The sequence below is a fragment of the Simiaoa sp. genome (assembly GCF_051972595.1).
Taxonomy (GTDB): Bacteria; Bacillota; Clostridia; order Lachnospirales; family Lachnospiraceae; genus Acetatifactor; species Acetatifactor hominis.
Genome location: NZ_JBOKRY010000009.1, coordinates 1 through 104,179 on the forward strand (window position 1 = coordinate 1; position 104,179 = coordinate 104,179).

92 protein-coding genes, 1 tRNA gene, 1 pseudogene, 1 riboswitch and 1 other annotated feature are annotated in these 104,179 nt (G+C 46.9%); of the genes and pseudogenes, 78 read left to right on the forward strand and 16 right to left on the reverse strand.

The window, feature by feature from the left end:
• Nucleotides 1-123: 123 nt before the first annotated feature.
• Nucleotides 124-1,962, reverse strand: a complete 1,839-nt coding sequence (gene typA / locus ACTRDR_RS05110) for a translational GTPase TypA (RefSeq protein ID WP_440526384.1) — start codon at nucleotides 1,960-1,962, stop codon at nucleotides 124-126.
• Nucleotides 1,963-2,248: 286 nt separating this feature from the next.
• Here typA and ACTRDR_RS05115 point away from each other — a divergent pair, with 286 nt between their 5' ends.
• From ACTRDR_RS05115 to ACTRDR_RS05135, 5 genes are all read left to right on the forward strand, one after another.
• Nucleotides 2,249-2,896: a single-stranded DNA-binding protein gene (locus ACTRDR_RS05115; RefSeq protein WP_022153846.1), complete on the forward strand. Its 648-nt coding sequence runs from the start codon at nucleotides 2,249-2,251 to the stop codon at nucleotides 2,894-2,896.
• A gap of 109 nt (nucleotides 2,897-3,005) precedes the next feature.
• Nucleotides 3,006-3,503 (forward strand): cob(I)yrinic acid a,c-diamide adenosyltransferase, encoded by a 498-nt coding sequence (locus ACTRDR_RS05120; RefSeq protein ID WP_440526385.1) that lies wholly within the window; start codon nucleotides 3,006-3,008, stop codon nucleotides 3,501-3,503.
• Nucleotides 3,504-3,539: 36 nt separating this feature from the next.
• Nucleotides 3,540-3,716: riboswitch (Lysine riboswitch) on the forward strand.
• A 59-nt stretch (nucleotides 3,717-3,775) separates the two neighbouring features.
• On the forward strand, nucleotides 3,776-4,660 hold the full coding sequence (dapA, locus tag ACTRDR_RS05125; RefSeq protein WP_440526386.1) for a 4-hydroxy-tetrahydrodipicolinate synthase: 885 nt from the start codon (nucleotides 3,776-3,778) through the stop codon (nucleotides 4,658-4,660).
• A 105-nt stretch (nucleotides 4,661-4,765) separates the two neighbouring features.
• Nucleotides 4,766-5,530: a 4-hydroxy-tetrahydrodipicolinate reductase gene (gene dapB, locus ACTRDR_RS05130; RefSeq protein WP_440526387.1), complete on the forward strand. Its 765-nt coding sequence runs from the start codon at nucleotides 4,766-4,768 to the stop codon at nucleotides 5,528-5,530.
• A 230-nt stretch (nucleotides 5,531-5,760) separates the two neighbouring features.
• A complete protein-coding gene (locus tag ACTRDR_RS05135; protein WP_440526388.1) occupies nucleotides 5,761-7,713 on the forward strand; it encodes a fructose-1,6-bisphosphatase in 1,953 nt (650 codons plus the stop codon).
• A 1-nt stretch (nucleotide 7,714) separates the two neighbouring features.
• Here the strand turns inward: ACTRDR_RS05135 and ACTRDR_RS05140 are convergent, their stop codons facing one another.
• On the reverse strand, nucleotides 7,715-8,107 hold the full coding sequence (locus ACTRDR_RS05140; protein ID WP_440526389.1) for a hypothetical protein: 393 nt from the start codon (nucleotides 8,105-8,107) through the stop codon (nucleotides 7,715-7,717).
• A 129-nt stretch (nucleotides 8,108-8,236) separates the two neighbouring features.
• Between ACTRDR_RS05140 and hisA the strand changes: the two genes are divergently transcribed.
• Entirely contained in the window at nucleotides 8,237-9,016 is a 780-nt protein-coding gene (hisA, locus tag ACTRDR_RS05145; protein WP_440526390.1) for a phosphoribosylformimino-5-aminoimidazole carboxamide ribotide isomerase, read from the forward strand.
• A gap of 83 nt (nucleotides 9,017-9,099) precedes the next feature.
• On the opposite strand, the gene ACTRDR_RS05150 is transcribed toward hisA, so the two are convergent.
• Nucleotides 9,100-9,300 (reverse strand): cold shock domain-containing protein, encoded by a 201-nt coding sequence (locus ACTRDR_RS05150; RefSeq protein ID WP_176863797.1) that lies wholly within the window; start codon nucleotides 9,298-9,300, stop codon nucleotides 9,100-9,102.
• A 263-nt stretch (nucleotides 9,301-9,563) separates the two neighbouring features.
• Here ACTRDR_RS05150 and ACTRDR_RS05155 point away from each other — a divergent pair, with 263 nt between their 5' ends.
• Complete coding sequence (locus ACTRDR_RS05155; protein WP_440526391.1) at nucleotides 9,564-10,289, forward strand: peptidoglycan DD-metalloendopeptidase family protein; 726 nt, start codon at nucleotides 9,564-9,566, stop codon at nucleotides 10,287-10,289.
• 22 nt (nucleotides 10,290-10,311) lie between these two features.
• The gene (locus tag ACTRDR_RS05160; RefSeq protein WP_440526392.1) at nucleotides 10,312-10,788 is read left to right on the forward strand and encodes a bactofilin family protein; all 477 of its coding nucleotides are present in this window, start codon (nucleotides 10,312-10,314) and stop codon (nucleotides 10,786-10,788) included.
• A 55-nt stretch (nucleotides 10,789-10,843) separates the two neighbouring features.
• On the opposite strand, the gene ACTRDR_RS05165 is transcribed toward ACTRDR_RS05160, so the two are convergent.
• Entirely contained in the window at nucleotides 10,844-11,143 is a 300-nt protein-coding gene (locus tag ACTRDR_RS05165; protein WP_440526393.1) for a YerC/YecD family TrpR-related protein, read from the reverse strand.
• A 498-nt stretch (nucleotides 11,144-11,641) separates the two neighbouring features.
• Between ACTRDR_RS05165 and ACTRDR_RS05170 the strand changes: the two genes are divergently transcribed.
• From ACTRDR_RS05170 to ACTRDR_RS05185, 4 genes are all read left to right on the forward strand, one after another.
• Entirely contained in the window at nucleotides 11,642-12,286 is a 645-nt protein-coding gene (locus ACTRDR_RS05170) for a DUF1836 domain-containing protein (protein WP_440526394.1), read from the forward strand.
• 5 nt (nucleotides 12,287-12,291) lie between these two features.
• A complete protein-coding gene (locus tag ACTRDR_RS05175) occupies nucleotides 12,292-13,050 on the forward strand; it encodes a phosphatase (protein ID WP_440526395.1) in 759 nt (252 codons plus the stop codon).
• A 78-nt stretch (nucleotides 13,051-13,128) separates the two neighbouring features.
• Nucleotides 13,129-13,548, forward strand: a complete 420-nt coding sequence (locus ACTRDR_RS05180; RefSeq protein ID WP_022154912.1) for an HIT family protein — start codon at nucleotides 13,129-13,131, stop codon at nucleotides 13,546-13,548.
• Between the two features lie 269 nt (nucleotides 13,549-13,817).
• Nucleotides 13,818-14,831, forward strand: a complete 1,014-nt coding sequence (locus tag ACTRDR_RS05185) for an ABC transporter substrate-binding protein (RefSeq protein WP_440526396.1) — start codon at nucleotides 13,818-13,820, stop codon at nucleotides 14,829-14,831.
• A gap of 47 nt (nucleotides 14,832-14,878) precedes the next feature.
• Here the strand turns inward: ACTRDR_RS05185 and ACTRDR_RS05190 are convergent, their stop codons facing one another.
• Entirely contained in the window at nucleotides 14,879-15,376 is a 498-nt protein-coding gene (locus ACTRDR_RS05190; RefSeq protein ID WP_440526397.1) for a helix-turn-helix domain-containing protein, read from the reverse strand.
• Nucleotides 15,377-15,568: 192 nt separating this feature from the next.
• Here ACTRDR_RS05190 and ACTRDR_RS05195 point away from each other — a divergent pair, with 192 nt between their 5' ends.
• The 7 genes from ACTRDR_RS05195 (at nucleotide 15,569) to ACTRDR_RS05225 (ending at nucleotide 25,382) form a co-directional block, all read left to right on the forward strand.
• A complete protein-coding gene (locus tag ACTRDR_RS05195) occupies nucleotides 15,569-16,924 on the forward strand; it encodes an SPFH domain-containing protein (RefSeq protein WP_440526398.1) in 1,356 nt (451 codons plus the stop codon).
• A gap of 103 nt (nucleotides 16,925-17,027) precedes the next feature.
• Entirely contained in the window at nucleotides 17,028-17,789 is a 762-nt protein-coding gene (locus ACTRDR_RS05200; protein ID WP_440526399.1) for a hypothetical protein, read from the forward strand.
• A 19-nt stretch (nucleotides 17,790-17,808) separates the two neighbouring features.
• Nucleotides 17,809-20,643, forward strand: a complete 2,835-nt coding sequence (locus ACTRDR_RS05205; protein WP_440526400.1) for a bifunctional diguanylate cyclase/phosphodiesterase — start codon at nucleotides 17,809-17,811, stop codon at nucleotides 20,641-20,643.
• A 6-nt stretch (nucleotides 20,644-20,649) separates the two neighbouring features.
• Nucleotides 20,650-23,034: an ATP-dependent helicase gene (locus tag ACTRDR_RS05210; protein WP_440526401.1), complete on the forward strand. Its 2,385-nt coding sequence runs from the start codon at nucleotides 20,650-20,652 to the stop codon at nucleotides 23,032-23,034.
• 95 nt (nucleotides 23,035-23,129) lie between these two features.
• Complete coding sequence (locus tag ACTRDR_RS05215; RefSeq protein WP_440526402.1) at nucleotides 23,130-23,429, forward strand: DUF4366 domain-containing protein; 300 nt, start codon at nucleotides 23,130-23,132, stop codon at nucleotides 23,427-23,429.
• 3 nt (nucleotides 23,430-23,432) lie between these two features.
• Nucleotides 23,433-25,145, forward strand: coding sequence for a 23S rRNA (uracil(1939)-C(5))-methyltransferase RlmD (gene rlmD, locus ACTRDR_RS05220; protein ID WP_440526403.1), 1,713 nt, complete (start codon nucleotides 23,433-23,435; stop codon nucleotides 25,143-25,145).
• A 24-nt stretch (nucleotides 25,146-25,169) separates the two neighbouring features.
• Nucleotides 25,170-25,382, forward strand: coding sequence for a DUF6061 family protein (locus ACTRDR_RS05225; RefSeq protein WP_330595997.1), 213 nt, complete (start codon nucleotides 25,170-25,172; stop codon nucleotides 25,380-25,382).
• Between the two features lie 83 nt (nucleotides 25,383-25,465).
• Here ACTRDR_RS05225 and ACTRDR_RS05230 read toward each other — a convergent pair whose 3' ends face one another.
• The 7 genes from ACTRDR_RS05230 to ACTRDR_RS05260 form a co-directional block, all read right to left on the reverse strand.
• Complete coding sequence (locus ACTRDR_RS05230) at nucleotides 25,466-28,108, reverse strand: ABC transporter permease (RefSeq protein WP_440526404.1); 2,643 nt, start codon at nucleotides 28,106-28,108, stop codon at nucleotides 25,466-25,468.
• A gap of 15 nt (nucleotides 28,109-28,123) precedes the next feature.
• Nucleotides 28,124-28,795: an ABC transporter ATP-binding protein gene (locus ACTRDR_RS05235; RefSeq protein ID WP_006858253.1), complete on the reverse strand. Its 672-nt coding sequence runs from the start codon at nucleotides 28,793-28,795 to the stop codon at nucleotides 28,124-28,126.
• Nucleotides 28,796-28,930: 135 nt separating this feature from the next.
• Nucleotides 28,931-29,830: a sensor histidine kinase gene (locus tag ACTRDR_RS05240; RefSeq protein WP_440526405.1), complete on the reverse strand. Its 900-nt coding sequence runs from the start codon at nucleotides 29,828-29,830 to the stop codon at nucleotides 28,931-28,933.
• Nucleotides 29,823-30,500, reverse strand: a complete 678-nt coding sequence (locus tag ACTRDR_RS05245) for a response regulator transcription factor (protein ID WP_440525958.1) — start codon at nucleotides 30,498-30,500, stop codon at nucleotides 29,823-29,825. Before ACTRDR_RS05245 ends, ACTRDR_RS05240 begins: the two co-directional genes overlap by 8 nt.
• Nucleotides 30,501-30,516: 16 nt before the next feature.
• A complete protein-coding gene (locus ACTRDR_RS05250; RefSeq protein WP_440526406.1) occupies nucleotides 30,517-31,689 on the reverse strand; it encodes a hypothetical protein in 1,173 nt (390 codons plus the stop codon).
• 34 nt (nucleotides 31,690-31,723) lie between these two features.
• The gene (locus ACTRDR_RS05255; protein ID WP_055058962.1) at nucleotides 31,724-32,350 is read right to left on the reverse strand and encodes an alpha/beta fold hydrolase; all 627 of its coding nucleotides are present in this window, start codon (nucleotides 32,348-32,350) and stop codon (nucleotides 31,724-31,726) included.
• A gap of 12 nt (nucleotides 32,351-32,362) precedes the next feature.
• Entirely contained in the window at nucleotides 32,363-33,466 is a 1,104-nt protein-coding gene (locus ACTRDR_RS05260) for a DUF6076 domain-containing protein (protein WP_440526407.1), read from the reverse strand.
• Nucleotides 33,467-33,687: 221 nt separating this feature from the next.
• Here ACTRDR_RS05260 and ACTRDR_RS05265 point away from each other — a divergent pair, with 221 nt between their 5' ends.
• The 9 genes from ACTRDR_RS05265 (at nucleotide 33,688) to ACTRDR_RS05305 (ending at nucleotide 41,988) form a co-directional block, all read left to right on the forward strand.
• Entirely contained in the window at nucleotides 33,688-34,308 is a 621-nt protein-coding gene (locus ACTRDR_RS05265) for a CHC2 zinc finger domain-containing protein (protein ID WP_440526408.1), read from the forward strand.
• A complete protein-coding gene (locus ACTRDR_RS05270) occupies nucleotides 34,283-35,674 on the forward strand; it encodes a phage/plasmid primase, P4 family (protein WP_158439176.1) in 1,392 nt (463 codons plus the stop codon). The genes ACTRDR_RS05265 and ACTRDR_RS05270 overlap by 26 nt, the downstream gene beginning before the upstream one ends.
• Before the next feature lie 378 nt (nucleotides 35,675-36,052).
• Nucleotides 36,053-37,342, forward strand: coding sequence for a plasmid recombination protein (locus ACTRDR_RS05275; RefSeq protein WP_440526409.1), 1,290 nt, complete (start codon nucleotides 36,053-36,055; stop codon nucleotides 37,340-37,342).
• 15 nt (nucleotides 37,343-37,357) lie between these two features.
• Nucleotides 37,358-37,543, forward strand: a complete 186-nt coding sequence (locus tag ACTRDR_RS05280) for a hypothetical protein (protein ID WP_021683581.1) — start codon at nucleotides 37,358-37,360, stop codon at nucleotides 37,541-37,543.
• 89 nt (nucleotides 37,544-37,632) lie between these two features.
• On the forward strand, nucleotides 37,633-37,863 hold the full coding sequence (locus ACTRDR_RS05285) for a helix-turn-helix domain-containing protein (RefSeq protein ID WP_015540908.1): 231 nt from the start codon (nucleotides 37,633-37,635) through the stop codon (nucleotides 37,861-37,863).
• Nucleotides 37,844-39,517 carry a recombinase family protein gene (locus ACTRDR_RS05290; RefSeq protein WP_440526453.1) on the forward strand — a complete coding sequence of 558 codons (1,674 nt, stop codon included), beginning with the start codon at nucleotides 37,844-37,846 and terminating at the stop codon, nucleotides 39,515-39,517. Before ACTRDR_RS05285 ends, ACTRDR_RS05290 begins: the two co-directional genes overlap by 20 nt.
• A gap of 148 nt (nucleotides 39,518-39,665) precedes the next feature.
• The gene (locus ACTRDR_RS05295; RefSeq protein WP_412432467.1) at nucleotides 39,666-39,944 is read left to right on the forward strand and encodes a helix-turn-helix domain-containing protein; all 279 of its coding nucleotides are present in this window, start codon (nucleotides 39,666-39,668) and stop codon (nucleotides 39,942-39,944) included.
• Nucleotides 39,945-40,066: 122 nt separating this feature from the next.
• Nucleotides 40,067-41,017: an ORF6N domain-containing protein gene (locus tag ACTRDR_RS05300; RefSeq protein ID WP_440526410.1), complete on the forward strand. Its 951-nt coding sequence runs from the start codon at nucleotides 40,067-40,069 to the stop codon at nucleotides 41,015-41,017.
• A gap of 131 nt (nucleotides 41,018-41,148) precedes the next feature.
• A complete protein-coding gene (locus ACTRDR_RS05305) occupies nucleotides 41,149-41,988 on the forward strand; it encodes a PepSY domain-containing protein (RefSeq protein ID WP_440526411.1) in 840 nt (279 codons plus the stop codon).
• 125 nt (nucleotides 41,989-42,113) lie between these two features.
• Here ACTRDR_RS05305 and ACTRDR_RS05310 read toward each other — a convergent pair whose 3' ends face one another.
• Nucleotides 42,114-42,320 carry a hypothetical protein gene (locus tag ACTRDR_RS05310; protein WP_022154930.1) on the reverse strand — a complete coding sequence of 69 codons (207 nt, stop codon included), beginning with the start codon at nucleotides 42,318-42,320 and terminating at the stop codon, nucleotides 42,114-42,116.
• A 247-nt stretch (nucleotides 42,321-42,567) separates the two neighbouring features.
• On the opposite strand from ACTRDR_RS05310, the gene ACTRDR_RS05315 reads away from it, so the two are divergent.
• The 6 genes from ACTRDR_RS05315 (at nucleotide 42,568) to ACTRDR_RS05340 (ending at nucleotide 50,465) form a co-directional block, all read left to right on the forward strand.
• Nucleotides 42,568-43,461: a mechanosensitive ion channel family protein gene (locus tag ACTRDR_RS05315; RefSeq protein ID WP_440526412.1), complete on the forward strand. Its 894-nt coding sequence runs from the start codon at nucleotides 42,568-42,570 to the stop codon at nucleotides 43,459-43,461.
• Nucleotides 43,462-43,488: 27 nt separating this feature from the next.
• Nucleotides 43,489-44,565 carry an InlB B-repeat-containing protein gene (locus tag ACTRDR_RS05320; protein WP_440526413.1) on the forward strand — a complete coding sequence of 359 codons (1,077 nt, stop codon included), beginning with the start codon at nucleotides 43,489-43,491 and terminating at the stop codon, nucleotides 44,563-44,565.
• 69 nt (nucleotides 44,566-44,634) lie between these two features.
• Nucleotides 44,635-45,744: a hypothetical protein gene (locus tag ACTRDR_RS05325; protein WP_440526414.1), complete on the forward strand. Its 1,110-nt coding sequence runs from the start codon at nucleotides 44,635-44,637 to the stop codon at nucleotides 45,742-45,744.
• Nucleotides 45,744-46,775, forward strand: a complete 1,032-nt coding sequence (locus ACTRDR_RS05330) for a PIN domain-containing protein (RefSeq protein ID WP_440526415.1) — start codon at nucleotides 45,744-45,746, stop codon at nucleotides 46,773-46,775. The genes ACTRDR_RS05325 and ACTRDR_RS05330 overlap by 1 nt, the downstream gene beginning before the upstream one ends.
• 80 nt (nucleotides 46,776-46,855) lie before the next feature.
• Nucleotides 46,856-47,124, forward strand: a binding site (T-box leader).
• A 105-nt stretch (nucleotides 47,125-47,229) separates the two neighbouring features.
• Nucleotides 47,230-48,921 carry a carbon starvation CstA family protein gene (locus ACTRDR_RS05335; protein ID WP_440526416.1) on the forward strand — a complete coding sequence of 564 codons (1,692 nt, stop codon included), beginning with the start codon at nucleotides 47,230-47,232 and terminating at the stop codon, nucleotides 48,919-48,921.
• Nucleotides 48,922-49,118: 197 nt separating this feature from the next.
• Nucleotides 49,119-50,465 (forward strand): MATE family efflux transporter, encoded by a 1,347-nt coding sequence (locus ACTRDR_RS05340; RefSeq protein WP_440526417.1) that lies wholly within the window; start codon nucleotides 49,119-49,121, stop codon nucleotides 50,463-50,465.
• Nucleotides 50,466-50,520: 55 nt separating this feature from the next.
• Here the strand turns inward: ACTRDR_RS05340 and ACTRDR_RS05345 are convergent, their stop codons facing one another.
• Nucleotides 50,521-51,093: an ECF transporter S component gene (locus tag ACTRDR_RS05345; protein WP_440526418.1), complete on the reverse strand. Its 573-nt coding sequence runs from the start codon at nucleotides 51,091-51,093 to the stop codon at nucleotides 50,521-50,523.
• 259 nt (nucleotides 51,094-51,352) lie between these two features.
• Between ACTRDR_RS05345 and ACTRDR_RS05350 the strand changes: the two genes are divergently transcribed.
• The 12 genes and pseudogenes from ACTRDR_RS05350 to gdhA all read left to right on the forward strand — a co-directional run bounded on the left by ACTRDR_RS05350 (nucleotide 51,353) and on the right by gdhA (nucleotide 60,058).
• Complete coding sequence (locus tag ACTRDR_RS05350) at nucleotides 51,353-51,757, forward strand: DUF3842 family protein (protein ID WP_440526419.1); 405 nt, start codon at nucleotides 51,353-51,355, stop codon at nucleotides 51,755-51,757.
• A complete protein-coding gene (locus ACTRDR_RS05355; RefSeq protein ID WP_440526420.1) occupies nucleotides 51,735-52,310 on the forward strand; it encodes a uridine kinase family protein in 576 nt (191 codons plus the stop codon). The genes ACTRDR_RS05350 and ACTRDR_RS05355 overlap by 23 nt, the downstream gene beginning before the upstream one ends.
• A gap of 40 nt (nucleotides 52,311-52,350) precedes the next feature.
• On the forward strand, nucleotides 52,351-52,860 hold the full coding sequence (locus ACTRDR_RS05360; RefSeq protein ID WP_440526421.1) for a YqeG family HAD IIIA-type phosphatase: 510 nt from the start codon (nucleotides 52,351-52,353) through the stop codon (nucleotides 52,858-52,860).
• 1 nt (nucleotide 52,861) lies between these two features.
• Nucleotides 52,862-53,749: a shikimate dehydrogenase gene (aroE, locus tag ACTRDR_RS05365; RefSeq protein ID WP_440526422.1), complete on the forward strand. Its 888-nt coding sequence runs from the start codon at nucleotides 52,862-52,864 to the stop codon at nucleotides 53,747-53,749.
• Between the two features lie 91 nt (nucleotides 53,750-53,840).
• A pseudogene (locus ACTRDR_RS05370) lies at nucleotides 53,841-54,197 on the forward strand (shikimate kinase); the annotation flags it as partial.
• Between the two features lie 111 nt (nucleotides 54,198-54,308).
• Nucleotides 54,309-54,737 carry a type II 3-dehydroquinate dehydratase gene (aroQ, locus tag ACTRDR_RS05375; protein ID WP_440526454.1) on the forward strand — a complete coding sequence of 143 codons (429 nt, stop codon included), beginning with the start codon at nucleotides 54,309-54,311 and terminating at the stop codon, nucleotides 54,735-54,737.
• Between the two features lie 89 nt (nucleotides 54,738-54,826).
• Nucleotides 54,827-55,384: an elongation factor P gene (gene efp, locus ACTRDR_RS05380; RefSeq protein WP_176863417.1), complete on the forward strand. Its 558-nt coding sequence runs from the start codon at nucleotides 54,827-54,829 to the stop codon at nucleotides 55,382-55,384.
• Nucleotides 55,385-55,549: 165 nt separating this feature from the next.
• Complete coding sequence (locus tag ACTRDR_RS05385) at nucleotides 55,550-56,455, forward strand: DUF5688 family protein (RefSeq protein WP_440526423.1); 906 nt, start codon at nucleotides 55,550-55,552, stop codon at nucleotides 56,453-56,455.
• Nucleotides 56,456-56,524: 69 nt separating this feature from the next.
• Nucleotides 56,525-56,596: transfer RNA gene (locus ACTRDR_RS05390), tRNA-Arg, on the forward strand.
• Nucleotides 56,597-56,718: 122 nt separating this feature from the next.
• A complete protein-coding gene (locus ACTRDR_RS05395; RefSeq protein ID WP_176863413.1) occupies nucleotides 56,719-57,936 on the forward strand; it encodes an SH3 domain-containing protein in 1,218 nt (405 codons plus the stop codon).
• 126 nt (nucleotides 57,937-58,062) lie between these two features.
• A complete protein-coding gene (locus tag ACTRDR_RS05400; protein WP_176863411.1) occupies nucleotides 58,063-58,497 on the forward strand; it encodes a hypothetical protein in 435 nt (144 codons plus the stop codon).
• A 214-nt stretch (nucleotides 58,498-58,711) separates the two neighbouring features.
• The gene (gene gdhA, locus ACTRDR_RS05405; RefSeq protein ID WP_440526424.1) at nucleotides 58,712-60,058 is read left to right on the forward strand and encodes an NADP-specific glutamate dehydrogenase; all 1,347 of its coding nucleotides are present in this window, start codon (nucleotides 58,712-58,714) and stop codon (nucleotides 60,056-60,058) included.
• A gap of 154 nt (nucleotides 60,059-60,212) precedes the next feature.
• Here gdhA and ACTRDR_RS05410 read toward each other — a convergent pair whose 3' ends face one another.
• Nucleotides 60,213-62,882 carry a transglycosylase domain-containing protein gene (locus ACTRDR_RS05410; RefSeq protein WP_440526425.1) on the reverse strand — a complete coding sequence of 890 codons (2,670 nt, stop codon included), beginning with the start codon at nucleotides 62,880-62,882 and terminating at the stop codon, nucleotides 60,213-60,215.
• A gap of 343 nt (nucleotides 62,883-63,225) precedes the next feature.
• On the opposite strand from ACTRDR_RS05410, the gene ACTRDR_RS05415 reads away from it, so the two are divergent.
• The 5 genes from ACTRDR_RS05415 to ACTRDR_RS05435 all read left to right on the forward strand — a co-directional run bounded on the left by ACTRDR_RS05415 (nucleotide 63,226) and on the right by ACTRDR_RS05435 (nucleotide 69,298).
• Nucleotides 63,226-63,873 carry a YigZ family protein gene (locus ACTRDR_RS05415; protein ID WP_440526426.1) on the forward strand — a complete coding sequence of 216 codons (648 nt, stop codon included), beginning with the start codon at nucleotides 63,226-63,228 and terminating at the stop codon, nucleotides 63,871-63,873.
• A gap of 154 nt (nucleotides 63,874-64,027) precedes the next feature.
• Nucleotides 64,028-65,377: a magnesium transporter gene (gene mgtE, locus ACTRDR_RS05420; RefSeq protein WP_176863404.1), complete on the forward strand. Its 1,350-nt coding sequence runs from the start codon at nucleotides 64,028-64,030 to the stop codon at nucleotides 65,375-65,377.
• 270 nt (nucleotides 65,378-65,647) lie between these two features.
• Nucleotides 65,648-66,316, forward strand: coding sequence for a hypothetical protein (locus ACTRDR_RS05425; protein WP_440526427.1), 669 nt, complete (start codon nucleotides 65,648-65,650; stop codon nucleotides 66,314-66,316).
• Nucleotides 66,317-66,551: 235 nt separating this feature from the next.
• Nucleotides 66,552-67,517 (forward strand): hypothetical protein, encoded by a 966-nt coding sequence (locus tag ACTRDR_RS05430; protein WP_176863400.1) that lies wholly within the window; start codon nucleotides 66,552-66,554, stop codon nucleotides 67,515-67,517.
• A gap of 122 nt (nucleotides 67,518-67,639) precedes the next feature.
• Nucleotides 67,640-69,298: an ABC transporter substrate binding protein gene (locus tag ACTRDR_RS05435; RefSeq protein ID WP_440526428.1), complete on the forward strand. Its 1,659-nt coding sequence runs from the start codon at nucleotides 67,640-67,642 to the stop codon at nucleotides 69,296-69,298.
• A gap of 26 nt (nucleotides 69,299-69,324) precedes the next feature.
• On the opposite strand, the gene lepB is transcribed toward ACTRDR_RS05435, so the two are convergent.
• Nucleotides 69,325-69,696, reverse strand: coding sequence for a signal peptidase I (gene lepB, locus ACTRDR_RS05440; protein WP_440526429.1), 372 nt, complete (start codon nucleotides 69,694-69,696; stop codon nucleotides 69,325-69,327).
• Nucleotides 69,697-69,802: 106 nt separating this feature from the next.
• Here lepB and ACTRDR_RS05445 point away from each other — a divergent pair, with 106 nt between their 5' ends.
• The 27 genes from ACTRDR_RS05445 to ACTRDR_RS05575 all read left to right on the forward strand — a co-directional run bounded on the left by ACTRDR_RS05445 (nucleotide 69,803) and on the right by ACTRDR_RS05575 (nucleotide 104,024).
• Complete coding sequence (locus ACTRDR_RS05445; RefSeq protein ID WP_440526430.1) at nucleotides 69,803-70,423, forward strand: flavodoxin family protein; 621 nt, start codon at nucleotides 69,803-69,805, stop codon at nucleotides 70,421-70,423.
• A gap of 38 nt (nucleotides 70,424-70,461) precedes the next feature.
• Complete coding sequence (locus ACTRDR_RS05450) at nucleotides 70,462-71,025, forward strand: RNase H family protein (RefSeq protein ID WP_440526431.1); 564 nt, start codon at nucleotides 70,462-70,464, stop codon at nucleotides 71,023-71,025.
• Entirely contained in the window at nucleotides 71,012-71,725 is a 714-nt protein-coding gene (locus ACTRDR_RS05455) for a pseudouridine synthase (protein WP_440526432.1), read from the forward strand. The genes ACTRDR_RS05450 and ACTRDR_RS05455 overlap by 14 nt, the downstream gene beginning before the upstream one ends.
• Before the next feature lie 24 nt (nucleotides 71,726-71,749).
• On the forward strand, nucleotides 71,750-73,723 hold the full coding sequence (gene ligA, locus ACTRDR_RS05460) for an NAD-dependent DNA ligase LigA (RefSeq protein WP_440526433.1): 1,974 nt from the start codon (nucleotides 71,750-71,752) through the stop codon (nucleotides 73,721-73,723).
• 21 nt (nucleotides 73,724-73,744) lie between these two features.
• Nucleotides 73,745-74,662 (forward strand): homoserine O-acetyltransferase MetA, encoded by a 918-nt coding sequence (gene metA / locus ACTRDR_RS05465; RefSeq protein WP_176863381.1) that lies wholly within the window; start codon nucleotides 73,745-73,747, stop codon nucleotides 74,660-74,662.
• A 155-nt stretch (nucleotides 74,663-74,817) separates the two neighbouring features.
• Nucleotides 74,818-76,416: a flotillin family protein gene (locus ACTRDR_RS05470; protein WP_440526434.1), complete on the forward strand. Its 1,599-nt coding sequence runs from the start codon at nucleotides 74,818-74,820 to the stop codon at nucleotides 76,414-76,416.
• Between the two features lie 157 nt (nucleotides 76,417-76,573).
• The gene (locus tag ACTRDR_RS05475; protein ID WP_176863376.1) at nucleotides 76,574-76,801 is read left to right on the forward strand and encodes a transcriptional regulator; all 228 of its coding nucleotides are present in this window, start codon (nucleotides 76,574-76,576) and stop codon (nucleotides 76,799-76,801) included.
• Between the two features lie 51 nt (nucleotides 76,802-76,852).
• Nucleotides 76,853-77,866, forward strand: coding sequence for an ORF6N domain-containing protein (locus tag ACTRDR_RS05480; protein ID WP_440526435.1), 1,014 nt, complete (start codon nucleotides 76,853-76,855; stop codon nucleotides 77,864-77,866).
• Between the two features lie 32 nt (nucleotides 77,867-77,898).
• Nucleotides 77,899-78,888, forward strand: coding sequence for a glycosyl hydrolase (locus ACTRDR_RS05485; RefSeq protein ID WP_440526436.1), 990 nt, complete (start codon nucleotides 77,899-77,901; stop codon nucleotides 78,886-78,888).
• A gap of 210 nt (nucleotides 78,889-79,098) precedes the next feature.
• Nucleotides 79,099-79,578: a type III toxin-antitoxin system TenpIN family toxin gene (tenpIN, locus tag ACTRDR_RS05490; RefSeq protein ID WP_440526437.1), complete on the forward strand. Its 480-nt coding sequence runs from the start codon at nucleotides 79,099-79,101 to the stop codon at nucleotides 79,576-79,578.
• Between the two features lie 160 nt (nucleotides 79,579-79,738).
• Nucleotides 79,739-81,430: a GspE/PulE family protein gene (locus tag ACTRDR_RS05495; RefSeq protein ID WP_440526438.1), complete on the forward strand. Its 1,692-nt coding sequence runs from the start codon at nucleotides 79,739-79,741 to the stop codon at nucleotides 81,428-81,430.
• 143 nt (nucleotides 81,431-81,573) lie between these two features.
• The gene (locus tag ACTRDR_RS05500; RefSeq protein WP_440526439.1) at nucleotides 81,574-82,788 is read left to right on the forward strand and encodes a type II secretion system F family protein; all 1,215 of its coding nucleotides are present in this window, start codon (nucleotides 81,574-81,576) and stop codon (nucleotides 82,786-82,788) included.
• Nucleotides 82,789-82,892: 104 nt separating this feature from the next.
• Nucleotides 82,893-83,333 carry a type II secretion system protein gene (locus tag ACTRDR_RS05505; protein WP_249325207.1) on the forward strand — a complete coding sequence of 147 codons (441 nt, stop codon included), beginning with the start codon at nucleotides 82,893-82,895 and terminating at the stop codon, nucleotides 83,331-83,333.
• Nucleotides 83,334-83,352: 19 nt separating this feature from the next.
• Nucleotides 83,353-84,108 carry a prepilin peptidase gene (locus tag ACTRDR_RS05510; protein ID WP_440526440.1) on the forward strand — a complete coding sequence of 252 codons (756 nt, stop codon included), beginning with the start codon at nucleotides 83,353-83,355 and terminating at the stop codon, nucleotides 84,106-84,108.
• Nucleotides 84,109-84,206: 98 nt separating this feature from the next.
• Entirely contained in the window at nucleotides 84,207-85,907 is a 1,701-nt protein-coding gene (gene pilM, locus ACTRDR_RS05515) for a pilus assembly protein PilM (RefSeq protein WP_440526441.1), read from the forward strand.
• A 14-nt stretch (nucleotides 85,908-85,921) separates the two neighbouring features.
• The gene (locus tag ACTRDR_RS05520; RefSeq protein ID WP_440526442.1) at nucleotides 85,922-86,695 is read left to right on the forward strand and encodes a hypothetical protein; all 774 of its coding nucleotides are present in this window, start codon (nucleotides 85,922-85,924) and stop codon (nucleotides 86,693-86,695) included.
• Nucleotides 86,696-86,722: 27 nt separating this feature from the next.
• On the forward strand, nucleotides 86,723-88,024 hold the full coding sequence (locus ACTRDR_RS05525; RefSeq protein WP_440526443.1) for a type IV pilus modification PilV family protein: 1,302 nt from the start codon (nucleotides 86,723-86,725) through the stop codon (nucleotides 88,022-88,024).
• 30 nt (nucleotides 88,025-88,054) lie between these two features.
• Nucleotides 88,055-90,499 carry a hypothetical protein gene (locus ACTRDR_RS05530; protein WP_440526444.1) on the forward strand — a complete coding sequence of 815 codons (2,445 nt, stop codon included), beginning with the start codon at nucleotides 88,055-88,057 and terminating at the stop codon, nucleotides 90,497-90,499.
• On the forward strand, nucleotides 90,477-91,037 hold the full coding sequence (locus tag ACTRDR_RS05535; RefSeq protein ID WP_249325200.1) for a pilus assembly FimT family protein: 561 nt from the start codon (nucleotides 90,477-90,479) through the stop codon (nucleotides 91,035-91,037). The genes ACTRDR_RS05530 and ACTRDR_RS05535 overlap by 23 nt, the downstream gene beginning before the upstream one ends.
• Nucleotides 91,038-91,048: 11 nt before the next feature.
• Nucleotides 91,049-93,505: a PulJ/GspJ family protein gene (locus ACTRDR_RS05540; RefSeq protein ID WP_440526445.1), complete on the forward strand. Its 2,457-nt coding sequence runs from the start codon at nucleotides 91,049-91,051 to the stop codon at nucleotides 93,503-93,505.
• Between the two features lies 1 nt (nucleotide 93,506).
• On the forward strand, nucleotides 93,507-98,876 hold the full coding sequence (locus ACTRDR_RS05545; RefSeq protein ID WP_440526446.1) for a DUF5057 domain-containing protein: 5,370 nt from the start codon (nucleotides 93,507-93,509) through the stop codon (nucleotides 98,874-98,876).
• 303 nt (nucleotides 98,877-99,179) lie between these two features.
• Nucleotides 99,180-99,617: a hypothetical protein gene (locus tag ACTRDR_RS05550; protein ID WP_440526447.1), complete on the forward strand. Its 438-nt coding sequence runs from the start codon at nucleotides 99,180-99,182 to the stop codon at nucleotides 99,615-99,617.
• Between the two features lie 23 nt (nucleotides 99,618-99,640).
• Nucleotides 99,641-99,907: a hypothetical protein gene (locus ACTRDR_RS05555; protein ID WP_440526448.1), complete on the forward strand. Its 267-nt coding sequence runs from the start codon at nucleotides 99,641-99,643 to the stop codon at nucleotides 99,905-99,907.
• Nucleotides 99,908-99,952: 45 nt separating this feature from the next.
• A complete protein-coding gene (locus tag ACTRDR_RS05560) occupies nucleotides 99,953-100,225 on the forward strand; it encodes a hypothetical protein (protein WP_440526449.1) in 273 nt (90 codons plus the stop codon).
• Nucleotides 100,226-100,555: 330 nt separating this feature from the next.
• A complete protein-coding gene (locus ACTRDR_RS05565; protein ID WP_440526450.1) occupies nucleotides 100,556-101,695 on the forward strand; it encodes a trans-sulfuration enzyme family protein in 1,140 nt (379 codons plus the stop codon).
• Between the two features lie 126 nt (nucleotides 101,696-101,821).
• Nucleotides 101,822-103,081: a MalY/PatB family protein gene (locus ACTRDR_RS05570; protein WP_440526451.1), complete on the forward strand. Its 1,260-nt coding sequence runs from the start codon at nucleotides 101,822-101,824 to the stop codon at nucleotides 103,079-103,081.
• A 703-nt stretch (nucleotides 103,082-103,784) separates the two neighbouring features.
• Complete coding sequence (locus tag ACTRDR_RS05575; protein ID WP_440526452.1) at nucleotides 103,785-104,024, forward strand: hypothetical protein; 240 nt, start codon at nucleotides 103,785-103,787, stop codon at nucleotides 104,022-104,024.
• The last annotated feature ends 155 nt before the right edge of the window (nucleotides 104,025-104,179 follow it).

Consider the following 104,179-nt stretch of genomic DNA (forward strand, 5'->3'; position numbering starts at 1 on the left):
TGTGAGCAAGCTCCCAGATCGCTGTTTCTGTTTTGACTTTGCATGGCTCGTAACTTTCAAGTTAAAAAACCACCTTCACATACTGTCTGCAGTACATGAAGGTGGTTGTATTTATAGATCTTTTTAAGCATTTCGATTGATCATGGCACGTTTTCTCAGGGTCGGATCCAGGATCTTCTTACGGATACGAAGGTTCGTAGGAGTTACCTCCAACAGCTCGTCGGTATCGATGAAGTCCAGAGCCTGCTCCAGAGACAGGATTCTGGGAGGCGTCAGACGCAGGGCTTCGTCGGCACTGGAGGAACGGGTATTGGTCAGCTGCTTTTTCTTGCAGACATTGATCTCGATGTCCTCGTTGCGTCCGGTCTGACCGATGACCATACCGGAGTATACCTTTTCACCGGGCCCGATGAAGAGAGTACCACGCTCCTGGGCATTGTACAGACCGTAGGTGATAGCTTCGCCGGCCTCGAATGCGATCAGGGAACCCATCTTACGATACTGGATGTCTCCCTTGTAAGGACCGTAATCATCAAATACGGTGTTCAAGATACCGTTACCCTTGGTATCGGTCATGAACTCGCCACGGTAACCGATCAGTCCTCTTGCGGGGATGGAGAACTCCAGACGGGTGTAAGTGCCGCCGGAGATGGAACCCATGTTACGAAGCTCACCTTTTCTTTGACCCAGCTTCTCGATGACAGCACCGGCAAACTCGTTGGGAACATCGATATAAGCTAATTCCATAGGCTCTAATTTCTTGCCATTCTCATCGGTATGATACAGAACCTCAGCCTTACTTACAGCAAATTCAAAGCCTTCACGACGCATATTCTCGATCAGCACGGACAGATGCAGCTCGCCACGACCGGATACCTTGAAACGGTCAGGGGAATCTGTCTCTTCCACACGTAAGGATACATCGGTATTTAACTCACGGAACAGTCTGTCACGCAGGTGACGGCTGGTAACGAACTTACCTTCCTGACCTGCCAGAGGAGAATCATTTACCATAAACTGCATGGCGATGGTGGGCTCACTGATCTTCTGGAAAGGAATGGGTACTACATTTTCCGGAGAGCAGATGGTGTCGCCGATGTGAAGCTCGCTGATACCGGAGATGGCAACGATGGAACCGATGCCGGCTTCTTTTACCTCTACTTTATTCAGACCGTCGAACTCATACAGCTTGCTGACCTTGGTCTTGATGATCTTGTCAGGGTTGTGGTGGTTACAGATGACCACATCCTGATTTACACGGATGGTACCGTTGTCAACCTTACCGACACCGATACGGCCTACATATTCATTATAATCGATGGTACTGATCAGTACCTGGGTAGCTGCATCGGGATCACCTTCGGGAGCAGGAATGTAGTTGATAATGGTCTCGAACAGAGGCTCCATATCGGTACCCATCTCATCAGCATCCAGGGAAGCAATACCTGCCTTGGCGGAAGCGTACACGAAAGGACAGTCTAACTGGGAATCGTCCGCATCCAGCTCTAAGAACAGCTCCAGTACTTCGTCTACGACTTCATCGGGTCTTGCTTCGGGGCGGTCGATCTTGTTGATACATACGATAACGGGAAGCTTTAATTCCAGTGCCTTACGAAGTACGAATTTGGTCTGGGGCATAGCACCCTCGAAAGCATCCACTACCAGGATAACACCGTTTACCATCTTCAGGACACGTTCTACCTCGCCGCCGAAGTCTGCATGACCCGGGGTGTCGATGATGTTGATCTTGGTACCCTTATACATAACAGCAGTGTTCTTGGACAGAATGGTGATACCACGCTCGCGCTCGATATCGTTGGAGTCCATGACACGCTCAGCAACTTCCTGATTTTCACGGAATACACCGCTTTGTTTTAACAGCTCATCCACCAGAGTGGTTTTACCGTGGTCTACGTGAGCAATGATTGCAACGTTTCTGACATCTTCTCTTTTTTGTCTCATAAAAATCCTTGCCTTTCTAAAAATGCGTGCAACTGATTTAACCTTTTTTCAAACTGTTTCAGTATAGCACTTATCATTTCCGGACGCAAGAAAAAACCGTGTAAAATCAACGTTTTTGTTGGTTTTCCATATGAAAAAGTATGGAAAAGAAATCCCTTTTGTGCGGTATTTGCATTTTTATGCGATGGGTTTTAGTACTCAAACGATAAAAAATAGAGTATAAATAGTAGTGCAATACATAAGGATTGTTGTAGAAGAGTCAGAAGATGTAGAAGGGAGAACAAAAATGACAGATAAGGTTATTGAAAACAATCAGGTAACGGTGATGGGGGAAGTGGTAAGCGATTTTTCCTACAGCCATGAGATCTACGGGGAAGGATTCTACATGGTGGATTTAAGGTGTACGAGACTGAGCGACAGCTTCGACATCATACCGGTGATGGTCTCGGAGAGACTTTTAGATGTGACAGCAAGCTATATCGGAATGCTTTTGTGCGTTAACGGGCAGTTCCGGTCCTATAACCGTCATGAGGAGCGTAAGAACAGACTGGTGCTGTCTGTGTTTGCCAGAGAGGTGAAATTTATTGAGGAGATGGAAGAAAGTTCCAAGACGAACCAGATCTATCTCGATGGATATATATGTAAGGAGCCGGTATACCGCAAGACACCGTTAGGAAGGGAGATCGCAGACCTGCTGCTTGCCGTGAACCGCCCTTACGGCAAGTCTGATTACATTCCCTGCATCTGCTGGGGACGTAATGCGCGCTATGCAGAACATTTCAAAGTGGGAGAGCGCTGCGCTATCTGGGGACGGATCCAAAGCCGTGAATATATGAAGAAACTGGATGAAGAAAATGTGGAGAAACGTGTCGCATTCGAAGTGTCCGTCAGCAAACTGGAGCTGCTGGAGGAAGCCCGGGAATCCATAGTCTGACGACAAAAGATTGCAAAAATTTACAATATATGGTATAAAGGAATGCATAGGCAACTAGCAACTGCGGACAGCTACCTGCCGCAAGCGCAGATAGACCATGAGGTGTGTAATGGCAGAAGGATGCATCTATATTTATACCGGCGATGGCAGAGGCAAATCACCGGCAGCAATCGGAAGAGCAGTACAGGCAGCAGTAGAGGGGAAGAGAGTCGTTATTATTCAGTTCCTGAAGGGAAAGGGACTGGAAGATTCGGATTTCCTGCGCAGGATGGAACCGGAGATCAAATTGTTCCGCTTCGAAAAATCGGACAGCAATTTTGCGGAATTGTCTGAGGAGAAGAAGCAGGAGGAGATCCAGAACATCCGTAACGGAATCGGCTTCGCCAAAAAGGTTCTGACCACCGGAGAATGCGATCTGCTGATCTTAGATGAAGTGCTGGGACTGGTGGAAAAGGATATCATTACAGTGGATACACTGAAGGCACTGTTGGAATGCAGAGGAGATACGGATGTGATCCTGACAGGAATCACCCTGAACGATGAAATATGCGTTCTGGCAGATGAAGTCTCCAAGATCGAGACTGTAAAATTCAAGGTCTGGGATTGACAGTCACATGGGTTAATGCTATCATAAAATTATATTTAAGAAGATAGAGGTTGCGTTTTTCAAGAGTATTTTTTCGGAGGTAACAGGTACCGTTGAGGGAAGAAGAAAGGGGAACACGCCGAAAGATAAGGTATCCTGCATATGTTATCTTGGGCATACGTTTAAGAAGCGTATGACTGTCATCTCGTAAGCAGATGGGGCGCTATCAAATAAGCTTGGATAATCAGCGCCGGCGCCATTGTGCGCTGGCGTTTTGTAAATGGAGGAAACATATGGCTATTTTTAAAGGAGCAGGCGTGGCAATTGTCACACCCATGAACGAAGATGGATCTGTCAATTATGAGAAATTCGGTGAACTGATCGAATTCCAAATTGCAAACGGCACAGATGCCATTATTGTATGCGGTACCACGGGAGAGAGTTCTACTCTGACCCATGAGGAACATTTAGATACCATCAAATATTGTGTGGAAAAAGTAGCGAAGAGAATCCCCGTAGTGGCCGGTACCGGCTCTAATTGCACTGATACCGCAGTATATCTGTCCCAGGAAGCGGAAAAATACGGCGTGGACGGCATTCTGCTGGTAAGCCCCTATTACAATAAAGCAACCCAGAAGGGATTGTACCGTCACTTTAAGACCGTTGCGGATTCCGTGAAGGTTCCCGCCATCCTGTATAACGTGCCCAGCCGTACCGGCTGCAATATCCTGCCGGAGACTGTGGTGAAGCTGTGTAAGGATGTAGAGAACATCGTAGGTGTCAAGGAAGCCAGTGGCAACATCAGTCAGATCGCACATCTGGCAGCGATCGGTCAGGGCGTCGTGGATATCTATTCCGGTAATGATGACCAGATCGTACCTATCCTGTCTCTGGGTGGTATGGGAGTTATCTCCGTGCTTTCCAATGTAGCACCTACACAGACTCACGAGATCTGCCAGAAGTTCTTCGACGGAGATGTGGCAGGCAGCCGTCAGATGCAGTTAGATGCTATGGATCTGTGCAATGCGCTGTTCTGCGAAGTGAACCCGATCCCGGTGAAGACAGCACTGAATATGATGGGAATGGGAGCCGGAGCGTTTCGTATGCCTCTGTGCGAAATGGATGAGGCAAATGCCAAGAGGCTTGAAAAAGCCCTGAAGGATTATGGTGTCCTGTAGGCTGGAAATTAAAAAGCAAGAGTGGAAGAATCCCGCCTGTGAAATTTTTATCATAGGCGGGATGTTTTTAAGTATATAAGGATATTAAGATAGGAGAGAACAAAAATGGTAAAAGTAATCATGCATGGATGTAACGGTAAAATGGGACAGGTGATCAGCGGACTGATCGCGGCAGATCCCGATATGGAACTGGTGGCGGGAATCGATGCCAGAGATGACGGACACAATCCCTATCCTGTATTTACGGATATTGAAAAATGCGATGTGGCAGCGGATTGCATCATTGATTTCTCAGCAGCCGTGGCAGTAGACAGGCTACTGGATTACTGCGTGGAGAAAAAGATCCCCTGTGTACTGTGCACCACCGGTCTGTCCGAGGCACAGCTGTCGAAAGTGGACGAAGCGGCAAAACACGTGGCTATCTTAAAATCCGCCAACATGTCCTTAGGCATCAACCTGATGTTAAAGCTGTTAAAAGAGGCCGCCGGTGTACTGGCAAATGCGGGCTTCGACATGGAGATCGTAGAGAAACACCATAATCTCAAACTAGATGCTCCCAGCGGTACCGCACTGGCACTGGCAGATTCCATCAACGAAGAATTTAATGGCGAATATGAATACGTCTACGACCGCAGTACACGCAGAGAACCGAGACCTAAAAAAGAGATCGGTATCAGTGCCGTCAGAGGCGGCACCATCGTCGGCGACCACGATGTCATCTTCGCCGGAGCGGACGAAGTCGTAACCTTCTCCCATACCGCCTACTCCAAAGCCGTCTTCGGCAAGGGCGCCATCCAGGCCGCCAAGTTCCTGGCAGGCAAACCCGCCGGCATGTACAACATGTCCAACGTGATCGATGCAGCAATGTAATATATTTTTATGGAATTTTCAATAAACCAGCAGCTTGACTGAGTGTAAGAATAAGCAGGCCGTAAGCAGACGTCGGTACCATAGCGTCCCAAGGGACGCATTGCGAGGGTACTGTCCTCGCTTATGTACCGCTACGATCTGCGACATGAGCGCATCGTACTAAAGTACGAGCGTGCCGCGTTTCTTATACTCAGGCGAAGCTGCGTAGGGGATAGAGAAAGGTGAATTTCATGAACGAAATGGAACAGAAGGTCCTAAAGACCCTCTCACACCAGTATAAAACACAAGCAGCCGCCGCCACGGAGATCATCAACCTCCAGTCCATCCTGAACCTTCCCAAAGGAACTGAACACTTCCTCACTGACATTCACGGCGAATACGAGCAGTTCAATCACGTCTTAAAGAACGGCTCCGGTTCCGTACGCCGTAAGATCGACGAAGAATTTGGCAACACCATCAGCAACAAAGATAAAAAAAGCCTGGCGACCCTCATTTATTATCCCGAGAGCAAATTAGAGATTGTGGAGCGGGAAGAAGATAACCTCGAAGACTGGTATAAAATATCCCTCCACCGCCTGGTGCAGGTCATCAAACGTGTCTCTTCCAAATACACCCGTTCCAAGGTCAGAAAAGCCCTGCCCAAAGACTTTGCCTACGTCATCGAAGAACTGATCACCGAGAAGGAAGAGATCCAGGACAAAGAGGCATACTATAATGAGATTATCCATACCATCATCCGCATCGGCAGAGCACCGCAGTTTATCATTGCCTTAAGCCACCTGATCCAGCGGCTGGTCATTGATCACCTCCATATCGTCGGAGACATCTATGACAGAGGACCCGGTCCCCATATCATCATGGATACCTTGTGTGAGTACCATTCCGTGGATGTCCAGTGGGGCAATCATGACATGGTGTGGATGGGCGCTGCGGCGGGAAGCCTGGCATGCATCGCCAACGTGATCCGCATGTCTGCCAGATACGGCAATCTCGCCACCCTGGAGGACGGCTACGGCATCAACCTGCTGCCTCTTGCCACCTTCGCACTGGAGACTTACGAAAATACCAACTGCGATGCCTTTACCATCAAGTTCAACACCGATTACAATACCAAGGATCTCGGACTGGATACCAAGATGCATAAGGCAATTGCTATTTTGCAGTTCAAGCTGGAGGGGCAGCTTGTCATGCGGCACCCCGAGTTCCATATGGAAGACCGGATGCTGTTGCACCGGATCGATTTCGAGCGGAGGATCATTACGCTAGATGGCAAAGAATATCCCATGAAGGACGTGGATCTCCCTACCGTGGATCCGGAACACCCTTACGAACTCACCGAGGAAGAAAGCAAGGTCATGCTGCGCTTGCAGCAGGTATTTATGCGCTGTGAAAAACTGCAGCGCCATGTAAAATTCCTCTTTTCCAAGGGCGGCATGTATAAGATCTATAACGGTAACCTCCTGTATCACGGCTGCGTTCCTTTAAATCCGGACGGAAGCTTCATGCAGGTGGAGATCTGCGGAAAAGAATATTGCGGGAAAGCACTGTATGACATTTTGGAGTATTATGCCAGAAGAGGTTACTATGCCAAGGATACCAAGGAACGTGCCCTGGGACAGGATATGATCTGGTACATCTGGGCGGGCCCCGGATCCCCGGTGTTCGGTAAGGCAAAGATGGCGACATTTGAGCGGTATTTCCTGGAAGATAAGAATACTCATGCAGAAGAGAAGAACAGTTACTACAAGCTGTTGGAAAATGAGGAAGTCATCGGTAAGATTCTGGAGGAATTCGGACTGGATAAGATCGATGCCCATATTGTCAACGGGCATGTGCCTGTGGAACAGATTCACGGAGAATCCCCCATCAAATGCGGAGGGAAACTTTTGATCATCGACGGCGGCTTCTCCAAGGCATACCAGAAGAAGACAGGAATCGCAGGCTATACCCTGGTATGTAATTCCAGAGGAATGCGTCTGGTAGCCCACGAGCCCTTTGAATCCACGGAAGCTGCAATCATCAAGGAATCGGATATTTTCTCGGATTCTGTGGTAGTGGAGAATTTCCCCCGCAGAAAACTGGTGGCGGATACCGATACCGGCAAGGAGATCCAGGAGAATATCTTCTATCTGGAAGAACTCCTGGAGGCTTACCGGGAAGGTACCATCATGGAAGAGGTATAATTTATCTCTGACCGTTACCTACCAGATCATTGGTGATATCGGAGACTCCGTTCGCGGCATCATCCACGATATTGCCTACTGTATCGCCGGCTTCTCCTACGGCGTTGCCGGCATTGTCCAGCATGGAATCATTTTCGGATACGGTATTACCGTTGCCATTGGTATCCCCCATGTTGTCTGTGGCAGCAGTTCCGGTCTCTGGGGTCTGTGTCACAGTGCTCTCCTGAGTGGCAGGAGAGGTGGAAGGGGAAGGAGAGGCAGCCATGCTGCCGGAGTTATTATTGTTCTTGTTATTGCCGCAGGCAGTTGCCATGCACAGGTAGACCGTGAGAATACCCAGAACCAGTAACTTTTTCCCAATGTGGGAGCTTGTGTTATTTGTCTTATTTTTCATAATGTCCTCCATTTCAAGATGACCCATTACGGGATATTTATGTCCGAACCACAGCTGGTTGGCTTGAAAGTAGTATGTGCGTATGTCAGAAAAATATACAAAAATATTTTTTGGGGAAAGAGGAAGTAAATGGAATTTCGACCCTGTATTGATATTCATAACGGAAAAGTAAAACAGATCGTCGGTGGAAGTCTTAAGGATCTCGGCGATCAGGCACAGGAAAATTTTGTATCCGGGCAGGATGCTGCTTTTTATGCCAGACTGTATCAAAAAAACAATTTAAAAGGCGGACATATCATTTTGCTGAATGCTTCGGACAGTCCTTATTATGAGGCTACGAAGAGGCAGGCACTTTCTGCTTTAAGAGCATATCCAGGCGGTCTGCAGGTAGGCGGAGGGATTACCGCGGACAATGCATCTGAGTATCTGGAAGCAGGAGCTGCGGCAGTGATCGTAACCTCTTATGTGTTCAGGGAGGGACGGATTGACTACGACAGACTTAAGAAGCTGGTTCATACCGTCGGGAGAGAGCATCTGGTGCTGGATGTCAGCTGCAAGCGCGTGGAAGAGAAGTATTTCGTAGTGACGGACCGTTGGCAGAAACTTACAGAAGAGATCGTGAATGAGGCGTTGCTTGAAAAGCTGTCAGCATATTGCGGGGAATTCCTGATCCATGCGGTGGATGTGGAAGGCAAGGCGCAGGGAATCGAACAGGAACTGGTAAAATCCATTGGCTCCTATGCCGGAAATCCCATCACCTATGCCGGTGGTGTGCATTCTATGGAAGATCTGCTTTTATTAAAAAAACTTGGGCAGAACCGGATGAATGTGACTATCGGAAGTGCCCTGGATCTGTTTGGTGGCAATATGAAATGGGAAGATGTGTTGTCGGTGTGCAGCGCATCATAAATACATTAAAAGTAAATAAAATGCCGCAGGGTTTTAAATCCCTGCGGCATTTCGATTACACATTTGATTATACAATTTTATAATTAAAGCTTGGTTACATTCACAGCCTGAGGTCCCTTTTCACCGTCTACAACGTCGAAAGAAACGGCAGCGCCTTCTTCCAGAGTCTTGTAACCATCCATGTTCAATCCGCTGTAATGTACGAAAACATCCTTGCCGGATTCATCGGAAATGAAACCATAACCCTTCTGATTGTTGAACCACTTTACTGTACCTTTGTTCATAATAGATACCTCCAAAAAATTCTTTCCTGTCATTTGCTTTCAGGTAATGTATACAACATTACATCAGCAACTGCATCATAGCACAGAGAGTAGTAAAAGTAAATAGATGATTCGTAAAAATGCACAAAAATTTATGGACAAATCATTCATAAATGCGAAGAAATGAAGAAAATCTTGGGAAAATATTACAAAAATGTTAAGAAATGATTGCTGTAAGTGCTTTCCTGTGATAAAATGAAATGATGTTTAGCGGAGGTGACTCTATGAAAAGACATAAACATAAGCGAAAACTGAATCATGTGTTGATCCTTACGTCGGATGCAGCAGATGCCAATGTAAGACAGTTCCGTGTACGTGCATGGATTGTGGAAGTAGTAGTTTTGGTGTTATGCGTGCTTATCGGCGGTGTGATCGGCTACTTTATCTACGAAGGACAGCTGTGGGAGAATGCCGGCAGACGGAGCCGTGAACAGGTCGTGGCGTTAGAGGAAGAGAATAAGACGCTGGCAGAGCAGAACAGCAAGCTGGAAGCACAGGTGACGGAGCAGGCAGAAGAAATACAAATTTTAAGTGATACGGTAAGCCAGAAGGTACAGAGCGAAAGTGAACTGTCGGCAACGTTGGAGAAGCAGAGCCTTCCCACGGAATTCCCGCTGACGGGTTCCGCATCTATGGAAGAGGTAACGGAAGGTGATCCTATGTGCATTTTCCATGCATCGGTAGGCACTACGGTGGTTGCCGCAGCAAGCGGTACGGTAATGGCAGTGAATGATGATGAGACCTATGGACACAGTGTGTGGGTGGATCATGGCAATGGCTACATTACCATCTATCGGAACAAGGGGGACGCAACAGTGGCTACCGGAGACACGGTAGTGCAGGGTACCACGTTATTTGTTATCGGTGAGGATAATGCGGATCTGGGATACCAGATGCAGAAGGACGGAAGTTATATCAATCCTATGGATATGTTGGAAATCAATGGTTGATCGCGGAAAGGTTTGGAAAAACATGTTTGGTAAAAAAAGTACAGATACAAAAATGAATACACTGATCGGTGCCGGTGCGGAGTTAAGCGGAGATTTTACGCTGGATGGCTCTGCGAGAATCGATGGTAAGATCGGCGGAAATGTAACGGTGACGGGAAACCTGATCTTAGGAGCCGGAAGCGTGGTTATGGGAGATGTACAGGCCGCATCCGTATTGATCGGAGGAGAAGTGACCGGCAATATCAACGCGCCGGAGAAGGCGGAACTGGCCGCTTCTGCAAAAGTACTTGGAGATATCGTCACCAAGGTGATCGTCATTGATGAACATGCAGTATTTCAGGGTAAGATTGATATGAATCAGACCGTTCCTGATAAAAAGGGAAAGATAAAGGCTGCTAAGACAGTCAATGCCGGACGTAAGAGTGCGAAAGCAGCGATTGCGGAAGCACTGAAGGAAGTGGCAGAGGAAGAAAAGAGAGAAAATCAAGCAGAAGAATAATTATAAAAAGACATTGACGAAGTTACTACATACGCCAATGTCTTTTTATTGGTATTTATGCTTCTGACTTTTTCTCCATCCGGTCAAATACCAGTTCGTAACCGTCGTTACCGTAATTCAGAGAACGATTTACACGGCTGATGGTAGCGGTAGAGGCTCCTGTTTTCTCAGCAATCTCCAAATAAGTCTTACCGTCCTTCAGCATGGCAGCTACTTCAAAGCGCTGGGACAGAGACAATAATTCATTGACTGTACACAGATCCTCGAAGAAACTGTAGCATTCTTCACGGGACTGCAGACATAACACTGCATCAAACAGAGAATCCACAGCATCCGTTTTGATTTTTTTATTCATGCTCGACACACCTTTCCATAGTTGTAATCCATACAACGTAACTATCTGTATTTTAGCATACTAAAGTTTTAAAGTAAAGGCGTGAAACAAAATAGTTATAAAATCTTCATAAATTCAGAGAATGAAGGAAAGGCACAAGTGTTGACATGTAGTTTTTGATACTATATAATGATGCCAGGGTCAAAAGGTCTAAACCCACATGAGCTTGCTCATAGGTGGGTGAAAGACCTTAGGACCCGCCCCGATATGAGCATAAAAGTGGGATGATAATCCCACGATATGCGAATATTGGGTAGGATTGAGGGAGTGCGTAGCACGGAGCAATCCGCAGGCATCAACGAGAGAACCGTCTGCGAAGCAGACAGCAGAGTGCGAAGCACGTGTTCTCGAGTTAATGTAACCCGGAGAACGCACAGCGAAGCAGACAGCAGAGTGCGAAGCACGCGTTCTCGAGTTAATATTACCGGAAACCACCCACGGAAAGGACCGCAGGACATTATGGCAGCGACAACAGAAGAATTACTTCAGACGATCTTACAGAGTCTGGAAAAAGTGGAATATATCAAAGCAGAAGATATTCCGAATATTGATCTGTATATGGATCAGGTGCTGACTTTCATGGATAGGAAGCTGCGTTCGGCAGTACGCCCGCAGACCGAGGACCGTGTCCTGACCAAGACCATGATCAACAATTATGCAAAAAACGATCTGCTTCCTCCTCCGGTGAAGAAGAAATATTCTAAGGAACATGTTCTGATGCTCATTTTCATCTATTACTATAAGGGCGTGATTCCCATGAATGAGATTCAGACGCTGTTGCAGCCGATCACCGATCATTATTTTCAAAATGGACAGGCGTTTGACCTGGAAAGCGTATATAAAGAAGTCGTATCTTTGGAAAAGGAACAGCTGGAGGACTTAAAAAAAGACGTAGTGGACAAATTCCGCAGAGCAGAGAATTCCTTTGCGGAGACCTCCGGAAAAGAACGAGAATTCTTACAGAAATTTGCCCTGATCTGCCTCTTAAGTTTTGATGTGTATATGAAGAAGATGATCGTGGAACAGTTGGTAGCGGAACTGGCTAACGACGCGAAAACCGGGGAGCCCGAGAAGGAAGCCCACAAGAGAAATAAAGAGAAATAGAGAATATGAAAGCATTTATGGATCTTCATACGCATACTCTGGCAGCAGGGCATGCGTATAGTACATTATTGGAGAATATAGACGCTGCACTGGCAGTCGGGATCAGATACCTGGGAATGAGTGAACATGGTCCCACCACTCCCGGAGGACCGCATGAGTTTTTTTTCAGTAATTACAAAGTGATTCCCAGAGAGTATGACAGAGAAGAGGTTAGCGGCAGAGTGGTACCGGTGACAGGAGGAAGGCTTCATCTTTTGTGTGGAGTGGAAGCTAATATCTGTGATACGGACGGAACACTGGATCTGGAGGAACGTTATCTGCAGAAGATGGATTATGCGCTTGCCAGCATTCATCCCTTTGCTTTTACTGCGGGAAGTCGTAAGGAGAATACGTTAGCTTCCGTGAGAGCTTTTCAGAATCCTTATGTGAAAATACTGGGGCATCCCGATGACGGCAGATTCCCCTTAGATTACGAGGAACTGGTGCGGGAAGCCAAGCAGGCACACGTTGCATTGGAAGTGAACAATTCTTCTCTAAATCCACGGTCGACAAGACAAGGCGGCAGGGAAAATATCATGGAACTGTTAAAGACTTGCATGAAATACGAACAGCCTGTTATAATGGGAACGGACAGCCATATGTGTTTTGCCATAGGAAAGTTTGCCGAGACCGAACAGCTGATGCGGGAACTGGATTTCCCTGCTAAGCTGGTATTGAATTACGACCCGGAGAATATTCATAAGCTGATCAACATCACAGTGTAGCTGATACCACCCGGTGTTACCGGGATAAGAATACAGCCTAAGACGGCACGCCCCGCAAGTGGGCAGATAGGAGAACAAATGAAAGACGCAAATTGTGGATATTGTATGAGAGGGGAACTGTTAGATAAGTTCGGTATTTTTATCTGTGACCTGAAGGTGAGCAGCCTGATCCTGTTCAAGGAGCAGAGCCATCCCGGCAGATGCATCGTAGCATATAAGGACCATGTCAGTGAGATCGTGGACATCAGCGAGGAAGAGCGAAGATTATTCTTCGAGGATGTGGCACATGCAGCGAAAGCCATCCATGCAGCATTCCACCCCGATAAGTTAAATTACGGAGCATACGGCGACACCGGCTGCCATCTGCATATGCATCTGTGCCCGAAGTACAAGGACGGTTTTGAGTGGGGCGGCACATTCGAGATGAACCCCGGCAAGACCTTTTTGACGGATGCAGAATATCAGGAGATGATCGACAAGATCAAGGCGAATCTGTAAATACCCGGAACATTTTCCCCAGGATTACATAGAATAGATATGTAATGATGCCAGGGTCAAAAGGTCTAAACCCACATGAGCTTGCTCATAGGTGGGTGAAAGACCTTAGGACCCGCCCCGATATGAGCATAAAAGTGGGATGATAATCCCACGATATGCGAATAGAGGGTAGGATTGTGGGAGTGCGTAGCACGGAGCAATCCGTAGGCATCAAAGTCAGGGGCTTTTGACCTTGACATCATATATAATCTCAGGGAGGATGAACAATTATGAAAACAAAGAAAGTAATGGCAACGGTATTGGCTGTTCTGCTTGCGGCAGGTGCACTTACGGGCTGCGGCAGCGCAGAACAGACGAACGGACCAAAGAAGACAAGAGTGGTGCTCAATGAAGTAGCCCACTCTATTTTTTATGCACCGATGTATGTGGCTATCGAGGAAGGATACTTTGCCGATGCCGGGATCGATCTGGAACTGGTAACGGGATTCGGCGCGGATAAGACTATGACGGCGGTGCTGACCGGTGAGGCGGACATCGGTTTCATGGGCAGTGAGAGTACGATTTATACCTATGCCGGAGGAACGAAAGACTATGTGGTGAACTTTGCCCAGCTGACCCAACGGGCAGGGAATTTCCTGGTGGCGAGAGAGCCTATCGATGACTTTTCGTGGGATATGTTAAAAGGTGCTGCAGTCTTAGGCGGTAGAGCGGGCGGTATGCCGGAGATGGTATTTGAATATATTCTGGAGAAAAATAATATGGATCCGACAACGGATCTGTCCATCGACCAGAGCATTGACTTCGGTTCCACGGCAGCAGCTTTTTCCGGCGGACAGGGAGACTTTACCATTGAGTTCGAGCCACATGCCACGTTGTTAGAGCAGAAAGGTGACGGCTATGTGGTGGCATCTTTAGGCGAGGAATCCGGTTATGTACCGTATACTTCTTTTTCTGCCAGAAAGAGCTATATAGAGAAAAATGCGGAGACAATTCAGGCATTTACCGATGCCCTGCAAAAAGGTATGGATTACGTGCAGGAGCACAGTGCGGAAGAAATCGCCAAATGTATTGCACCACAGTTTGCAGAGACCGGAAGTGATACGCTGACAGCCATCGTTGCCAGATATCAGGAGCAGGATACCTGGAAAAAAGATCTGATCTTCCACGAAGATGCCTTTGACCTGTTACAGAACATTTTAGAGGACTCTGATGTACTGAAAGAGAGAGTGCCCTATGAAAAACTGGTAACTACGGAATTTGCCGAGAAAGCGGCGGCAAAATAAGGAAAACGAAAAGAGAGTTATAAAAATAGTATAAAAAAGGAGGAGGATCAGGCATCCTCCTCCTGAATGTGTATATTTTTAATGGCCCAGAGCTTTAATGCCTTGGCATTGGTACTGATCTTCTCCAGGGAATCCAGAATATCCTGAAATGCCGGACGCTCATCTTCAGAGATCACGCCGTCTTCGGAGATAGCGATCAGGGAAGCACGAAGTGTATCGATATCTTTCAAGGATCCCAGTACTTTCAGCGCCAGCCGGTCAAAGTCTACAATGTCAACCTCTGATACACTGTTGCGTCCTAAGGGGCATTCTCTGGCACAGTAGGAGTTGCACAGCTCCGGTGTATTATATGCCTCTGCCATAGCCTTGACTTCCTCCGGATATGGGGCGATGGTATCCAGTTCGATCCTTGCCAGTCTGGTGCGGTCGATGCCTACCAGTTCAGCGGCCTTTTCCCGGCTGCTGAAGTCCGGATTTGTCTTGGCAGCTTCGCATCGTGCGAGATAGTACATATTATCAGCGGCTTTTGTAGCTTTTTTACCCATATTTCTTTTGATCCTTTTATAGTATAGTGTATTCAAACATCTCTAATATCACAGTTTAGTAGAAAAAAGACACATTGTAAAGGAAAAATGACGATATTTTACGAAAAGCAGTTGAGGGAATGTGTAAAATTTGCTAAAATATAAGAGATGTGAAAAAGAACATTTTTTCATATATAAAACGGAGGTGCGGTAATGGGTTTAATCAGAGCAGCAAAAGATGCGGTCAGCAGCATGATGGCTGACCAGTGGAGAGAGTATTTCTACTGTGATTCTCTTTCTAACGATGTATTGGTAGTAAAAGGACAGCAGCGAGTAACCAATGGACGTAACAGCAACACCAAGGGTGTGGAGAACATTATCTCTAACGGCTCCATCGTAGCAGTTAACGAAGGACAGTGTATGATCATCGTGGATCAGGGCGGAATCGTAGAGTTCTGTGCGGATGCCGGTGAGTTCGTATATGATTCTTCCACAGAACCCAGTTTGTTCTACGGCAATCTTGGCGAGAGCGTTAAGAATACTTTTTCCAATATCGGAAAACGTTTTACCTTTGGCGGTAATGCGGCGAAGGACCAGAGAATCTACTTCTTCAATATTAAGGAGATCATGAACAACCTTTTTGGTACGGCAAGCCCTATTCCGTTCCGTGTAATTGACCAGAATATCGGACTGGATCTGGATACCTCCTTACGTTGTAACGGTGAGTATTCCTTCCACCTGGTAGATCCTTTGTTATTCTATAAAAATGTATGCGGTAACGTAACAGAGTCTTATACCAGAAGCGAACTGGTAGCGAAGATGAAGGCAGAATTGTTGACCGCTCTGCAGCCTGCACTGGCTAAGATCTCCGCCCTGGGTGTTCGTCCCAGCGAAGTCCCAGCACATACCGCGGAACTGACAGAAGCTTTGAAGGAAGAACTTTCCGATCTGTGGACCAAGCTTCGTGGTATCGAGATCGTTACTATTAATATCAATTCTGCGAAGATCCCCGATGAGGATGCGAAGACAATCGCAGATCTGCAGAGAACCGCAGTACTGCGTAATACCGGAATGGCAGCAGCTACCATGACCGCTGCACAGGCAGAGGCTATGAAGATGGCAGCATCCAACACCTCTACCGGCCCCATGATGGCATTTGCCGGAATGAATATGGCAAATATGGTAGGCGGTATCAATGCCGGACAGCTGTATCAGATGGATGCACAGCAGAACAGTGGTATGCAGCAGGCACAGGCAGCACCCGCGCAGGGGCAGGCTCCTAGAATGCAGGCACCGGTACTTGGCTGGACATGTAGCTGTGGCGCTACGGATAACCGTGGTAAGTTCTGCTCTGAGTGTGGAGCACCGAAGCCTTCGGATGCAGGCTGGACCTGCAGCTGTGGTGCAGTAAATCAGGGCAAGTTCTGCTCTGAATGCGGAGCAAAGAAGCCGGAAGGAGCACCAATCTATAAATGTGATAAATGCGGCTGGGAGCCGGAAGATCCTGCACATCCTCCTAAGTTCTGTCCGGAGTGCGGCGATCCCTTTGATGACAACGACAGAGTATAATACATACTCGGCGGAATATATTTACCGGATACAGTACAGCAGATACCTTTATGATATCTGCTGTACTGAACTGTTATGAATGAAAAATGAAAGAGAAATATAAATGAACGGAAGTCTGATTGCTATTATTGTTATATTGGTATTGTGCCTGGTACTGGCAGGGATCATTTATTATGCTTATTGCAGGATCCGGGAAAAATTACGGGATACCTCCAGAATGTTATTCGGCACAGATTCCATGATCGAGGGAATGAAGCAGAGAGAAGCGGAAGTGGAGATGACCCCGAAGTCCGTATCCTCCGCGACAAATCTATATATGCCTTCTATTATGAGAGACTTTCCCGAGTTCCATTATGATGAGATGAAGAGCAGGGCGGAGAACGTGCTGACCTCTTATTTACAAAGTATTACCAGACAGAATCCGGCACTTTTGTCGGAGGGAACCAGAGAATTGAAAGAACAGCTCAGACTGCGGCTGGAGATGTTGCAGAACCAGTCACAGAGGGAGAGCTTTGAGAATATACATATTCACAGAACAGAGATACATCAGTACCGGAAGCAGAAGGGAAGACAGAGTATTGTCCTGCAGTCAGCGGTAGAATATATCCATGCGTTGAAAGAAAACGGTAAGCTTATCGGGGGCAGTGAAGAACGGAAAGAACAGGCAAAATACAATGTGGAACTGGTCTATATCCAGGATCAGGATATGGTCGAGAACCAGGAGGATGCAGGTCTGGCCCTGAATTGTCCCAATTGTGGTGCACCGCTTCCCGGATTTGGAGCAAAAAAGTGTATTTATTGTGATACACCTATTGTGGAATATAATCTGCGGATCTGGAATTTCAGCAGAGTGGAAGAAGCATAGAGAAGGCTGAGAGGGCTGTATGGACGAAAAAATAATAGGGTTAGATAAAAACAAAGATATAGACAGACGACTGGAGGAAACAACGAAGCAACTGCAGCGGGAACGGGAAAAACTGATGGCTGTGATCCGGATGTCTGGAGATCTGATCTTTGAATATGATATTGCAAAGGATCAAATGCATTATGCCGGTCCGGAAGAAGGCAGTCTGTATTGCGAAAAGATCACGGAAGGGTACACAGAGCAGCTTCTTAGGGAAGTGGACAACCGCACGGATGTAGTGGAACAGCAGCTTGCAGAAGCATTGCATAGCGGCAGCCCGGATATTTGTATTGAACTCTGCAAGACGGATGAGGAAGGCAATCCTCACTGGATGAAGGTCATCGGGCAGACTTTTTACAATGAGAAAAAAGAACCGGAACGTGTCTTGGGCAAGGTCTGTGATATTGATGCGCAGAAGAAAAAGGAAAAGGAATTACAGGAAAAATCACAAAAGGATTCACTGACCGGACTTTTGAATCATTCCACCATCAAGCAGCAGATCACACACAGACTGCAGAAAATGGAACGGGGACAGGTAGGATACCTTATTGTCCTGGATGTGGATAGCTTTAAAAAGATCAACGATACAAACGGACATCTGTTTGGTGATGCGGTATTGTGCTCTTTTGCGGATGAAATGAATAAATTGTTTCCTAAGGCGCTGAAAGGCAGGATCGGTGGAGACGAGTTCGTGTGCTATGTAGAGGATATGCCAAGAGAGGAACTGGAAGAGAAGCTTGGACAGTTGAATCACTGTATGTCTGACCGCTATGATGATGATAAAACGGGACTGCATATCTCCTGCAGCCTGGGAGCTGCGGTTACGGATGGAACAGTGACAGACTATAATCTGCTGTTCCACTGGGCAGACGCAGCCTTGTATCAGGTGAAGAGCCGGGAAAAGGGCGCTTATGATCTTCTGGAGGTCAAGGAGGGTGTGGCACTGCCCGGCCAAAGCTACCTGGACAGTGAGGAGAACAAAGAGGACGAGATCGCTCACAAGGAGGCGCAGTTCGAGAGTGCGGAAGATCTGGTGCTGTTCTGCGTGGATCTGTTGGAAAATGTTCCGAATCTGACCAGTGCCCTGAAGGTGATCAGTGAACGTACCTGCAGTTTTTTCAATATTGATGATATGATATGTGTGGAAGTAAATGAGGCAGGTCCGTCGATCCGTTATCAATGGAATCGTGAGGAAAAGAAAAATTTTGTCAAAAGATTACTGCACCCGGGAGTATTTGAATGGGACCGGATCCGGAAACGTGCAGACGAATCCGGCGCCGCAATTTACAGACAGTCTGAGACTCCGGATATCTACAAAGAAGAAGCGGAGTCTGTGATGATCGTAATGTCTACCGCTGCGAAGGGGTTAAAGGCCAGTGTTATCTTCTCGGACCGCCATACAGACAGAACCTGGGAAGAGGAGAAAAATGCCCTGTGCAAAATATCCCATCAGATATTCAACAGACTTCGTAAGCTGAAAAATGCAGAAAAAGATCAAAGGGAACTGAACCGTAAGCTGAATTATGATGCTCTGACCGGACTGCCGGTGTACAATAAGTTCGTAGACAAATTAGAAGCCTATATGGCAGCGAATGGTAAGACCGGATTATTTTTTGTGTCTTCTGATTTTTCTAATTTCCAGTATGTGAATGAGATGTATGGCTACGAGGTAGGCGACCGCATCCTGCATGATTTTGCCGTGGCATTACAGGAAAAATGTCAGGAAGGAATATTGTTCTGTCGTGTAACCTCCGATCACTTTGTTGGCGTGTTGAAGGAAGACTGCGTGGAGGATGCCAGAGAGGCGTACCTGGCGTTTACAAATTCTTTTGTGAAGAGGATCAACAGCCGGTATGATCAGTGTAATCTGGTCATTGCCACCGGTTTGTATGAGATCACGGAGAACGACTGGGCGGTATCTTCCATGATGGATAATGCCAATGAGGCCAGAAAACAATGCAAGACACAGAAGGTAGACAGTGCCGTAGAAATTTACACGGACAAGATCCGCAGAGATCTGGAGAATACCAGAGCAATCGTATCCGGAATGGTCAGTGCCTATAATAATAAAGAATTCCATGCATATCTCCAGCCCAAGGTGTCTCTTCATACCGGGAAAGTAGTGGGAGCGGAAGCACTGGTTCGCTGGATAAAAGCGGATGGAACTATGGTAATGCCCGGAAAGTTTATAGATATTTTTGAGAGAAATGGGTTTATTACCAAGGTTGATTTCGCCATTCTGGATCAGGTCATGGAATATTTGCATGATGCCCTGGCCCAGGGAGAAGAAGTGGTGCCGATCTCTGTTAACTTTTCCAGACGTCACAATGAATATGCGGATTTTGTGCCGAATATCTTAAAGCGCCTGAAAGACTATAAGGTACCCAGCGACCTGCTGGAGGTGGAAGTGACGGAGTCGGTATTTATGTCAGATCTGAATAAGCTGACCAATAATCTGGAAAACCTCAGGGACAGAGGCGTGGAGATCTCGGTTGATGATTTCGGAAGCGGATATTCTTCGCTGAATCTGTTATCCAAGGTGGCTGTGGATACGGTCAAACTGGACAAGCAGTTCCTGGATGATACCATGAACAGCGAACGGGAAGAAACCGCATTGACAATTATAAAATATCTGACTAAAATGTTAAGACATCTCGGCTTCAAAGTACTGGCAGAGGGCGTGGAGACCAGTGAACAGCTGGAGATGCTCCGGCTGGCGGATTGCGATATCGTTCAGGGATATTTTTATGCAAAACCAATGCCGATCGGGGAATTCAGAACTTTTTTACAGGAATTCAATGAAAGGGATAATTAGTAATACATGAGCATTTATGATACTTTGAATAAAGAACAAAAAGAAGCGGTGCTTCATACGGAAGGACCGCTCCTTCTGTTGGCGGGCGCCGGAAGCGGCAAGACCCGTGTCCTGACCCACAGAGTGGCATATCTGATCGATGAGCTGGGAGTGAATCCATGGAACATTCTTGCCATTACCTTTACCAATAAGGCGGCACAGGAGATGCGGGAACGTGTGGACCAGATCGCCGGTTTCGGTGCGGATCAGGTATGGGTAGCTACTTTCCATGCCACCTGTATGCGGATACTCAGAAGACATATTGACAGACTGGGATATGATACGAATTTTACGATTTATGATACAGACGATCAGAAGACCGTGATCAAGCAGGTCTGCAAACGTCTGAACATCGACACGAAGATGTATAAGGAACGGACACTGCTGTCTGAAATATCTTCTGCCAAGGACGAACTGGTGGATGTGCGGGAATTCGAGGTCAAGTCCGTAGGCGATTATCGCAAAAGTGTGACGGCAAAGGTATACAGAGAATATCAGGACACCCTCAAGAAGAGTAATGCACTGGATTTTGATGATATCATTGTGAAAACGGTGGAACTGTTCAAAAGCTGCCCAGAGGTACTCTATAACTATCAGGAGCGTTTCCGATACATTATGGTGGATGAGTACCAGGATACGAATACAGCGCAGTTTGAACTGATCCGGCTGTTGGCGGACGGCTACCGCAATCTGTGTGTCGTGGGTGATGATGACCAGTCCATTTACAAGTTCCGTGGTGCCAATATCCGCAATATTTTAGATTACGAGAAGGTATATCCGGATGCTAAAGTGATCAAGCTGGAGCAGAATTACCGTTCCACACAGAATATTCTGGATGCGGCAAACGCGGTGATCCGCAACAACAGAGGCCGTAAAGAGAAGGCACTGTGGACGGAAAAAGGAGCAGGCAGCCGAATACATTTCAGACAATTTGACAATGCTTATGAAGAGGCGGAATATATCGCAGATGATATTTCTGATAAAGTGAACAAGAATGGCGTTGCCTATGCGGATTGTGCAGTACTGTACCGTACCAATGCCCAGTCCAGACTTTTAGAAGAACGTATGGTGGTGGAAGGAATTCCCTATCATGTGGTAGGCGGTGTGAACTTCTATGCCAGACAGGAGATCCGGGACATCCTGGCGTATTTAAAGACCATTGATAACGGCAGGGATGAAGTGGCTCTGCGCAGAATCATCAATGTGCCGAAACGAAGCATCGGTGCAGCATCACTGGAAAAAGTGGCGGATTATGCACAGATGAAGGATATCACATTATTTGATGCATTGTGCGAGGCAGACCAGATCCGGGGACTGGGAAGAGCGGAAGCAAAGATCCGTGGATTCGTCAATCTGATCGAAGTGCTGCGTAGCGGATTGTCCTCCTATACACTGCCGGATCTGATCAAGTCTTTATTAGAACGGATCGATTATGCGGAATATCTGCGGGATCAGGATGAGGAATCCGCCGAGGACCGTCTCGGGAACGTGGATGAATTGATAACCAAGGCAGCGGTCTACGAGGAGACCCACGATGAGCCTTCTCTGTCGGAGTTTTTGGAAGAGATCATGCTGGTAGCGGATATTGATAATGTGGAGGACGGTGATAACAGAGTGCTTTTGATGACTCTGCACAGTGCCAAAGGTCTGGAATTCCCGGTGGTCTATCTTGCCGGCATGGAGGATGGACTATTCCCCAGCTTTATGACGATCGCGTCCGATGACCCGTTGGAGATCGAGGAAGAGAGACGACTGGCTTATGTGGGAATCACCAGAGCCAAGGAGGATCTGACACTGACCTGTGCCAGAAGCAGGATGCTTCGCGGTGAGACCCAGTACAATCCCGTGAGCCGTTTTGTGCGGGAGATCCCGAAGGAACTTATGGATAATACCCTGCCGCCCAGTAGAAGATACCGGGACGATGACCTGGAGGATTTTCAGGCGAGAAGAGCCAATGAGGCAGCCCTTCGTGCCATGGGACTGGAAGCGATTGCAGCTCCCCGGTCCGGAAATGGTTCGGGCAGCGGCTTCGGAGGCTTTGGCAATACCGGATTTGATCCAAGACCCAAGGCAACCTTGAAGCCCCGTGTTACTGCAAAAGCAGACAAACCTTATATTTCCAAGGGGATCAATGGACTCAACCAGCTGGCGGGACTGCAGAAGGGAACGGAATTCAAGGCACCGGATGCACTGGATTATACGGTAGGCGACAGAGTACGTCATATCAAATACGGTGAGGGCACGGTATTAAATATCGCAAGAGAACCCAGGGACTATAAAGTCACGGTGGAATTTGACCAGGCGGGGCAGAAGATCATGTATGCATCTTTTGCCAAGTTAAAACAGGTATAGTATTTTTCATGAAAATATGGTATCATATAAATGAATGAAAACAATTGCTTTGCATCCGAAGAAAAGCCCGGATGCCGGAAAGGCAGGTAAATAATATGAACAGAATCGAGAATCTGGTAGATCTTGACAAATTAAACGAACTGAAAGTCAGCGAACTGAAGAAGCTTAATAAGCTCCTGGGTAAAGAAGTGGAAGAGAAGAAGGAGCGCAATGTCCTGTTATGGGTACTGGCGATCATCGGTGCCGTAGCAGCTGTTGCAGCCGTAGCTTATGCCGTATATCGTTTCTTCTTTGCACAGGATTATCTGGAAGACTTCGAGGATGATTTCGAAGACGAAGCAGATGACGTGGAAGAGGATGACGACGACTTCTTCGAGGATGAAGGAGAGAACTAACCCATGAAAAAAGGACAGGTATATGAAGGAACTGTTGTAAGGGTCGATTTTCCCAACAAAGGGATCGTCTGTGTGGGAGAAGAGACTGCAGTAGTCAAGAACAGCCTGCCCGGACAGAAAGTCAAGTTCTCAGTGAATAAAGTACGCAAAGGGAAGGCGGAAGGAAGGCTTTTAGAGGTGACGGAGAAGTCACCTTTAGAAACCGGTCGGACGTGTTCCCTTTTTGGGTTGTGCGGTGGATGCACCTATCTGTCGCTTCCCTATGAGGAACAGCTGAAGGTCAAAGAAGAACAGGTAAAACGCCTGCTGGACAGCGTGTTAAACAAACAGGAAGAACCCTGGACATTTGAAGGCATCAAGGGCAGCCCGAAGGCTTATGAATACCGCAATAAGATGGAATTTTCCTTCGGAGACGAGTACAAGGACGGACCGCTGGCACTGGGCATGCATAAGAGAGGCAGCTTCTATGACATTGTGACCGTAGCGGATTGTGAGATCGTGGATGCGGATTACCGCCTGATCTTACAGACAGTGAGAGATTATTTTGCCCGGGCGAAGGTAAGCTTTTTCCACAGAATGAGCCATGAGGGTTACTTACGCCACCTGCTGGTACGTAAGGCGTCCCGCACCGGAGAGATTCTGGTGGCGCTGGTGACGACATCCCAGGATCCCTGGCGGGGAGAGACGACGGTGGAAGGCAACTTGAATGCTTTGGATGTGGATGGACTGATCGCTGGATTTAAGGATCTGTTGCTTTCTCTGGAACAGGATGGGAAGCTTTCCGGCAAATTTGCCGGAATCCTACATATCACCAATGATTCCATCGCAGATGTAGTGCAGAGTGACCACACGGAGCTGTTATACGGTCAGGAGTATTTTTATGAGGAATTGCTGGGTTTGAAATTCAAGATCTCCACATTCTCCTTTTTCCAGACCAACTCTTACAGTGCGGAGGTACTGTACCAGACGGCGAGAGATTATGTGGGCGACCTGGGCGGCAGCGACAAGACCGTGTTCGACCTATACAGCGGCACCGGCACCATCGCACAGCTCATGGCACCGGCCGCCGGGAAAGTCATCGGTGTGGAGATCGTGGAGGAAGCCGTGGAGGCAGCAAAGAAAAACGCCGCAGCCAATGGCTTGGATAACTGCGAATTCATCGCCGGAGATGTGCTAAAGGTACTGGATGAAGTGGAAGAGAAGCCGGACATGATCATTTTAGATCCCCCCAGAGATGGCATTCACCCCAAAGCACTGCCGAAGATCATTGCCTATGGTGTGGAGCATATTGTTTATATCTCCTGCAAGCCCACCAGCCTCGTGAGAGATCTGGAAGTATTCTTAGAGAATGGCTACCGCGTGGACAAAGCTGTTGCCGTGGACCAGTTCCCATGGACCGCGAATGTGGAGACGGTTGTCTTGCTTTCCAAGGGCGAGGTCGACTCGAAAAAGATTCGGGTTGAGTTCTCTTTGGAAGATATGGATATGTCCGAATTTCAGGATGGGGCAACCTATCCGCAGATCAAGGAGTATGTGTTGGAGCATACCGGGTTAAAGGTGTCCAACCTCTATATCTCACAGATTAAACGAAAATGTGGGATTGGGGTTGGTAAGAACTATAATCTGCCGAAGTCCGAGGATTCCAGACAGCCCCAGTGTCCACCGGAAAAAGAGAAAGCAATCCGAGAAGCATTCAAATATTTTGGGATGATCTAACATCCCATAGAATGGAGGTTTCTAATGGATAGATTGATTTCTTGTGAGTTCAACATGGATAATGCCTGTGTGGAACTGAAATTCTTAGATGGCAGCATGATTGTCATTGATACCATCGCCGTGGAGAATGGGGTCGCCGACAATATGTATCAGCGGTCAGAATTGGACTATCTGATCTACAATGATCCGATTGGATATGCAGACTTGATATTGAACGGTGATCCCGAAATTATCTAAAAACTGTAACTGAATGTAAACCCTTAGATTAAAACTCAGCCCTCTGCCTTTTCATTGGCAGAGGGCCGTTTTTTGCTTAACAGTTATTGAGCATCCCTTAATTGCTCTACAACGCTGCATTTCGCTGCGTTGTCATACATCATGCAAGGAATCAGCCAACCCAGCAGAAGAAATACCGGAATTGTCAGCAGGACAGGCAGAATGGTGAATCGATACTCAAAGAACCAGAACATACTGCCCAGCATTTTTCCCGCAAGAGGTCCCACCGCCAGCGACAGAATAAAGGCCGCCGCTACGGAAGACATTGCGTAAAACAACCCCTCGTAGATCAGCATGGTTTTGAGCTGCCGGTTCGTCATTCCTACAGCCTGAAGCACAGCAAATTCACGGCGGCGGGAAAGAATACCGGTCATCATGGCGTTGAAGAAATTTAAGAGTCCCACCAGCCCAATGATAGCACAGAGGATACCACCTATCAGAAGGAACATCTGCCGGAACTGAGCAAATTCAGAGCGAGCCGTGGCCTTGCTTTCATACATCAAGGGCGAAAACTCACCGGCAGTGAGCTTCGATAGATATTGCTCTGCTTCGGCCTCGTCAACTTCGTCCGCTGTGTCGAACAGGTAGAGCATCGGAATGGCTGCACCACCGCTGTCCCTCTGTGCGGTGTCCACAGACAAAACTACGTCATATCCAATACCACCATAACGATAACTCATGGAATTCGGAAGTTCTACCAAGGCGCAGACCGTGTACTCTACATCTCTGGCTCCATACAATTTTGCCTGAAAGTACTCCTCCGGTGTATCTTCGGTGAGTTCCCCGGTGCGGCTGTCGATATATTTCACATCGTCCGCATAGGTAACGGTGATCGTGTCTCCCACCTTGGGGTAGTATTCAAGATTGGGCAGATTACCGTAGTCATCTAAGGAAACCGCAATGGCAATGGCGTTATTGTCCGGCTCCAACATGGGAGAAATATCTCCGTCGAATACTTGCAGCTTGTCAAACAGACTGTTATCCAGAGCCTCGATCCTGGTATCTCCCATCACCATATTGCCCCGGTGCTCCAGACGGCTCATATGGCTGTCCAACTGCTCGGCGCTTTCGTACCTTGCATAGTCCTGCCGCAGAGCATCCTCCGTCATCCACAGGTAGGCGGGTTTTCGCACAGCATATCCCATGCCGGAAAGACTGGCCTTTGTGTTTGCTGCGATCTCCTCGATCTGTTCTGGCGTGATGAATTCATCTGCCGGGTTGTAACGGAAATAATCGGGCGTGCTGACGATAAAATCGGCGCAGGTCATGGCGGATACATACTTCTCCATGCTGAAGCCGCCCACAAAGGCACACAGCGCATTGAACAGTGTCACCGACAGTGCCAGAGACACCACCACCAGCACCGTCTTTTTCTTGTTTCGTCCCAGATTGGCAAAGGCCATCTGATGGAGCTTTGCTCCCCGGATGCTGCGCCGTTTTTTCTTGGTCTGCATCACATCCGTATATTTGGTAGCCTCCACCGGAGAGACCTTAGCTGCCATTTTTCCGGGCTTGGAACAGGACAAGAGCACCGTCAACAAGGCGAACAGCATAGAACCAAGGAAGATCACAGGCGATGTGCTGATGGTGGTGATGCCTGCATCCAACCGGGTGGAGCGCAAGACAACAGGAACCAAAACAGCGCCAATGCCGTAGCCCAGCAGCAGCCCCGCCGGAATACCGATCAGACAAAGCAGAAGTGCCTGCTGGCGAATGATGCGTTTGAGCTGCCGGGGCGTTGTGCCAATGGTTTTCAGAAGTCCGTAAAACCGGATATCCCCCGCAACAGAGATCTGGAAAATGTTATAGATGATAAGATACCCGGTAAAAATCACCAGCAGCAAAAAAACTGCTATGGCAATCACAAGTTCCGGGTCGAGCTGCGACTCCAGCTGGGATGAGGTATATCCCCAGTTGACGCCGATCCGGACGCTGCTGGGATCGGTATAGCTGTCCCATGTGTAACCAAGATCGGTATCCACCTGCTCCATCTGCCCTTGAATGTTTGTGCCGGAGGCCAGCATGACATTCAAATCGGTGCGGAAAGGCTGTAAACCTGTTTTCACTGCCTGCGCTTCGATGTCATCTGCGTAATCACGGCTGATGTTGATGTAATGAACAGGCATTAGTTCATCATAGTCCCAATAGCCCACCAGCGTAAAGGTATCTGTTACAGTAAAGGCGGTTTGATCCTTGTCCGTAATGGAATAGGAAACCGTGACCTCGGCGCCCAGCTCCGGCGTTACGCCAAGCAGCTGCAACGCTGCCGTATCCATGGCTACCTCTTTGCCGCTTTCGGGCATCCGTCCGGTAGTAGGGGTGGCATAGCTCCATTTGGTGCAGTTGGCATCCATGTAGCTGATCTCTGCCGGTATTTTGGCAAAGACCCCCTCCGCAGTGATACCGATTACCTTCCGTGCCCCCGTAGCCTTCACCTTTGGGTGGGCAGCGATGCGTTCCGCCTGCTCGGGGGAAACATCCTTAAAGGTGCCATGCGCATAGCCGCCTACCTGCCGAAACTGGTAGGTTTCATAACTGGCGTTCAGCGACAAGACAATGGTGAACATGGAAGTAAATAGCAGCGTTGTCAGCGCAATGGCAAAAATAGCGATCAGATTGCGGCGACGGTTCGCATAAAGAGATTTTAAGCTGAGCTTTCGAATACATTTTCGATTTTTGACATTCATCGTAGCCACCTCCCGTTAGTTCTGGGAGACGATCCGACCATCTTCGATACGGATAATGCGGTCTGCCATCTGCGCAATTTCTTCGTTGTGAGTGATCATTACGATTGTCTGGGCGAACTTTTGACTGGTGACTTTCAAAAGGCTCAATACATCCTGGCTGGTTTTGGAATCCAGATTGCCGGTGGGTTCATCTGCCAGAATGATAGCGGGTGCTGCCGCCAGCGCACGGGCAATGGCTACCCGCTGCTGTTGACCGCCTGAGAGCTGATTGGGCAGGGCATCCAGACGATCATCCAGCCCAAGTGTCTGTACAATCTGCTGTACGAAATCCTTATTGACCTTGCCACCGTCCAGCTCAATGGGTAGAACGATATTTTCATACACATTCAGCACCGGAACAAGATTATATGCTTGGAACACAAAGCCGATTTTCCTGCGGCGGAAGATGGTCAGCGCTTCCTCCTTCAGGGAGAAAATATCCTGTCCGTCCACCATGACCGTGCCACTTGTAGGGCGATCCAGCCCGCCCAGCATGTGCAGCAGCGTGGATTTGCCGGAGCCGGATGTGCCGACAATTGCAACAAATTCGCCCTTCTTTACACTTAAATCAACTCCATCCAACGCATGAACTGCGTTATTGCCGGAGCCATAAATCTTTTTCAGGTTTTTTGCCTGTAAAACTTCCATAAATGAGTACCTCCATGAAAAAATCTGTATGTATGAAAGGAAATGATCCTTTGATACATACAGATTATCGCATAGGAATCTTTCCACATTCTTTCCGGCGGAAAATGAAATCTAACAGTTTTGATAGAATTGTTGTTATTTCGGCAGAAATATGGAAAACGTACTTCCTTTTCCCAGAACGGAAGCAACCTTGATATAACCGCCCTCGCCGGATATGATCTGTCGGGCAAGGTATAAGCCGATGCCGACCCCTTCTTGTTTCTGCACACTATTTGAGCGGTAAAAGCGAGCAAATATCTTCGCTTGCTCATTTTCCGGGATGCCTGAACCGGTATCCGATATATCGATCCTTGCAAACATTTCATAGCTTACGGCAGAAATAGTAATGGTGCCATGCTCTGTATATTTGATGGCGTTGTCTACGATATTAGCCAGCGCTTCCGCTGTCCATTTGAAGTCGAATACAGCAAAAGCATCAGTATCTTGCAGTTGCAAAGACAATCCTTTTTCAGAAGCCTTGGCAGTATATTGTTCTACCACACTTTCAAGCAGCGGCTGCAGCGCTGCCGGCTTGGGGGAGAGTGAAATGATCCCGTTTTCCAGTCTGGAAAGCTTTACGAGAGAATCGATCAGAAATCGCAGCTTTTCCGATTGTTTGTACAGCGCCTCCACATTTGCCTTCGCCGATGCAGGCAGAGTTTCCTCCATCAAAAGCTCGCTGTATAACAGCAGGTTTGCAATCGGCGTTTTTGTCTGGTGGGAGATGTCCGCAATCAAGGACTTAATTCTGTCTTTCTCCTGTGCTACATTTCGAGAAGATGCTTCTGCTGCGGAAAGATAGTGTGCAAACTTTGTTTCCAAAGCAGACAGCCGGCTTTCATCAAAATTGGTTTCAGAAAAGGAGCCGGTCATGGCAGCGTCCAGCATCCTTTCGATTTCTTCCATCGTTTTTCTGGCCTTTCTCCGCTCCCATAATACAACAGCTATCGCCGCCAGAAAACATAGCAGTATGATCACAATACCGGTTTTATTCATCTTTGGTCACCCAGCTATAACCGATTCCATAGACGGTTTTAATGTATTTCTGTGCACCAAGCTTATCCCTCAGACGCTTGATCGTAACAGACAAAGCATTTTCATCCACATATTCTGCGCCATCTGTCCAGATCCGGTCGACAAGGTCTCCACGGGTCATGGTTCGACCACGGTTTTCAACAAGCAGACGCAGTAATTTTTGTTCTGTTTTACTCAATTCCACTTTTGAATCTCCCACATAAAAGGTCATAGCCTCAAAGTCAAAGTGAAATAGATCCATATGGAACGGCGCATTTTTATGGTTTGACGCTTGCTTTCGCAGTTGGGTATTCACCCTTGCCCGCAAAACCGAAAGAGAAAAGGGCTTGGTAATGTAATCATCAGCGCCCCTCTCCAGTCCGTCTACGATGTCCAGATCGGTGTCATTGGCAGTCAGCAGAATAACAGGAACCCCGGGCATGTTTTCCTTGACCTCCCGGAGCAGCTCAAGCCCACTGCCATCTGGCAGATTGATATCCAACAGGATCAGGGATACACCGCCGCAAAGCAATTGCTCTCTTGCCGCTTTTAGATCATGACAGGATATAATCTGACGGTCATCTGCTTTCAGTGCTTTGCAGAAGCCTTGATTCAAACCGATATCATCTTCAATAATCAATAATTGTTCCATGTATCTCACTCCCTCGTTATTCAAAGGCCACCATTATTTCCTTGGGTAATTTTTCGTTCTCACAGTTCAGAAGATAGGCGATTGCTCTGCTTGCAAATTTGTTTGTTTTCACTGTATCCCAATCGGCAAGCAAAATGACCTCTGCCTTGCCGTTCTCAAAATCTAATGATATTTCGCCCCATTCGCCGTCGCAGTCTGCCTGATATTCGTAGATTGCGGCGGCGATTTTCTTTTTTCGCTTGATCTTGGATTTCTGTTTTAGCCGGACTGCATGGATTGCGCCCTCGGCAACCAACAATCCCGTCAACTTGTCCACTGCTTTTCGGTAGGCTCGTTCTGCACCGCTGGCTGTACTGCCCTCAAACATAACCGCCAGTTCTTCAAAGGTGGGGCGGTCTTTCCATGAGCTGACACGCCCACAGGTCATGCAAATTGCTAACCGGTTTTCGAGCAAGGTCTGTTCCCGGTAATTCAGCTTCTCAAATGCCCGCTGCACCTTTTCTGCTTGTATGCCGTTCCAGAGGATATCGGTATAGTTCCAGCTATCGTCAAGGGCTACATCCTCGCCTGTTTCCTCGCCGTTCTCGTCTGTCACATAGAATGGCTGCTGATTGCGGATACCTCGCACAACTTTCAGATAGTCTTCGGCAAGAGCAAGATCACAGTTGTATTTCTTGGAAAACTCGTTGACCGCATCCTTGGTATTGTGGTACAGCCAAGCCATTGACCGCACCATTTTGTAATTAGTCAGAGAGGATACCGACCATTTTTCTTCGCCCATGCGAAAACGGAGCATAGCATCCCGGATGAACGGATAGATGTATGTAGCATACTCTGCGCCCTTGGTAAGGTCATAGTCCATCAGCTTTTGGAGCATTTGCTCCCGGCAGGAGAGCTTTATATCTATAAATCGGTCTGTGTCGTACAAATCGCCGCCATCCACACCGAGAAAGTCTTTGATGCGCTTGTTCAGCTGCGGCTCGTAGTGGTGTAGGAAGAATGAGAAATGTATCAAATTCTTTTCCTGCAAGGCAGACAGGATATATTCGTTCAGACTGCCCACCTTTGGCGGCTCAGGTTCCAGTTGGAAGATGCGCTCTGCCACATAGGGAATGATACCATCACCGTGCGGATTGACTTGGTGTTTCGGTATGTATCCGGTCATATTCCATGTAAAATCACTCAGCATAGCGCACCCCCCTTCTCATTTCTATAAGAATCCCTTAAGACATTCTTTCATAAAAAGCATGAAGTATTTCTGCCAATTCCTGCGGTGATTCAATATTAACTTCATGTCCGGCACCAATAATCGTTTTTAATTCCACGTTCTTAAGCAATTCTGCCAATTCAATAGAAGCATTTTTATTCGCAGTATCTTTCTCGCCATATAACAATAGTGTAGGGCATGATATTTTGTGCAGAGAGTTGTTAAAGTCCAACTCCATCATGGTTTCGCATAGAAGTAAGAAATCAGCTTTTCTAAATCCCATTTGTTGAAACATGGATTTAGGCATAAATCTAAAGAGAAGATTTTGAAATTTCAGAAGCTTCTTGGGCATTTTATATTGTGTGGCGATAAGCACCAAGGAGCGAACTTTTTTCGGATATTGTATAGCATAGTTCAGAGCTAATACGCCCCCAAGCGATAAACCGCACAAATCAATAGGCTCATCATATTGATTGCAGTAATCTGAAAATGCAGCATATAGATTATCATAGGTCACTTCTTTGCTATGAACTAAATCAGGAAGATTCGGACACAAGCTGTAATCAGTAGTTTGCAAAATATCTATTGTTTTTGTCCAACTGTCAGATGTTTGTCCTAATCCATGCACATATATTTGTTTCATATTGTTCCCCCACTAAATATGTATCTTAGCTTCTGCAAGCAAAGCAGCCTGTTCCATTTCTTTTTCATAAGCTCCTTTGGCATAAGCAACATCACTTTTTGCCCGGAGTTCTTTATCTTTTGCCAGTTTCTTCATGACCTCCGCAAGGTCAGCGTCCAGAGTACCACGCTTTACATAGCGATTTATGGTGTTCAGCCTCTTTTCATATATCTGGATAATCGGATGATCGTCTGCAAGCTCTCGCTGTTCTCTGCCTTTTAGATTGCCGATCTGCCGGCAAGTGCGGTGCAGCTTGTCCCCCGGTGCATAGCCGCCGCAGTATTTGGTGTGCCTTGCGTTGGTGGTCAGAAACCACTTTTCGCAGATTTTGCATTTCTTCGGTGCATGACCAACACACAGGCCCTCAAAGAGATCAGACCGGAACATCCCCACAAAGGATACATAGTGCATCCGCTTGACCAGCTTCGCAACTTTTTCGCCGGGACGGATGACCGATATATACTGAACGGAATTGTTCAGGGTAGACATCCAGGCATTGCCCTCTGTGATAGAAAACTCCGGTGGGAAATAGGTGCCGAACATTTTCGCAAAGCCCTCTGCGGTGCGGTCTGCTTCGTTTCCGTCCGATTGTTCTGCAAAATCAAGCATCGCCTTTTGGTATTCCTCAAGGGAGTAAGCCAGATGCCCGCATACAGCGGTATAGCGCTGGAGCATCACCGCATCAGCATATTTCGGAACTTCTTCGAACGGTAAAGAATTGGTTACGGCTTTTATGGCGAACTCCACATATTTCAGAGCATTGTCCGCAGTAAAGACCCTTTCTATTCGTTCCCGGTGCTTTGGTATATCCATATAGGAGAACGGCGGCGTTTTGCTGAGAATCTCTAACATTGTCAATGCAGCTTCCTTTGCCATTGGAAAGAGTGCAGAAGTATCCTGTCCGGCATTCAGCATCCCGAGCAGCAGATTGATTTTCTCGCATTGCTCGTTCATTTTTGTAATAGTATCCGCAGGAACATTCAGTGCATCACAGGCAAGCGTGCCGACAGGGAATGTTTTGCCCTCATATATGACCGTATCCTGCCAGAAGTCCAATGTCATCAATTCTTGGTTCATGCTTACCTCCTGTCCTGTTTTTTCACTTTCTTAATTGTATCATGCTAATGTAAAGAAATCTACATCTATCAATAAGTTGTCCTGTTTTTTGAAACGGAGTTGTCCTCCGATTAGCCTGTTTTTTGAGAAATCCGTCATAACCATAATAGAAGGAGCAAAGCACCTGCCAATCACTGCGGGTGCTTCGTGCTTTCCAGAATATTATGAACGGAGGTTTTTTTATGACAATCTATGGAACCATCAAAGCGGCAATCAGTGTCAAGCAAGCCGCCGAATACTATGGGCTGAAAGTCAACCGAAACGGTATGGCTTGCTGCCCGTTCCACAATGACAGGCATCCGAGCTTGAAGCTGAATGAGGACTATTTCTTCTGCTTCGGCTGTGGAGCAAAGGGAGATGTGATCGACCTTGTGGCAAGGCTGTTCAATATGAGCAGCTATGAAGCAGCGCAAAAGCTGGCTTCGGACTTCGGACTTGACCCGAAACCGCCCACTGCCGCAGCTATGGCCAAGCCAAAGCGTCCTTATATCCGTCAGTTCCGGGAGGATGAAATGCTGTGTTTCCGGGTGCTGACGGATTATCTGCATCTGCTGGAAGATTGGAAAGTGCGGTATGCACCCAAAACACCGGAGGAGGCTCTGGATGATCGTTTTGTGGAAGCCTGCCAGATGCACTGTCCTATCGAATATATGGCAAATGTGCTGACCGTGGGTGATCTGGAAGAGCGGGTGGCATTGGTGGACGAGCTGATGAAGGAGGGAAAAATTACTTTTCTGCAAGAGTACATCACACGAAAGAAAAAGGAGGTGGCGCACCATGGCGAAGAACCGGAAAACGCCTGATATGAATTTGCCTGTCTGGTTTGATGGGCAGAACATCAACGAAGCTCTGTTTTGTGAAGAATTTCTGCATGAGCGCAGAATCATCTTCGCAAACGGAGCTTTTTTTACGCCCGATGGTCGAGTGACGGACGATCTCCCACTGCGTGGGGAGATTTACGACAAGCTGAAATTCTGTGCCGTGAACAACATCCCCCGGAAGATCACCAACATTCTGGAAGTGCTGAAACTGGAAGCGCAAGTGCCTGACTTCCCACCGGAGCAGGATCGCATCCATGTGTTCAACGGTACGCTGCTATTGAACGGCACATTTACCGAGGGCAGACCGGCTATCGTGCGAAGCCGTCTGCCTGTTGTCTACAATCCCGATGCTCCTGCGCCCGTGATCTGGCTGAACTTTTTGAATGGACTGCTCCATGCGGAAGACATTCCCACCTTGCAGGAGTTTATCGGTTATTGCCTGATCCCCTCCAACAAAGGACAGCGCATGATGGTGATTAAGGGCAACGGTGGCGAGGGTAAATCCCAAATCGGTGCGGTGCTTTCGGCTATCTTTGGCACAAACATGAAGGACGGCAGCATCGGCAAGATTTCTGAAAACCGCTTTGCCCGTGCCGATCTGGAGCACATCCTGCTGTGCGTAGATGATGATATGCGGATGGAAGCTCTGCGCCAGACCAACTATGTAAAATCCATCGTGACAGCACAGGGCAAGATGGATTTGGAACGTAAAGGCAAGCAGAGTTATCAGGGCTGGATGTTCGCCCGGCTGCTGGCATTCAGTAACGGTGATCTGCAAGCCCTGTATGACCGCAGTGACGGATTTTATCGCAGACAGCTTGTGCTGACCACCAAGGAAAAGCCGGTGGACAGAGCTGACGATCCTGATCTTGCAGAGAAGATGAAAGCTGAAGCCGAGGGTATCTTCCTGTGGGCATTTGAAGGCTTGCAGCGGCTTGTTGCCAACAACTTTAAGTTTACGGAGAGTGACCGTATCCGGGAAAACCGGGAAGCGGTCAAGCGTGACAACAACAATATCTTTGATTTCATGGATTCCGAGGGATACATCCAGCGTAAAGCGGATGCGTCCATCAGTTCCAAGGATTTCTATGAAATCTACCGGATGTGGTGCGAAGAAAATTCCCTTGCACCGCTGAAAGCCCGCAGCTTCAGCGACGCCATGATTGTCAATGCTGGGAGATTCAATCTGGAGCATTGCAACAATATCACCAACTCTGCCGGACGGCGGGTTTGGGGATTCATGGGAGTGGAAGCTATTGCACGACCTCATATAAATGGGTTTTACGGAGATTCGCCGTGTACGTACGTACCGGAGGACATTCCGGAGGAATGGCGGCAGGTCGAATAAATCCCATTGCTGGTACGTATGTACGCAGCAAAAGAGCGTGAAACGCTTGTTATAGAAACAGCACACATCCTCTCGCTCGGGCTGTTTCTATGTCCACAGGCTTTTGAAAAAGTGTCTGTGGACATCGGCTGCAAGAGGAAGTTGACACAGAACAGCTTCATGCAGACGGGGCTGACCATGTGAAAAGGCGCAGACATTTTCGCCTTGGTCAGCAGAGGTCACCGCAGTGACCGCATTCCCCCTCGGGAGAGCCCTCGGAGAGCCCACGGCACTTTGCAGCCAGTATGGATGAAAGTGTCATAGTGGGTTATTACACTTTGAAAAAGTGCCTCTCCGTAGTTCTCCGCTGTCTGCAAATCTCAAAGAAAGGAAACGCCAATGGCAAGAAACGATGGAATAGACCGTACCGTAGCCAGAAATCAGGACTTGGGAAACCCGGCAGATGTGGCAAAGGTACAGGAACACAATGAGCGTGAAAAGGACAGCTACAGCAATCAGGACATCGTGCCGGAACGCACTTCTCTGAACGTCCATTTCAAAGCACCCACGGACGATTATGTAAAAATGTTTGAGCAGATGGAACAAGACGGCGTGATCTCCACCAGAGGTCTGAAACCGGATGCCGTCAAATACGGTGAGTTGGTATTTGATGTGAATTCCGCTTATTTCTACAATCATGGCGGCTATGAATTTGCGAAACAGTTTTATGCCGATGCCTACAAAGCTGCTGCGGAGATCGTAGGTGGTGAGCAGTATATCCTCTCCGCTGTGATGCACGCCGATGAGCGCAACCGAGCAATGTCCGAAGCTTTGGGCGAAGATGTGTACCACTACCACCTTCATGTGGTTTATATCCCGGTGGTGGAAAAGCAGATACTTTGGTCGAAGCGATGCAAGGATGAAGCCCTCCGGGGAACCGTTAAGGAGGTCATCACACAGGTCAGCCGCAGTAAGAAATGGGAGTCCAAGCCGGTGCTTGACGAGGACGGTAATCCAATGTTGAACGCAAGAGGAAAAAAGATTTTGAGGTCATCCTACAGTGTGTTGCAGGATGACTTTTTTCATTTCATGCGAGTTGCCGGATATACCGATCTGGAGCGTGGAGAACGTGGAAGCACCGAGGAACATCTGACGGTAACGCAGTTCAAGGTACAGGCTGAACAGCAGCGTTTAGATGCCGTGACCGGACAGGTGGCACAAGCCGAGCAGAGTTTGGAGAATGCCAAAGCTGCCACGGAGAAACAGAAAAAGAGACTGGAAGCTCTGCAAAGGGAAACCAAGACGGCAAAGACCATTGCGCTGACGGTGCAGGATATTGAAGCGATGGGCAAGAAAAATTCCATCACCGGAAATATTTCGCTCACACCAGATCAGTCCGATACGCTCAAACGCTATGCGGTCAACGGCATTATCGCCAACGCTGACAACAAGCGGCTGAAGGAGAAACTGGCTTCCGCAGAAAAGACGGTTTCCATCTGGAAGCAGCGGTATGAAGCGGTAAACGAAAAATATATGGAACTCAAACAGAAAGCCCAACCCTTTCTGGATGCACTGGAAATCGCATCCGAAAAGGTTCGGGCTTTTATCAATTCTATCCTCATCAGAGGAAAGGAAACACAGGAACACGAACACCCTGCCCGGAAGCGTGGACAGGATATGGAACTTTGATGGAGGAATCGCCTATTGAAGAAATATTATGAGGAAGCGAAATATAATGCGGCATTTGACCGCTGTGTGGATGTTATGAGCCAGATGCTCCAGAAATATGGACATCAGGTTTTGGATAAATTGGAACAGGACGCACCGCAGGGAGTGGAGCATTCCGAGGAAAGTAATCAAGCGCAGCTTTTGACGGATAAGGCTGCGTAAAATTTGCAATTTACACGTTGCGTATTCACTATGGCTATGCTATAATGATTACGCAACGTGTATTTTTTGCTTTTGTGGAGAAAAGACGGATGGATTGTAAAAACAGAATTATAAAGTTGCGTGAAAGCACAGGACTGAATCGGAAAGATTTTTGCAAGCTCGTCCATATTCCTTACCGGACTATGACTGAATGGGAATTGGACAACCGCCATGCACCGGATTATGTGCTGTGGCTTTTGGAGTATTATATCCGCAACGAGGGACTTATGGTAAAAGGAAGGAATGAGGGAGGTGGAGATTCTGAAAAAGAAACAACTTAAATGCTATCTTTATACAAGAGTGTCCACCTCGATGCAGGTTGACGGATACAGTTTGGATGCCCAACGTGACAAGCTACGGAAGTATGCGGCATACGAGGATATGATCGTTGCTGGGGAGTATTCTGACGAGGGATTTTCCGGCAAGAACATTCAAGGGCGTCAGGAGTTTCAACGAATGCTGAATGACATCCAGGACGGCAAAGATGATGTTTCTTATGTGTTGGTCTTTAAGCTGTCCCGATTTGGCAGAAATGCAGCGGACGTTCTGAACTCTTTGCAACTCATGCAGGATTTCGGTGTCAATCTGATCTGCGTGGAGGATGGCATTGACAGCTCCAAGGATGCAGGAAAGCTGATGATCTCTGTGCTGTCTGCGGTGGCAGAGATTGAGCGAGAAAATATCCGCACACAGACAATGGCAGGACGTGAGCAAAAGGCTCGTGAGGGCAAATGGAACGGCGGTTTCGCTCCATATGGATACAAACTAGAAAATGGAAACCTTGTCATTGCAGAGGATGAAGTGGAAGTTATCCGAGTAATCTATGATCGATATATTCATACAAACGAGGGTGTTACAGGAGTTGCAAAATATCTGAACCGCAATGGTTATGTAAAGAAACTAAGACAGAATAATACCATTCCGGGATTTTCAAGAGATTTTGTGAAAAATGTATTGTACAATCCTGTTTATATGGGAAAGATTGCTTACGGTAGACGAAGAACAGAAAAGAAACAGGGTACAAGAAACGAGATGCACGTGGTTGAACAGTCGGAGTTCCCGGTTTATGAAGGACAGCACGAAGCTATCATTTCCGAAGAAGATTGGTATCTGGCACAGGAAAAGCGCAAGATCAATTCTTTCAAGCGGGAAAAGGTCAACAATCCAGACCATGCACACATCCTGTCCGGTATCTTGAAATGCCCATGCTGCGGTAAGAGTATGTACGGCAATATCGCCAAGGCGCACAGCAAGGACAAAAAAACACGGTATTATTACTACTGCAAAAATACGGTTACACCTACCGGGCATGAGTGCAGCTTCCGTCTGAATATCGAGCAGAAGGAAATCAATAAATTTGTGGCGAAGATTATTTCTGCTATGGTCAACAATCCCCGGTTTGTGGAAGCGATTCAAGCGAAAATCGGAACGGCGGTTGATACAGAGGATATGGAAAAGCAGATCGCCGTTCTGCAAGGGCAGCTAAAGCAAGCCTTTGGAACGAAAAGTCGCTTGGAGCGTCAGATGGATACCTTGGACATCAACGATGTCCACTATGACAGAAAGATTTTAGACTTGCAGCGCCGCTATGATGAGCAGTATGATACCATAGAGGAAATCGAAGTTCAGATTGGCGAATTGCAAAGTCAGATCCGCAACATACAGCAGGAGAAGATTTCCGGTGACAATATCTATCGCTTGTTACTGGCATTTGATGAAGTCTACCATTCCGCAACGGAAGCGGAGCAGAAGGAGTTTATGAAGGCCTTTATCGAGCGAATTGAGATGTTCCCGGAAAAGAGAAAAGACGGTAGTTGGATAAAGAAGATCGTATTCAATTTTCCTGTGCCTGTTGATGGTGAGGAAGTGAAAGAACTTCCCTTGGAAACTGAAACAACTGTTGAAACGGTGTGCCTGTTGACGAGGAAAAAATAGTAAAGAGAATATAGGAATGAGAAGGAATCGAGAGATCGGTTCCTTTTTTATGCTTAGAATTAATTGATGACAAAATCAAATTGACATAGAGAGGCTTGATTGATATGATATAGACAAAATGAAAATGGCATATTGGAGGAACATTGAGATGGATAAAGTTATAAATATTGAAGAGGCATTAAAAAGAATTGAGGAGTTGGAAAAAGAGAATGCAGAACTTCGGGAGGAATTGGAGTATTACAGAAATCGTAAGTTAAGCGGTCGTCAGAAACATAACGCCAAGTGGATGGCAATTTATAATGATTTTGTTGTTGGGTATGAGAGCGGCATGACAATGGTAGAAATTGCGAAGCGGAACAATGTCAGTGAGAGGACGATTTATAGGTATAAAGCGTATTATGACAAACTGAGGGAAAAAGAGGAATAGACCATTTTGAGGCGTTATGAAAATGGTTGCATGAATTTTGCGGTGGATTTTTTGTACCGCAAACATGAAACAGAAAATATTTGTGGTCACAGATTGTGACCGCAAAATCAGGAAGGAAATTTATGACGGAAGAGAAGAAAGAAGAAATTGCAGTAATTGAAATTACAGAAGAATACATGAAGGATCGGCTTTATGAATTCAGAGGGAAAAAAGTTATGCTTGATTCAGACTTGGCAGAAATTTATGGGTATGAAACCAAAAATTTTAAAAGGCAGGTTAAGAATAACATTGCCAAATTTGTAGGCGATGATTTTATGTTTGAATTGAATGATGAAGAAGTGGAAAATCTTTCAAGGTGCAAAAATTTCACCTTGAATGTTGGAAGAGGGTCAAATATAAAATACAAACCTTATGTGTTTACAGAACAGGGAGTATATATGCTTATGACAGTTTTGCGCGGCGAGCTTGCAATTAAACAAAGCCGTGCACTTGTGAAGACTTTTAAGAAAATGAAAGATTACATTTTAGAAAATCGAGATCTTATAGGTCAGCGGGAAATACTTCAGTTAAGCATGGAAACTGCTAACAACAGAATAGAAATTAACAAAATCAACTCAGATATGATATCTCTTGAAAAGCAGATTTCAGATGTTGCAGAAGGCTTGAAGGATGTTGTGACAAAATCTGAGTTGGCTGATATGATGAACAGCTTTGTTTCAGATGATGATGACAAGTGGCTCATGTTTAATGCAAAATTCAGTAGTGCAGATGAGGTATATGAATCCATTTATAAGCAGGCAAAGTCGTCAATATATGTCGTTGACAATTATATTGGCTTAAGGACGCTGGTACACCTTAAGAATTCTCCGACCGGAGTAGCTATTATTTTATTCAGTGATAATGTTGGAAATAATAAACTTCACAACATAGAATTTACAGATTTCTGCAAGGAGTACCCAACAGTAATTCAGGTGGATGGTTACAGCTTGGATGCACAGAAGGACAAATTAAAAAAATATGCAGAATTTCAGGATATGATGCTTCAGAATCTGGAGAGTGAGCTGATCAACTGATAAACCGTAGCGCATGAAGTATAGATTACATGAAAATTTAATAGAAAAATTAAAAATCGTCTATTGACACAAAAAATGGCTGTCTGCTACAATCTACGCAATTCAATTTGAATTGAAGGAGGTAAAGATAGATGATGAAACGTAAGTTGATTTTAACCGGCGCAGCACTGTCCCTGGCGGTGGCTATGACCGGATGTGGCGGTAATGCAGTAACGAATCAGCAGGCAAGCAGCCAGGCACAGTTGATCAGCATGGAAGCGGCACAGGAGGTAGCGTTAAAGGCAGCCAATATTGCAGCGGAGAATGCAGCGATCTCAGCGACGACCCTGAATGAAGTAGCAGGGACGTCCTGTTATAAGGTTGAGTTTACTTCGGGCGATTATGCCTATGCCTACACGGTTAACGCAGAAACAGGTGCAGTCATGGAAATGAGCAGCAGGGATAAGAATGCCGTCGATACCCAGGCACAGACGGAGGCGACAGCCCCCGCTGCTGCTTCTGACACAACTCCGGCACAGACCGTAACCGGGACAGTGGACGAAGAAACAGCACAGAAGATAGCTCTTGAGCACGCAGGGGTGAAGGCAACGGATGCGACGATCACCAAGTCCAGGCTGGACTATGAAGGCAGACGCCAGGTGTATGAAATTGAATGGTACGCAGGCGGTAAGAAGTACGACTATGAAATAGCCGTGGATACCGGTGAGATTTTAAGTTCCGGATACGATGAAAAAACAGCGGGGTGGAGTGGCAGCAATAGCGTCACTGTCAGTGAGGCAGATGCGAAGCAGACAGCACTTGGCCGTGTCAGTGGTGCAACGGAGAAGGACATCTACGAATGGCAATTCGATTATGACGATGGACGTCCGGAATACGAAGGCAAGATCATCTATGGCGGAACGGAATATGACTTTACGATCGATGCATCCAGTGGAGCTGTAGTGGAGTGGGAGGCTGAGAGCGTCCGTTAGATCCGAGCATCAGAAGAAAGGGGTTGTATCCCCGGTAACAATCATGTATAAAAATGAGAAAAAGTCCGTCGGTGCATTAAGGCATCGACGGACTTTTGCAGCTCTGGGAAAATGAAAAAAGTAAATTACAGAGTCTGATGCACCTCGCGGATCACAGCATCAGCAAGCTCCGGAGCTTTAGCGGGATCAATGTCATCCGGGAATTCCGCATCAATGGTGGAAGCAGCCGGGCGATAGTTCAGGCGAAGGGCATTTGCCTGAATGTAATCCGTTGCCTTGTTGTAAGTATCCTCTGTAACACCGTTTAAAGTAATTGTATATAATTTTGCCATAATCTATCATCCTTTCTTTTACGTTGTGGTTAATGGAAACAGTTCCTTGTTTCTGTATATAGTATATCTCTTTTCCTGAAAAAAGAAAATGGAATAAAGTAACAAATATGATAATAGGAATCATTACTATATTTGTGAAATAGTCACATATTACCATAATGAGACATTTGTCAACTGTGTTTTGCTCCGTAAAAATGATAAAATGAACCATCAAAAAGCAGTTTGCAAAGGAGGAAAACAAGGGAAAATGGAAGACAAAGATAAGAAGAAAAATGTGAAAAAAATAATCGTGTATGCAGTGCTTTTAGCACTTATTATGGGAATCGCGCTGGGAACCGGACAGATTCAGACAGAGGAATTGGGGAGAATATTTACGGTCAATGCAGTTGCAGTCTGTAAATTATTGCTTTTGATCTTCGGGGTATTGTTCTTAAAAAGTCTGATCGTATGGATCCTTGGGCTGATCAAACCGGCGAATCACAGAGCCAGGTCTGTGCTCTCTCTGTTATCCAGTCTGACAAAATATATTGCGTTTCTGGTGATTCTGTGCGCAGGACTGACGATCCTCGGAGTTAACATGACTACCATCATTGCCAGTGTCGGAGTATTGGCTCTGATCGTCGGTTTCAGCGCGGAGAGTCTGATCGCGGATGTGGTGACAGGAACTTTTATGCTGTTGGAGAATCAGTATAATGTGGGAGATATCGTAGAGGTGAACGGTTTCCGCGGAACTGTTACGAGCATCGGCATCCGTACCACCTGTATCACGGACACCGGCGACAATGTGAAGATCATCAATAATTCCGAAATGAAAAATATCCTGAACCGCTCCGACAATTATTCCAAGGCTGTCTGCGATATCAGCATCCCTTATGAAACGGATCTTGAAAAGCTGGAAAGTGAACTGCCGGAACTCCTTGAGTCGATCTACAAAGCACATGAAGATACTATGAAAAAAGTTCCTGTGTACGTGGGAGTGCAGGCATTGCAGGATTCCGGAATATTGCTCCGGTTCGTAGTGGAAGTCTCGGAGAAAAATATCTATTCCGGCATGCGTATTCTGAATCACGATCTGCTGTTGGGCTTCCGGAAGCTGGGCGTGGAGTGCCCTTTCCCGCAGCTGGATGTACATAACAAATAATGGGTGGATCCGGTAATAAAAGAGAAAATGAAGATCAAAGAAGATCATAAAGATCATAGGAATAATAAAATGCAGAAACAGGAAAACAATATACTACCGGAATACCAGACACTCCCGCCGGATTCCATAGCCCCGGAATATCCACCGTTGCCGGACGAATATCTGCAGAGTAAACAACCTGTGGAAAAAGGGGTACCGGAACGCAGTGAAAGCCGGAAGCGAAAAGCAATGCGCATACTCTGTATGCTGACAGCTTGTGTACTGCTTGGCTGCAGCGTGTATGGAACTGAGGCAGATCAGACGAAAATACCGGCACAGACAACGGAGGAGGTGCAGGTACCTGATGAAAACGGAGAGAATCGGGACGGCAGGGAAAATGACCATGTACAGTCCGCGACAACAGAGCCAGAAACAGATGTCGCAATAGCAGAAACGTCAGAACCTATCGAAAAACAGTATCCTCTGGAAAGCGGCACCTTATATTACAAGATATATAATGAGACTCACCTGGCCAATCCCACTGCTGACGCCTGGGAGCGGATCCTGGAAGAAGGAGAAATCACCATAGAACAGCTCTTTGCCGGAGAAGTGATCGCTCTGCCGCAGCCGGAGACGCCGGAAGGCTTTGCATTCCTGGGATGGGCGGCACATTTTTCAGGTGAGAAGGATACCTATCCGAAGTGGAGTCTGCTTACGGAAAGCTTTACCGCAGAGGATGCAGCCAGGATCAAACCGGATGAGGAAGGCAATCGCAGTGTGGATATTCACGCGGTGTGGAACTCGCAGGATCCTGCTGCATGGCAGATGATTATGGTATTGGATGCCAATGGAGGAACGATTGCAGGACAACCATCGCAGACGTATAATGCACTGACACCGAAATATTCCGGCGGAACAGTGTATCTGTGTGGATATCCGACTCCGGAACGGGAAGGGTATCATTTCGCAGGCTGGTATCTCGCAACGGATGAGGGAGACATACGGGTGGAGACTCTGCCTGCATCCCGCTTTTTTGCACAAAAAGGCGGAGAACCGGATTATAACGCTCCGTTGGAACTGCATTTGATGGCAGGCTGGGAGAAAACCGAAGAAAAGGGGAACTAAAGGTTGTTTTTCTGTGTGGGAAAAATTATAATAGGACTAACGGATCACACACAGAAAGAGGACCCAAAAATGGATGAACAGGAAGAACAGGGAAAAAAAGAAAGCACGGTGCTCCCGGAACCTCCGGAGATTACGGTGAAAAATCCAAGGATCGGTAAAGTACGTAAGCTGGAAGAGGAAGTAAGACGTCAGAACGAGCTGGAGCAGCTTCGGACTAAGCGCATCCGCAAGGAGCAGGAATATATTGAACAGATGAGCAAGGCGGTGGAAGACCATCTGCGCAACACCAGAGAGGAACAGCGGTATAACGAGGAGTTTGAACGCCTGATCCGCAAGGATGTCTATCAGATGCACGGCATCAGTGAGGACAAGCTGCAGGGAATGACGGAGTACCGCAATGCCTTGTATCAGGGAACAGCGTTCGGGATGTTTTTCCTGTCACTGATCTTGACCGGAATCTGTGGATATCTCCATGGCTTCGGCTCGGAATTATGTATTTTTATGGCTTTTTATACAGCTATCGAAGGAACGCTGCTGAACAATGGGAAGAGACAGCATGCAATATTGGATGTCCTGACGAGGGTTCTGTATCTGCTCCTGTTCCCAGCGATGCTTATCGTGTTTGTGTGCTATGAACTGGGATTTACGGAGTATGCCCTTATCGTACCGGCGCTTACGATAGCCGGAGTGGTGCTTCTGATGCTGGGAGCGGTGTCCTACTTCCTGTATGACCCGTATCGCCTGGATCGCAAGAATCATAAAAAGGCGAACCATTACATCCGTGACATCGAAAAGGCTGCCATCAAAGAAGTGGAACTGGAAGAAAAGGCACTGGCGAAGCAGGCGAAAAAGCAGGAAAAGCTGGAATTAAAGGAAGAAGCCAGACAGAAGCGTGCAGCGAAGAGAAGAGAATGGAAAAAGCGGACAAAGGAAGTCTTCTCCGGCTGGAAAGAGAGTATCCGTGAAAAGCTTCCGAAGAAAAAGCAGGAGCCGACGGAAATTCCTGAGGTTACTAAGACATCAACAGCGGCAGATCCCATGGGAGATACAGAGACTTCTGAACAGACAGAACAGACGGATGCTGTGGAGATGACGGTGACAGAAGAGGAACCGACAGAGCAGATGGAAGAATCTGAAGAGGCAGAGAATAGTGATACAGCGGACGAAGAGGAGAAATAATGGCATATTATCTGATTGATTTCGAAAATGTAAAAAGCCGTGGCATGGAAGGCGTGGAGCTTCTGACGGAGGAAGATACTGTCTGTATTTTTTACAGCGATAATGCTGACAGCATGACCTTTGACCTGCATCGGAAATTAAATGAGACGAAGGCAAACATCATTTACCACAAGGTAGCGGTGGGGACCAAGAATGCACTGGATTTCCAGCTGGCAACCTATCTGGGATATCTGATCTGCGAACAGCAGAGGGAGGGGATACACCCGAATTATTTTATCGTGACCAAGGACAATGGTTTCACCAGCCTCATGGTGTACTGGAAGGCGCAGGGAGTTCCCGTGCGGATCATCCGTAACCTCTTATGGGGGAAGAATCCTGCGGCAGAGCAGAATCTTCTGACAGAAGAGGAACAGGAGACAGAAACAGTTGTTACCGCAGCAGAGGATGTGACAGAACAGCCGCAGCCCGCACAGCCGCAGCCCACACTGCCGGAGCCGGTAGAAGAGACCCAAAAACCCGTACAGCCGAAGACTGAGAAAGCGGATGCACCCGAAGCCCCCACATTGCCGGAGCCAGTAGAAGAGACCCAAGAACCCGTACAGCCGGAGCCGGAGAAGGCGGATGTGCCCGAGGAGCCCGCACAGCCGGAGCCTGAGACGGTGGACACGCCTGTACAACCCGTGAAGAAGCCTTCAAGGAAAAAGAGCAACACGAGAAAGAAGAGTGTTGCAAAGACAGATGATAAGACCGCGGAAAAGAAATCTGCAGAGAAGAAGCCTACTGAGAAGAAACCCGCAGAGAAGAAACCAGCAGAAAAGAAGCCTGCGGAGGAACCGGATGAACTGACTCTAGCCGTAGAAAAGGTCCTTACTGATCAGGCAATCGTCCCTCAGGTGGTAAAATTCATCCGCCAGTACAAGACCAAGCAGGGCATCAACAATGCCCTGAACAAAGAGTTCAAGGACAGTAAGCGCACCAGTGAAATTTATTCCGCCATTAAGCCCCTGATTGCCGATAAAAAGGGAAAATGATAAAAAAGATCAAGGAAATGTGAAAAGAAAGTTATTGACAATATAAAAGCAGAGTGGTATTGTTGCTATCAAACAGAAAGTGAAATTCGATGAGCAGAACAAGATCTGCATACGGAAGCATTTCAGAGAGCCGTCGGCTGGTGTGAGACGGTATGTGAGTATGACAGAGTATCCTCTGTGAGAAGTGCACTGAAGATTTTAAGTAGGTGTCACCGGTATTCTACCGTTATTTAGAAGCCTGTTGGAAATGGGATATTTGTATTTCATGGAGATGGGAACAAGAGGTCATGTGATAAAACATGGCAAGCAAAGTGGTAACGCGGAGAGCTTAGAGCTTTTCGTCTTTGGGTGCTTAAGGGTGCCTGAGACGGAAGGCTTTTTTGTTTTACGGGCAATCAGAATTTTTCTTTCTGTCACGACAAAATAACAAGACACAAGAAAGAAGGAAACAAAAATGAACAGTTTGGTAATCATTCTGATCGCAATGGCAGTGCTGGCAGCAGGCTATGTATTCTACGGAAGATGGCTTGCAAAAAAGTGGGGAATCGATGAGAAGGCGAAGACGCCTGCGTTTACCCATGAAGACGGAGAGGACTTCGTGCCTTCCTCCAAATTCACCGTATTTTCTCATCAGTTTTCCTCTATCGCGGGGGCAGGCCCTGTGACGGGTCCCATCCTCGCATCGGTATTCGGATGGGTGCCTGTGCTTCTGTGGCTTCTGATCGGAGGATTGTTCTTCGGTGCGGTGCAGGACTTCGGTGCCCTGTATGCCTCTGTGAAGAACGAAGGAAAATCCATGGGGATGATCATTGAAAAATACATCGGTAAGACCGGCAGAAAGTTGTTCATGCTGTTCTGCTGGCTGTTCACTCTGTTGGTTATCGCAGCCTTTACCGATATGGTGGCAGGTACTTTCGTGGGTACCGGACTGGAAGATGCAAGTGTGGCATATGCTAACGGCAGTGCAGCATCCATTTCCATGTTGTTCATCCTGGTCGCTGTGATCTTCGGTCTGATCCAGAAAAAGGTTGGAAAAATGAACGAGTGGGTCAAGGCAGTCGTAGCCATCGGTCTGCTGGTAGTGATGTTTGCGGTAGGTATGAAGCTTCCGATCTATGCTTCCAAGACCGTATGGATCTACATCATCATGGCATACCTGTTCCTGGCATCCGTAATGCCTATGTGGCTTCTGATGCAGCCCAGAGATTACATGACCACCTTTATGTTACTGGGCATGATCATCGGCGCTGTACTCGGTGTGGTCGTAGCACATCCCGATATGGAGCTGAATGCATTTAACGGTTTTCAGGTGGGCAACAGCAGCCTGTTCCCGACGCTGTTTGTCACAATCGCCTGCGGTGCGGTATCCGGATTCCATAGCCTGGTATCCTCCGGTACTTCTTCCAAGACCATCAGCAATGAAAAAGATATGCCCATGGTAGGGTACGGTGCCATGATCGTAGAGAGCCTGCTTGGTGTGGTAGCACTGGTAGTTGTCGGGGCAGTAGCTGTGAATGGTACGAAACCCGATGGCACTCCTTTCTCCATTTTCTCCTCCGGCGTTGCAGGATTCCTGGAGAAGATGGGTGTTCCCGTAACCGTGGCAACCGTTTTCATGACCATGTGTGTATCCGCACTGGCACTGACTTCCCTGGATTCGGTCGCAAGAATCGGACGGATGTCCTTCCAGGAGCTGTTCTTAGGGGATACCACAGACACTGCAAAGATGACTCCCCTGCAGAAGGTTCTGACCAATAAGTATTTTGCAACCGTGATTACACTGTTCTTCGGCTATCTGCTGACTCTGGGCGGATACAACAATGTATGGCCACTGTTCGGTTCTGCGAACCAGCTGTTGGCCGCACTGGTACTGATCGCACTGGCAGTATTCTTAAAAACCACCGGTCGTACCGGCTGGACGCTGTACTTCCCCATGGGAGTGATGTTAGTCGTAACCTTCACCGCATTGATCCAGAAGACGATCGCGTTGGTGAAAAATGTGGCTGCCGGACAGGCAACCTTCCTGGTAGACGGTTTACAGCTGATCATTGCCGTGCTGCTTATGGTACTGGGCGTTATGGTTGCTTACAGCTGCATCCGTAAGCTGTTCGGTGCCGGGAAAAATTCAGACAAAGAGGCAGCGTAATACAGCAGAAAAATAGCAGATAAATATAGCAGAAAATTATAGAAAAGAAATATGGCAAACAAAGAAAAGATATGCTAGAATAGGGGACGGTCAGAGAGCAAAAAAGCTTTTTGACCGTTCTTTTCGTCAGAGTGGAAGCTGGCGGGGAGGATTGTAATTGGAATCAAGTAAGTAACAGGGAAAAGGATAAAAGCAAGATGAAACAGAATATGCAGGATCTGACGGAAGGATCCTTAGGGAAGAAAATACTGATCTTCAGTGTGCCGCTGATGCTGTCTAATCTGCTGCAGGTGCTTTTCAATATGGCGGATATTGCAGTGATCGGACAGTTCGCGGGATCTCTGTCTCTGGGCGCAGTGGGCTCCACGGCGACACTGGTCACCATGTTTACCGGGTTCCTCATTGGTCTGTCCGGTGGTATCAATGTATTAACGGCATTATATTACGGAGCAAAAGATAAGGACAGCCTGTCGAAGACCATCCATTCCGCAGCACTGGTCAGCCTGATCATGGGCGTATTGTTATTAGTGCTGGGGGTAGGCTTGTCTGAGTGGATGCTGACGGCATTGAAGACGAAAGAAGAACTGTTGGACAAAGCGGTATTATACCTGCGGATCTATTACCTGGGAATGCCGGCACTGGCCATTTACAATTTCGGTAACGCGGTGTACAGTGCGGTGGGCAATACAAAAAAGCCGCTGTATTATCTGGGATTTTCCGGAGTGTTGAATATTATCTTAAATCTTTTCTTCGTCATTGTCTGCCGGATGGATGTAGCGGGAGTGGCATTAGCAAGTATCATTTCCCAATACGTATCCGCTGTGCTGATCTTACAGGCACTGCTTCGAAGCAAAGGCATCTATGCACTGCATCCCGGAAAACTGCGGATGGATCGGGAGCTTACCAGGGACATTCTGAAGCTGGGAATGCCTTCCGGATTGCAGAACGTGATCTTCCAGTTCGCCAACAGCTTCGTGCAGATGGGCGTAAACTCCTTTGATGCCACGATGGTGGCTGGCAATTCCGCAGCTACCAATGCGGATGCACTGGTGTATGATGTCATGGCGGCATTCTATACCGCCTGTGGCAGTTTTATGGGGCAGAATTACGGCGCCGGTAAAAAGAAAAGAGTGCGGAACAGTTACCTCATCAGCCTGGCGTATTCCTTCGGTATCGGTCTGCTCCTGGGAGTGTCACTGGTGGTTTTCGGAAGACCGTTTTTGGCCCTGTTTACCAGAGATGCAGCAGTTATGGATGCCGGAATGTATCGTCTGACGATTATGGGCTTTTCCTATTGTATCTCGGCATTTATGGACTGTACCATTGCGGCAGCCAGAGCCCTGGGCAAAAGTATTGTACCGATGTTCATTGTCATCATGGGCTCCTGTGTATTCCGTGTGATCTGGGTTTATACGGTATTTGCATATTTTCATACGATTCCGTCCCTGTACCTGCTGTATATGTTCTCCTGGAGCATTACCGCAGTGGCGGAGATTCTTTATTTCATACGGATCTACAAACAAAAAATGGCTCTCCTGTCGTAAGACAGAGGAGCCATTTTGTATGTGCTACGCACTACTGACCCTGGTATCATAATTATTATGCAGCTTCGGCCTCTGCGGTAGCAGAAACGGCAGTGTAACGAACCGGCAGGAGACGAGCGCGTTCCAATGCCACATAGATAGTAGGAAGTAAAATCAGCTGGATAATGATGCCGGGGAGGCAGGATACGAAATATCCGGTAGCCCAGGCAGACCAGCTGTAAGAACCGCCGGCGAAGATCAGGGCACGCAGGATTCCGGTGATCACGCGGCCGCCCAGCATGGCAATGATTAAAGCCGCATACAGATCAACGACCAGCTTGCCGCTGCGGAGAAACTGTATGACCAGACCGCTGATCAGACCATAGAGTCCCAACTCGATCATCATGATAGGCATATAGCCGAAAGCGGGCATGCCGGTGAGCATACTGGATACAAAGGGTCCTAAAATACCACAGATGAGACCAAAGGGAGCCCCGCAGACCAGACCGCACAGCAGCACGGGCAGATGCATGGGAGAGAACAGGACGCCACCCTTAGGGATCGCATGCAGAGCCATGGGCAGTACCACACATAAGGCAACACACAGAGCAGTGATAATACTCTTGTTTAAAACGGTTAATTTCTTCATGGAATAAAACCTCCTGATAAAATATAACTGTTCAGAGTCTTCATTCGCAAAAGCCTCTTCGAGGTGCAAAAGCCTGAACAGTAACAAAAAAGCCAGAACGGCATAGTTCCCCTTCTGGGGTAATATGCCTTCTGGCGTCAGGCTCCTTCGTGAAGCACAATTTATAATAAAGGGTAGGCATTTTTTTGTCAAGATAAATTGCAAAAAAGCATCTGCCATGCTATCATGAAACAAGTACTATTTTTACAGGAGTAAGGTTATGCGTATTATGGTAATGGACGGTCAGGGCGGAGGCGTAGGCAGAAGCCTTCTGGAGGCATTCAAGGAACGTTTCCCGGAGGCGGATCTGATCGCTGTGGGAACCAACGCCACGGCTACGGCGAATATGATGAAGAGCGGCGTGACAAGCGGAGCCACCGGTGAGAACGCTGTGGTATATAACAGTAAGAGAGCGGACGTGATCGTGGGTCCTATGGGAATCGTTATGGCGGATGCCATGTTGGGAGAGATCACTCCAACGATGGCAGCGGCAGTGGCTTCTGGCGATGCGAAGCTGGTTCTGCTCCCCATGAACAAATGTCATGCGACGATCGTGGGAGTAGAGAACAGACGACTGGGAGACTATATTGCGGAGGCTGTGGATGAGATCGCAAAGATTTTTTAATGATCTGGCAGAGGAATTACGGGAACTCCCTAAAGAGATACGGATCATTGCCATTGACGGAAGATGCGCTGCCGGGAAGACGACACTTGCTGCAAAACTTTTAAAGGAACTGGGCGGGGATGTGATCCATATGGATGATTTCTTCCTGCCACCTGCACTTCGGACACCGGAACGCAGAAGCGAGCCCGGGGGAAATGTGCACTATGAACGCTTTTTAACGGAAGTGATCCCGAATCTTGCATCCGGCAGACCTTTTTCCTATCGGAGATTTGACTGCTCCCGAATGACTCTGGGAGAGGAGATCCCGGTGAAAAATAACGGCTTTGTATTCGTGGAGGGAGCATACAGCTGCCATCCGGTATTTGGTGACTATATGGACCGGAGAGTATTTCTGGATATTGACGGGAAGACACAGGAGGATCGGATCCGAAATCGGAACGGCGAGGACAGATTACAGGACTTTTTACAGCTGTGGATCCCACTGGAAGAGGCATATTTTCAGACCTTCTCCCCGTGGGAAAAAGCGGATTACATCAAAGTCGGGGGCTTTTGAACCCGACATCATTTTGAGAAAGAAACGAAAGGCGGGACATATGCTGCATCAGTTTTACCCGGATCATGAGGCGGATTCCGCCTATGGCATAGATTACAAAACATTATACGAAAAGGGCTATCGCGGGATCATTTTTGATATTGATAATACCCTGGTACCCCACGGGGCACCGGCGACGCCACAGGCAATCGAATTTTTCGGCAGACTGCGGGAGTTGGGATTTCAGACGCTTCTATTATCGAATAATAAGGAGCCCCGGGTGAAAAGCTTTGCGGACGCGGTAGGAGCTTCTTATATATATAAGGCAGGCAAGCCGGGAAGAGACGGCTATCTGCGTGCCATGGAGCAGATGCATACTACGAAGGAGACTACAATTTTTGTGGGAGACCAGCTGTTCACGGATGTGTGGGGCGCCAAAAAATGCGGCATCGTGACCTATCTGACGCACCTTATCCATCCTAAGGAAGAGATCCAGATCGTCCTGAAGAGATATTTAGAAAAAATTGTGCTGTTTTTCTACCATAGAGAATGCTGCCGGAAAGGAAAGTAAAATGCTGAATGATATCAATGGTTATACGAGAACCTGTGGACTGATCGGCAACCCGGTGGAGCATACCTTATCACCGGTGATCCATAACACCCTGTCCATGGTGCTGGGAGAGAATCTGGCATATGTTCCGTTTCATGTGGAGAACGGAAGACTGGAGGATGCCGTAAAAGGAGCCTTTGCGCTGAACCTGTTGGGTTTAAATGTGACGGTTCCTTATAAAAGTGATGTGATCCCGTATCTTGCGGATATAGATCCGCTGGCAGAGAATATCGGAGCGGTGAATACCCTGGTACGGACTGAGACAGGCTATAAGGGATATAACACCGATATGCCCGGGTTGTACCGCGCCATGTGCGAAGATGGTGTGAAGGTGAAGGGAGAAAAAGTCCTGATCCTGGGTGCCGGCGGTGTGGCGAGAGCCGTAGCCATGCTGCTATTGGATAAGGGGGCAAGGGAAGCCATCCTTCTCAACCGCACGGTGCAGAAAGCACAGGAGGTGGCTGACGAAGTCAATCGTATCGCCGGCAGGAAATTTGCAAAAGCAATGCCTATGGATGCGTATGACACACTTCCGGCAGGAAAACGGTATCTTGCAATACAGGCCACCAGCGTGGGAATGTATCCAGGCTGTGATGCGGCCGTGATCGAGGATCCTGCATTTTATGAAAAAGTACATACCGGTTACGATCTGATCTTTAATCCGCCGAAGACCCGTTTTATGGAGCTGGTGGAGGCTCAGGGCGGCAAGGCATACAACGGAGCGAAGATGCTGCTGTACCAGGGAATTATTGCGTTTGAACTGTGGACAGGCTGTGAGATCAAATCGTGGCTGGCAGACAAAGTCTATGAACGGATGCAGGAAGCGAAAAAGACAGAGGATGGAAAATAGAATGAAGCACAAGCGCAGGAATATCGTCCTGATCGGTTTTATGGGATCAGGGAAAACTACACTGGGATTAAAGCTGTCCTATCTGCTGCGGATGCCGGTGGAAGATACGGATAAAATGATTGAGAGACAGGAAGGCAGGAGCATTTCGGAGATTTTTGCGGATGACGGGGAAGCCTATTTCCGGGAACTGGAGACGGAAGTCTTACGCAAATGCGGCAGCAGGAAATACGAGTATATTCTGTCCGTAGGCGGAGGAACCCCGGTGAATCCCGTGAATCGTCCCCTGCTGCATCAATGTGGAACAGTGGTATACTTAAGAGTGTCACCGGAAGTGGTCTATGAGAGACTCAAAAACGATACCACAAGACCGCTGCTTCAATGTGAGGATCCGCTTAGAAGAATCCGGGAATTGTTAGAGGTACGGGATAAAATCTATACGGAATGTGCGGATATCATTCTGGATGCAAATAAGGGACATTCCGATGAACTGGCAGAGGAATTACAGCTGCAGCTTCGTAAGCTGAAAGAAGCACCGAAGAAAAAGGAGCGTGAGAAGAAAATGAAAATTTTAGTGATCAACGGACCCAACCTGAATTTCCTGGGAATCCGGGAGAAAAAAATCTACGGCACGCAGGATTATCAGTATCTGCTGGATCTGATCGACAAAAAGGCAAAGGAGACCGGGGATGATATCCAGACGTTCCAGAGCAATCATGAGGGAGCCATTATCGACAGGATCCAGGAAGCCTATTTTGATGGAACAAACGGTATTGTGATCAATCCGGGAGCCTATACCCATTACAGTTACGCCATCCGGGACGCACTGGCAAGCGTGGATATTCCGAAAGTGGAAGTCCATATTTCCGATATTACAAGCAGAGAAGAATTCCGTAAGATTTCCGTGACGGCACCGGTATGCAATAAGCAGATCTATGGTCAGGGACTGGACGGATATCTGCAGGCAATTGATTTCTTAAGAGAAATTTGAAAAAAATATTCAAAAGTAGTTGAAATATGTATGCTTTTATATTAAAATATTAAAGAATTATGACGTGAAAATATTAGGAGGAATACATTATGATTTCTGCAGGTGATTTCAGAAATGGTATTACCATTGAGTATGATAACAATGTTTACCAGATTATCGAATTCCAGCATGTTAAGCCGGGAAAGGGCGCAGCTTTCGTTAGAACCAAGCTGAAGAACATCAAGAGTGGCGGTGTAGTTGAGAAGACCTTCCGTCCTACTGAGAAGTGCCCTCAGGCGCGTATTGATAGAAAGGATATGCAGTATCTGTATGAAGATGGTGATCTGTACTACTTCATGGATACCGAGACTTACGATCAGGTTGCACTGAATGCTGAGACCGTAGGCGATGCACTGAAGTTCGTAAAAGAGAACGAGATGTGCAAGATCTGCTCTCACAATGGCAGCGTATTCTCCGTTGAGCCTCCTCTGTTCGTAGAACTGGAGATCACAGAGACTGAGCCCGGATTCAAGGGTGATACCGCTACCGGTGCCAGCAAGCCTGCTACCGTTGAGACCGGAGCTACCGTAGCTGTACCTCTGTTCGTTAACCAGGGTGACAAGATCAAGATCGACACCAGAACCGGTGAGTATCTGTCTCGTGCATAATCACTGATATTCTGATTACAGAACCTGTAAGGCAATGAGCAACTTTCATAGTGGCTTATTGCCTTTTTTGTTGCTTTACAGTACATAACAGCGAAGAAATACCACATGACGCATGGGAAGACAGCTCTGGGGAGATGCTGTCTCGGAGAGGCATGGAGGTAACATATGGAAATGTTGGTTTTTGCAACTAAGGTACAGCATGCGGTCAGAGAGGCACTGGGAGAAGAATACCGCGTGGAACTGAAGGAAGTCCGGAAGAACAACGGTGTGATCCTTCAGGGACTTGTGATCCGTCGGGGTGAGGATAATATCATGCCGACCATATATCTGAATTCTTTCCTGAAGGCGTATGAGCAGGGGATTACTTTCGCAGATATTATCCGCAAGATCGTCTCTGTATACAGAGATGATGCAGTGGGAAAAGAGATCGATATCTCTTTCTTTTGTGATTTTGAGAAAGTGAAAGACAGAATCTGTTTTCGCCTGATCAACAAGGAGAAAAATAAAGAACTGTTGGAAAAGGCACCTTTTATCCCTATCCTGGATCTGGCGGCATGCTTCTACTATGCCTGTGAGGAAGGAGGAGTGATCAACGGTGTGATCCCGGTGTATCATTCCCACCTGGAAGTCTGGGGCGTTACAGACAGAGAGCTGTTTGAATGCGCCGTGAGAAATACACCAAAGCTTTTCCCCTGTGAGATCATGCCCATGAAAAGTGCGTTACGGGAAATGTTGCAGGAACTGGAAGACATGGGGGAGGATATCGCAGGGAAGCTGGATCAGATCATCCCCATGATGATCCTGACCAACTCCAGGAAGACATACGGAGCCTGCTGCATTATGTATCCGAAGGTGCTGGAGCGGCTGGCGGGAAGTGTAGGAGGAGACTATTACCTGATCCCCAGTTCAGTACACGAATTTATTCTGCTCCCGCTGTCTCAGGGAAGAAGTGCGGAGGAATTAAAAGAAATGATCGCTGAGGTAAACAGCAGTGAGATCCCTCCGGAGGATGTGCTGTCTGATAGTCTTTACTTATACAGCTGTAAGGAACGTTGTGTGAAAATACTTTAAATTTAAACTGGACATATGTAGTGTTTTATGATATTATAGTCGAGGTGATGTAACAAATTTGTAATATTTGCATCCGTAGTCTAATGGATAGAACGGAGGCCTCCGACGCCTTTAATGCAGGTTCGATTCCTGTCGGATGCATTTACATCACCTTGATTATAGGGAGAGATGAGAGAAGCCGCTTGCGGCTTTTTGCGATTCAGGAGATATTTTTGGAATTGAGAGAATGATCCATTGAGATTAAGATTCGGAAAGGAAATTATATGTGGAAAGAGAAAATACATTCCATCGGTAATTATATCATAAAACATAATAAGATCGTGCTTCCGGCAGTAGTGGTAGTGGCAGTGGCTGTTACGGTGTCCGTATCATTAAGCATGAACAGCCGTCATAAGGAAGCACAACAGCAGGCGGAAGCTGAGAGCGCTTTGGCGGCAAGCCAGACGGAGACCGAGACCGCTACACAGGAGGTTCCGCTGGTAGCGAATGAGGAAGGCGATATCTATTCCCTGATCGCTACTTATTATAATGCAATGGCAACGGGAGACGAGAGCACACTCCGCGCAGTATGCGATGAGATCTCTGACAAGGACATGTACCGTTATGTGGAACTGGCTCAGTATATTGATTATTACCCTACACTGGAGATCTATACCAAGACAGGACCGGAGGATGGATCTGTTATAGCCTATGTGTATTATAAGATCAAATTCGTGGGACATGACGAAGAAGTTCCCGGATACCAGGCACTTTATATCTGCACGAATGATCAGGGAGAGCTGTATATCAAGCGCGGTGAGAACAGTGAAGAAGTAAACGATTATATCAAAACGGTCAGCACGCAGGATGATGTTGTGGAGTTCAACAACAAGATCACGGTAGAGTACAACGAGCTGATGGTAGATCACCCGGAAGTCCTTCAGTATATCAGTGAGCTGGATTCGCAGGTAAGTATTGCTGTGGGCGAGAAGCTGGCAAATCAGGTAGCAGGTGATTCACAGAACACAGAAGGTGAAAATACAGAAGGAACCACGGACGGCGGTCAGGAGACACCCACAGAGGGCGGCGACCAGCCGGCAGAGGAGCAGGGACCGCAGTATGTGACCACGACCACCACAGTAAATGTCAGAAGCTCTGACAGCGAACAGGCTGATAAGCTGGGCAAAGTATCCGGCGGTACTAAGCTTCAGCTTCTGGAACAGCGCCCCAACGGCTGGACAAAAGTAGATTATGAAGGTAAAGAAGGCTATATCAAGAGCGAATTCCTGCAGACAGTAGAGAACGCGGCAGGTGCCGAGACGATCGGAACCGTTACGGCAACCACCAATATTAATGTACGTGCGTCAGCCAGCGAGACGGCAGATCGCCTGGGCGTGCTCTCCGGCGGTGACAGCGCGGATCTTATCGGTACCGAAGGCGACTGGAGCAAGATCAAGTACAACGGACAGATCGGATACGTGAAGAGTGAGTATGTGCAATAAGAATGCCCGACAGCGAAGAAACGCGAAGCGTTTTTGAGCTTGCACTGCGGAACAATTCGTATTGCACGAATAAAATATGACATTTCAGGGAAAGCTTCTTACCAAAAACGGTGAGGAGCTTTTCTTATGAAAAAACAGGACATTAATATCTATCGGGAAATTAAGCGGAATACAGAAATGGCAATAAAAGCACTGGATGCCGTCACGGATAAAATCTACGATGAACGTCTGGCTGCGACAGTGGCAGACCAGGAGCTGCAGTATTCCAGACTGCATGACAGGGCGGTGCAGAAACTGGCAGAAGGCAAGGCACAGATTTATCGCTCGAATGCCATGGAGAATATGATGCTTAAGATAGGCATCGGATACAACACACTTCTGAATACCAGCACGGGACACATAGCGGAAATGATCATCAAGGGAAGCAATAACGGTGTGCTGGAGATGGAGAAAGTGCTGGCGCATAACGAAGAGTTGGCGGATACGTCCAGCAGGGCACTGGCGAAGGAACTGATTGCCATGGAGAACAGCAATATCAAAACATTAAAAGAATATTTATAAAATCTCATAGGAAGTTATTTTAGTAATCTGTGCGCTACAACGCACAGATTGTATACTTGTATAATTTTTGTGCAATTTTTACAGAAAAGTGCCAAAAACTTTTACGATTTAGTGGAATAAAGTTTATTGTGCAATTAAAAAAGTCGTTTTATAATAAAACATATGGCAACCAGGTTGTCATGAATCTGTATACCAATTGAAGGAGGACATTCAGATGTCATATGTTGATGAAGTATTTGATATGGTAGTAGCAAAGAATCCTGCACAGCCCGAGTTCCACCAGGCAGTCAAAGAGGTTCTGGAATCTCTTCGTGTGGTGATCGAGGCAAATGAGGAAAAATATCGTAAGGACGCTCTGTTGGAGAGACTGGTAACTCCCGAGAGACAGATCCTGTTCCGTGTACCCTGGGTGGATGACAAGGGTCAGGTTCAGGTTAACAACGGCTTCCGTGTACAGTTCAATTCCGCAATCGGACCTTACAAGGGTGGTTTACGTTTACATCCTTCTGTAAACTTAGGTATCATCAAGTTCCTTGGTTTTGAGCAGATCTTTAAGAACTCCCTGACCGGTCTGCCGATCGGTGGTGGTAAGGGTGGATCCGATTTCGATCCCAAGGGCAAATCCGACAGAGAGATCATGGCTTTCTGCCAGAGCTTCATCACAGAACTTTACAAATATATCGGAGCAGACACCGATGTTCCCGCTGGTGATATCGGTACCGGCGCAAGAGAGATCGGTTATATGTACGGACAGTACAAGAGACTGACCGGCCTGTATGAAGGCGTTCTGACCGGTAAGGGCTTAAGCTACGGCGGATCCCTGGCAAGAACCGAAGCAACCGGTTACGGTCTGCTGTATCTGACAGAGGAGATGTTGAAGTGCAATGGCAAGGATATTGCAGGCAAGACTGTTACTGTATCCGGTGCCGGTAATGTAGCAATCTACGCTATCCAGAAAGCAGAGCAGTTAGGCGCAAAGGTAGTTACCTGTTCTGATTCTACCGGTTGGATCTATGATCCCGAAGGAATCGATGTAGCTCTGTTACGTGAAGTTAAGGAAGTTAAGCGTGCAAGACTGACTGAGTATGCAGCAGCAAGACCCAGTGCAGAATATCATGAGAAGAAGAACGGTGAGCATGGTGTATGGACTGTTAAGTGTGATGTAGCGCTTCCTTGTGCAACCCAGAACGAGCTGGATCTGGAGGATGCAAAGCAGCTGGTAGCTAACGGTGTATTCGCAGTAGCAGAGGGTGCTAACATGCCTACCACCATGGAAGCTACTGAGTACTTCCAGAAGAACGGTGTTCTGTTCTGCCCCGGCAAGGCATCTAATGCAGGTGGTGTTGCTACCTCCGCTCTGGAGATGAGCCAGAACAGTGAGAGACTTTCCTGGACCTTCGAAGAAGTAGATGCCAAGCTGAAGAACATCATGGTGAACATCTTCCACAATCTGGATGATGCAGCCAAGAAGTACGGCATGGAAGGCAACTACGTAGCAGGCGCTAACATCGCAGGCTTCCTGAAGGTTGCAGATGCTATGACCGCACAGGGTATTGTATAGTAAAGTAAGTAAGCCATATTCCATATAAGCAAAATAATAAGAGTGCTGCATATGACCGAAAAGTTGTATGCAGCACTTTTTTATATACATATAAAAGTCCCTGTAAAACCGCTGAATGCAGTAATACAGGGACTGTATGGTGTTTAATGTTAAGTTATTCTGCAGGCTGCTGCGCAGCGGCATTCCGCGCGTTGATCTCAGCCTGTTGCTGATTGATCACGGATTCATAATCCGGGTTCGCAAAGAAGGTTGCATCATGTTCACATTGACTTCTGGTGTTCGGTGTGCTGACCGTCTGTGTGCCGTCCGGATTGTTGATAATGACGGTAGAACCCTGTTGTAATGCGGGATCCTCTACCAGAGGCATCGTGGCAACACCGGTGTACTTGAACGGGCAGTCAGGACTTGCGGGTAATCCGTCGTAAGCACAGATCTCACCCTGATAATGCACATCACAGCTCTCGGTAGGTTCGGTACCTTCTGCAAAGTATTCGGTATAAACAGATCCATCACACAGACCGGGGATCGGAAGCTTGCCGGACTGGGAACATACCTGCACCTGTATGATTCCGGAAGGAACCGGGAACTGGGTGTTGGGCAGATCCTCATGAACCCGTTTCATCACCTTGCGCCATAAAGTCTTGGAGACACCGTCTTCCGCATTGTTCAGGTCTACGTTGTTATCGTAACCGGTCCAGGTAGCAGCAGTGTAATAAGGGGTATATCCTGCAAACCATGCGTCGGTAGGTCCTGTTGTGGTACCTGTCTTACCGGCAATGGCCATTCCTCCGAAATTAACCTTTCCGCCGGTACCGGAAGTAACAACATCCTGCATGGCACTGGTCAGCAGGAAAGCGGTAGTTTCCTTGATTACCTGACGGGTAGGCGGATTGGTGTTGTCCAGGATCACGTTGCCATCGGAATCTGTGACTCGGGTGTACAGCTTAGGTGTTACATAAGTACCGCTGTTTGCGATAGCCGCATAAGCAGCGGTCAGCTCATAAGGGGTGACACCATAGGTCAGACCGCCCAGAGCCAGGGACTGGTTCACATCGGACTTGATCTCATTGCCGACCTGGACGCCATCTGTTAAAGTAGTGAAACCAAAATTCAACAGATAATCATAACCAAGTCTCGGTGTGATCACAGTGATATTCTTGACGGCAATGATATTCAGGGAGTCACGGATCGCACTGCGGATATTCTGAATACCACGGTATCCGGATTTGTACCAGTTACGTACGGGAGTTCCGTCTGCGTAGTTAAACGGTGCATCGTTGTATACGGTAGCCAGCGTCTTGCCTGCACTGTCCAGAGCAGGAGCGTAGGAGGCCACTACCTTGAAGGTGGATCCCGGAAGACGTTTGGCATTGGTGGCACGGTTTAAGGTTCTGCGGCCTTCCTTGGCACCACGGCCGCCGATCATAGCGACGATATGGCCGGTACTCTGTTCCTCGATGACCATTGCGGACTGGGGCTGGGGCGTCATGGAAATCGTTTCCTCGTAATTATCCGCGTCATCAGCGACACCCAGCTGCGCCAGCATTGCGGAACGATAGGTGTCCACAGCGGCATAGGCATCATCCTGGGAAGAGAAGATCAGATTGAACTTTTTATTCTGATTTTCCTTAAACCAGGTCATCATATTTTCCTTACTGAAATTATTCTTCGTACCATCGGAGGAAATAATGGTAAGAGCATAGTTCAGATACCATTTCACGTTCTCCGGATAGTTGGAAGGATCTGCGTATTCTTCGTTCAGAATTGCCTGGATCTTGGGATCCAGGGTGGATTCCACACGTAAGCCGCCGGAGGTCAGCAGGGTCTCTGCCATGGCTTCGTTATAACCTGCAAGGATCAGATCCTGTTTTACCTGCTCGTATACTGCATCGGAGAAATAGGAGCCGGTGGTGGCGTTGGCTTCCTGATAATCTATGTCGTACAGACCGATACGCTCGTATACCGCATCGGTATCGGCGATGGCCTCATCATACTGTGCCTGTGTGATAAACTCAAGCTCCAACATCTTTTTCAGACATTTTTCGCGACGTTTTGCATTTTCCTCCGGATGCCGGATCGGGTTGTACTTGGAAGGGTTCTGCGTGATGCTGGCGATGACCGCGCATTCAGAGACGGTCAGATCGCTGCAGTGCTTACCGAAGTAACGTAGGGAAGCGGATTCCACACCCAGAGTATTTTGTCCTAAGTTGATGGCGTTCATGTAACGCAGCAGAATCTCATCCTTTGAATAATACTTGGTGATTTCCAGTGCCAGATACTGCTCCTGGATCTTACGCTTGATTTTTTTGATCTTGTTATTACCCTCGGAGGTCCAGTCCGTAAAGACGGTATTTTTTAGAAGCTGCTGGGTAATGGTGCTGGCACCCTGGGCCTCTTCACCGCCGGTCTTTAAAAACTGGTAACCGGCACGGAGAATGCTCTTGAAGTCGATACCGTTGTGCTGATAGAAACGCTCGTCCTCGATTGCCACGAAGGCTTTGCCCATGTAGTCGGGAATCTCATCCATGCCTACGGAGAGACGGTTGGAGTTGGTGCTGACATATTGGTCGATCTCATTGCCTTCACTGTCATAGACGATGGTAGCTTCTCCTACCGCCACGACATCGGACAGCCGGATCGTGGGAGTGGAAGAGAGGATGCCGCGGAAAACACCGATACCGGCGGCTACACCGCAGATGCCGATGCCTACGACAGCAACAAGCATGATCCTGACACAGGTCAGTGCGAGCTTCCTTCCCCATTTTTGTGATTTAGAGTTGAGTGCCTTCTGCTTCGCTCGGACACCTTTTTTACCATAATTCATACAATAAGTCCTTTCTGTCTGAGATACAGACGAAAATATTATACCAAATAATGCTATGTAAATAAAGGCTTTCTTTCCAGTCTTTAGAATTCCTTAATAACAGTTCCACCATAGAACGGTAAAAACAGGGCTTGGGTGCTTGCACACAATGCACTGCTTTTATCGTTCTATGAGCGAAGCGCCATCAGGTGAATAAAAAGATGAGCCGCACAGCGGCGCTGACTGCGTAGCAGGCACTTTTATGAAAATGATGGCGGAACTGTTATAAGGGTTTCACATTTTGGAAAAGTTATGCTACACTGGAAAAGAATCTGAAGGAAAACAAAAAGTAAGCGAGGTTAACATGGGCGATACGGTAGTAACAGACAGCTACAGAGTATTATTATCCGGCGGCGAAGGAGAGATCGTGGAGAAAAAATCCCGTTTCATCGCAACGATCCGCAAGTGCGAAACCGAGGAAGAGGCCGTAGCTTTTATAGAAGAAATGAAGAAAAAGTACTGGGATGCCAGACATAACTGTTCTGCATTTATAATAGGAAGCAGAGGAGAGCTGACCAGATGCAGTGATGACGGAGAACCCTCCGGCACTGCGGGCAGACCGATGTTAGAGGTGTTGACCGGCTCCGGGATCCGCAATATCGCGGTGGTAGTGACGAGGTACTTCGGCGGCACCCTGCTGGGTACCGGTGGACTGGTGCGGGCATATACCCAGGCGGTGAAGGAAGGCCTTGCCCACTGCGAGACGGGTATCATGCGAAAAGGCTGTGAACTGGAAGTTGCAGCAGATTATAATGACGTAGGAAAGCTGCAATATTATTTCGGACAGCAGGGCATCGTTCCCACAGACAGTATCTATGCCGAAAACGTAAAATTTATTTTACTTATCCCGGTGGAGAAAGAGGAAAAAGTCAGGAAAAACCTGACAGAAACTACCTGTGGAAAGGTAAAAATTGAGAAATTGAAAGAGACTTATTTCGTTGACAAAGAATAGTCAATGAAATAAAATAAAAATATCGGTTTAAGGATTCCATGAGGAAAGGTGGTGGTTTTTATGAAGTGTACACAGAAGAGCTCTGACAACCCACTTCCGGGGCGAAGTTGCCGTGTAAGTTACACCCATAGAAAACATCATAAGGAGGATCATCATGGAACAGATCAAAGAACTGGAAGAGGTATTAGAGCTTCTTAACACCAAGCAGTACACCAAGCTGCGCCAGTATCTGGCTGAACTCAACGATGCCGATATTGCGGGACTTTTGGAAGAACTGGAAGAGGAAGAGATGTTAAAGGTCTTCCGCATCCTTCCCAAGGACCTGGCGGCAGACGTTTTTTCCTATTTAGATATGGACAATCAGCAGAAGATCATCACGTCCCTGTCAGATAAGGAAGCAACGAACATCATCAACAACCTGATGGCGGACGATGCGGCCGATCTGCTGGAGGAGATGCCTGCCAATATTGTCAAAAAGCTTCTGACCAACGCAAGCCCCGATGTGCGCAGAGATATCAATCATCTGCTGCGTTATCCGGAAGATTCCGCCGGAAGTATCATGACGGTCGAATATGTAGACCTGAAGGAGAATCTGACGGTGAATCAGGCCATCGAGCGGATCCGTAAGGTGGGCCTTGACAGTGAGACTATCAATATCTGTTATGTCTTAGATGCCCAGAGAAGACTGGTGGGAACAGTTGCTCTGCGCTATCTGCTGCTTATGGACGGCGACGAGATCATCGGTGACATCATGCATGAAAATGTCATCTCCATCAATACGCTGATGGACCAGGAGGAAGTTGCCAGACAGTTCAAAAAATACGACTTTACAGCCATGCCGGTAGTGGACAATGAGAACCGGCTGGTAGGTATTATCACCGTGGACGATATCGTGGATATCATCGAAGAAGAGACCACGGAGGATATGGAAAAAATGGCGGCTATCGTGCCCAGCGATAAGCCCTATATGAAGACCGGAGTATTTGAGACTTTCAAAAAGCGTATCCCCTGGCTGCTACTTTTGATGGTGTCAGCTACCTTTACCGGAGCCATCATTTCTTCTTTTGAAGACGCATTAAGCGTATGTGCGGTACTGGTGGCGTATATTCCCATGTTAATGGATACCGGCGGTAATGCCGGAAGTCAGGCGAGCGTTACGGTCATCCGTGGACTGTCCCTGAATGAGATCGAATACCGGGATGTGCCGAAGGTTGTATTCAAGGAGATCCGCGTGGCACTGATCTGCGGTATCACTCTTTCCGCAGCCAATTTTGTAAAATTACTGCTGCTGGACAGAGTAGGAGTGCTGGTGGCGGTTTCTGTATGCCTGACATTGATAGCTGCCGTAGTGATCGCCATGATTATCGGCTGTTTACTGCCGGTTCTGGCAAAGCGTCTGGGCTTCGACCCGGCGGTCATGGCCAGTCCTTTTATCACTACCATCGTGGATGCACTGTCTTTGCTGGTATATTTCCGGGTGGCATCTGCAATCATGGGTCTATAGACAGCAGACAATATCAGAGATATGAATTTATAAAAACAAGGATGAGCCATGTGCCTGCAAGACATTTTTTTGCGGAGCATGGCTTATTTTATATGCGGTTATTATGATAAAATTTTGACAGGATGTTTTTTTTTTAGTACTTTTCCACAAGCTCTTTGCAAGGGCGGAAATTTTTGCTAGAATCAAGGAAAATAGAAAATGTAACCGCTTTCGTAAATATCTTTCTTAAGAGAATACTCGGGAACAGCAAAAGCAACGGAGGAATGAATCATGAGATATTTTTTTGAATCTAAAGTAGAAAAAAAGGATGCCGGATATACCATTCAGATCCCTTTCAACGTATGGGAAGTATGTAAGCATAGAGAAGTCATCAAGGGAGATATCGTTCTGGATAACAATATCATCGAGTGCGAACTTCATCCCAAGGAGAAGGGCAATTATGAAGTAGTGATCACTGATGAGGAGGCTGTAAAGGTAGAACTGGGTGTAACCCATAAGATCCTGTTACATGTCAACGGTTCCCTGATCCGCATGGATCAGAACAGCCCTTACAGCTTTGAGAATCCAATCCGCAAGATCGACAGCATGAACGTGATCATCCAGCCAGAAGACGGTCTGTGCGGTCAGGCTTGTGTCGCAATGTTAGCCGGTGTTACCATTGCAGAAGTCATCAGCGTTATGGACTGCAGAGAGTGGCAGGCTACCATGGGACGTGTGATTTCCGCACTGAACTACTATGGTATCGATCATTCTGATATCATAGTATATACCGAGGGAAGACCCGCAGTGCTGCCGAAGTGCTGTATCATGATGGAAAAAATGGGACGTTTCTGCCACTATCTGGTACACTATGATGGAAAATTCTATGATTCCAATCTGGGTGTGCTGGAAGAGTACGATATGAGCAAGCTGTTAGGTTACCTTGAGATCAAATGCTGATGGAATGCAAATCCGTATTTGCGTGATTTCGATTACCTTGTTCTATTTATAAGGAAGTTCAAAAACTGTAGGTTACACAGATGTACCTACAGTTTTTTCATAGCAAATAAGTTAATCGGCTAAAAATCCCTAATAGGGTTGCATGTTAACACGGTAAAGTGTAAAATGGAAAAGTATGATTTCCGTAACGCTTTAGAGCGATTACTAATTTTTTATTACAAAGGATGGGAGAAAAATGAATCAGAAAAAGAAGATTGAAAATTATCAGCAGATTGCCATGGGAACCGGATTGCGTTATGATGAAACCAATGACTTGTTTCATGGGGAACGGGATGGGTTTGACTTTATCGTCTATGCACCCGATGCAAGATATCCGTATATGATGGTACTGCATACGGCGGCAAAAAGCGCTGACGGGTCGACATTTGACAAGCAGGCTGTGAAAGGGTTTCAGAAAAGCAGCAAGAAGATCGCGAGTTTTGGTCAGAAGAATCTGGATATCAGAGTATCACTGAAGGCACAGTCCAATGCGGAAAAATGTAAGGATACATTGAACGAAGCACTTGCAGCTACAACGACATTCCTGCGTACAAACAGTTACAGTCCCTGCTGTGATCTGTGCGGTCAGAATGTAGAGACCGGAGCGTTCAGAATGGGCGGTGAATACTATCATTTATGTCCGGACTGCGAGATGAAGCTGCGCAGTGACATCGCAATGAAGACACAGCAGAAGGCGCAGAAGAAAGAAAACATCGTAGGCGGTATTGTAGGTGCCCTGTTAGGATCCCTGTTGGGAATGCTCAGTGTTCTGATCTTAAGCCAGTTGGGATATGTAGCAGCATTATCCGGTGTGATCATGGCGGTGTGCGTTCTGAAGGGATATGAGATGCTGGGCGGAAAACTGACCAAAAAGGCAGTAGTCATCAGCGCTGTGATCATGATCCTTATGACGTATTTTGCAGACCGTGTGGACTGGGCGATTATTTTGTTCAATCAGGGCGGCGGTGCGGAAGCAGGTTATAGTCTGTTCGAGTGTTATCGACTGATCCCTGCGGCACTTTCTGCAGAAATTATTGATATGGGAAGCTACATAGGCAATCTGGTTCTACAGTATCTGTTTGTGGCGCTCGGAGCAATCCCTACCGTTATCGGAAAAATGAAAGAGAAAAAAGAAGAAGGTATTATCGCAAGATTAAATTAAGCTCTTTGCTTTCAACAGACAATGTGGTACAATAGTACCAGTAATGTGATTCCTCATATCGTGGTATTGGGTTCAGACTTTTGACCCCGGTAGCATACCTGTTGGAATTAGGGGGAAGGAATATGAGAAAGTGGAAAGCATGGCTGTTTGCGCTGGCTGTTCTCATAGGCATTGGGACGGTGTCAGTAACGGCAGAAGCACAGAATCTGAATCAGGGAAAGCGGGTATTGTTTATCAGCTCGTATTCTTATGGTTGGGACACAGTCCAGACGCAGATCGAAGGAATCAAGGCGGGGGTCGACGAGAATACCACCGTGGATTATGAATTCATGGATACGAAGCGTTTCCGGACGAAAGAGTCTACAGAAATGTTTTATACAATGTTGAAATATCATCTGGATCATTCAGATCCCTATGATGTCGTGATCGTGGGAGATGATGCCGCACTCCGTTTTGCAATGGCATTCAGAGAGGATCTGTTTGATGGTATTCCCATTGTCTTTGAAGGTGTCAATGATGAGGAATATGCCCTGGAAGCAGCGAAGAACCCTCTGGTAACCGGGATACTGGAGAAGCTGTCAGTAGAAAAAAATATCGATATGGCATTAAAGGTAAACCCGTCAGCGGACAAAGTAGTGGCTATATTGGATGATTCTGTGACCGGTGAGGCGGAGCGTAAGAATTTTTACAGTGCCGAAGCAAAATATCCGGAACTGGAATTCTCTGAGATCAATTCTTCCGAACTGACAACCGCTAAGCTGCAGCAGGCAGTCAGCAAGGTGGATGAGAATACCATATTGATCTACATTGTAATGTCAAATGATGGCAGTGGCAAGCAGTATACCAATACGCAGGCGATCCGTATGGTCGTGACTTATTCGAAGGTGCCGGTGTACCGCATGGTGGAGGATGGGATCGGTGCCGGATTGCTGGGTGGTAATGTGGTATCCATGTATAAGTCCGGAGAGATCGCAGCACAGATGGCCATGGATATCGCGAATGGTACCGACAGTGCAGAGATCAATGTGGTAAAGGACAGCCCCAACATTTATTGCGTGGATGAAGACGTCATGCGGAAGTTCGGACTGGAGGCATCACAGTTTCCGAAAGACACCGAATTTGTAAATCATCGGGAGGGCTTTTTTACCAGGAATCGTGAGGCTTTGATCCCGGCGCTAATACTTATCGCTGCACTCGATGTTATTATCTGCTGGGTGTGCTTCGATAATTACCGCAGACGAAAGCTGTTACAGGAGCTGGAGCAGGCACGTGCGATCATGGAATCGGCAGCCCAGCATGACTTCCTGACCGGACTGCCGAACCGCAGCAAATTCATGAAGGATCTGGAGCAGCTGATCGGAGCCCGGATCCCCTGCACGGTCATGATGCTGGATATCGATAACTTTAAGAAGATCAACGATACTTACGGACATACAGCGGGAGATGAGGCACTGCAGCAGGTAGCCAACCGGTTGAAGGACATGCAGTCCCAGATACTTACCTCTTACCGCTTTGCGGGAGATGAATTCATCCTGATCCTTCGCAGTAGTCAGAGCATGCTGGTGGAGAAGACGGCGTACCAGTGCCGTCAGGTATTTGCCAAAGATGTGACACTCTGCGGAACGAAACGGCGGATCGGAGGCAGTATCGGTATTGCAAGCTATCCCAAGGATACCGATAATCTGGAACAGTTGATCGTATGTGCGGATGACGCCATGTATAAGGTGAAAAAGAATGGCAAGAACGATTTCGCATACTATGGGAAGTCCACAGAGGAATAAAATATCAGACAGGCGGAGTTTGCAGTTCATAGAACTGTAAATACTGCCTGTTTTTTCTGCCTGTTTTGAACATAAGGTTGAAAAATAGCAGGATTATGTATATAATTAGTACTATTGTTTTTGGAAGCATATTGTAAGGCACTTGGAACAAATCCGATCACACGTTTTAGAATCATTCGGTTGTCAAGAGCTTCTGAACGGATGGTGATAATATCAAAACGGGAAATCTGTTCGGGAATGCCAAATTTTTGTACCAATAAAAAAGATCCGGAATGGCAGGTAGGCTCCATGGATCTCCCGGAGACCTGATAAAGCTGTACTCCGTAGTGGCTGATCAGAAAAATAAGGCATCCGATACACAGTATAGACAGTAAATAGTGAGAGATTTTAGACGGCATGAGGGCTCCTTTCTTAAAACAGCTTAATTTACGGATATAGTAGCATGCTAAAACAGATCATGCAAGAACAGAACATATTATAAATGATGAAAAAGAGGGATATGATATGAAAGTATTACTGGTGAACGGAAGCGGACATGCGAAGGGATGCACCTATACCGCACTGGAAGAAGTAGCGGGTGCATTGGAGAAGAACGGTATCGAGACAGAGATCATTCAGGTAGGCGTAGAGCCCATCGCCGGATGCATCGGCTGCGGTGCCTGCTTAAAGACCGGGAAATGCTTCCGTGAGGACGGCGTCAATGAATTCGTGGAAAAAGCGAAGACCGCAGATGGATTCGTGTTCGGATCTCCCGTGCATTATGCATCGGCATCCGGTATGATCACTTCTTTCTTAGACCGGGCTTTTTACGGTAAGAGCGCACTTTTCCAGGGTAAGCCCGGCGCCTGCATTGTCAGCTGCAGACGTGGCGGAGCCTCCGCAGCTTTCGATCAGTTGAACAAATACTTTACCATTAACTGTATGCCGGTGGTATCCAGCCAGTACTGGAACCAGGTACACGGCAATACCCCTGAAGAGGTAAAACAGGATCTGGAAGGTATGCAGACCATGCGTACCCTGGGAAATAATATGGCGTGGCTGTTAAAATGTATTGAAGCAGGCAAAGCTGCCGGTGTGAGCTTCCCGGAGAGAGAACCGGCGCAGAAGACCAACTTTATCCGATAAATACGACAGACCGGACAAAAAAGGAGACAGACGAAACTATGGCACAGTGGCAGGGATTGGGAAGATATCCGGAAAATGCAGATCCAAAGGACTGCCCCACAGCGGGAGAACTGTTGGCTTACGTGGACGGAAGCTATCAGGATGCATTGAAAAAATACGGTTTTGGCTGTATTTTCATCCTTCCCGACGGACGGATCTATACAGAATACGGTAACGGCGATAACCCGGACTCCCTGAAACAGCGAAATGTCTCCGGAGAGATGCTGGGAGCCATGTATGCGGTACGGTTTGCCTTAAACAGTGGATTTCGAGCCATTGAGATCCGCTATGATTACGAGGGGATCGAGAAATGGGTCACCGGTGCGTGGAAGAGCAAAAATGAACTGACACAGAAATACGCACAGACCATGAGAGGCTGGGGACAGAAGATACAGATTCGCTTCACGAAAGTGCCGGCACATTCCAAGGTAAAATACAATGAACTCGCGGACGAGACAGCAAAACTCGGCGTGGCGAACGGTAACGGAATTCCCAAGGTGAAGAGTCTTAGCGATTTCGAGGCGGCGGATGCCGCAGAGAGGATGCAGGATGCGGCTGAATAAATATCTGGCACAGTGTGGTGTATGCTCCAGAAGAGATGCGGACAAACTCATCGAACAGGGAAAAGTCCTGGTCAACGGTCAGGTCGCGGGAATGGGACAGCAGGTGGAAGAGACGGATACCGTACAGGTGGGGAAGAAGGTTTTACAGGGAAAACAGACCTGCAAAGTCCTCGCTTTCTACAAGCCGGTAGGCGTCGTCTGCACGGAGCGGGATCCACATGCGGAGAAAAAGATCATGGACATGATCCGCTGCCCGGAGAGATTGACCTACGCCGGACGCCTGGACAAAGATTCCGAAGGGCTGATCCTTCTGACCAACGACGGGGACCTCATCAATGCCATGATGCGGGGAGCTAACCGCCATGAAAAAGAGTACATTGTAAAGATCGACCGGGAAATAACACCCGATTTTTTGGAGATAATGAGAAAAGGCATCTATCTGAAGGATCTGGATATCACTACCAGGGAATGTAAGATAGAAAAAATAGGAAAATATACATTCCGGATCATACTGACTCAGGGAGTCAACAGACAGATCCGCCGAATGTGCGAAGCCTGCGGAGCAAAAGTGAGATCCTTAAAAAGAATCCGCGTCATGAATATCCGCCTGGGGGATCTGAAGCCCGGAGAGTGGCGCAAGGTCACAGGGGAAGAGCTGGAAACGCTTCTGACAGACACCGGAATGTTAAATCGTAAATAAATCTATTAAAGGCAGGAACACAATATGCAGTCTTCCAAGATAGACCGGATCAAATATCTGGTAGAACAACTGAATGCGGCTTCGGAGAGCTATTATGCCAAAGACCGGGAGATCATGAGCAATTATGAATATGATAAGCTCTATGATGAACTGGTGGAGCTGGAAAAAGAGACAGGTGTTACCCTGGCGAACAGCCCCACGGTGAATGTGGGCTACGAAGCGGTGGATGAGCTTCCCAAGGAGCGTCACGAGAGCCCCATGCTGTCTCTGGGCAAGACCAAAAGCCGTGAAGAACTGCGGGAGTGGCTGCAGGGAAATCCTGCAATTTTAAGCTGGAAACTGGACGGACTCACCATCGTACTGACATATCGTGATGGAAAACTTGCAAAAGCGGTAACCAGAGGTAACGGCGAGATCGGTGAGGTCATCACCAATAACGCACGTACTTTTAAGAATCTGCCGTTAAATATTTCTTATACGGGAGAACTGATCTTAAGAGGCGAGGCGGTTATCACTTACAGTGATTTCGAGAGGATCAACGGTGAGATCGCAGATACAGAGGCAAAATACAAGAATCCGAGAAACCTGTGCAGCGGTTCGGTACGACAGTTAAATAATGAGATCACGGCAAAACGTAACGTGAGATTTTATGCGTTTACCCTGGTAAAAGCGGACGATGTGGACTTCCATGATTCCAAGGAAGCGCAGTTTGCCTTTTTACAGGAGCAGGGATTTGCAGTGGTGGAACATGTGGTGGTGACCGAGGAGAATATCCTGTCAGCCATTGAAGATTTTGAACACAAAATCGAACACTACGATATTCCCTCCGACGGACTGGTACTTACTTATGAAAGCATCAGCTATGGACAGTCCCTGGGCAGAACTGCGAAATTCCCCAGAGATTCCATTGCTTTTAAATGGGCGGATGAACTACGTGAGACCACTTTAAAAGAGATCGAATGGAGCGCCAGCCGCACCGGATTGATCAATCCCGTGGCAATCTTCGAACCGGTAGAACTCGAGGGCACCACAGTCAGTCGTGCCTCGGTGCACAATATCAGCATATTACGTTCCCTTCGGCTGGGAATTGGAGACCACATTACGGTCTATAAGGCGAATATGATCATCCCGCAGATCGCAGAGAATCTGACCGGCAGTGACAACGTGGAGATCCCGAAGGTCTGCCCTGTCTGCGGACAACCCACCGAGATCCGTCAGATGAATGAAGTACAGACCTTGTATTGCACCAATGAGAAATGCCCGGCGAAGGAGATTAAGGCATACACCCTGTTTGTGAGCCGTGATGCCCTGAATATCGACGGACTCTCCGAAGCAACCTTGGAGAAAATGATCGATCAGGGATTTATCCATGAATATGCTGATCTGTTCCGGCTCGATCGCTATAAGGAAGTTATCACACAGATGGAGGGCTTCGGCGAGAAGTCCTATCAGAATATGATGGACAGCATTGAAGCTGCGCGCCATACGACGCTGCCCCGGCTGATCTACGGACTGGGAATTGCCGGGATCGGTGTTGCCAATGCCAAGGTGCTTAGCAGATATTTTGATTATGATCTGGAGAAAATGCAGAAAGCGGATGCAGCGACGTTAAGCGCAGTTCCCGGTGTGGGAGAGGTACTTGCGGGGGCATTTACGGAGTATATGTCCGATGCGGAGAACCTGGAACAGATCGAACATCTGAAACAGTTCCTGACCATTGAGGTGCCTCAGGTGGATGAAAATGCACAGACATTATCCGGTATGAGCTTCGTCGTAACCGGAAGTCTGAACCATTACGCCAGCCGTAATGATCTGAAAGAAGTCATCGAGGAGAGAGGTGGTAAAGTCACCGGCAGTGTGACGGGGAAGACCACCTGCCTGATCAACAATGACATTACCTCGACTTCTTCCAAGAATAAAAAAGCGAAAGAGCTTCAGGTCCCGATCCTGACAGAGGAGGATTTCCTGAAGACTTATAATATTCCTTACGAGGAATAAGTAGACCTGGAGGAAAATGAAATGCCTATTAAGACACAAAACGATCTGCCTGCCAAAGAGATACTGGAGAACGAAAATATATTCGTCATGGACGAATTCCGTGCTCTACATCAGGACATGCGTCCCCTGCAGGTATTGATCCTTAACAATATGCCGGTAAAGCAGGACACGGAGCTGCAGCTGCTGCGAGCCTTGTCAAATACCCCTTTGCAGGTGGATGTGACCTTCATGAACACCAAGACCCATGTGTCACTGAACACCCCTGCAAGCCATCTGAATAAATTCTACACCACCTTCGATGAGATCAAAGACCGCACCTTCGATGGACTGATTGTTACCGGAGCACCGGTGGAAGATATCACCTTTGAAGAGGTGGATTACTGGGAGGAGACCTGCAAGATCTTAGACTGGGCGGAGACTCATGTGACATCCACCCTGCATATCTGCTGGGCGGCACAGGCCGGATTCTACCATTATTATGGTATTAACAAGAGACAGCTGACGCAGAAGCTGTTCGGTGTCTACGAGCACAAAGTATCCAACCGGAAAATACCGTTGGTGCGTGGCTTTGATGATATTTTCCTGGCACCGCACAGCCGCCATACGGAGACTCCTTCCGAAGCCATTCATGCCTGTAAGGATCTGACGATCCTGGCGGAATCCGAGAAAGCCGGTGTATTCCTGGCTATCGCAGAGGAAGGCAGGAAGATCTTCGTGGCGGGACACCCGGAATATGACCGTTATACGTTGAACAATGAGTATCACAGAGACCTGGACAAGGGACTGCCGATACAGATTCCTTATAATTATTATCCAAATGATGATCCGGAGCAGAGACCACTGTTACAGTGGAGATCTCATTGCAATAACCTTTACAGTAACTGGCTGAATTATTACGTATACCAGACCACACCTTACGACCTGGCTCAGATCCGGTAAGGCACCGGAGGAAAGTTATCGTGCACTTTTTACTATAATACAATGACAAAAAAATAATAGATATCACTGTTCGTCAAGCTGCCTGTATGGTAAAATACATATCATACAAGCAGCTTTTCATATATTACAAAAGCAGAAAGAATGAGGGAGTACATATGGAAATTAACATTGGTATTATCGCAATCGTCGTACTGGTCATTGCCATTCTGGCCATTCTGGCATCCGGTTATGTGAAGGCATCACCGAACAAAGCCTACATCATCTCCGGTATCAAGAGAGAACCCAAGGTCCTGATCGGACGTGCCGGTATCAAGATCCCCTTCCTGGAGAAAAAGGATGAACTGATCCTGAAGCAGATCAGTATCGATATCAAGACCAACGGCTATATCCCCACCAAGGATTTCATCGGTGTAGATATTGACGCCGTGGCTAAGGTCAGAGTCCTGACCCAGAGAGATGTGACTGTGAATGCGAAGGGCGAAGTTGTGGCAGGCGCAGATCCGAACAAGAGGATCACCACCGAGATGGCTAACGCAGCCATGAAGAACTTCCTGAACATGAATGAAGATCAGATCCGCGATGCGCTGACCGATTCCTTGCAGGGTAACATGCGTGAGATCATCGGTACCCAGTGTCTGAAGGAGCTGTGTAATGATCGTAAGACTTTCGGTGACGAGGTTCAGGCGAAGGCACAGAAGGATATGAATGCCCTGGGTATCTGGATCGAGTCCTGTAATATCCAGAAGATCGAGGATGAGAACAACCTGATCACTGCTTTGGGACAGGATAACATGTCCCAGATCCAGAAGGACGCTTCCGTAGCAAAGGCACAGGCAGACAGAGATGTGGCCATCGCCAGAGCACAGGCGCAGAAGGATGCCAATGATGCACAGGTCATCGCAGAGACCGAGATCGCCCAGAAGCAGACCGAACTGGCTATCAAGAAGGCAGAACTGAAGAAAGAGTCGGATATCAAGAAGGCAGAAGCCGACGCAGCATATAAGATTCAGGAAGAGGAACAGCGTAAGACCGTGGAGATCACCACAGCGAACGCGAACCTGGCCCGTCAGGAGAAGGAACTGGAATTAAAGGAGAGAGAAGTATCCATCAAGGAGAAAGCACTGGAAGCTGAGGTCAAGAAGACCGCAGAAGCGAATAAATACGCAGCACAGCAGAAGGCAGATGCCGAGCAGTACGAGAGACAGAAGAGAGCGGAGGCAGAACTCTTCGAGATCCAGAGACAGGCAGAAGCTGAGAAAGCAAAGTCCGAGGCAGAGAGATTCGCCAAGGAGCAGGCGGCAGAGGCAGTCAAGGCAGCCGGCCTGGCAGAGGCAGCCGCTGTGGCAGCCAAAGGTAAAGCGGAAGCAGAAGCCATCCAGGCGAAGGCAGAGGCAGAGGCAGCCGGTATCCTGAAAAAAGCAGAAGCTATGAAACAGTACGGCGACGCAGCAAGACAGCAGATGGAGTTAGATACTCTGAAGGTATACTTCGAGCAGTTGCCTAAGATCGCAGAGGCTGTGGCTAAGGGCTACATGAACGTAGATTCCATCAAGATGTTCGGCGGCGATTCCAGCAAGCTGGCAGGCGATATCATGACCACCGTGACCCAGGTCACCGACGGTATCAAAGAGTCCACCGGACTCGATATCAATGAGATGCTGGCAAAGGGCTTTGCCAAGGAAAAGGCAGACGATGCAAAGAATGTAGAGAATGTAGAGAAGAACGACACCGGTAACGATTATCAGGAAGTATAGAGCCGGCGTGTGGCTTATAATGATTGACAATTTGTTATAAACTGAGGGTATAGAGACGGAAAATTAGTCTCTATACCTTCTTTTTTGTAATAAATTGTTGACCATATGAATTAAAGAATATAAAATAAAATTATGCAATGCATAAAGAGGAGAACTCATGGAAGCAAGAGAAGAATTAAGAAAATTAAGAGAAAGCACTGGAATGAACCGAAAAGAATTTTGCGAGTATTTTGAAATTCCATATATGACGGAAACAGATTGGGAATTGGGGAACAGAAGGGTTCCACAGTATCTTCTGCGGTTGATGGCATATAAGATTAAAATAGAGAAGCTGGCCGATAAAAGAAATAAGGATGATAAGGAAGACAACGTAAGTGATAGATGATTTGTTGATAATTGTGCCACAGGTTATTGTACAATTTGTAGGAGGAATGCTATGGCAGATAATACAGAATTAATGACAATAGATGATATATGTAATCGAGTTTATGTCATAAGAGGTCAGCAAGTGATGTTGGATTATGATTTGGCTGAATTCTATGGCTATGAAGTCAAGGCACTAAATCAGCAGGTAAAAAGAAATATTGACAGATTTCCAGAAGATTTTATGTTTCAACTAAAAAAAGAAGAAGTGCCAAAAGAGTTTTCAAAGTCACAAATTGTGACTTTGAATGAAAAGGGAGATAAAAGGGGCACTAATATCAAGAAAATGCCGTATGCTTTTACTGAGCAGGGAATATACATGCTCGCAACTGTTTTGAAAGGACAACTGGCAGAACAGCAGAGTATTTTTATTATGCGTGCATTTCGTGAGATGCGTCATTATATAAAGCAAAATCAACAATTTGTTACACCATCGGAGTTACGACTTGTTACGGCAAAAGTTTCGGAAATATCCGTGCAGGTTGCAGGTATTGTAGATTGGAAAAACAAATCTGAAGACAGGTTTGATAATATTCAAAGAAGTATAGACGCTCTCAGTGAAAACTTTGTTTTAGAGAAGGATTTAAAAAATTTTGTTATTTACAAAGGACAAAAGTTTGAGGCAGATGCTGCGTACATAGATATATATCAGCAGGCTAAAAAGAGCATTTATGTGGTAGATAATTATGTGAATACAAAGACTTTACAACTTTTATCACAGAAACAAGAGGGTGTAGAAATTGTTATATTTACAGAAAATGGTCATGGTAAAAAAGGTTTTTTGTCAACGGCGGTTGTAAATGACTTTTTACAAGAATATCCTCCGCTCAGAATAAAACCGAATGCAGATTGCCATGATAGATTGATAGTTTTGGATTATGGTGAACCTACCGAACAGGCATACCATTGTGGCGCATCCAGTAAGGACGCAGGCAAAAAGCTTTGTGCGATAAATATAATAATAGAAACAAGTATGATTCATCCGGTAATAGATAAATTGCTATTAGCTCCGGATAAGCAGATATAATGCCTACAGAAAATGAAAGGAATGCAAAATATATGACAACAGCAGATGCAAAAGCAAAACAAGAAGCAAAAGAATTATTGGAATACCTCAAAAATACAGCTGGACAGCAGATCATCACCGGTCAGCACACCCAGACCATCCCTTGTGAGGAGATTGACTATATCCGGCAGACCACCGGAAAAGAGCCCAAGCTGCGTGGCTTCGAGCTACTGGCGTATTCTCCGAATATCAATTATGCAGACGTCTCCCCGGAATGCCTGAAGGAAGTGGAAGAGAATAAAGGCACGGCAGAGACCGCCCTGCAGTGGGCAAGAGCGAACCACCCGGATAAAGTGAACGACACGGGTACAGAGAACAGCACAGACTATACCACCGGCGGCATCCTGACCTTCACCTTTCACTGGTTCTCGCCCTTAGGCGGCAGAGACAAAAGCTTCTACACCGAGCATACCGATTTCGATGCGACGAAAGTATTACAGGAAGGCACCCCGGAGCGCGCAGCGTTCTACGCAGACATGGATGTGATCGCAGACATCCTGCGACGTTTCCAGGACGAGAACATCCCCATCCTCTGGCGCCCCTTCCACGAATCCTATGGCACCTGGTTCTGGTGGGGAGCGAAGGGCGCGAAAGTCGCAAGAGACTTATACCGATTGATGTTCGATTATTATACCGGAGAAAAGAACCTGCATAACCTGCTCTGGGTCTGGAACTGCGATATAGAGGAAGCCTATCCCGGAGACGAATACGTGGATGTAGTATCCATAGATGTCTACCTCCCGGAGTATCAGTCCACAGACTATGCGGATGCCTATGAGAAACTGGTGGCAGCCACCTCCCGTGACAAAGTGGCTGCCCTGGCAGAAGTGGGCTACCTTCCCGATGTGGATCTTTTGCAAAAAAGCAGAATCCCCTGGGCCTACTACATGACCTGGTCCAAGGAATTCTGCATTGGTGAAAAATATAACAGCGTAGAAAATCTGAAGAAAATGTACGACAGTGAATACGCGGTGACACTGTAAAAAGCTATTTTATAAAAATATTGAAATAGATTGCTTTTTCAGCAGAAAGTGTATATACTATTATTAAGAACAGAGATGTTCTTCTTCATCTATCTAATGAGTCCTGTGACGGTTCCGACAGGACGGTAAAATAAAAATTGACCGAGCGATGAAGGATTTGGCGAGAGGCTGAATAGCCTCTCGTTTTTTACATTCTACGAAGGAGGAAAAATGAATTTACCGGAAAATGATTATCAGATTTTAAAATTAACACCACGTTTCTATGAGGAACATCCTGATCCACCATACCATGAAATATTGAAAAAGAACCAACGGGCATACAATTGTTTACTGTTTCAATCGCATTATGATTATTATATATGTGTGCCATACAGAAGCGAAATATCACATCCATATTCTTTTAAGTTCAAAAAAACTCAGAGATCCAAAAGCCATAGATCGGGTCTTGATTACACCAAAATAGTTATCATAACCAAATGTGAATATATTGATACGAAAGATGCTCTTATTGATAAGGATGAATTTAACGAGACGATAAAACATCTCGACCGTATCAAAGAAGAGGCAATGACGTTTGTAGAAGAATATGTACAGCATGTATCAGGAAACAGAAAAATGGATCCGCGGGAATTCAAAAGAAGATATACATATTCGCCGCTTATCTATTTTCATCAGGAGCTGCGAATATAATTTTTCACACAAATTGCAACAAAAGTACTAAAAACAATTTACATAAATCTAAAATATGCTATAATATTTTAGTGTTGAGCCAAAAAAATTGTAAGTTGTAACGAAAAATGCTACAATTATGCAGATATCCCAAATATGTAAAAGTAACAGGTGAGTGATCATGGAATTAGGCAGAAAAAAGGTCCGTTTAGGCGAATTACTGGTAAACAGCGGTGTTCTCACGAATGAACAGCTGCAGCAGGCGTTGGACAATCCCGCCCGTCAGGGCAAGAAGTTGGGAGAATTCCTGGTAGATGAAGGCATCGTATCGGAGGATGACCTGGCGAGAGCACTGAGCAAACAGCTGGATCTGGATATGATCGATCTCCAGAGCGCCACTGTGGACAAGGAAGTGCTGAATCTGGTACCGGTCAACGTCCTGAAGAAGAACAAAGTCCTCCCCTTCGCCTACAAGGAGAATAACTTCAACGTTCTCATGGTCGCCATGGCGGATCCCCTGGATTACAACGCCATCGACGACATCAATATCATCACCAACTTCCAGGTGGAGCCCGTAGTAGCCACCACCCGCAGCATCATGCTGGCGATTGATAAATATTTCGGTCAGGAAGAAGTAACCGAGGCGCTGGCTGCCTACGCCAAAGAGAAAAAGCTGGATGTGGTGGAAGATATCGCCACGGAGGAGAACATCAACAGCTCCCCCATCGTAATGCTGGTCAAGGACATGATTGAAAAGGCCGTCCGTCAGCGTGCATCCGATATCCATATCGAACCTATGGAAAATATCATCCGTGTCCGTTACCGTATCGACGGTGCCCTCTATGAGAGAGCGAGATACGGTGTCAACGTACTGTCCGCCATCATCGCCCGTATCAAGATCATCGGCGGCATGGATATCTCCGAGAAGAGAAAACCCCAGGACGGACGTATCACCCAGATCGTAGACCGCGTGGAATACGATATCCGTGTATCCGTCCTGCCTACCGTATACGGGGAAAAAGTCGTAATGCGTCTTGCAGCGAAGAGTGCATTGAACCGCGACAAGAGCCAGTTAGGCTTCAAGCCCTACGAATTAAAACAGTTTGACTACATTCTGAAAAATCCTCACGGTATCATCCTGGTAACCGGACCTACCGGAAGTGGTAAGTCCACCACCCTGTATACCGCACTGAGCGAGCTGAACAAAGAAGACGTGAACATCATCACCGTCGAAGATCCTGTCGAGGCGAATATCGACGGTATCAACCAGGTACAGGTCAACACCAAGGCAGACTTAACCTTCGCGACGGCACTGCGTTCCATCCTGCGACAGGACCCGGATATCATCATGATCGGTGAGATCCGTGACCAGGAGACCGCCAGCATCGCCGTACAGGCATCCATCACCGGACACCTGGTCGTAAGTACCCTGCATACCAACTCCTCCGCCAGCACCATCACGCGACTGGAGGACATGGGTATCGAATCCTACCTGATCGCAGACTCTGTCATCGGCGTTATCGCACAGCGACTGGTCCGCAGACTCTGCCCCTTCTGTAAAAAGCCGAAGCAGGCCACCAAGGATGAAAAAGAATTCATGGGCTTGAAGGAAGAGGAAAATGTAACCATCTACGAACCCTGCGGCTGCAGCAAATGTGACAATACCGGATTTAAGGGCCGTATCGGTGTCTACGAGATCATGCAGATCACACCGAAGCTGAAGACGATCATCAGCAAGCGGGAAGGTGCCGATATATTAAAAGAAGAAGCATTAAAAGAAGGAATGCATACCCTGCGTATGAGTGCCACGGACTACGTACTGGACGGCACCACCTCCTTCTCCGAGATGGTAAAGGTATCATTTGACGTATAATTCTATAAAAACCGCAATATTTTATAGAAATTTCTCAAAATTTATAAAAATTTTTCAAAATCCTGGACCTTTTTAGGACCGGGGCCCGTCTTACATAGTTGGGGAGACAGTTAAAGATAGAGACGTAATTGGAGGGAAGGCACATGGCAACCTATGGTTACAAGGCCATCACAAAGGCTGGAAAAGAAGTAAAGGGAAGTTTGGAAGCGGATAACAAAGATCTGGCAATGGCAGAACTGAGAAGGCAGGAGCTGACCGTTATCGATCTGGGAGAACAGAGCTTCCTGACAAAAGACATCGACATCCAGATCGGCGGATGGCCCAAGGCCAGGGATCTAAGCGTCATGTGCCGCCAGTTCGTCAGCATGACCAAAGCGGGCGTCAGCATTCTCGAATCCCTGAAAATGCTCTGCGAACAGACAGAGAACAAGAGATTGCAGGATGCACTGAAGGAAGTCCGCATCAGCGTGGAAAAGGGTGAGACCCTGGCAGACTCCATGGCAGAGCACCCGAAGGTATTTCCGGCGATCATGGTGAACATGGTGGCTGCCGGTGAAGCATCAGGTAGTCTGGAAACGGCACTTGACCGAGTTGCAGTACAGTTGGAGAAAAACAGCAAGACCCAGGCAATGCTGAAAAAAGCAATGATTTATCCTGTGGTTGTATGCATAGTGGCTGTCATTGTTACTGTTGTAATGCTGGTAAAGGTAATCCCTTCTTATGAAGACATGTTTAAGGATTTAGGAACGGATTTGCCATGGATTACTAAATTTTATGTAAATATGAGCCATGGAATCAGAGCTTACTGGTTTATTATTATTCCTATAGTCGTAGCAATAGCAATCGGAATTAAATATTTTGCGGGAACGAATCCGGGAAAACATGTATTTGGAAAGATTACTTTGAAGCTACCGCTTTTCAAAAAGCTTACCGTGAAATCGGCAGCTGCTATGATGGCGAGAACTTTGAGTACACTGATTGGCGCGGGCGTACCGTTGATTGAGGCCGTAGATATTGTTTCTGGTGTCATGAGTAATATCTATTTTAAAGAAGCCTTGCAGGATGCAAGAGAAGAAATTACCATTGGTATGCCTTTATCCAGACCATTGCAGGAGAGTGGACTATTTCCGCCAATGGTATACCAGATGATCCGCATCGGGGAAGAAGCCGGTAGTACGGAAGAAATGTTGGACAAGATTGCAGACTACTATGATGAAGAAGTGGAAATGGAAATTCAGTCGCTGATGGCAGCACTGGAACCTATGATCATCATTGTACTGGCAATCGTAGTGGGTGGATTGATTGCAGCATGCATGGCGCCCATGGTATCCATGTATCAGGCTTTGGATACTCTCTAAAATTGGATTATCCGTCCTGTGTAGGGACAGGACGATAATTAATAAATGGGGCGGAAAACTTACTACCCTGAAATTAAAAAACACATAAAAAGGAGAATGTAATTATGAACAAGAAACAGAAGAACTTAACAAACAAAGGTTTCTCCCTGGTAGAGCTGATCATCGTTATTGCCATTATGGCAGTCCTGATTGGTGTTTTAGCACCTCAGTATATTGGATATGTTGAAAAGTCAAAACAATCCACTGATGTTCAGAATGCTCAGTCTTTAGCAACTGAAATTGGAGTTGCAATTGCTGATGTTGAAGCTGGAACCAAAACTGCAACTTATGTATCTGATGGAACTTATAATGAGGTTACAACTACATTGGTTAGTGCAGTACCTGCTGTTAAGAAAGTTAGTGGTGCAAAATTCTATTATTCAATTGATAGTAACAATATTGTACATATTGCCTATGGTACCGCTTCTGCCGCTGCTACTGCTGCTACGGATTTGTATCCTGAATTAGGTACAACAGCAAAAACCACATATGATAAAATTAAATAATTTTTGAAAGGCACCTGACATGCTCCCAACAATTCTTCTCTACATAGTGATTTTCCTTTATGGAATCGTGATCGGTAGCTTCCTCAATGTGTTGATCTACCGCATTCCGAAAAAAGAGAATATTGTAACGACCAGGTCTCACTGCATGAACTGCGGTTATCAGCTGCGGTGGTACGACCTCGTACCACTGTTCAGCTACCTGGCACTGGGAGGCAGATGTCGGAAATGCAAGGCACATATCTCCGCTCAGTACCCCATCATTGAGGCTCTGAACGGAGTGCTGTACCTGCTCGTATTCTGGAAATTTGGGATGAGCGTGGATTCCCTAGTCTACTGCTTGTTGTTTAGTGCACTTCTTGCTTTAAGTGTGATTGATTTCAGAACATATGAGATCCCTGTGGGATTTAACTTATTTATACTGGCACTGGGGCTGATCCATGGAGCTTTCCACTATACACGGTGGCTGGATTTCCTGATCGGCTTCCTGTGTGTCAGTGTATTTTTACTGATTCTGTATTACGCTACCGGTGGCAGAGCCATTGGCGGCGGTGATGTGAAGCTGATGGCGGTCTGTGGACTGCTGCTCGGCTGGAAATTGATTATTTTTGCATTTTTACTGGGATGTATCATTGGTTCCGTGATCCATCTGATCCGTATGAAAGTAAGCGGCGAAGGGCATGTCCTCGCCATGGGACCGTATCTCTCCGCAGGGGTGGCAGTCGCTGTCCTGTGGGGCAATGAATTCTTGCAGTGGTATCTGGCTCTGTATCATTAGAGACCGGGTACTTACATCTGATATGAGATTAGAAAGTTCTTGGGATACTTTTTCTGTCCCAAATACGATAAAGAACCGATAAGAGGAAGGGTAGAAGCATGGCAATGAACAATCGCGTATTGAGTATTGAGATCGGTAACTCCTTTACGAAGATCTGCGAGATCGACTATAAGGTGAAGAAACCGAAGGTCTACAAGGTATTGACTGTCGAGACCCCGGAAGGCGTCGTGGTGGACGGTATGCTGCAGCCGACGCAGGAGTATGCGGATCACCTGGTGAACGCACTGGGTACGAACGGTATCCGCACGAAGAGAGTGATCTTCACCATTTCTTCTACCAGAGTGGCGAGCCGTGAGGTACAGATCCCGAACGTGAAGGCGAACAAGATCGAGGCACTGGTGAAGACCAACGCGAACGATTATTTCCCCGTGGATCTGACCCAGTATGAGATCGGACATTATCTGGCAGGCGGACTGACCGAGGAAGGAAAGCTGCGTGTCATGGCACTGGCAGTACCCAAGGCGCTGTTAGACAGCTATTATCAGTTGGCGCAGATGTGCGGCTGGGAGGTTGAGTGCTTCGATTACAGCAGCAACAGCTTGTACCAGATCCTTCGTGACGAGAAGACCGAAACCGTTACCATGATGATCAAGATCGATGAGAACAGCACCATCGTGACCGTGCTTTCCGCCGGCAAGGTGCTGCTGCAGAGAACTGTGGCATACGGCGTGCAGGATGCCATCGAGACCATGATCGCATCCGGGGCCTATGCCGTGAGTGATCCCATGAGCGCGGTAGAGCGTTTCCAGAAGAAGACCTGCCTGAACAGAGTACTCCATCAGGGAGATAAGCTCTGGGAGGAAAATGCCGGACGCTGGGAAGACGAAGATGCCGGCAATGCGGAAGTCACAGCAGCAAGACAGAAGATCACCTCTTCTCTGGAGCCCCTGATCGTCGGCGTCAGCCGTGTCATTGATTTCTATGATTCCAGAAACAGTAATACACCTATTGAGAGAACTTACGTCACCGGCCTCGGCGGCAGCTTCAGCGGCATGAGCAAGCTGTTCACCAACTGCCTGGAGCGCAAGGTACATACCCTGTCCGATATGGATGACAAGATCGGTATGAGCAAGGCCATCCGTTCCACCAGACCCGCAGCTTATATTTCCTGCCTGGGCGCAGTACTTGCCCCCGTGGGACTGATCGATAAGAGCCAGCAGAAGGGCAAGGGCATGACCGTAGTCAGCGGCACGAACTACACCTTCGTCAGTGTGGCGGTCCTGGTACTGGGCGTGATCCTGTCCATCGCCATGGCGGTCACTTCCCTGACCAGATACTTCGGCACCGTGGCAGAAAATGTGGCTCTGCAGGCGAGAGTCGAGGAATTACAGCCCGCGCAGACGGTATATAATGAATACCTCTCAGCGGCAGCGCAGTATGATAAATACAAATATCTGTATGAGTATACCGAGAATCCCAATGAGAATCTTGTAGAGTTCATTAACGAACTGGAACAGATACTGCCCAGTAGCTTCTGGACCAACAGCTTCAGTTCGGATCTGGAAGGAATCAGTATGTCTGTAACTGTGGAAGGTAAGGCTGCAGCAGCAAGAACGATTCTGAATATCAGAAATATGAAGAGTATTCAGGATGTTCAGATTAGCAATATTACAGATACGCAGAATGAACTGGGAGAATCGGCGGTTACTTTCTCTATTACAGGTACTTATGCGGATATCCACGCAGATACCGAAGAGACCGAAAGCACCGGAGATACAACCGGTACCACAGCACAGTAGGAGGCGGATGAGAGATGAAAGTAAAAAAGAGTGAAATTCAGCTTTTGATTGCTGTAGTGGGAGTTCTTCTGGTCGTGGTGACTTATTTCCTTGTATATGCGAAATTTAATGAGTTGTCGGATTCTATGGAAAGTCAGAATATGTCATTAAGATCCCAGGTGTCTACACTGGAGGTATTGGATCAGCGTAAGGCAGATTATCTGGCTGCTACCGAGAAAATGAAGACATATATTACCGGATTCGAGAGCCGCTTCCCGGCAGATATTTTACCGGAAGACAGCATTATGATGGTGAAGAACATGGAGGATGCTACCAGAACCTATGTAGCAAACATCTCTTTCGGAACCATAGGAGAAGTGGCGTATGATGCACAGGCTTCCGCAGACAATTCTGCCCTGGCGGCTGCAACTGCGGATGCACCGGCGGATACCGCAGCAGCGGAAGCAGATGCCGCAGTGTCGGGCACAGATACGACCACGGTTACTACATCCCCTGTCTCAACAGAAGGAACTGCATATGGGGATACTCATATGTATGAGGTGCCTCTGGGCATCAGTATCGAATGTACCTATGATGATTTCAAGGGGCTGGTTCGATATATTTACAATCAGCAGGAGCGTCAGAGCATCCAGGGCGTGAACATCAGCTATAACGGTGATGACGGAAAATTGTCCGGCAATATGAACCTGAATACGTATTATCTGCTGGGCACGGATAAGGTATATGGGGAACCCTATATTCCCGATATGCCTATGGGTGTACAGACGATATTCGGAAACGTGAACTAATAGATTTGTTAATCGGGAGTTAGCGCAATGCAGAAGCATAGGAAGAAAAGACAACTGAATAATGAAGGCTTTTCCCTGGTAGAGCTTCTGATCGCCATTGTGATCCTCTCAATCATTGTAGTGCCCCTGCTGCACAGCTTTGTGACCTCTGCCAGAACGAACGCCAAGTCCCGTACCACGATGCATGCCACGGCGATCGCTGAGGACGTCATGGAAATGTTCGAGGCACATACGCTGGAGGAAATGTCCGATATTTACAAGAGTGCTTCACCTGCGGGATTTACCAATACCGCGGTAAAAGACGACACGACCGGCATCTGGACCTACACGATCCGGGATGATTCTACCACTTCCGGTACTTATGATATAGTGGTGAAGGTGGATCCCACAGCCTACAGTGCGGTGAACAGTGTGGCACGGGTAGATATCAGTAACCTGGCGGGTAATCTGAATGCTGTTTACAGCGAAGCGGTGGACGGCGCCATGGAAGCTTATTCTTATTTCGGTGGAGGACTCTATTCAGCAGATATCATGCAGCATACTACACGGAAGACCGAGATCAATATTGACAGCAGTAAGATCAACGTAACGCTGGCAACGGGAGCTACGGTGGAGACAGAAGTCTATCTTGTCACAGCTTCCACAACGTATCATTGTGATCCCACGATCCTTGCAACGGACAGATCTGCGGACTATCCGCAGACGGGAGCGGATTATGTGATTTTTTCCAATGAAGACAGTGTGCGCAGCCGTGCAGCACAGGTGAATGATGTCAGCGAGCTTGGAAATCAATTGGCGAATATCATTGTCTGTGTACAGCCTCGTGTGGAGAGCGCGCACTACGATGCCGGAAGACCTGCCATTATAGACCGGATAGTGTTCAACAATCCGGACAATGTGGAGACGAATCTGCTGGTAGTGGAGCAGACCGAGAGACAGGATAGAATAGATATGTTGAAGGATGTCTTCGCGACAGATTATGATACCATGCGCAGTAAGTATGGGATATCTCTGGAACTGCGGGAAGCATGGCCCGGCTGGATGCCCACCTCCGGCACGACACAGACGTCTGCGGGAACTCTTCGCACGAATCTGCTGGACGAGAGTGACGGACTTACGGCATATGTATTTGAGAATTCCAGCATGACCGGCGCGGGAGCCGGAACGGGACTTAATTATGAACTGGCGAAGAACATCATGTCAGTGACGAATCTGACACCGGCCAGGGCACAGGACCGTATTTACGACATGGAAGTGAAGGTCTATGCAGAGGATAAGATAGCAGACGGCAGCCCGATCATTACTATGACAGGAACGGTAACGGAATAACAGGAGAATCCGGAAGGAAGCGTAAGAACCATGAACATACGTGGCAGAGACTTCAAATTACATAAACAGACAGACGATAAGGGCTCGGCAATGGTCGTAGTGATCATAGCTATGGCCTTTATCGGCATTTTGGCCAGTGTTTTGATGTATATGTCCTTATTGAACTATCAGATGAAGGCAAATAACCTGCAGGCGAAGGACAACTTCTATTCGGCAGAGACAGTGCTGGATGAGATCCGTGTCCATATGGAAGAGCAGGTGTCCGCGTCCCTGGGAGATGCCTACACGCAGATTCTGGTGAACTATGATGACACTTCCGTATCCGAGAAGGAGAGTAAGCTCCGCTATGCGTTCTTAAGCAGTATGCAGAAGGCGTATCAGTGCAGTGATACCGCCAGCTTAAATTACTATGATCTGAAGAAACTGTTTGACAGTCTGTCACCGGAAGTGAAGGAAAATACAGTGTTGCAGACCGGTGACGGAGTCAATTCCTATACAATACGGATGGTGGACGGCGCCGAGCAGATGACGGGCACAAACGGCTCCGGAGATGCGGTGAGCGATCTGCCTAAGGGACAGCTTACCCTGTTCACGGACGGATTATCTTTTCAGAAATTAAAGGTGACTTATACCAATGATAATGGTTATGTCTCTGTGATCCAGACGGATATCCGTGTGAAAATGCCGGATATGAGCTTTGCACAGGCAGTAAGCCTGCCTCCACTGACCGGCATGTCACTGGTGGCACAGAAGAATATTCAGGTGGTAGCGGAGAGCGGCAAATTAAGCGACGCGAAGATCGCCGGAAGCTTCTATGCGGACAAGGTACTGGTGGGGAATGAGGATGATACAAACAGTGCAAATGTGACCCTGACCCTGGCAGAGCCGACAGGTAAGGAAAATGATGATAAGCGTATGGTAGCGGCTACAGAACTGTATCTGGGCAAGGGCGCGAAACTGGAATCCGACAGCTATGGAGAACTGTGGGCAGGCAAGATCACCATGCACGGAGCAGCGACATCTACCGGCAGCGCGAATATGAATTTCAAAGGAAATGATGTCTATGTAGCGGGAGATCTGCGCATAGACGGCGCAAATAATAATTTTACCGCAGGCAGTCTGGTGGATGAGAATTACTCTGGACAGTATATAGGCTTCGGCACCGGGGAGAACGGTGACAGCAGTGCCATCGTAGTCAACGGTACCGGAACGGATATTGATTTGAGCGGTCTGATCAATCTGACTCTGGCAGGTAATACCTATATTGCCACGAAAACTGCTAAGGATAATCTCACCGAGGCGGATGGGAATCTCAATGGCAGTGCCTCTGACCGCAAGGATATCCTGATGGGGCAGTCCATTGCAGTCAAAAGTGACCAGCTGGCATATCTGGTACCGGCAGATCTGGTAAAACAGCGTTCTAATCCCGTGACTAAGGAGCAGGCAGATACTATGGGGAATACGGCAGTTGATTTTAATGCTGCCAGCAGTATGCTGGGCGGTAACAGCCTTGCTTCCTATGGTATTACGAAGTTTATTACGAACGGTAGCAGCGACAGTCAGGGTGTACGTACTTTTTATAAGAGATTAAACAGCAAGATCACCATTGTGTATTATTACGTGTCCTTTGACAGCTCCACCCAGGCGGGGAGAGAAGCTGCCAACCGGTATTTTCAGGATTATTATAAGGTAAATAAGAGCACCATGGATGCCTATGCCAGCATCTACACCGATGGCATCAAGATCCGTAACCAGAGTGCCGGTGCCTATATCATGCACCTGGCAGGTAATGTGGTGATGGCCGACAAGGATCAGACCACAGGCAGTTACAGTAGCAACCTGCAGAATGCCACATTAGGCAGTGATCAGAGCAATATCGGCTACAAGCAGCAGCTGGCAGCGGATGATTCCAAATTCAAGGCGCTCTGCAAGAAGCTGATCGATGGCTATGAGCAGCTTACTCCTTCCGAAAAAGCGGATACTGCCAATGTATATAGCAATCTGGTAAATACGGACGCGATCACAAGCTTTACCGGTGTGGTCCGTGGCGCGGGACTGGTCGTTGATACAGAGAAGTATTTTGGAAGTAGTGCTTATCCGGATTGCAAGGCAGTCATCGTATATGGTGATTATACCTATCCAGAAGTGGGACATGCGGATTTCAAGAAGGGTATCATCATCGCGACGGGCGATGTGAAGATACAGGATGGTAAGGAATTTAACGGTGTGATCCTGGCAGGCGGCGATATCTTGTTAGGACAGAATGTGAAAGTGACACCGGACAAGGAAGCAGTGCTTCGTGCACTGACCTATTCTAAGGAGGTTACGGGCTCCGGCGGCGGTCAGAAGGAATATCATGTAGTAGATTTCCTGATCGGCGGCGAAGGTTACCTGCAGAATAACAATAAGACCTACCTGAACAGCGACATTAATTTAGGAGACCTGATCGTATATGAGAACTGGCAGAAACAATAAAAACGGTGGATTCTCCCTGGTGGAGCTCATCATCGTCGTCGCCATCATGGCGATCGTGGTGGGAGTCATCGGATTGTCTGTGGGAACACTCACCGGAAGAAAAACTGCAAAATGTGCGGATGAGATCGTTTCGACCCTTGAGAGGGCGAGAGTGCTGACCCTGGGGAAAGAACAGAATCAGGTAGAGTTTGTGCTGCTGCAAAATAGCAGCACGGGCGAGTACCGGGCACAGATCTATCAGGGTGGAACCATCGTTTCGGATAGAATCGTTGGGAAGGAACCTATCACAATACAAGTATATTTTGATGATGATTCCACTCCCTACAATCTGTCACAATTAAAAGGTACATTACCTTATGCGTCCGCAACCGATGGACTGCATCTGGTGTTCAACAGAGCATCGGGAGCTTTTGAAGAGAAGACCTGCGCTGCTGCAGATGCGGTAAAGGACTATTGCAAGAAAATTGTGATCAGCAACGGAACAAGAACGATAACAATCACAACAGTCGGCAGAACCGGAAAAATCCTGAAGAAATAAGGAGGTTGACTATGCGTATCGGAAAAAAAGGATTCACTCTCGTAGAAGTGATAGTGTCTCTGGCAATCATGACCATTGTGGCAGGATCTGTGGGCGCCTTTATCGTCGCAGGCAACAATTCCTACCTGCGGGGGAATAAGGAGCTGACCCTGCAGGAAGAAGCACAGCTTGCAGCGAATCAGATGATCGACCTGATCATTGATGTGGAGAAGGATATTAATTTCACACCGGATCATACCGGCACAGCAGTGGATCTGGACGGCAGCACCGCCAAGGATGCAGCCGGCAATGAGATCACCACAGCCCATGTCAGCGAACTGCGCCTGGTCAATAATGAGAATACCTATATGATCCGCTGGCAGGGAAACGCGTCAGGGGACTATGCTACTGCAAACCAGGTATACCTCTATGAAGTGAAAAATACAACGGATGCGGACGGCAATCTCGTCGTAGGAGATCCTGCCACCGCAACCCCGGCACTTATGGCAGAGCATGTCACAAGCTTCAGCGTAGACTTAAGCCAGGTGAAGGACAAGCGGAAAGTTATCCTGAATATGACCTTTACTTATCAGGACAGAAGCTATGACATTGCAGAGACCATTAAGCTTAGAAATGATCTGGAGAAGACCGGAACCGCGTACGCATGGATCAGCGCTCTGACTATTGATCCTCCCAGTGCAACATTACCTCAGGGCAAGATACAGCAGTTTACCTATAATCTGAGCGGTGACGCAGAAGCAGTTGCCAAGGGCGTTACATGGAGCGTGTCCTATGCTTCCGGGGCTAATTGTAAGAGTACGATCAATCAGGATGGTATTTTAAAAGTAGATGATGAGGAAACTATCGGCACGAATGTGCTGGTGGTAAAATGTACTGCAAAAGCAGATACGAGTATGGTGGCATATGCATATGTGACAGTAGAAGAGAGATTGATAGACTCCATTTCCATAACTCCTAAAGATGTGGAGGTAGTCCGCGGCAAGTCACAGGCTTTTGAGTGTACTCTGACCGGTAAAGAATCTGCTGTGGCACAGGGGGTAAAATGGAAAGTGACTTATGCGGATGGCAGCACTACTACATTTTCTACCATGCCGAATGTTAGTGACCTGATTAATACGTTGAATATCAGTAAGTCGGAAAGCATTGGTGTAAAGGTATTGAAAGTTACCTGTATGGCAAATGCGGACACAACTAAGTCGGATTCTGCGTATGTTACAGTGACGGCGGTAGCAGGACAATTCCAGGCGGAACTGATCCGAAATGTAATGAAGCCTTATTCCTACACGGAGAACGGCATTAAAAAAATGGGATGGAGTGTAGATTTGGAGTGTCTGACTGCATGGGCGGATTATGATGTGTATCCTCAGATCGTGAACTGGGAAGTATTGGAGGATGGAGTCCCAAATCCGAAGGGCTATAGCTTTGAAGATACGACTCCTGCTTCCAGATATAAACAGCTGTTAAAGTGTAGCAACAATATTAATAAGACGATCACAGTACGTGCAACTGTAAAATTATCAGCTACCATTACAGTGCATCCTGAAGTAACAGTGGACATTCCAAATCTGCTGACCATTGACAGTTCAGACAAGCCATACATCGACGGTAATCAGTTTGTCCTGTCACGTAACAGTATGGTGACTTGTACGTTGAAAAATTATTCCGGAGATATGAGTAAAGTTACCTGGAAGATTACCAATGATATTGAGGAAGGTCTGGCACAGAGTAATCCTGTGAAGGATAATTTCGGTGGCGAAGTTGGACTGAGTAGGAGAGTAGGGTTTAGTAGAAACATTACAAGTGATGGACTGGGCGATTATGAAAGCAACTTAGTCATAGATAAAGCAGTGACCGGATTCGCAGATTCAGAAGTAGATTATGCAGCCACACGAAGCGTATTTCCCACGGCTAAAGGTGAAACAGTCGGAGTGTATGCAAAGTGGTATATTAACTGGAAAGAGGAACATGTTCTCACACTTGCAGCTTTTGACGACAACGATAATGAAATTGCATCCACATATCTGTTGATTCCCAGATGTACTTTTTATTTCTCGGAAGGTAATCGTTATTATAATCTGAATAAGAACGATTATAAGCACGATGGATGGCAGAATGGTGTATACGATAAGAAGGTGTATGTTGATCTATATGGATTTGAAACAGGTCAGGGAGCATTTAAGACTGGTGATAAAGGACTGAAGGTTATAGGCAGCCTTGTAGCTGGAGGAACGGAGACACTAAAATCCGGAACATATATTGATCCGAATATTCACTGCGATACCAGAGTAAATGATAAAAATGAAACGGTATTTACTTATATGATTCATCTCTATATTGATAGAGAGGAAAAGAATGATACTTTATTTGTGACCTTCAGCGATAGTCGTGTCAAGGGAGACAGCGGTGAGGAAGGTGGACATGTATCGTATCAGAAACCGGAAAGAGCATTAACAATCTTTTGGAGATAACATGAAGAAGAACTTGAAGCACAACACAAAAAAGTACATAGCAGGAATCCTCACCATAGCTTTGGCAGCCGGAGTCTGCCAGAGCTATGGCTCTATGGAAGTAAGTGCAAAGGAGATGACACTGCCCGGCATTGAGAAGCTGGTACAGGATACAGTAGCATCTTCGGACGGAACCTTCCACATTTTAGAGATCGTACCTTCTAAAAAGGACGCTTCCATTGGATACCTGATCGGTGGCGAGGAACCGGTATCTGAAGGACGTAAGCTTTCGGAGCTTCCGGCAGCATCAGAGAGAATATCCGCCATGGCTGCGATCAGCAGTAGCAGTCTAGGGGATCTCGAAGGAAGCGATGGTCCGGTAAGCTTTTCCACTTATAGAGAGGGAGGAAGCCGGACTGAGGAGATCCGTGGCTCTTTTGTGAAAAATACGGCGGACAACGGTCAGTACACCTATGTGCAGACGGATCCGGTGTATGAGCTATATACGGTGGGGGATACCAGGCCGCGTTTTGACAGATATGGTGCGATCGAAGCTTCCGGGACTTCTAATGAGAATAAAAAAAGCGTGTCCCCTGTATTTTCCAAAGTGTCCGGTATTAGCGGACAGAACCTGGAAATGACCATCGGTGATGCAGCGAATGCGCTGACAGCTCTTACGACTACGAGATATGCACTGACTCCGTACGATGAAAATTCTGATGGCCGTATGAGCACTATTAATAACATTGATTTTGAGGCACGTAAATATGTCAACCGGGAAGTGTATACCAGAACTGATGATGTATACACTTACTTTGGTAAGGTGGTATACGGCAGGGATCTGCCTGTGGGATATGCTATCCAGAGTACTGCCATAACCTCCGAAAATCCTTCCGAAGCGTCAGAGAATTTGGAAGAGGTGACGACTGCGGAGAGTTCGGGATTGGTAACAGCAGCATCTGCATCTGGGAATGACGCGGCAGCGGGATCCGGTAAGGAGATGCAGACCTTCAGCGTACAAAGCGCATCCGGAAATGATATTGAGACTTCCGAACAAAGGATAATGACAGTTTCTGATCCCTCATCCGAACAGTACAACAATCTCTATATTTTGAATATGGCCAACACCACACCTTATCTATGGGCAGCCTGGACTGCAAATCCGGATGGAACAGGAGGAAGTTATACACTGAATACTCCTGCGGATAGCTATTTTGTGCAGTTCAAGGAAAACACCTCCGCTGATTATTATGTGTCTAAAGTGTTATTATCCAGCGGTAATGGGGACTACAAACTGAGCGATTCTTATCAGAGAAATGATAACGGTAAATATGTGCTGGAAAGCAGTGGTACTATGCAGGTTTCTCTTCGAGGAGAACCAGGCTTCAACGCATCAAACAGCTATGACTTTATCGGTGATAATGCGAAAGATGCGTTGGATACTGTAGCATATGACGGTGGTTTCTACAATAAAGAATGGTTCAAGAAGCAGGTCCTGAATCTGTCCGGCACCAGCCGGTATGAGAGCGGCAGCCCTTCCGGCACTGGCGAAGAGATTGATCAACTGAAGATTGAAGTGACAACTTTGACAGTGGAGGAACTGGCGAAACTGGTGAATCCGGGGGAACAGGCTTATTATGGCGTAGATCTGGACAATGTGGATCTGATCTATCTCTCCGGCAGGGGAAGTTATGCAGCGGAATCTGTGAATATGACTTCTGCAGCAACCGCTCTGACGAAGATGATATTCGGCATTAAGGATACTACCGGTGAGCGGAATGATGCAGACAGAGTACCGGTGGTCATGGATTACGGATTTTACAGCCAAAATAAAACGCTGGCTGAGGAGCCGAATAATAATCAGAATAATAAGATACTGACACAGATGGCACTGACGATCTTAAAAGTTTCCGATGATAATATTGCCAAAGAAGTTGCTTCAAAGGGAGATGCTTATTGGAACGGTCAGACGGCAGCTTCGCTTAGTTTGGGCGATTCCGTGAAAGAGGCTTTATATGACAATGTTTATCTGAATGATGACAGTGCGACGCCATATGTTGCCTCTGACTTCCTGACTGACTGTAAAGGGACTGCGGCGAAAGTAGCAACCTTCGGAGCAGTATTAAAAGAGATTCAGTATGAGAATTTCCTGGCAAAGAAAAACAACAGCAATGCAGCTCAGATGGATGAAGAGATCAGTAAGGCATCTATTACCAGATACATTCTGAACTGGTATATGCACAGAGTCACGGTGAAATCCTCTATCCGTGTACTGGATCTGGAACCCTGCTATGATTTTAGCGATACGTTAAAAAGTAAGTTGCAGACTGATGTGGTCAATATGATGGGGATGAACGGAATTTATGATGCATCTGCGATCAATATTACACAAATGTCATCTGCGGAATTTATAGGTAAGATCGAGGACTTGAATGAAAAGTACGACATGATCTATCTCGGAGCCCGGGTCAGCAAGATGAACACAGAAAATGGTGTGACTGTGTATAATGATCCACAGATGAAAGGGTTGATTTATTCTCATGTAGGAGACTACTATGACTATGCCACCAAAACGAAAACGGATAATGTTACGCAGGCTAGGGAGACGTATAATGCAAGGCACAGACTGCAGGATTCTTCGCTGGATCACAGTAAGACTAACGATGATGATCCAACGAATAAGAGTGCAGATGTCTATCGTGGTCCCGGCAATGATATGAACTCTACCCGATATGAGGAATTCTGTCAGTTCATTAAGGCGGGATATCCGGTGGTCATTGCGGATGCGTTTATTAAAGTGGATAACAATAATATACCTGTGGCATCAACAGCAACGCTGGACAAAAATTCTTATTTTTATAAGCTGGTTGATTTTGCTCTGCAAAAAGATGCAAATGGTCAGTATTTATATTGGCAGAAAAATATTTTTACAGAGAGTCAGCTGAAAGATACTACAGCAGATACTAAATTAGGAACTACATTATCTGCACGTAGATCCGTATTTTGTAATTATCTGAATCTTTCAAAGCTTTCCGTCAACTGGATAACTACTTACGGAGCGGCATATCCGCAGGAGCTGAAATATAATTCTAATCAGAACGGTGCCAGCAACGGTGGCTCTCTGGAGAAGATAGACGGAAAATATCAGCTGCAATATATTTTTAATCTGCAGAATGATGCTGCAATATCACAGACAGGTACTACCTATGATTGTAAACTGTTCGTAGATAAAAATGCTGATGGTCGTTTCTCCGGCTCTGATTATGTAGAAGGTAAGACATATACGTCATCGGAAGAAGTCAGCGGTCTTACTGTGTATATAAGAAAGGGAGATGAGTGGAATAAGGTTGATCCGATTGCAACGGCAAACGGAAACAGATATGAATTGCGTACCGGGGAGACCTATCGTGTTATCCGGGCTCTGCCGGAGGAATATGTAGGGGTTATCCCATGGAAACTGGTATTTTATGATAATGCGGACAGACTGGTGAGAACTGCCAAGTCAGGCTATACCTCTGTGCCTCAGCAAAATGGTAAAAAGACAATCCGTGTATTGCAATTGTTGTCTGATGATAACCGTAATAACTGGAATCTTCATGATGAACAGAATAATAGTAATTCTACTTTTTCCAAGTGCATTAATGGATTAACTGACTGGAATGTAGTAGGATTGGATCAAGTCGGTGCAGATGGAAAGGTAACTCCGTCCAAAAGCATTGACAGTATGACTGTAACCTACCTTGTAAATGACAAGCTGAAAATTGGCGGGACTTCGGATACTGATATACAGAGGATATACCAGGAGTCCTACAATCTGTTCCAGCAATATGATATGTTGATACTAGGCTTCGGTGACGCCTACCGGTTTGGATATACCTATGGCGCAAGTGATATTTACTATAATAGGTTGGATAATGTTAAGAGGAATCTGGCTGTTGGCTGGGCTGTCAGAGACTACATAGAATCCGGCAAGAGTATTTTGTTTACCCATGATACTACTTCATATGTCAATAATATCCAAAGTGCGATTATGTGGAATGACGAAGGATATGCGGAAAAAAACAATACGAACTACTGGTATTGGGGATATGAATTTAATAAGACTATTCGTGCATCCGTAGGCCTGGATCGCTATGGAGCATTGAAAGAGTATTATCAGCAGAGAGCAGCAAGCACCACGGGAGAGGAGCAGAAGAGGGACCAGGAATATCTTAAAACATTAGAGTCCTATACATTTGACGAAATCAAGGAACCGAATTCGGATAATGAGCTCTGGCAAAAGGAAGGTGTGACTAAATATACGGTAGTTCGTTTCCTGAGAAGCTATTTGGAAGATCTGCGGATAAATGGCAGTTCGTCAGTAAAGTTCCCGGTTGAGAATTCATTGCTGAAAAAGGCTGGATATGACAATGGAAACGGTCCTGATTGGAACCACCCCAGTAATTTGCTGATGGGTGATTACGCAGGCAGTTCGCTGATCGCAACACAGGTCAATGAAGGGCAGATTACGCAGTATCCTTATCAGATATCTGCAAATGAACAGTTAGAGATCAGTAATACGCATTACCAGTGGTTACAGCCGAATATGGAGCTGGACCGTAACGGAGACGGTAAAAATGACATTGTGGTGTGGTACTGTATTTCCGGTGTGGCTGAAGGTAATTATCAAAAAACTAATATTTATAATATTACACCCAATGATGTGGTAAATAATTATTATATCTATACCATGGGAAATGTGACATATTCCGGAGCGGGACATTCCAAACCCAGCAAGGAATCGGAGATCAAACTGTTTGTTAATACGATGATTGCAGCGTATAATGCCGGTGTTACTGCACCTTCCGTAAGCTTTAAGGATAAAAGCGGCAGCAAGATCCAATCCGTGTATATGCTGTATGATCCGGTCAATCATATTGTATTGGATGATAAGAATAACGGAACCATCAGTGTCAACTTCCAGGCAGATGACTACAATATTCTGGCAGGTGGACAGCAGTTATGCGTTGAATTTTACAAATCCTGTGCAGATGATACGTCCGGAGCCATCAGTGTGGACGGAATTACAGGAAAGGTATTGCGGTTAAAGACGGATGGAGAGGATGGCCTCAAGATCACGGATAGCAATGGAAATGTAATTTCACCGATAGAACGCAATGGAGTTATGAATTGTTACCCGATTACAAACGGTGCGACCTATACCTTGAAATTTTCTTCGGATGAGATGGGACTGTTTCGTACCGACACTTCCGGGACGATTTTGAACGAAGGAGCGCAGGCATCTACTATCTACGCAAGAGTCTATACCGTGTATGATAGTGGATCAAAAGTAACTCCTTGCGGAATAGCTGAGTTATCCATCAGCGCCCAGGAGCTGTTCGAACTGGATTAACTTTTTCAAAAGTAATATTGCACAAAAAGCAGAGTTGTGAGAAATAGCCAATTTCCACAGCTCTGTTTTTGTGTAGTTTTTTCAGCACTTGTTTTGCCGGATTCCCTTGCAGAATGGATACCTCTGTGATATATTAAGTTCATCTATAGAAAGTCTGTATAGATAAGATTTCGAAGATACCATATATTAGGATAGCATCATATATGGGCATCATTTTATCGCACCCAGTGTGCAGTTCAAGGCATATCGCCGTGAAATTCACTTTTTACAATGTAAGAGGAATGAGCAGTAAAGGAGTATTTATTGGAACTGAACGATATTGTAACGAAGAATTTTGAAAGTTATGCGGATGTAGCGGCGGATATAGTGAATGCATTACTGCATGAGGGAGCCATGGTGGTGGCCAGCGAGGAGATGCTTACAGCTGCAACGGAGAGCCTATATGCAGACAGCGCGAATACATTGCACAATCAATTGGAAGATGTCGCAAAATACCATGTGACAGGCGGAATGCCAAGAGCCTTGTATCTGTTTGCTAATCAAATGAAAGTGGATAAAGGCATGATACTGCGCAAAGCGGGATACATTGGCGGAGAATACCGCAGGCAGTACGAAAAGCAGAATCACGGATTATATCCGGTTATCTCCCGAAGGAGATCCGCGAACGTTTTCATAGCGATATGCGTATTGTATTGGATTATCTTGCAGAAGGAAACGCATATCGTTCAGACCGAAAAGTAATTCATAAAGAAGCTACTATCAAAATGCTACGGGTATTGTCTGGGGATAAAAACGTGGATGATACCGAAGAAATATTAAAAGGATTAGATATTGCAGAGGAGGATGAGATCAGCATGTGTGAATTGTTTGACCAGTATACGAGACTGGGAATTTCGCAAGGAATTTCCAGGGGAATTATTATAATGTGTAAAGATTTTAATGCCACCTATGAATATACGCTGCAGAAATTAAAGAATAAACTCAATATTTCGGAAATGGAAGCAGAAGAACAGATGAAGCTTTATTGGTAAAAAGGTATTGAAAACTTCGTACCTATGTATAAAGAGGATAAGACGATGAAGAGTGTATATGAGAGTATCATAACTGGCTTAAATGAAGCTATAGAAGATGAGAAAACAGAAGATAAGAAATTAAGCAGGAGACAAGTGACAAGCATGTGCGAATTGTTTGACCAGTATACGATACGGGGAAGAGAAGAAGGAATGAGAGGGATAATTATAACATGTAAGGAATTTAATATAAATTATGATGATACTATGTTGAAACTTAGAAAAAATTTGAATATTACTGAGAGTGAAGCAATAGAAGGCATGAAAAAATTCTGGTGAATTGATAAATAGCAGAAAGGTGTACTGAATATGTGTGAATTGTTTGACCAATATTGGAGAAAAGGTTACATTCAAGGATATACCATTACAGGAAAATGTTATAATGTTGCATATGAAAATATTTTGCAGAATTTATGCAAGGAATTAAATATATCAAAGGAAGAAGCAGAAGAACAGATGAAGCTTTATTGGTAAAAAGATATTGACTTTTATTTCTTACTATGCTAAATATATACTATACCTACTGGAACAGTAGGAATATAAAATGTGGTATCAAAGCCGTGGGGCTTTTGCCACAGACATCATACATAGGCATAGGAGGAGAAAAAGATGGCATTTGCAGCAGAGACCATATGTGTCCAGGGAAGTAATGAGAGAAGGGATCCGTTTGGGGCCATCAGTATGCCGATTTATCAGAATGCGGCGTATGCGCATCCGGGATTGGGTAAGAGCACAGGATATGATTATTCCCGTTGCGGTAATCCTACCAGAGATGAAGTGCAGAAGACGGTTGCCCTGTTGGAACAGGGAACGGAGGCTTTGGCATTTTCTACCGGTATGGCAGCGATCACTACACTGATGGAGATTTTTTCTCCCGGGGATCATCTGATTGCTACGGATGATCTGTATGGCGGTACGTTGAGACTGTGGAATACGATCAGTCATAAGAACGGAATATCAGTAGATTGTGTGGATACTTCAAATGTGGAGACCGTGAAGGCGGCGATCCGTCCGGAGACGAGGGCGATTTATCTGGAGACTCCGTCCAACCCTATGATGAAGGTCGCAGATATTGGGGCAATCGCAGAGCTGGCACACGCGCATAGCTGTCTTCTGATCGTTGACAATACCTTTTTATCCCCGTATTTTCAGAAGCCGCTTACCTTAGGAGCGGATGTTGTAGTGCATAGCGGTACGAAATATCTGGAAGGACATAACGATACTTTATCCGGATTCCTGGTAGTAAAGGATGATGCCCTGTACCAGCAGCTGAACAATATTTATAAGACGACAGGTGCCTGTCTCTCCCCGTTTGACAGCTGGCTGTTACTCAGAGGTATCAAGACACTGGCAGTCCGTATGGAGCAGCATCAGAAAAATGCCCTTGCGATTGCACACTGGCTGGAACAGAGACCGGAAGTGGAGAAGGTATATTATATCGGTCTGGATTCGAGACCGGATAAGGCTCTGATCGACAGACAGTGCAGCGGATACGGCGGAATGATCTCATTCCGGTTGAATTCCCCGGAAAAAGCTGTTAAAATCTTGGAGAGCGTTAAGCTGATCCGTTTTGCGGAGAGTCTGGGAGGCGTGGAAAGTCTTCTGACCTATCCGATGAAGCAGACCCATGCAGATGTACCGGTTGAGGTACGGGAAGCTTTGGGAGTGGATGAGAAGCTTCTGAGAATGTCAGTAGGTATTGAAAATATTGATGATCTACTGGCAGATCTGGAACAGGCCTTTGTTTAGTGTGGGTGTAACCTGGTATACATAGTAGTTCAGCCAGCTACGCTGAAGATTTCCACAGAATGACGCATCGGAAAGGACGGAAGTGCCTGAATATTTGCAGATTTTGAGAAAGGTATGGTTAGCTGTATGACTACATACAATTTTGATAAGATTACGAACCGGAAGGGAACGAATTGTCTGAAATATGATTTTGCGGTGGAGAGAGGAAAGCCGGCGGATGTGCTGCCCCTGTGGGTGGCGGATATGGATTTCCCGGTATCCGAAGAGATCTCGAAAAGTCTTCATGCTGCGGTAGAACATGGAATCTACGGCTATACCCAGCCGAAGGATGCTTATTACAATGCTGTGATGAACTGGATGGAGAGGAAGCATAATTGGAAGACAAAGCGGGAATGGATCGTGAAGACTCCGGGGGTGGTATTTGCTCTGGGCGCAGCGGTGAAGGCATTTACTGATCCGGGAGATGCGATACTGATTCAGAATCCGGTGTATTATCCGTTTACTAATATTATCCGAGACAATAACCGAAAAGTAGTAGATAATACATTGGTATATCATCCGGTTACGGAGCGTACGGTAGTGCCAGTAACAACAGATGATGCTTCCGAACAGCAGATTAACAACGTTGGTACTGTCAGTCCGGCATATCAGATTGATTTCGAGGACTTTGAACGCAAGATAGAACAGGAACATGTAAAACTCTTCATTCTGTGCAATCCTCACAACCCGGTAGGCAGAGTGTGGACGGTAGAGGAACTGCAGAAGCTGGGAGAGATCTGCCTGCGCCATCATGTTATCGTGGTCAGTGATGAGATTCACAACGATTTTGTCTATCCCGGTTACGAGCATACGGTGTTCGCCAACGTAGATCCCCGTTTTGCGGAGTTTACCTTGACTTGTACGGCACCCAGCAAGACATTTAACCTGGCTGGCTTACAGATATCCAATATTTTTATCCCAAATGAAAATCTGCGTAAGGCATTCAAAACAGAAATTGACAGAACCGGCTATGATGAGCCCAATGCCTTAGGTGTGGTGGCATGTGAGGCAGCTTACCGTGCGGGAGAAGACTGGCTGGAGCAGTTAAGAGCTTATTTGCTTAAGAATCTGAATTTCTTACGGGATTTTTTGCAGGAGAAGATTCCACAGATTCATCTGGTGGAGCCGGAAGGCACTTATCTCGTATGGCTGGATTGCAGTGAACTGGGAATCACCGGTAAGGAGCTGGATCAGTTCATTGTGGACAAGGCAGGACTTTGGCTGGATGGAGGATCCATGTTCGGACCCAGCGGAGCCGCTTTTCAGCGCGTGAACATCGCCTGCCCCCAAGCTACGCTGGAACTTGCCTTGAATAAGTTAAAAGCAGCGGTGGATAATTTGAAATGAGGATTCGAGCGATTTCGCGAGACCGTTCCGGAGCATGATATCTGCTGACAGACTCGTAAGACCATTCCGAAGAATGATATATATTGACAGATGAATATTCTTGCGTCAAGAAACCGTGATTCCGTTGTGGAGGAAACCTGCATTCTGGACACGGAAACCACCTTTGCTTGATTATCTTTTACAAGAATAGCACCAGAGTCAAGTCCAGAACCGCTTTGCAGAGCGTTAACCGGATTACCTTGGTGAGATTTTTTGTATCCTATATACTTGCTAATCGGTTACTTGAGCACTAGACATCAGGAACATCCAAGCCGGAATATTCAGACAGATTTACAAGACTGTTCCGGAGAGTAAATATATTGACAGATTCGCGAGACCGTTCCGGAGCATGATATTTGCTGACAGATTCACGAGACCGTTCCGGAGAGTAAATATATTGATAGAGTCGCGAGAGCGTTCCGGAGAGTAAATATATTGATAGATTCGCGAGACTGTTCCGGAACAGGATAATATTGCCGGATATATGGTATATTTTTACATTCTTGTCCATATACTGTAACATATCAGGCCATTCATGATAGATTATGATAGTTCCTACGGAACCTGTGATCCCTGATGAATGGTCATGCTTTTTCGGATCACGCGGCAGGAATCTTGATCCGCAGATCCATAGGATTGCCATCAGGAAAGGAGCACACAGTATATGCCAAGAGGACAGAGAAAATCCCTGGAGGAAAAGATCCAGGCGAAGCAGGAGTTGATCAATGCGTTAAACATTCGCATAGAATCAGAACAGCGTGAGTTAGAGGAAATGTTTGAACAGAAGAGACGCAAGGAACTGGAAGCGGTGAGTGACATCATCGAAGATGCCGGTCTGGCACCGGAGGAAGTCACGGAAGTCTTACAACAGTATATTGAGAGCCGCAGAGCAAATGCATCATAATTGCTTATAGTGGTTTCATCAGAAGGACCGGACGAACCGGTCCTTTTTTCTGTATAGAAAATGTGTTCCCATACGTAAAAACGTCCCGTATGGACTACGTTGCGAGTGATCATGCTGCGAGTGATCATGCTGCGAGTGATCATGCTGCGAGTGAT

What these genes read in the sequence shown, in the direction of transcription:
- ACTRDR_RS05330 (WP_440526415.1), top strand. Translation starts at nt 45,744, where the DNA reads ATGGCATATTATCTGATTGATTTCGAAAATGTAAAAAGCCGTGGCATG.
- ACTRDR_RS05235 (WP_006858253.1), bottom strand. Translation starts at nt 28,795, where the DNA reads ATGGAAGTTTTACAGGCAAAAAACCTGAAAAAGATTTATGGCTCCGGC.
- ACTRDR_RS05305 (WP_440526411.1), top strand. Translation starts at nt 41,149, where the DNA reads ATGATGAAACGTAAGTTGATTTTAACCGGCGCAGCACTGTCCCTGGCG.
- ACTRDR_RS05395 (WP_176863413.1), top strand. Translation starts at nt 56,719, where the DNA reads ATGTGGAAAGAGAAAATACATTCCATCGGTAATTATATCATAAAACAT.
- ACTRDR_RS05355 (WP_440526420.1), top strand. Translation starts at nt 51,735, where the DNA reads ATGAGATCGCAAAGATTTTTTAATGATCTGGCAGAGGAATTACGGGAA.
- aroQ (WP_440526454.1), top strand. Translation starts at nt 54,309, where the DNA reads ATGAAAATTTTAGTGATCAACGGACCCAACCTGAATTTCCTGGGAATC.
- ACTRDR_RS05450 (WP_440526431.1), top strand. Translation starts at nt 70,462, where the DNA reads ATGGCACAGTGGCAGGGATTGGGAAGATATCCGGAAAATGCAGATCCA.
- efp (WP_176863417.1), top strand. Translation starts at nt 54,827, where the DNA reads ATGATTTCTGCAGGTGATTTCAGAAATGGTATTACCATTGAGTATGAT.
- ACTRDR_RS05505 (WP_249325207.1), top strand. Translation starts at nt 82,893, where the DNA reads ATGAACAAGAAACAGAAGAACTTAACAAACAAAGGTTTCTCCCTGGTA.
- lepB (WP_440526429.1), bottom strand. Translation starts at nt 69,696, where the DNA reads ATGCCGTCTAAAATCTCTCACTATTTACTGTCTATACTGTGTATCGGA.
- ACTRDR_RS05310 (WP_022154930.1), bottom strand. Translation starts at nt 42,320, where the DNA reads ATGGCAAAATTATATACAATTACTTTAAACGGTGTTACAGAGGATACT.
- ACTRDR_RS05410 (WP_440526425.1), bottom strand. Translation starts at nt 62,882, where the DNA reads ATGAATTATGGTAAAAAAGGTGTCCGAGCGAAGCAGAAGGCACTCAAC.
- ACTRDR_RS05320 (WP_440526413.1), top strand. Translation starts at nt 43,489, where the DNA reads ATGAAGATCAAAGAAGATCATAAAGATCATAGGAATAATAAAATGCAG.
- ACTRDR_RS05565 (WP_440526450.1), top strand. Translation starts at nt 100,556, where the DNA reads ATGGCATTTGCAGCAGAGACCATATGTGTCCAGGGAAGTAATGAGAGA.
- ACTRDR_RS05340 (WP_440526417.1), top strand. Translation starts at nt 49,119, where the DNA reads ATGAAACAGAATATGCAGGATCTGACGGAAGGATCCTTAGGGAAGAAA.
- ACTRDR_RS05400 (WP_176863411.1), top strand. Translation starts at nt 58,063, where the DNA reads ATGAAAAAACAGGACATTAATATCTATCGGGAAATTAAGCGGAATACA.
- ACTRDR_RS05315 (WP_440526412.1), top strand. Translation starts at nt 42,568, where the DNA reads ATGGAAGACAAAGATAAGAAGAAAAATGTGAAAAAAATAATCGTGTAT.
- ACTRDR_RS05255 (WP_055058962.1), bottom strand. Translation starts at nt 32,350, where the DNA reads ATGAAACAAATATATGTGCATGGATTAGGACAAACATCTGACAGTTGG.
- ACTRDR_RS05170 (WP_440526394.1), top strand. Translation starts at nt 11,642, where the DNA reads ATGGCAGCGACAACAGAAGAATTACTTCAGACGATCTTACAGAGTCTG.
- metA (WP_176863381.1), top strand. Translation starts at nt 73,745, where the DNA reads ATGCCTATTAAGACACAAAACGATCTGCCTGCCAAAGAGATACTGGAG.
- ACTRDR_RS05135 (WP_440526388.1), top strand. Translation starts at nt 5,761, where the DNA reads ATGAACGAAATGGAACAGAAGGTCCTAAAGACCCTCTCACACCAGTAT.
- ACTRDR_RS05225 (WP_330595997.1), top strand. Translation starts at nt 25,170, where the DNA reads ATGGATAGATTGATTTCTTGTGAGTTCAACATGGATAATGCCTGTGTG.
- ACTRDR_RS05480 (WP_440526435.1), top strand. Translation starts at nt 76,853, where the DNA reads ATGGCAGATAATACAGAATTAATGACAATAGATGATATATGTAATCGA.
- ACTRDR_RS05530 (WP_440526444.1), top strand. Translation starts at nt 88,055, where the DNA reads ATGAACATACGTGGCAGAGACTTCAAATTACATAAACAGACAGACGAT.
- gdhA (WP_440526424.1), top strand. Translation starts at nt 58,712, where the DNA reads ATGTCATATGTTGATGAAGTATTTGATATGGTAGTAGCAAAGAATCCT.
- ACTRDR_RS05245 (WP_440525958.1), bottom strand. Translation starts at nt 30,500, where the DNA reads ATGGAACAATTATTGATTATTGAAGATGATATCGGTTTGAATCAAGGC.
- ACTRDR_RS05230 (WP_440526404.1), bottom strand. Translation starts at nt 28,108, where the DNA reads ATGAATGTCAAAAATCGAAAATGTATTCGAAAGCTCAGCTTAAAATCT.
- ACTRDR_RS05525 (WP_440526443.1), top strand. Translation starts at nt 86,723, where the DNA reads ATGCAGAAGCATAGGAAGAAAAGACAACTGAATAATGAAGGCTTTTCC.
- ACTRDR_RS05540 (WP_440526445.1), top strand. Translation starts at nt 91,049, where the DNA reads ATGCGTATCGGAAAAAAAGGATTCACTCTCGTAGAAGTGATAGTGTCT.
- ACTRDR_RS05495 (WP_440526438.1), top strand. Translation starts at nt 79,739, where the DNA reads ATGGAATTAGGCAGAAAAAAGGTCCGTTTAGGCGAATTACTGGTAAAC.
- ACTRDR_RS05485 (WP_440526436.1), top strand. Translation starts at nt 77,899, where the DNA reads ATGACAACAGCAGATGCAAAAGCAAAACAAGAAGCAAAAGAATTATTG.
- ACTRDR_RS05455 (WP_440526432.1), top strand. Translation starts at nt 71,012, where the DNA reads ATGCGGCTGAATAAATATCTGGCACAGTGTGGTGTATGCTCCAGAAGA.
- ACTRDR_RS05140 (WP_440526389.1), bottom strand. Translation starts at nt 8,107, where the DNA reads ATGAAAAATAAGACAAATAACACAAGCTCCCACATTGGGAAAAAGTTA.
- ACTRDR_RS05575 (WP_440526452.1), top strand. Translation starts at nt 103,785, where the DNA reads ATGCCAAGAGGACAGAGAAAATCCCTGGAGGAAAAGATCCAGGCGAAG.
- ACTRDR_RS05335 (WP_440526416.1), top strand. Translation starts at nt 47,230, where the DNA reads ATGAACAGTTTGGTAATCATTCTGATCGCAATGGCAGTGCTGGCAGCA.
- ACTRDR_RS05470 (WP_440526434.1), top strand. Translation starts at nt 74,818, where the DNA reads ATGGAAATTAACATTGGTATTATCGCAATCGTCGTACTGGTCATTGCC.
- ACTRDR_RS05475 (WP_176863376.1), top strand. Translation starts at nt 76,574, where the DNA reads ATGGAAGCAAGAGAAGAATTAAGAAAATTAAGAGAAAGCACTGGAATG.
- tenpIN (WP_440526437.1), top strand. Translation starts at nt 79,099, where the DNA reads ATGAATTTACCGGAAAATGATTATCAGATTTTAAAATTAACACCACGT.
- ACTRDR_RS05425 (WP_440526427.1), top strand. Translation starts at nt 65,648, where the DNA reads ATGAGATATTTTTTTGAATCTAAAGTAGAAAAAAAGGATGCCGGATAT.
- mgtE (WP_176863404.1), top strand. Translation starts at nt 64,028, where the DNA reads ATGGAACAGATCAAAGAACTGGAAGAGGTATTAGAGCTTCTTAACACC.
- ligA (WP_440526433.1), top strand. Translation starts at nt 71,750, where the DNA reads ATGCAGTCTTCCAAGATAGACCGGATCAAATATCTGGTAGAACAACTG.
- ACTRDR_RS05415 (WP_440526426.1), top strand. Translation starts at nt 63,226, where the DNA reads ATGGGCGATACGGTAGTAACAGACAGCTACAGAGTATTATTATCCGGC.
- ACTRDR_RS05555 (WP_440526448.1), top strand. Translation starts at nt 99,641, where the DNA reads ATGCTACGGGTATTGTCTGGGGATAAAAACGTGGATGATACCGAAGAA.
- ACTRDR_RS05300 (WP_440526410.1), top strand. Translation starts at nt 40,067, where the DNA reads ATGACGGAAGAGAAGAAAGAAGAAATTGCAGTAATTGAAATTACAGAA.
- ACTRDR_RS05250 (WP_440526406.1), bottom strand. Translation starts at nt 31,689, where the DNA reads ATGCTGAGTGATTTTACATGGAATATGACCGGATACATACCGAAACAC.
- ACTRDR_RS05345 (WP_440526418.1), bottom strand. Translation starts at nt 51,093, where the DNA reads ATGAAGAAATTAACCGTTTTAAACAAGAGTATTATCACTGCTCTGTGT.
- ACTRDR_RS05385 (WP_440526423.1), top strand. Translation starts at nt 55,550, where the DNA reads ATGGAAATGTTGGTTTTTGCAACTAAGGTACAGCATGCGGTCAGAGAG.
- dapA (WP_440526386.1), top strand. Translation starts at nt 3,776, where the DNA reads ATGGCTATTTTTAAAGGAGCAGGCGTGGCAATTGTCACACCCATGAAC.
- ACTRDR_RS05510 (WP_440526440.1), top strand. Translation starts at nt 83,353, where the DNA reads ATGCTCCCAACAATTCTTCTCTACATAGTGATTTTCCTTTATGGAATC.
- ACTRDR_RS05165 (WP_440526393.1), bottom strand. Translation starts at nt 11,143, where the DNA reads ATGAATAAAAAAATCAAAACGGATGCTGTGGATTCTCTGTTTGATGCA.
- pilM (WP_440526441.1), top strand. Translation starts at nt 84,207, where the DNA reads ATGGCAATGAACAATCGCGTATTGAGTATTGAGATCGGTAACTCCTTT.
- hisA (WP_440526390.1), top strand. Translation starts at nt 8,237, where the DNA reads ATGGAATTTCGACCCTGTATTGATATTCATAACGGAAAAGTAAAACAG.
- typA (WP_440526384.1), bottom strand. Translation starts at nt 1,962, where the DNA reads ATGAGACAAAAAAGAGAAGATGTCAGAAACGTTGCAATCATTGCTCAC.
- ACTRDR_RS05150 (WP_176863797.1), bottom strand. Translation starts at nt 9,300, where the DNA reads ATGAACAAAGGTACAGTAAAGTGGTTCAACAATCAGAAGGGTTATGGT.
- ACTRDR_RS05270 (WP_158439176.1), top strand. Translation starts at nt 34,283, where the DNA reads ATGGCGAAGAACCGGAAAACGCCTGATATGAATTTGCCTGTCTGGTTT.
- ACTRDR_RS05240 (WP_440526405.1), bottom strand. Translation starts at nt 29,830, where the DNA reads ATGAATAAAACCGGTATTGTGATCATACTGCTATGTTTTCTGGCGGCG.
- ACTRDR_RS05350 (WP_440526419.1), top strand. Translation starts at nt 51,353, where the DNA reads ATGCGTATTATGGTAATGGACGGTCAGGGCGGAGGCGTAGGCAGAAGC.
- rlmD (WP_440526403.1), top strand. Translation starts at nt 23,433, where the DNA reads ATGAAAAAAGGACAGGTATATGAAGGAACTGTTGTAAGGGTCGATTTT.
- dapB (WP_440526387.1), top strand. Translation starts at nt 4,766, where the DNA reads ATGGTAAAAGTAATCATGCATGGATGTAACGGTAAAATGGGACAGGTG.
- ACTRDR_RS05175 (WP_440526395.1), top strand. Translation starts at nt 12,292, where the DNA reads ATGAAAGCATTTATGGATCTTCATACGCATACTCTGGCAGCAGGGCAT.
- ACTRDR_RS05430 (WP_176863400.1), top strand. Translation starts at nt 66,552, where the DNA reads ATGAATCAGAAAAAGAAGATTGAAAATTATCAGCAGATTGCCATGGGA.
- ACTRDR_RS05435 (WP_440526428.1), top strand. Translation starts at nt 67,640, where the DNA reads ATGAGAAAGTGGAAAGCATGGCTGTTTGCGCTGGCTGTTCTCATAGGC.
- ACTRDR_RS05360 (WP_440526421.1), top strand. Translation starts at nt 52,351, where the DNA reads ATGCTGCATCAGTTTTACCCGGATCATGAGGCGGATTCCGCCTATGGC.
- ACTRDR_RS05520 (WP_440526442.1), top strand. Translation starts at nt 85,922, where the DNA reads ATGAAAGTAAAAAAGAGTGAAATTCAGCTTTTGATTGCTGTAGTGGGA.
- ACTRDR_RS05295 (WP_412432467.1), top strand. Translation starts at nt 39,666, where the DNA reads ATGGATAAAGTTATAAATATTGAAGAGGCATTAAAAAGAATTGAGGAG.
- ACTRDR_RS05205 (WP_440526400.1), top strand. Translation starts at nt 17,809, where the DNA reads ATGGACGAAAAAATAATAGGGTTAGATAAAAACAAAGATATAGACAGA.
- ACTRDR_RS05500 (WP_440526439.1), top strand. Translation starts at nt 81,574, where the DNA reads ATGGCAACCTATGGTTACAAGGCCATCACAAAGGCTGGAAAAGAAGTA.
- ACTRDR_RS05185 (WP_440526396.1), top strand. Translation starts at nt 13,818, where the DNA reads ATGAAAACAAAGAAAGTAATGGCAACGGTATTGGCTGTTCTGCTTGCG.
- ACTRDR_RS05285 (WP_015540908.1), top strand. Translation starts at nt 37,633, where the DNA reads ATGGATTGTAAAAACAGAATTATAAAGTTGCGTGAAAGCACAGGACTG.
- ACTRDR_RS05325 (WP_440526414.1), top strand. Translation starts at nt 44,635, where the DNA reads ATGGATGAACAGGAAGAACAGGGAAAAAAAGAAAGCACGGTGCTCCCG.
- ACTRDR_RS05155 (WP_440526391.1), top strand. Translation starts at nt 9,564, where the DNA reads ATGAAAAGACATAAACATAAGCGAAAACTGAATCATGTGTTGATCCTT.
- aroE (WP_440526422.1), top strand. Translation starts at nt 52,862, where the DNA reads ATGCTGAATGATATCAATGGTTATACGAGAACCTGTGGACTGATCGGC.
- ACTRDR_RS05160 (WP_440526392.1), top strand. Translation starts at nt 10,312, where the DNA reads ATGTTTGGTAAAAAAAGTACAGATACAAAAATGAATACACTGATCGGT.
- ACTRDR_RS05570 (WP_440526451.1), top strand. Translation starts at nt 101,822, where the DNA reads ATGACTACATACAATTTTGATAAGATTACGAACCGGAAGGGAACGAAT.
- ACTRDR_RS05545 (WP_440526446.1), top strand. Translation starts at nt 93,507, where the DNA reads ATGAAGAAGAACTTGAAGCACAACACAAAAAAGTACATAGCAGGAATC.
- ACTRDR_RS05260 (WP_440526407.1), bottom strand. Translation starts at nt 33,466, where the DNA reads ATGAACCAAGAATTGATGACATTGGACTTCTGGCAGGATACGGTCATA.
- ACTRDR_RS05445 (WP_440526430.1), top strand. Translation starts at nt 69,803, where the DNA reads ATGAAAGTATTACTGGTGAACGGAAGCGGACATGCGAAGGGATGCACC.
- ACTRDR_RS05265 (WP_440526408.1), top strand. Translation starts at nt 33,688, where the DNA reads ATGACAATCTATGGAACCATCAAAGCGGCAATCAGTGTCAAGCAAGCC.
- ACTRDR_RS05180 (WP_022154912.1), top strand. Translation starts at nt 13,129, where the DNA reads ATGAAAGACGCAAATTGTGGATATTGTATGAGAGGGGAACTGTTAGAT.
- ACTRDR_RS05275 (WP_440526409.1), top strand. Translation starts at nt 36,053, where the DNA reads ATGGCAAGAAACGATGGAATAGACCGTACCGTAGCCAGAAATCAGGAC.
- ACTRDR_RS05200 (WP_440526399.1), top strand. Translation starts at nt 17,028, where the DNA reads ATGAACGGAAGTCTGATTGCTATTATTGTTATATTGGTATTGTGCCTG.
- ACTRDR_RS05195 (WP_440526398.1), top strand. Translation starts at nt 15,569, where the DNA reads ATGGGTTTAATCAGAGCAGCAAAAGATGCGGTCAGCAGCATGATGGCT.
- ACTRDR_RS05120 (WP_440526385.1), top strand. Translation starts at nt 3,006, where the DNA reads ATGGCAGAAGGATGCATCTATATTTATACCGGCGATGGCAGAGGCAAA.
- ACTRDR_RS05190 (WP_440526397.1), bottom strand. Translation starts at nt 15,376, where the DNA reads ATGGGTAAAAAAGCTACAAAAGCCGCTGATAATATGTACTATCTCGCA.
- ACTRDR_RS05115 (WP_022153846.1), top strand. Translation starts at nt 2,249, where the DNA reads ATGACAGATAAGGTTATTGAAAACAATCAGGTAACGGTGATGGGGGAA.
- ACTRDR_RS05560 (WP_440526449.1), top strand. Translation starts at nt 99,953, where the DNA reads ATGAAGAGTGTATATGAGAGTATCATAACTGGCTTAAATGAAGCTATA.
- ACTRDR_RS05210 (WP_440526401.1), top strand. Translation starts at nt 20,650, where the DNA reads ATGAGCATTTATGATACTTTGAATAAAGAACAAAAAGAAGCGGTGCTT.
- ACTRDR_RS05535 (WP_249325200.1), top strand. Translation starts at nt 90,477, where the DNA reads ATGAGAACTGGCAGAAACAATAAAAACGGTGGATTCTCCCTGGTGGAG.
- ACTRDR_RS05215 (WP_440526402.1), top strand. Translation starts at nt 23,130, where the DNA reads ATGAACAGAATCGAGAATCTGGTAGATCTTGACAAATTAAACGAACTG.